At 71.3% G+C, this 115,343-nt stretch carries 91 protein-coding genes and 1 pseudogene (1 of these 92 running past the window's edge); 44 read left to right on the top strand and 48 right to left on the bottom strand.

Annotated features, from left to right (window positions below; translation table 11 throughout):
- A protein-coding gene (locus tag ACIA8X_RS30010; RefSeq protein ID WP_399459577.1) for an endo alpha-1,4 polygalactosaminidase crosses the window boundary here: on the bottom strand, positions 1 to 227 show its 5' portion. It extends 613 nt beyond the left edge of the window; 227 of the gene's 840 nt are visible here — the first part of the coding sequence; the start codon lies at positions 225 to 227; its stop codon lies off the left edge, out of view.
- A 277-nt stretch (positions 228 to 504) separates the two neighbouring features.
- Here ACIA8X_RS30010 and ACIA8X_RS30005 point away from each other — a divergent pair, with 277 nt between their 5' ends.
- The gene (locus ACIA8X_RS30005; protein WP_399459575.1) at positions 505 to 1,473 is read left to right on the top strand and encodes an aldo/keto reductase; all 969 of its coding nucleotides are present in this window, start codon (positions 505 to 507) and stop codon (positions 1,471 to 1,473) included.
- A 63-nt stretch (positions 1,474 to 1,536) separates the two neighbouring features.
- Here ACIA8X_RS30005 and ACIA8X_RS30000 read toward each other — a convergent pair whose 3' ends face one another.
- Positions 1,537 to 2,358, bottom strand: a complete 822-nt coding sequence (locus ACIA8X_RS30000; protein ID WP_399459574.1) for a phytanoyl-CoA dioxygenase family protein — start codon at positions 2,356 to 2,358, stop codon at positions 1,537 to 1,539.
- 72 nt (positions 2,359 to 2,430) lie between these two features.
- Here ACIA8X_RS30000 and ACIA8X_RS29995 point away from each other — a divergent pair, with 72 nt between their 5' ends.
- Together ACIA8X_RS29995 and ACIA8X_RS29990 are read left to right on the top strand one after the other, a co-directional pair.
- Positions 2,431 to 3,369: a helix-turn-helix domain-containing protein gene (locus ACIA8X_RS29995; RefSeq protein ID WP_399459573.1), complete on the top strand. Its 939-nt coding sequence runs from the start codon at positions 2,431 to 2,433 to the stop codon at positions 3,367 to 3,369.
- Between the two features lie 297 nt (positions 3,370 to 3,666).
- Positions 3,667 to 5,985 carry a ricin-type beta-trefoil lectin domain protein gene (locus ACIA8X_RS29990; protein WP_399459572.1) on the top strand — a complete coding sequence of 773 codons (2,319 nt, stop codon included), beginning with the start codon at positions 3,667 to 3,669 and terminating at the stop codon, positions 5,983 to 5,985.
- Positions 5,986 to 5,992: 7 nt separating this feature from the next.
- Here the strand turns inward: ACIA8X_RS29990 and ACIA8X_RS29985 are convergent, their stop codons facing one another.
- Positions 5,993 to 6,664 carry a DUF4232 domain-containing protein gene (locus tag ACIA8X_RS29985; protein WP_393446987.1) on the bottom strand — a complete coding sequence of 224 codons (672 nt, stop codon included), beginning with the start codon at positions 6,662 to 6,664 and terminating at the stop codon, positions 5,993 to 5,995.
- A gap of 34 nt (positions 6,665 to 6,698) precedes the next feature.
- A complete protein-coding gene (locus ACIA8X_RS29980; RefSeq protein ID WP_399459571.1) occupies positions 6,699 to 9,083 on the bottom strand; it encodes a SpoIIE family protein phosphatase in 2,385 nt (794 codons plus the stop codon).
- 192 nt (positions 9,084 to 9,275) lie between these two features.
- Here ACIA8X_RS29980 and ACIA8X_RS29975 point away from each other — a divergent pair, with 192 nt between their 5' ends.
- Positions 9,276 to 12,383 (top strand): glycoside hydrolase family 2 TIM barrel-domain containing protein, encoded by a 3,108-nt coding sequence (locus tag ACIA8X_RS29975; protein ID WP_399459570.1) that lies wholly within the window; start codon positions 9,276 to 9,278, stop codon positions 12,381 to 12,383.
- 256 nt (positions 12,384 to 12,639) lie between these two features.
- Positions 12,640 to 14,883: a glycoside hydrolase family 9 protein gene (locus ACIA8X_RS29970; RefSeq protein ID WP_399459569.1), complete on the top strand. Its 2,244-nt coding sequence runs from the start codon at positions 12,640 to 12,642 to the stop codon at positions 14,881 to 14,883.
- A 65-nt stretch (positions 14,884 to 14,948) separates the two neighbouring features.
- Here the strand turns inward: ACIA8X_RS29970 and ACIA8X_RS29965 are convergent, their stop codons facing one another.
- Entirely contained in the window at positions 14,949 to 15,728 is a 780-nt protein-coding gene (locus tag ACIA8X_RS29965; protein WP_393446979.1) for an acyl carrier protein, read from the bottom strand.
- A gap of 387 nt (positions 15,729 to 16,115) precedes the next feature.
- On the opposite strand from ACIA8X_RS29965, the gene ACIA8X_RS29960 reads away from it, so the two are divergent.
- The 3 genes from ACIA8X_RS29960 to ACIA8X_RS29950 all read left to right on the top strand — a co-directional run bounded on the left by ACIA8X_RS29960 (position 16,116) and on the right by ACIA8X_RS29950 (position 18,881).
- Positions 16,116 to 16,361, top strand: a complete 246-nt coding sequence (locus ACIA8X_RS29960; protein WP_383601533.1) for a hypothetical protein — start codon at positions 16,116 to 16,118, stop codon at positions 16,359 to 16,361.
- 3 nt (positions 16,362 to 16,364) lie between these two features.
- Positions 16,365 to 16,742 (top strand): toxin Doc, encoded by a 378-nt coding sequence (locus tag ACIA8X_RS29955; RefSeq protein WP_393446977.1) that lies wholly within the window; start codon positions 16,365 to 16,367, stop codon positions 16,740 to 16,742.
- A 537-nt stretch (positions 16,743 to 17,279) separates the two neighbouring features.
- Positions 17,280 to 18,881: an RICIN domain-containing protein gene (locus tag ACIA8X_RS29950; protein ID WP_393446975.1), complete on the top strand. Its 1,602-nt coding sequence runs from the start codon at positions 17,280 to 17,282 to the stop codon at positions 18,879 to 18,881.
- A 122-nt stretch (positions 18,882 to 19,003) separates the two neighbouring features.
- Here the strand turns inward: ACIA8X_RS29950 and ACIA8X_RS29945 are convergent, their stop codons facing one another.
- The 5 genes from ACIA8X_RS29945 to ACIA8X_RS29925 form a co-directional block, all read right to left on the bottom strand.
- Positions 19,004 to 19,981: a 2-hydroxyacid dehydrogenase gene (locus ACIA8X_RS29945; RefSeq protein WP_393446973.1), complete on the bottom strand. Its 978-nt coding sequence runs from the start codon at positions 19,979 to 19,981 to the stop codon at positions 19,004 to 19,006.
- Positions 19,978 to 21,147: a lactate 2-monooxygenase gene (locus tag ACIA8X_RS29940; protein ID WP_399459568.1), complete on the bottom strand. Its 1,170-nt coding sequence runs from the start codon at positions 21,145 to 21,147 to the stop codon at positions 19,978 to 19,980. Before ACIA8X_RS29940 ends, ACIA8X_RS29945 begins: the two co-directional genes overlap by 4 nt.
- An 87-nt stretch (positions 21,148 to 21,234) precedes the next feature.
- Positions 21,235 to 21,927, bottom strand: a complete 693-nt coding sequence (locus ACIA8X_RS29935; RefSeq protein WP_399459567.1) for an alpha/beta fold hydrolase — start codon at positions 21,925 to 21,927, stop codon at positions 21,235 to 21,237.
- Positions 21,924 to 23,468 (bottom strand): purine-cytosine permease family protein, encoded by a 1,545-nt coding sequence (locus ACIA8X_RS29930; protein WP_399459639.1) that lies wholly within the window; start codon positions 23,466 to 23,468, stop codon positions 21,924 to 21,926. Before ACIA8X_RS29930 ends, ACIA8X_RS29935 begins: the two co-directional genes overlap by 4 nt.
- A gap of 299 nt (positions 23,469 to 23,767) precedes the next feature.
- Positions 23,768 to 24,319: a hypothetical protein gene (locus ACIA8X_RS29925; protein WP_393446967.1), complete on the bottom strand. Its 552-nt coding sequence runs from the start codon at positions 24,317 to 24,319 to the stop codon at positions 23,768 to 23,770.
- A 337-nt stretch (positions 24,320 to 24,656) separates the two neighbouring features.
- On the opposite strand from ACIA8X_RS29925, the gene ACIA8X_RS29920 reads away from it, so the two are divergent.
- A complete protein-coding gene (locus ACIA8X_RS29920; protein ID WP_393446965.1) occupies positions 24,657 to 25,091 on the top strand; it encodes a protease inhibitor in 435 nt (144 codons plus the stop codon).
- Between the two features lie 227 nt (positions 25,092 to 25,318).
- Here ACIA8X_RS29920 and ACIA8X_RS29915 read toward each other — a convergent pair whose 3' ends face one another.
- On the bottom strand, positions 25,319 to 25,741 hold the full coding sequence (locus ACIA8X_RS29915; RefSeq protein ID WP_399459566.1) for an STAS domain-containing protein: 423 nt from the start codon (positions 25,739 to 25,741) through the stop codon (positions 25,319 to 25,321).
- A gap of 333 nt (positions 25,742 to 26,074) precedes the next feature.
- Here ACIA8X_RS29915 and ACIA8X_RS29910 point away from each other — a divergent pair, with 333 nt between their 5' ends.
- A complete protein-coding gene (locus ACIA8X_RS29910; RefSeq protein WP_399459564.1) occupies positions 26,075 to 27,715 on the top strand; it encodes a sigma-70 family RNA polymerase sigma factor in 1,641 nt (546 codons plus the stop codon).
- 27 nt (positions 27,716 to 27,742) lie between these two features.
- Here ACIA8X_RS29910 and ACIA8X_RS29905 read toward each other — a convergent pair whose 3' ends face one another.
- The 7 genes from ACIA8X_RS29905 to ACIA8X_RS29875 all read right to left on the bottom strand — a co-directional run bounded on the left by ACIA8X_RS29905 (position 27,743) and on the right by ACIA8X_RS29875 (position 35,895).
- Complete coding sequence (locus tag ACIA8X_RS29905) at positions 27,743 to 29,164, bottom strand: aminobutyraldehyde dehydrogenase (RefSeq protein ID WP_399459563.1); 1,422 nt, start codon at positions 29,162 to 29,164, stop codon at positions 27,743 to 27,745.
- A complete protein-coding gene (locus ACIA8X_RS29900) occupies positions 29,157 to 30,476 on the bottom strand; it encodes a flavin monoamine oxidase family protein (protein WP_399459562.1) in 1,320 nt (439 codons plus the stop codon). Before ACIA8X_RS29900 ends, ACIA8X_RS29905 begins: the two co-directional genes overlap by 8 nt.
- A 62-nt stretch (positions 30,477 to 30,538) precedes the next feature.
- The gene (locus ACIA8X_RS29895; RefSeq protein ID WP_399459561.1) at positions 30,539 to 31,609 is read right to left on the bottom strand and encodes an ABC transporter ATP-binding protein; all 1,071 of its coding nucleotides are present in this window, start codon (positions 31,607 to 31,609) and stop codon (positions 30,539 to 30,541) included.
- Between the two features lie 4 nt (positions 31,610 to 31,613).
- Positions 31,614 to 32,495 (bottom strand): ABC transporter permease, encoded by an 882-nt coding sequence (locus ACIA8X_RS29890; protein WP_399459560.1) that lies wholly within the window; start codon positions 32,493 to 32,495, stop codon positions 31,614 to 31,616.
- Positions 32,492 to 33,385 carry an ABC transporter permease gene (locus tag ACIA8X_RS29885; protein ID WP_399459559.1) on the bottom strand — a complete coding sequence of 298 codons (894 nt, stop codon included), beginning with the start codon at positions 33,383 to 33,385 and terminating at the stop codon, positions 32,492 to 32,494. Before ACIA8X_RS29885 ends, ACIA8X_RS29890 begins: the two co-directional genes overlap by 4 nt.
- 3 nt (positions 33,386 to 33,388) lie before the next feature.
- Positions 33,389 to 34,513, bottom strand: a complete 1,125-nt coding sequence (locus tag ACIA8X_RS29880) for a spermidine/putrescine ABC transporter substrate-binding protein (protein ID WP_399459558.1) — start codon at positions 34,511 to 34,513, stop codon at positions 33,389 to 33,391.
- Between the two features lie 203 nt (positions 34,514 to 34,716).
- A complete protein-coding gene (locus ACIA8X_RS29875; protein ID WP_399459557.1) occupies positions 34,717 to 35,895 on the bottom strand; it encodes an aromatic ring-hydroxylating dioxygenase subunit alpha in 1,179 nt (392 codons plus the stop codon).
- Between the two features lie 446 nt (positions 35,896 to 36,341).
- On the opposite strand from ACIA8X_RS29875, the gene ACIA8X_RS29870 reads away from it, so the two are divergent.
- The 10 genes from ACIA8X_RS29870 to ACIA8X_RS29825 all read left to right on the top strand — a co-directional run bounded on the left by ACIA8X_RS29870 (position 36,342) and on the right by ACIA8X_RS29825 (position 45,353).
- Positions 36,342 to 36,767 carry a hypothetical protein gene (locus tag ACIA8X_RS29870; RefSeq protein ID WP_399459556.1) on the top strand — a complete coding sequence of 142 codons (426 nt, stop codon included), beginning with the start codon at positions 36,342 to 36,344 and terminating at the stop codon, positions 36,765 to 36,767.
- Positions 36,764 to 38,023: an NADH-ubiquinone oxidoreductase-F iron-sulfur binding region domain-containing protein gene (locus ACIA8X_RS29865; protein WP_399459554.1), complete on the top strand. Its 1,260-nt coding sequence runs from the start codon at positions 36,764 to 36,766 to the stop codon at positions 38,021 to 38,023. The genes ACIA8X_RS29870 and ACIA8X_RS29865 overlap by 4 nt, the downstream gene beginning before the upstream one ends.
- 66 nt (positions 38,024 to 38,089) lie before the next feature.
- On the top strand, positions 38,090 to 38,281 hold the full coding sequence (locus ACIA8X_RS29860) for a ferredoxin (protein WP_393446940.1): 192 nt from the start codon (positions 38,090 to 38,092) through the stop codon (positions 38,279 to 38,281).
- Position 38,282: 1 nt separating this feature from the next.
- Positions 38,283 to 40,337, top strand: coding sequence for an acetate--CoA ligase family protein (locus ACIA8X_RS29855; RefSeq protein ID WP_399459553.1), 2,055 nt, complete (start codon positions 38,283 to 38,285; stop codon positions 40,335 to 40,337).
- Positions 40,338 to 40,393: 56 nt separating this feature from the next.
- Positions 40,394 to 41,566, top strand: coding sequence for an acyl-CoA dehydrogenase family protein (locus tag ACIA8X_RS29850; RefSeq protein ID WP_393446936.1), 1,173 nt, complete (start codon positions 40,394 to 40,396; stop codon positions 41,564 to 41,566).
- 40 nt (positions 41,567 to 41,606) lie between these two features.
- Entirely contained in the window at positions 41,607 to 42,779 is a 1,173-nt protein-coding gene (locus tag ACIA8X_RS29845; protein ID WP_393446934.1) for an acyl-CoA dehydrogenase family protein, read from the top strand.
- Between the two features lie 56 nt (positions 42,780 to 42,835).
- Entirely contained in the window at positions 42,836 to 43,738 is a 903-nt protein-coding gene (locus tag ACIA8X_RS29840; protein WP_399459552.1) for a 3-hydroxybutyryl-CoA dehydrogenase, read from the top strand.
- A 47-nt stretch (positions 43,739 to 43,785) separates the two neighbouring features.
- Entirely contained in the window at positions 43,786 to 44,397 is a 612-nt protein-coding gene (locus ACIA8X_RS29835) for a TetR/AcrR family transcriptional regulator (protein ID WP_393446930.1), read from the top strand.
- Positions 44,398 to 44,474: 77 nt separating this feature from the next.
- Positions 44,475 to 44,816, top strand: a complete 342-nt coding sequence (locus tag ACIA8X_RS29830) for an ArsR/SmtB family transcription factor (protein WP_399459551.1) — start codon at positions 44,475 to 44,477, stop codon at positions 44,814 to 44,816.
- 6 nt (positions 44,817 to 44,822) lie between these two features.
- Complete coding sequence (locus ACIA8X_RS29825; RefSeq protein WP_393446926.1) at positions 44,823 to 45,353, top strand: SRPBCC family protein; 531 nt, start codon at positions 44,823 to 44,825, stop codon at positions 45,351 to 45,353.
- Positions 45,354 to 45,373: 20 nt separating this feature from the next.
- Here the strand turns inward: ACIA8X_RS29825 and ACIA8X_RS29820 are convergent, their stop codons facing one another.
- From ACIA8X_RS29820 to ACIA8X_RS29795, 6 genes are all read right to left on the bottom strand, one after another.
- Positions 45,374 to 46,870: an alpha/beta fold hydrolase gene (locus ACIA8X_RS29820; RefSeq protein ID WP_399459550.1), complete on the bottom strand. Its 1,497-nt coding sequence runs from the start codon at positions 46,868 to 46,870 to the stop codon at positions 45,374 to 45,376.
- Between the two features lie 239 nt (positions 46,871 to 47,109).
- On the bottom strand, positions 47,110 to 49,926 hold the full coding sequence (locus ACIA8X_RS29815; RefSeq protein ID WP_393446922.1) for an NHLP bacteriocin export ABC transporter permease/ATPase subunit: 2,817 nt from the start codon (positions 49,924 to 49,926) through the stop codon (positions 47,110 to 47,112).
- A 1-nt stretch (position 49,927) separates the two neighbouring features.
- On the bottom strand, positions 49,928 to 52,150 hold the full coding sequence (locus ACIA8X_RS29810; RefSeq protein WP_399459549.1) for an NHLP family bacteriocin export ABC transporter peptidase/permease/ATPase subunit: 2,223 nt from the start codon (positions 52,148 to 52,150) through the stop codon (positions 49,928 to 49,930).
- On the bottom strand, positions 52,147 to 52,953 hold the full coding sequence (locus tag ACIA8X_RS29805; protein WP_393446918.1) for an HlyD family efflux transporter periplasmic adaptor subunit: 807 nt from the start codon (positions 52,951 to 52,953) through the stop codon (positions 52,147 to 52,149). Before ACIA8X_RS29805 ends, ACIA8X_RS29810 begins: the two co-directional genes overlap by 4 nt.
- A 142-nt stretch (positions 52,954 to 53,095) precedes the next feature.
- Positions 53,096 to 53,311, bottom strand: a complete 216-nt coding sequence (locus tag ACIA8X_RS29800) for a hypothetical protein (RefSeq protein WP_030052098.1) — start codon at positions 53,309 to 53,311, stop codon at positions 53,096 to 53,098.
- A gap of 474 nt (positions 53,312 to 53,785) precedes the next feature.
- Positions 53,786 to 54,199 (bottom strand): PaaI family thioesterase, encoded by a 414-nt coding sequence (locus ACIA8X_RS29795; RefSeq protein ID WP_393446915.1) that lies wholly within the window; start codon positions 54,197 to 54,199, stop codon positions 53,786 to 53,788.
- A gap of 188 nt (positions 54,200 to 54,387) precedes the next feature.
- On the opposite strand from ACIA8X_RS29795, the gene ACIA8X_RS29790 reads away from it, so the two are divergent.
- Complete coding sequence (locus ACIA8X_RS29790) at positions 54,388 to 55,749, top strand: S1 family peptidase (RefSeq protein ID WP_393446913.1); 1,362 nt, start codon at positions 54,388 to 54,390, stop codon at positions 55,747 to 55,749.
- 119 nt (positions 55,750 to 55,868) lie between these two features.
- Here ACIA8X_RS29790 and ACIA8X_RS29785 read toward each other — a convergent pair whose 3' ends face one another.
- Positions 55,869 to 58,019 (bottom strand): SpoIIE family protein phosphatase, encoded by a 2,151-nt coding sequence (locus tag ACIA8X_RS29785; protein WP_393447346.1) that lies wholly within the window; start codon positions 58,017 to 58,019, stop codon positions 55,869 to 55,871.
- Between the two features lie 357 nt (positions 58,020 to 58,376).
- Here ACIA8X_RS29785 and ACIA8X_RS29780 point away from each other — a divergent pair.
- Positions 58,377 to 58,958: pseudogene (locus ACIA8X_RS29780) on the top strand (LuxR C-terminal-related transcriptional regulator); the annotation flags it as partial.
- On the opposite strand, the gene ACIA8X_RS29775 reads toward ACIA8X_RS29780, so the two are convergent.
- From ACIA8X_RS29775 to lanKC, 4 genes are all read right to left on the bottom strand, one after another.
- Entirely contained in the window at positions 58,881 to 60,836 is a 1,956-nt protein-coding gene (locus tag ACIA8X_RS29775; protein ID WP_393446911.1) for an ATP-binding cassette domain-containing protein, read from the bottom strand. The pseudogene ACIA8X_RS29780 and the gene ACIA8X_RS29775 sit on opposite strands and share 78 nt — an antisense overlap.
- Positions 60,837 to 61,157: 321 nt before the next feature.
- Complete coding sequence (locus tag ACIA8X_RS29770) at positions 61,158 to 62,867, bottom strand: ABC transporter ATP-binding protein (RefSeq protein ID WP_399459548.1); 1,710 nt, start codon at positions 62,865 to 62,867, stop codon at positions 61,158 to 61,160.
- A gap of 128 nt (positions 62,868 to 62,995) precedes the next feature.
- On the bottom strand, positions 62,996 to 63,112 hold the full coding sequence (locus ACIA8X_RS29765) for a SapB/AmfS family lanthipeptide (RefSeq protein ID WP_093909968.1): 117 nt from the start codon (positions 63,110 to 63,112) through the stop codon (positions 62,996 to 62,998).
- Between the two features lie 59 nt (positions 63,113 to 63,171).
- The gene (gene lanKC / locus ACIA8X_RS29760; RefSeq protein ID WP_393446907.1) at positions 63,172 to 65,778 is read right to left on the bottom strand and encodes a class III lanthionine synthetase LanKC; all 2,607 of its coding nucleotides are present in this window, start codon (positions 65,776 to 65,778) and stop codon (positions 63,172 to 63,174) included.
- A gap of 187 nt (positions 65,779 to 65,965) precedes the next feature.
- Here lanKC and ACIA8X_RS29755 point away from each other — a divergent pair, with 187 nt between their 5' ends.
- From ACIA8X_RS29755 to ACIA8X_RS29735, 5 genes are all read left to right on the top strand, one after another.
- Positions 65,966 to 68,419 carry a SpoIIE family protein phosphatase gene (locus ACIA8X_RS29755; protein WP_393446905.1) on the top strand — a complete coding sequence of 818 codons (2,454 nt, stop codon included), beginning with the start codon at positions 65,966 to 65,968 and terminating at the stop codon, positions 68,417 to 68,419.
- A 128-nt stretch (positions 68,420 to 68,547) separates the two neighbouring features.
- The gene (locus ACIA8X_RS29750; RefSeq protein WP_393446903.1) at positions 68,548 to 69,615 is read left to right on the top strand and encodes a glucose-1-phosphate thymidylyltransferase; all 1,068 of its coding nucleotides are present in this window, start codon (positions 68,548 to 68,550) and stop codon (positions 69,613 to 69,615) included.
- On the top strand, positions 69,612 to 70,601 hold the full coding sequence (gene rfbB, locus ACIA8X_RS29745; protein WP_393446901.1) for a dTDP-glucose 4,6-dehydratase: 990 nt from the start codon (positions 69,612 to 69,614) through the stop codon (positions 70,599 to 70,601). The genes ACIA8X_RS29750 and rfbB overlap by 4 nt, the downstream gene beginning before the upstream one ends.
- A complete protein-coding gene (gene rfbD, locus ACIA8X_RS29740; RefSeq protein WP_393446899.1) occupies positions 70,598 to 71,479 on the top strand; it encodes a dTDP-4-dehydrorhamnose reductase in 882 nt (293 codons plus the stop codon). Before rfbB ends, rfbD begins: the two co-directional genes overlap by 4 nt.
- A complete protein-coding gene (locus tag ACIA8X_RS29735) occupies positions 71,466 to 72,269 on the top strand; it encodes a class I SAM-dependent methyltransferase (protein ID WP_393446897.1) in 804 nt (267 codons plus the stop codon). Before rfbD ends, ACIA8X_RS29735 begins: the two co-directional genes overlap by 14 nt.
- Positions 72,270 to 72,368: 99 nt before the next feature.
- Here the strand turns inward: ACIA8X_RS29735 and rfbC are convergent, their stop codons facing one another.
- Entirely contained in the window at positions 72,369 to 72,980 is a 612-nt protein-coding gene (gene rfbC / locus ACIA8X_RS29730) for a dTDP-4-dehydrorhamnose 3,5-epimerase (RefSeq protein ID WP_393446895.1), read from the bottom strand.
- A 4-nt stretch (positions 72,981 to 72,984) separates the two neighbouring features.
- The gene (locus ACIA8X_RS29725) at positions 72,985 to 74,922 is read right to left on the bottom strand and encodes a glycosyltransferase family 2 protein (protein ID WP_393446894.1); all 1,938 of its coding nucleotides are present in this window, start codon (positions 74,920 to 74,922) and stop codon (positions 72,985 to 72,987) included.
- Between the two features lie 164 nt (positions 74,923 to 75,086).
- On the opposite strand from ACIA8X_RS29725, the gene ACIA8X_RS29720 reads away from it, so the two are divergent.
- The gene (locus ACIA8X_RS29720) at positions 75,087 to 75,587 is read left to right on the top strand and encodes a metallophosphoesterase family protein (protein WP_393446893.1); all 501 of its coding nucleotides are present in this window, start codon (positions 75,087 to 75,089) and stop codon (positions 75,585 to 75,587) included.
- A 196-nt stretch (positions 75,588 to 75,783) separates the two neighbouring features.
- Here the strand turns inward: ACIA8X_RS29720 and ACIA8X_RS29715 are convergent, their stop codons facing one another.
- Genes ACIA8X_RS29715 through ACIA8X_RS29685 form a run of 7 tightly spaced genes read right to left on the bottom strand, consistent with a single transcriptional unit; the run spans position 75,784 to position 83,412 of the window.
- Positions 75,784 to 76,392: an SRPBCC family protein gene (locus tag ACIA8X_RS29715; protein WP_393446891.1), complete on the bottom strand. Its 609-nt coding sequence runs from the start codon at positions 76,390 to 76,392 to the stop codon at positions 75,784 to 75,786.
- Positions 76,393 to 76,411: 19 nt separating this feature from the next.
- A complete protein-coding gene (locus ACIA8X_RS29710) occupies positions 76,412 to 77,512 on the bottom strand; it encodes an XdhC family protein (protein WP_393446889.1) in 1,101 nt (366 codons plus the stop codon).
- A gap of 58 nt (positions 77,513 to 77,570) precedes the next feature.
- Complete coding sequence (locus ACIA8X_RS29705; RefSeq protein ID WP_399459547.1) at positions 77,571 to 78,431, bottom strand: dioxygenase; 861 nt, start codon at positions 78,429 to 78,431, stop codon at positions 77,571 to 77,573.
- On the bottom strand, positions 78,428 to 79,552 hold the full coding sequence (locus ACIA8X_RS29700; RefSeq protein ID WP_399459546.1) for a maleylacetate reductase: 1,125 nt from the start codon (positions 79,550 to 79,552) through the stop codon (positions 78,428 to 78,430). The genes ACIA8X_RS29705 and ACIA8X_RS29700 overlap by 4 nt, the downstream gene beginning before the upstream one ends.
- Positions 79,549 to 80,844 (bottom strand): MFS transporter, encoded by a 1,296-nt coding sequence (locus ACIA8X_RS29695; protein WP_399459545.1) that lies wholly within the window; start codon positions 80,842 to 80,844, stop codon positions 79,549 to 79,551. Before ACIA8X_RS29695 ends, ACIA8X_RS29700 begins: the two co-directional genes overlap by 4 nt.
- Positions 80,841 to 82,427 carry a bifunctional 3-(3-hydroxy-phenyl)propionate/3-hydroxycinnamic acid hydroxylase gene (locus ACIA8X_RS29690; protein ID WP_399459544.1) on the bottom strand — a complete coding sequence of 529 codons (1,587 nt, stop codon included), beginning with the start codon at positions 82,425 to 82,427 and terminating at the stop codon, positions 80,841 to 80,843. The genes ACIA8X_RS29695 and ACIA8X_RS29690 overlap by 4 nt, the downstream gene beginning before the upstream one ends.
- On the bottom strand, positions 82,420 to 83,412 hold the full coding sequence (locus ACIA8X_RS29685; protein ID WP_399459543.1) for an amidohydrolase family protein: 993 nt from the start codon (positions 83,410 to 83,412) through the stop codon (positions 82,420 to 82,422). Before ACIA8X_RS29685 ends, ACIA8X_RS29690 begins: the two co-directional genes overlap by 8 nt.
- A gap of 304 nt (positions 83,413 to 83,716) precedes the next feature.
- On the opposite strand from ACIA8X_RS29685, the gene ACIA8X_RS29680 reads away from it, so the two are divergent.
- On the top strand, positions 83,717 to 84,499 hold the full coding sequence (locus ACIA8X_RS29680) for an IclR family transcriptional regulator (protein ID WP_399459542.1): 783 nt from the start codon (positions 83,717 to 83,719) through the stop codon (positions 84,497 to 84,499).
- Positions 84,500 to 84,509: 10 nt separating this feature from the next.
- Here the strand turns inward: ACIA8X_RS29680 and ACIA8X_RS29675 are convergent, their stop codons facing one another.
- Entirely contained in the window at positions 84,510 to 85,325 is an 816-nt protein-coding gene (locus ACIA8X_RS29675) for a PaaX family transcriptional regulator C-terminal domain-containing protein (protein WP_399459541.1), read from the bottom strand.
- A 192-nt stretch (positions 85,326 to 85,517) separates the two neighbouring features.
- On the opposite strand from ACIA8X_RS29675, the gene ACIA8X_RS29670 reads away from it, so the two are divergent.
- The 9 genes from ACIA8X_RS29670 (at position 85,518) to ACIA8X_RS29630 (ending at position 96,643) form a co-directional block, all read left to right on the top strand.
- Positions 85,518 to 87,053 carry an FAD-dependent monooxygenase gene (locus ACIA8X_RS29670; RefSeq protein ID WP_399459540.1) on the top strand — a complete coding sequence of 512 codons (1,536 nt, stop codon included), beginning with the start codon at positions 85,518 to 85,520 and terminating at the stop codon, positions 87,051 to 87,053.
- Positions 87,050 to 89,116: an acetate--CoA ligase family protein gene (locus ACIA8X_RS29665; RefSeq protein ID WP_399459539.1), complete on the top strand. Its 2,067-nt coding sequence runs from the start codon at positions 87,050 to 87,052 to the stop codon at positions 89,114 to 89,116. The genes ACIA8X_RS29670 and ACIA8X_RS29665 overlap by 4 nt, the downstream gene beginning before the upstream one ends.
- The gene (locus ACIA8X_RS29660) at positions 89,103 to 90,794 is read left to right on the top strand and encodes a (2,3-dihydroxybenzoyl)adenylate synthase (protein ID WP_399459538.1); all 1,692 of its coding nucleotides are present in this window, start codon (positions 89,103 to 89,105) and stop codon (positions 90,792 to 90,794) included. The genes ACIA8X_RS29665 and ACIA8X_RS29660 overlap by 14 nt, the downstream gene beginning before the upstream one ends.
- Entirely contained in the window at positions 90,784 to 91,887 is a 1,104-nt protein-coding gene (locus ACIA8X_RS29655) for a cupin domain-containing protein (RefSeq protein WP_393446867.1), read from the top strand. Before ACIA8X_RS29660 ends, ACIA8X_RS29655 begins: the two co-directional genes overlap by 11 nt.
- A complete protein-coding gene (locus ACIA8X_RS29650; protein WP_393446865.1) occupies positions 91,884 to 92,717 on the top strand; it encodes a fumarylacetoacetate hydrolase family protein in 834 nt (277 codons plus the stop codon). Before ACIA8X_RS29655 ends, ACIA8X_RS29650 begins: the two co-directional genes overlap by 4 nt.
- Positions 92,714 to 93,415 carry a maleylpyruvate isomerase family mycothiol-dependent enzyme gene (locus ACIA8X_RS29645; RefSeq protein ID WP_393446863.1) on the top strand — a complete coding sequence of 234 codons (702 nt, stop codon included), beginning with the start codon at positions 92,714 to 92,716 and terminating at the stop codon, positions 93,413 to 93,415. Before ACIA8X_RS29650 ends, ACIA8X_RS29645 begins: the two co-directional genes overlap by 4 nt.
- 41 nt (positions 93,416 to 93,456) lie before the next feature.
- Positions 93,457 to 94,185 (top strand): alpha/beta fold hydrolase, encoded by a 729-nt coding sequence (locus ACIA8X_RS29640; RefSeq protein ID WP_393446861.1) that lies wholly within the window; start codon positions 93,457 to 93,459, stop codon positions 94,183 to 94,185.
- A gap of 116 nt (positions 94,186 to 94,301) precedes the next feature.
- Positions 94,302 to 95,315, top strand: a complete 1,014-nt coding sequence (locus tag ACIA8X_RS29635; RefSeq protein ID WP_393446859.1) for a DUF4239 domain-containing protein — start codon at positions 94,302 to 94,304, stop codon at positions 95,313 to 95,315.
- On the top strand, positions 95,312 to 96,643 hold the full coding sequence (locus tag ACIA8X_RS29630; RefSeq protein ID WP_393446857.1) for an ABC transporter substrate-binding protein: 1,332 nt from the start codon (positions 95,312 to 95,314) through the stop codon (positions 96,641 to 96,643). The genes ACIA8X_RS29635 and ACIA8X_RS29630 overlap by 4 nt, the downstream gene beginning before the upstream one ends.
- A gap of 119 nt (positions 96,644 to 96,762) precedes the next feature.
- Here ACIA8X_RS29630 and ACIA8X_RS29625 read toward each other — a convergent pair whose 3' ends face one another.
- The 5 genes from ACIA8X_RS29625 to ACIA8X_RS29605 are packed head-to-tail and all read right to left on the bottom strand — an operon-like array spanning position 96,763 to position 102,461.
- Positions 96,763 to 97,875, bottom strand: a complete 1,113-nt coding sequence (locus ACIA8X_RS29625) for a VWA domain-containing protein (protein WP_393446855.1) — start codon at positions 97,873 to 97,875, stop codon at positions 96,763 to 96,765.
- A gap of 7 nt (positions 97,876 to 97,882) precedes the next feature.
- A complete protein-coding gene (locus ACIA8X_RS29620; RefSeq protein WP_393446853.1) occupies positions 97,883 to 98,758 on the bottom strand; it encodes an AAA family ATPase in 876 nt (291 codons plus the stop codon).
- Between the two features lie 15 nt (positions 98,759 to 98,773).
- Positions 98,774 to 99,628, bottom strand: coding sequence for an FAD binding domain-containing protein (locus tag ACIA8X_RS29615; protein WP_393446851.1), 855 nt, complete (start codon positions 99,626 to 99,628; stop codon positions 98,774 to 98,776).
- A complete protein-coding gene (locus tag ACIA8X_RS29610) occupies positions 99,625 to 101,994 on the bottom strand; it encodes a xanthine dehydrogenase family protein molybdopterin-binding subunit (RefSeq protein WP_393446849.1) in 2,370 nt (789 codons plus the stop codon). Before ACIA8X_RS29610 ends, ACIA8X_RS29615 begins: the two co-directional genes overlap by 4 nt.
- Complete coding sequence (locus ACIA8X_RS29605; RefSeq protein ID WP_393446848.1) at positions 101,991 to 102,461, bottom strand: (2Fe-2S)-binding protein; 471 nt, start codon at positions 102,459 to 102,461, stop codon at positions 101,991 to 101,993. The genes ACIA8X_RS29610 and ACIA8X_RS29605 overlap by 4 nt, the downstream gene beginning before the upstream one ends.
- A 255-nt stretch (positions 102,462 to 102,716) precedes the next feature.
- Between ACIA8X_RS29605 and ACIA8X_RS29600 the strand changes: the two genes are divergently transcribed.
- The 4 genes from ACIA8X_RS29600 to ACIA8X_RS29585 all read left to right on the top strand — a co-directional run bounded on the left by ACIA8X_RS29600 (position 102,717) and on the right by ACIA8X_RS29585 (position 108,700).
- Complete coding sequence (locus tag ACIA8X_RS29600; protein ID WP_393446846.1) at positions 102,717 to 104,714, top strand: GTP-binding protein; 1,998 nt, start codon at positions 102,717 to 102,719, stop codon at positions 104,712 to 104,714.
- 73 nt (positions 104,715 to 104,787) lie between these two features.
- Entirely contained in the window at positions 104,788 to 106,647 is a 1,860-nt protein-coding gene (locus ACIA8X_RS29595) for a cellulase family glycosylhydrolase (protein ID WP_393446844.1), read from the top strand.
- 65 nt (positions 106,648 to 106,712) lie between these two features.
- Complete coding sequence (locus ACIA8X_RS29590) at positions 106,713 to 107,510, top strand: MerR family transcriptional regulator (RefSeq protein ID WP_393446842.1); 798 nt, start codon at positions 106,713 to 106,715, stop codon at positions 107,508 to 107,510.
- Complete coding sequence (locus tag ACIA8X_RS29585; protein WP_393447344.1) at positions 107,498 to 108,700, top strand: glycosyltransferase; 1,203 nt, start codon at positions 107,498 to 107,500, stop codon at positions 108,698 to 108,700. Before ACIA8X_RS29590 ends, ACIA8X_RS29585 begins: the two co-directional genes overlap by 13 nt.
- A gap of 13 nt (positions 108,701 to 108,713) precedes the next feature.
- On the opposite strand, the gene ACIA8X_RS29580 is transcribed toward ACIA8X_RS29585, so the two are convergent.
- A complete protein-coding gene (locus tag ACIA8X_RS29580) occupies positions 108,714 to 109,964 on the bottom strand; it encodes a YncE family protein (RefSeq protein ID WP_393446840.1) in 1,251 nt (416 codons plus the stop codon).
- 180 nt (positions 109,965 to 110,144) lie between these two features.
- Here ACIA8X_RS29580 and ACIA8X_RS29575 point away from each other — a divergent pair, with 180 nt between their 5' ends.
- On the top strand, positions 110,145 to 110,807 hold the full coding sequence (locus ACIA8X_RS29575; RefSeq protein ID WP_393446838.1) for a TetR/AcrR family transcriptional regulator: 663 nt from the start codon (positions 110,145 to 110,147) through the stop codon (positions 110,805 to 110,807).
- 46 nt (positions 110,808 to 110,853) lie between these two features.
- Here the strand turns inward: ACIA8X_RS29575 and ACIA8X_RS29570 are convergent, their stop codons facing one another.
- Positions 110,854 to 112,065 carry a glycosyltransferase gene (locus ACIA8X_RS29570; protein WP_399459638.1) on the bottom strand — a complete coding sequence of 404 codons (1,212 nt, stop codon included), beginning with the start codon at positions 112,063 to 112,065 and terminating at the stop codon, positions 110,854 to 110,856.
- Between the two features lie 209 nt (positions 112,066 to 112,274).
- On the opposite strand from ACIA8X_RS29570, the gene ACIA8X_RS29565 reads away from it, so the two are divergent.
- Positions 112,275 to 114,239 carry an RICIN domain-containing protein gene (locus ACIA8X_RS29565; RefSeq protein ID WP_399459537.1) on the top strand — a complete coding sequence of 655 codons (1,965 nt, stop codon included), beginning with the start codon at positions 112,275 to 112,277 and terminating at the stop codon, positions 114,237 to 114,239.
- Positions 114,240 to 114,246: 7 nt separating this feature from the next.
- On the opposite strand, the gene ACIA8X_RS29560 is transcribed toward ACIA8X_RS29565, so the two are convergent.
- The gene (locus tag ACIA8X_RS29560) at positions 114,247 to 114,585 is read right to left on the bottom strand and encodes a hypothetical protein (RefSeq protein WP_393446834.1); all 339 of its coding nucleotides are present in this window, start codon (positions 114,583 to 114,585) and stop codon (positions 114,247 to 114,249) included.
- Positions 114,582 to 115,343, bottom strand: a 762-nt coding sequence (locus ACIA8X_RS29555) for a cbb3-type cytochrome c oxidase subunit I (protein ID WP_399459536.1), incomplete at its 5' end; no start/stop codon positions are given. The genes ACIA8X_RS29555 and ACIA8X_RS29560, both read right to left, overlap by 4 nt.

Genomic DNA, 115,343 nt, shown 5'->3' with positions numbered 1-115,343 from the left:
GTACGGTCCCGGCTGACGATGCGGACGCCGGCCGGCGGGGGATAGGCGCCGCCGATCTGGTAGTCGAAACCGGCGTGCCGCGGGGGAAGCCGGATTTCCTTGCTGGGTTCTGGTGTGCGCTGAGTGGGCTGTGCAGAACCGCACGACGTCAACGTCAGGGCGACGGTGGTGATCAGGACCGCGGCCGTCCCGAGACCTCCGACGCGGGAAACACCCTTGGCGGGCATGTCCGCTCCATCAATCGCGGGTACGACCCCGCCTCGGACCCGAGATGCCTCGGCGAACCTGGCGACTGTGGCCGGACTCGGAGGCCCGGGGGATCGACACCCCCTGGCCCGCTACCGGCTGGGCGCACCTCTGTGTGCCGGCCGTGAGCGCGGGCACGCCCAGGATCAAAGCGCCGGGGAACGGTGCTCGTCAAGGGCGCGGCGGGAAGCGGGGGTCGCCGGCCGGCACCACGTACGCTCCCCCTGGTACCCCACCCCGAAGGCAGGAGCAGCAACGATGCAGTACGTGAAGCTCGGTTCGACGGGCCTGGACGTGTCGCGGATCTGTCTGGGCTGCATGACCTACGGGCTCCCCGACCGCGGCGTGCACGAGTGGACCCTCGACGAGGAGGCATCACGGCCGCTGATCCGGCAGGCGCTGGACGCCGGGATCAACTTCTTCGACACCGCCAACGTCTACTCCGACGGCACCAGCGAGGAGATCGTCGGCAAGGCGCTGCGCGAATTCGCCCGCCGGGACGAGATCGTGCTCGCGACCAAGGTGCACGGCCGGATGCGGCCCGGCCCCAACGGCGCCGGCCTCTCCCGCAAGGCCATCATGACGGAGATCGACCACAGCCTCGCCCGCCTCGGCACCGACTACGTCGACCTGTACCAGATCCACCGCTTCGACCCGCACACCCCGGTCGAGGAGACGATGGAGGCGCTGCACGACCTGGTCAAGGAGGGCAAGGTGCGCTATATCGGGGCGAGTTCGATGTACGCCTGGCAGTTCGCCAAGATGCAGCACACGGCCGAGCGGCACGGCTGGACCAAGTTCGTCTCGATGCAGAACTACTACAACCTCCTCTACCGCGAGGAAGAGCGCGAGATGCTGCCGCTCTGCGCGGACCAGGGCGTCGGTGTCCTGCCCTGGAGCCCGCTGGCGCGCGGCAGGCTCACCCGCGACTGGGGCACGGTCACCGAACGCAGCGCCACCGACAACTTCGGCAGCCGGCTGTACGTCGACAGCGACCGTGTCGTGGTCGAGGCGGTCACCCGCGTAGCGACCGAACGCGGCGTCCCACGCGCCCAGATCGCCCTGGCCTGGCTCCTCCACCAGAACACGGTGGCGTCCCCGATCATCGGCGCCGCCAGGCCGCAGCACATCGAGGACGCGGTGGGGGCGGTAGAACTCGCGTTGAGCGAAAAGGAGTTGGAGGAGCTGGAGCAGCCCTACGCCCCCCATCCGATCACCGGCCACTGAGACGCCCCTTTTAGGGGCGCGGGGAACTGCGCGAGCAACCACAACGCACCCGCAGCCGACGAACTAGTGGGGCCCGTATGGCGCGAACTCGCTACCGCACGGGCCCGCCCCCTCACTCTCGTCCAACGGCACACGATCACCGCTCATAGACACCGTCCGGTAATACGCCCCGATCCGCTCGGCCGAACGCCCCACATAGTGCCCGATGAACGACCGCCGGAACCGATCGTCCGTCCCGTTGGGCTGCGACCCATGCACCAGACTCCCGTTGAAGAACAGCACATCCCCCGGCTCCATATCGACCGGAACCGCCGCCAACCCCGCCGGAGGCGCGACGTACTCCCGCGCAAAGGACACCTCGGAGTCCGCCGTCTCCGGGCAGAACAGATCCATCTCATGCGTGCCGGGGACCACTTCGAGCCCACCGTTGTCCCGGTCGATCACATCGCAGGCGATCCACGCCGCCACACACGTGCCCGGCTCGACGCGCAGATAGAAGTTGTCCTGGTGCAGCGCCTGCCCCCGGGCTCCCGGCGGCTTGAAGTAGAACATGCTCTGCGCGGCCAGCACCTCCTCCCCGAGCAGCACCTCCAGCACGCCGCGCAACCGCGGATCGAGCAGCACCCGCAGCGACAGCTCGTCGATCTCGTGCGGTTGCATCACCCTCGGATACTCACCCAGCGGATCCCCGCCCGACGGACGCGGCTCGAAGTGCCCGGGCACCGGCCCGGCCGCGTGAAGCGCCGTGAACCGGCCGCGGAGCCGGTCGATCTCGTCGTACCCGAACAGCCCGCGTACGACCGCGAAGCCGTCGTCGCGGAACTGACGGAGCCCGGCCTCGGGCAGAATGGGAGAGTCGGCGCTGCCGATGTCCGTGGCTGTCATGTGTCCACTCCTCGGTCAGGTGTCCTTGTTGTCCTCGCCCTGCCACGCTAGGCCGATCGACGTTCGAGGAGGATGACCGTGAGCGCTGACGAATTGCCTGAGACTGCCGCGCCCGGTGACCCTGCCCCGCCGCCGGGCCTGGTGGTGGTCGGGTACTTCGACCAGCCGACGGGGTACGGGGTCAACCGGCCGCGCGGCGCGGACAGTTGGCTGTTCACCTGGACGACCGGCGGCCACGGCCGGCTGTGGCACGGGGACGCCGAGGTGCGGGCCGGGGCGGGGGACCTGGTGGTGCTCGCGCCGGGTGTCCCGCACCGCTACGGGGTCGAACCGGGCGCCCGTCATTGGGAGTTCTGGTGGGCGCACTGCCAGGCCCGCCCCTCCTGGCGGACCTGGCTGCGCCCGTACGACGCCGGAGAGGGGATGTTCGTCGTCACGCCGACGCAGGACGCCGTGCACGGCCGCGTCGAGGCGGCGTTCCGCCGGATGCTCGCCGACGCCCGCTGGACGGGGACGGACGCGCCGCCCGACATGGCGCCGGGGGACGATCCTGTCGCCGTGGCGCACGGCACCGCGGCGCGCGAACTCGCGCTGTGCTCACTGGAGGAGGTCGTCCTGCTCACCGCCGGTACCGCGCGGACCGTGCGGCCCGGCCCCGGTCTCGACACGCGGGTGCGCCGGGCGCAGGCGCTGATCGCAGCCGACCCGGCCGCCCCGCACACCGTCCGCTCGCTCGCCGCGCGTGTCGCTCTCTCGCCCTCCCGGTTCGCGCATCTCTTCACCCAGCAGACCGGGCAGTCACCGATGCGCGCGTTGCGTGAGGCGCGGCTGCGACACGCCGCCCGGCTGCTGGAGAGCACCGACCTGTCGGTGGAACGCGTGGCCGCCGCCTCGGGGTTCGTCAGCCCGTTTCACTTCAACCGGGTGTTCCGGGATCGGTACGGGATGCCGCCCGGTGCGTACCGGGTGGGTGGTTCAATGGTTGGCGCAGGAGATGTGGAGGCTCAGTGAAGGCGCATGCGCGCGTATGACCAGGCAAAAAGGCGGGAGAGTGGTCAGTCAATGGTTTGCGTCGGAGTTCGCGGGTGGGTGAGTGAATACCATTTCCAATTGCCCCGCGGATGCGCCGTAATGGCCTCGGTCCACTATTGACCGTTCGTCAAATACCGACCGCCTGGCACGCAATGCACAAAACCCTGGAATCACTTGTTCCCTGTCGCTGACCTGTGCAAAGGTGTGCCTCGCTCCCACACGCCACACGCTTCACAAGAGCCGCGCCCGGAGCATACCCCTTGGTATGGACCTTCAATGCCGCATGCCCTCCGGAGGAATGCCATCGTGCATGACGCTGGCCCGTCGAATTCCCCTCACGACGCCCGTCTCTTCGAAGTGACGGATGCTCAACTGAGCGCCGAACTCAAGAGGTGGACAGGGGCGACACCGGCGCTCCATCCCGTGGGTGAACTCCTCGACCGGCACTGGGAAGCGGGCTTCGCCTACGCCCGGCTGTGCACGGCGGACGCCCGTTCCGCGGGAATGCTCACCACCGCGGCATTCACCCGGCTTTTCGGCGAAACGCTGCGGCAGACCGGACCGACGGCCGCGTGGCGCCCCCAACTGCTCGTCACCGTACGGCGGATCGCGGCCGAGTGGGACACCGACCGCAGACGCGAGCTGCTCCACCCCGAACTGCGCTCCGAGTCGGACGGCGCGGAGCGGGCCGCGGCCCGGCTGCTGCCGCCGGTCAACCGGCGACTGCTGACCGGGGCCTTCCAACGGCTTCCCCAGGCGGCCCGCTGTCTGCTGTGGCACACCGAGGTCGAGGCCGAGCCGCTCGCCGTACCGGCCGGACTCCTGGGCCTCGACGAGGAGTCCGCCCGCGTCGAACTGGGCCGGGCCCGCGACCGGTTGCGCGAGGAGAGCCTCCAGGTCCACCGCGAACTCGCCCCCGAGCAGGAGTGCCGGCGCTACCTGCGGATGCTGGATGTCACCTACCGGCGCGGCGGCGTCGACATCGACCCCGATCTGCGCGAGCACCTGAACCGCTGCGGGCACTGCACCGACACCGCCGAGCAGCTGAACTTCTTCAACACGGGGCTCGGCTTCGCGCTGACCGAGGCGGTGCTCGGCTGGGGCGCGGGGGCCTATCTGGAGTCGAGAGCGAGACAGGCCGACACGCCGGCTGAGGTGAAGCCGCCGACGCGGGCGGCTCAGATCGCGGGCGAGTCCTTCTTCGGCGACGAGGCCGCCGTCGCCCCGGCCGGAGACACCCCGACTCCTGCGGGAGAGGCCGCTTCGGGTGCGGGCTCCGCCCCTGCCGCGGAGACGTTCGCTTCCGCGCGTGGGAACTTCGCCGGCGGGGGTGAGGCCTTCGCTGCCGCGGGTGGGGCGTTCGCGCCCACGGGAGGGACGGCCGCACCCGAGTCCGGGGTCTTCGTTCCCGGGGTTGGGGCGTTCGCCCCCACGGGAGGGACGGCCGCACCCACGGGTGAGCCCTTCACCGCCGCGGACGCCGTCGCCTCGCCCGCCGAGTCGGGCCGTCGACGCCCCCGTCGGACCGCCGGTCGGACCGCCCGCCGGGCCGCCCCGCGCACCGACCCCGCAGCGGCTTTCCGTCCCGGCGACCCCACCCCCGCCACCCCCACCGGAGAGACCCGCACCTGCTCCGGCCGCTCCGCCCTCAAGGCCGCCCGCCGTGCCGCACGGCGTCGCAACCTCACCGCGGCCGTCGTCACCGTCAGCGCCCTCGTCGTCCTCCCGCTCGTCGTCTGGTCCGCGCTCGGCTCCGGAGACGGCACTGCCCCGGCCGCCGACGACCGCCCCGCCGAAACGCCCGCCCCCGACACGGGCGCCACCAGCAACCCGTCCTGGGCGGGCGCGGCCGAGGCCGCGAAGGGCGATCTGCGGGGGCGGCTGCACAACATCGGGTCCGGGCTGTGCGTGGGCCTCGTCGGCGAAAAGGCCGTCGAGAACGCGGAGGCCGAACTCACCAAGTGCTCCGCGGCGCCCGGCCAGCAGTGGTCGTACGAGACCGACGGCCTGATGCGCAGCGCCACCAACCCCGACCTCTGTCTCGACTCCCACCTCGGCTACTCGGTCCGGCTGGCCCCGTGCACGGGCGGCTCCGACTCCGAGAACAAGAACGTCCGCTACGACTTCACGCTCCAGGGCACCCTGGTGCCGCGCTTCAACCAGGACCTGGCCCTCAGCCCGGCCGCCACCGACGGCTCGGGCGCCCTGGTCCTCAAGACCCGCGACGACGAGGGCGACGCCCAGCACTGGGTGATCGACACATCGCGGACGGATCTCCAGCTGGAGGTGGTCAACTGGGGCAAGGAGGTCGAGACCGACACGCCGAGCACACCGGAGCCGACCCCGACCCCCACCCCCAAGTCGTCGAAGACCCCGACGCCCACCCCGACCCCGTCGGCCGCCCAGCCGACGTCCACGAGCCCGTCCCCCACCGACGCGTGCTCGTACAACCCGTACTACTGCTCCTCGGACGGCCAGAACGGCTGGTCCGGCGGCGGATACGGAGGCTCCGGCGGATACGGGGGCTCCGGGGGGTATGGCGGCTACGGATACGGATACGGCGGCTACGGATACGGCGGTGGAGGTCGCCGCTGATCGTGGATCAGCCGCCGGTGCCGGGTTGGAACACCGTCAGGCGCACCGAGGACTCGTTCCCGGCCACGGGCACCTCACCGGCGGTCCACGCCACCTCGAGCGGATCCCGCTCGTCGGGCGGCGTCACGAGCAGCGCATCCGGTACGGCCGTACGGGCCCCGCTGATCTCCGGGCTGGCGAAGGACAGCCCGGCCCATGCGCTGCGGCCCGGGGCCAGCGACACGCTCGTCGGCGTGTCGGGGGACCGCTTCGGGTCCGGGCCGAGCTGCTTGCCGGACGCGTCCACGAAGGCGGCACCGGGGTAACCGCGGACGGTGCAGGTGCGGTCGGTCGTGTTGGTCAGCACGATCGGGAAGTTGCGCTGCCCGGCTCCCGGACTGGGACGGCCGATCTTCGCGCGCAGCTCGGAGGTGTGGCAGCGCGGGGCGGCGGCGGCCGACTGGCTCACGGGGCTGCCGGTGTCGGCGGTGCCCGGCGCGATCGTGTCCGGCGCGGTTGCGGGACTCCCTGTACTGGCCGCGCCGGCCGTGGCCGCAGGGCTGCCGGTGCCGTCCGGTGTCCGCACGGCACCGCCGGCCTCGGCGCCGCTGCCGCACGCGGCGACCAGGCTGAGCAACGCGACGGCGCTGACGAGGGGAGTCGCTCGGTGTAAGGGGTGGAATGCCCGTGCATGTCCCATGGTTGTCACGACTCCCCGTTTTCGCACCGACTACTCACCCCTCCTCGACGAGTCCGATCTCCGCCCAGATCGTCTTGCCCTCCGTCGTGTGCCGGCTGCCCCAGCGCTGGGTGAGCTGGGCGACCAGCAGCAGCCCGCGGCCGCCCTCGTCGAAGGTCTTGGCGCGGCGCAGATGCGGTGCCGTGTGGCTGGTGTCGGAGACCTCGCAGATCAGCGTGGCCGCGTCGTGGATCAGCCGGAGCCGGATGGGGTGGATGCCGTAGCGGATGGCGTTGGTGACCAGCTCGCTCACCACCAGTTCGACGGTGAACGACGCCTCGCTCAGACCCCAGGTGTCGAGCTGGTCCACGGCCTGCTTGCGGATGGGCGCGACGAGCGCCGGGTCCGCCGGGATGTCCCAGGTCGCGACCTGGGAGGCGGGCAGCCCCTGGGTGCGGGCCACCAGCAGCGCCACGTCGTCGGCGACGCCGCCCGTCGGGAGCAGGGCGTTCAGGACGCGGTCGCAGGTTTCGTCGAGCGAGTCGGAGGCGCCCGCCAGCGCGTCGCACAGCAGCATGTGGCTGGCGTCGACGTCGCGCTCGCGCGTCTCGATGAGGCCGTCGGTGTAGAAGGTGAGCACCGTGCCCTCGCGCAGTTCGATCTCGGCGGACTCGAAGGGCAGCCCGCCCAGGCCCAGCGGTGGCCCGGCGGGCAGCTCGATCTCCCGCGGCGCGCCGCCCGGAGGGACCATCACCGGCGAGGGGTGTCCGGCCCGGGCCAGTGTGCAGCGCCGGGAGACCGGGTCGTACACCGCGTACAGACAGGTGGCGCCGACCTCGCCGGGGCTGCCCTCGTTGCCCGTCTCCTCGGAGAGGCGGACGACCAGGTCGTCGAGGTGGGTCAGCAGCTCGTCGGGCGCGAGATCGATGTCGGCGAGCGTGCGGACGGCGGTGCGCAGCCGGCCCATGGTGGCCGAGGCCTGGATGCCGTGTCCGACGACGTCCCCGACGACCATCGCGACCCGCAGCCCGGACAGCGGGATCACGTCGAACCAGTCGCCGCCCACCCCCGACCGCGCCGCCGGGAGATAGCGGGAGGCCGCTTCCAGCGCGGCGGTGCGCGGCAGGGACCGGGGGAGCAGGCTGCGCTGCAGGGCGAGGGCGGTCTCACGCTCGCGGGAGTAGCGGCGGGCGTTGTCGATGCAGACGGCCGCGCGGGCCGTGATCTCCTCGGCCAGCAGCACATCGTCGGGCGTGAACGGCTCGGGGTTCCTGAACCGGGTGAGCACGGTGACGCCGAGGGTGGTGCCGCGGGCCTGGATCGGCACGGACATGGTGGTGTGGATGCCGTACGCCTGGATCCGCTCGGCGCGTGCCGGGTCCCAGGAGAGCCACTGGCCCAGGTCGCCGGTCGACGTAGAGGCCACGATGGCGTGCCCCGCCAGCAGCGCGTCGGCCTGGGGCGACGGGGCGGGATACACGTCCGTGCTGCCCGGCTTGACGATGGCTTCGGGGGTGCCGTGGTTGACGGATCGATGGGCGGCCCGGCGCAGGGAGATCGGGGCCGTCAGCCGGCCGGTGGGCAGATCGTCCCCGTGTTCCGGAGGGTCCAGCAGGTCGACGCTCACGAAGTCGGCGAGGGCGGGGACGCAGATGTCCGCCAGCTCCTGGGCCGTCAGGGTGACGTCGAGGGTGGTGCCGATGCGCACGCTGGCCTCGTTCACCAGCTGGAGTCGCTCCTGGGCCACGTACTGGTCGGTGAAGTCGTGCGCGGCGACGGACACGCCGCGCACCCGGCCCTTGCCGTCGGTGATCGGGGCCATGCGGGCCAGCCAGGCGTACGTTCTGTCACCGCCGACCGGAACGTACGTCCGTACGTCGGTGCCCCGGCCCGTGGTGAGCACGCGGAGAAGCTGCCGCTCGATGTCGTAGCTCTGGGCCCGGCCGGTGAGCTCGGGCGCCCGCAGCCCGCGCACGTGCTCTTCGGAGAGGCGCAGGACCTCCGCCATCACGGAGTTGATCCGGCGCAGCCGTAGCCGCTCGTCGTAGATAGCGATGGCGCAGGGGGACTCCAGGAGCCCGACGCCGTCCAGTGGATCGTCGGGCAGCCGGGGGCCGTCCCCCTCGATGGGCGTGACCACGAGCCAGTGGTCGGGCCCGGTGGCCTGCGGCCGCATCCGGTGGGCGAGGAGCCACACGGTCACCGCGCCGCCGTCGCGATGGCGCAGGGTGAGGATGCCGTCCCAGCGCTCGCCGTCGGGGATGCCGGGCCGGGTGTGCCCGTCGTCGGCCAGCAGATCCCGGGCGGGGCGCCCCAGGACCTCGGCGGCCGGGTGGCCCAGCAGTCGCTCGGCCCCCGCGTTCCACTCGACGAGCACGCCGCTGTCGTCGAGGACCGCCCGGGCCGTCGCGGCCTCGTCGAACGGATACTCCGGGCTCATGGTCGCCACTCCATCGCGCACACTCACGGTGAACAACCGTGAGCACTTGGGTTCCAGCCTAGTGCTTCGGCGACCCGTGCGTACGGGAACCCTCGTGGCGCACTCTTGACTGCCCCGTATACCACCCCGTCAGAATCTGTTCGTTCACGATCAGTTGTGAGTACTTCTGGGCCCTGATGAGGGAGAGCCGCCATGACAGTCACTCGAAGATCGTTACTGCTCGCCTCCACGGCCGTCCCGGCGGCCGGAGCACTGCTGAACACCTCGACGGCAGGGGCCGCGGAACTCGCCGCAGCCGGCGGTGCCGCGTCCGGCCGCCGCACCGTCCCGCTGCGCGACGGCTGGCGCTTCGCCCTGGTGAACCCGGGCTGGATCACCGACCCGACCGATGCGTACGCCGGTGCCGCCGAGCCCGGCTACGACGACTCGGGCTGGCGCGAGGTCGCGGTGCCGCACGACTGGAGCATCGAGTTCGCCCCGACCACCGAGCACGGCACCACCAGCGGCACCGGCTTCTTCCCCGGCGGCCTCGGCTGGTACCGCCTCGCCTTCACCCTGCCGCCCGCCCTCGCGGGCAAGCGGATATCGGTGGAGTTCGACGGCGTCTACATGGACTCGTACGTCCACTGCAACGGCAAGGAGGTCGGCCGCCACCCCTACGGCTACACCGGCTTCGCCTTCGACCTCACCGACCTGGTGCACACCGACGGCCGCACCGAGAACGTGCTCGCGGTCAAGGTGCAGAACCGCCTCCCCAGCAGCCGCTGGTACTCGGGCAGCGGCATCTACCGCGAGGCCCGCCTGGTCATCACCGAACCGGTGCACGTCGAGCGCTGGGGCACGTACGTCACCACTCCCGAGATCACCGAGGAGCGTGGCGTCGTACGGGTACGGACCTCGGTGGTGAACGCCTCCGCAGGCGGCACGGACGTCGAGATCGTCTCGCGGATCGTCGACCCCCGTGGCCGTACCGTCGCCCGTACGTCCTCCACGGTCCCCGTCACCGACAAGGCGACCGAGACCCACGAACTCACGGTCCCCGAACCGAAGTTGTGGGATTTCGACACCCCTCACCACCGCTACACCCTGAAGACCGAACTCCGCGTCGGCGGAAGCACGACCGACACCCACCGCACGACCTTCGGCTTCCGCACCTTCCGCTTCGACCCGGACGAGGGCTTCCACCTCAACGGCGAGCAAAGCAAGATCAGGGGCGTCGACCTCCACCACGACCTCGGCGCCCTGGGTGCCGCCGTCAGTATCGACGCGATCCGGCGGCAGATGACGATCATGAAGTCGATGGGCGTCAACGCCTTCCGCACCTCCCACAACCCGCCCTCGCCGGAGATGATCCAGGTCTGCGAGGAGATGGGCATCGTGATGCTGGTGGAGGCCTTCGACTGCTGGCGCTCGCCCAAGACGCGCTACGACTACGGCCGCTTCTTCGACGAGTGGGCCGACAAGGACATCACGGAGATGGTGCTGGCGGCCCGCAACTCGCCCGCCGTCCTCACCTGGTCGATCGGCAACGAGGTCTCCGAGTTCACCTCGACCTCCGGACTCGCCATGGCGGACCGGCTCATCGCCGCCATCAAGGCCTGCGACGACACCCGCCCGATCGTGATCGGCTCCCACCGCCACCGCAGCGTCCCCGCCCCCGGCTCACCGGGCGATCTGATCCTGGCCAAGCTCGACGGCCTCGGCCTCAACTACAACACCGCCAAGTCGGTGGACGCCCTGCACGCCCGCTACCCCCACCTGTTCCTCTTCGAGTCCGAGTCCTCCTCCGAGACCTCGACCCGAGGCGCCTACCAGGAGCCCGAGCGCCTCAACACGGGCGAGAACCACACGCCGGGCAAGCGCTCGACCTCTTCCTACGACAACAACCTCGCCTCCTGGACCATGAGCGGGGAGTACGGGCACAAGAAGGACCGGGACCGGAAGTGGTTCGCCGGGCAGTTCCTGTGGTCCGGCATCGACTACATCGGCGAGCCCACGCCGTACGACGTCTTCCCGGTGAAGGCGTCCTTCTTCGGCGCGGTCGACACGGCCGGCTTCCCGAAGGACATGTACTACCTGTTCCAGAGCCAGTGGGTGAGTGAGCCCATGGTCCATCTGCTGCCGATGACCTGGAACCACACGGAGGGCGACACCGTCGAGGTGTGGGCGTACTCCAATGTCGACACCGTCGAACTGTTCCTCAACGGGAAGTCCCTCGGCACAAGGACGTTCGACACCAAGAAGACCGTCGACGGACGGACCTATCTGGAGACCACCGAGCCGACCGGCGACGACAAGACCTTCACCGACGGCCCCTACCCCGGCAGCTACACCAGCCCCAACGGCAGCGTGGGCAAGCTCCACCTCACCTGGAAGGTGCCCTACAGGGCAGGGGAGTTGAAGGCGGTGGCTCGCAGAGGCGGCGAGGCGGTCGCCACCGACGTGCTGCGCACGGCCGGTGCGCCGAAGGCCGTACGACTGACCGCCGACCGCAAGTCCCTGGACGCCGACGGACGTTCGCTGGTCTTCGTGACCGCCGAGGTCGTGGACGCCCGGGGCGTGGTGGTGCCGGACGCCGAGGACCTGATCTCCTTCGACGTGCGGGGCGGCTCACTCGCCGGGCTCGACAACGGCCGCGAGGAAAGCGCCGAGCGCTACCAGGCGAGCACCCGTACGGCCTTACACGGCAAGGCGCTGGCGATCGTACGGTCCGGCACGAAGGCGGGCTCGCTGAAGGTGACCGCACGGGCCGAAGGGCTGCGGGCGGGCAGCGTGACGGTGCGGACGACGCCCGCCCGGTCGGCCGCACTCACCCCGGCGCCGGACTTCGAGCCCGACTATCCGCAGCCGGTCAACTACCCCTACGCGGACGCCAGTTACTCCGGCCGTCCGGACACCCTCCCCGCCGCGATGCTCGACGGCGACCCGGCCACCGCCTGGTCCAACGGCTTCCTCAAGGCGGCGACAGCCCTGCTGCCGACCTTCGACGGAGCCAGGTCCGAGGACTGGGTGAGTGTGGACTTCGGCCGCGCGCGGACGTTCGACCGGGTGGAGGTCTCGTTCACCGTGGACGCCATACACACGCTGCCGGCGTCGGTGGAGGCCGAGGTGTGGGACGGCCGCCGGTATGTGCCGGTGACGGGGCCGGCCGTGGACTGGGCGACTGCCTCGGACGCGCCGACCGTCATCACCTTCGACACGGCACGCAGCTCCCGGCTACGGCTGACTTTGACCAGTGCCCACCCCGGGGAGGCCCGCGGAGCAATACGGATAAGCGAGCTGGAAGTCCCCGCCACCTGACCCACGTCACGGTCCGGACGCCCGGTTCGGCAACGCCCTCAGGGGCGCGGGGCTGTGCTCGATATGCGGCTCCGCCGCGCGGGCGCGACCAGCCACAACGGCGCCGCACCCAAAAGACAACCCATCGCGGCATCCCAGCGAAGCGTTTCGTCCGGACCGTTGACGGAGTGTCATGTCGCCAACAAGCATGGTTGCGTCCGCATCTGGGAGCGCTCCCACGGAGCGTCACCCGCCCCTCCCCCCGAGGAGCCCAGACGTGAAACGACGCAGAACCACCCTGCTGACCCTGACGGCCCTGCTGGCCGCAGGCCTCACCGCACTCCCGGCCGCACCCGCAGGCGCCGAAGAGGTCGAGCAGCTCAAGAACGGCACCTTCGACACCACCACCGAGCCCTGGTGGGCGAGCAGCACGGTCACCGCGGGCCTGTCCGACGGCCGCCTCTGCGCAGACGTGCCCGGCGGCACCACCAACCCCTGGGACGCGGCCGTCGGCCAGAACGACATCGCCCTGGTGAAGGGGGAGTCGTACCGCTTCTCCTTCACCGCGAACGGCTCGCCCGAGGGGCACGTCGTGCGGGCGATCGTCGGCCTGTCGGCGGCGCCGTACGACACCTACTTCGAGGTGACGCCGGAGCTGAGCGGCTCCGGGAACTCGTACGCGTACACCTTCACCTCGCCCGTCGACACCCCGCAGGGCCAGGTCGCCTTCCAACTCGGCGGCAGCGCGGACGCGTGGCGCTTCTGCATGGATGACGCGTCGCTGCTGGGCGGCGTCCCGCCCGAGGTGTACGAGCCCGACACCGGGCCCCGGGTGCGGGTGAACCAGGTCGCCTATCTGCCCGCCGGGCCGAAGAACGCCACGCTGGTCACCGACGCGACCGAGAAGCTGCCCTGGCAGCTGAAGAGCGCCTCCGGGGCCGTGGTCGCCCACGGCTGGACCGTGCCGCGCGGCACCGACGCCTCCTCCGCGCAGAACGTGCACTCCATCGACTTCGGCGGCTACCGGAAGAAGGGCACGGACCTCACGCTCGTGGCCGACGGAGAGGCGAGCCGCCCCTTCGACATCGGTACGGCCGCCTACGAGCGGCTGCGCCTGGACGCCGTGAAGTACTACTACACGCAGCGCAGCGGCATCGCGATCCGCGACGACCTGCGCCCGGGCTATGCCCGTCCCGCCGGACACGTCGACGTCGCACCCAACCGGGGCGACGGCGCGGTGCCCTGCCAACCGGGCGTGTGCGACTACACGCTCGACGTCACCGGCGGCTGGTACGACGCCGGCGACCACGGCAAATACGTCGTCAACGGCGGTATCTCGGTGTGGGAGCTGCTGAGCACGTACGAGCGTGAACGGCTGGCCCGCACCGGGGAGCCGGAGAAGCTGCGCGACGGCACGCTCGCCATCCCGGAGAGCGGCAACAATGTGCCGGACATCCTCGACGAGGTCCGCTGGGAGCTGGAGTTCCTGCTGAAGATGCAGGTGCCCGCGGGGCAGCCACTGGCCGGCATGGCGCACCACAAGATCCACGACGAGCAGTGGACGGGCCTTCCGCTGCTGCCGAGCGACGACCCGCAGAAGCGCGAACTGCATCCCCCGTCCACCGCGGCGACCCTCAACCTGGCGGCGACGGCCGCGCAGGCCGCGCGCCTGTACAAGCCTTACGACAAGGAGTTCGCTGCGAAGGCGCTGGGTGCCGCCCGCAAGGCCTGGTCGGCGGCGCTCGCGCATCCCGACCGGTACGCCTCCGAGAGCGACGGCATCGGCGGCGGTACGTACGCCGACGGCAACGTCACCGACGAGTTCTACTGGGCCGCGGCCGAGCTGTATCTCAGCACGGGCGAGAAGGAGTTCGCGGACCACGTCCTGGGCTCCCCGGTGCACACGGCCGACATCTTCGGCCCCGTGGGCTACGACTGGGCCAGGACCGCGGCCGCGGCCCGCCTGGACCTCGCGACCGTGCCGAGCAGGTTGCCGGGCCGGGAGAAGGTGCGCCAGTCCGTGATCAAGGGTGCCGACGGCTACCTGGCCACCCTGAAGTCACAGCCGTACGGAATGCCGTACGCCCCGCCGGGCAACCTCTACGACTGGGGATCCAACCACCAGATCCTGCACAACGCCGTCGTCATCGCCACCGCGTACGACATCACGGGCGCCGCGAAGTACCGGGACGGCGCGGTGCAGAGCATGGACTACCTGTTCGGTCGCAACGCGCTGAACATCTCGTACGTGACCGGCTACGGCGAGGTCAACTCCCGCAACCAGCACGCCCGTTGGTACGCCCACCAGCTCGACCCGAGTCAGCCCAACCCGCCCGTCGGTACGGTCGCCGGCGGACCGAACTCCAGCATTCAGGACCCCTACGCACAGAGCAAACTTCAGGGCTGCGTCGGCCAGTTCTGCTACATCGACGACATCCAGTCCTGGTCGACGAACGAGCACACCATCAACTGGAACTCCGCCCTGACCCGGATGGCCTCCTTCGTGGCCGGCCAGGGGTAGGCCCGGTCCGGCGAGCCCGCCGTCGCGGAGTGCGGCGGCGGGCTTCCGGCGGTGACGGGCTGCCGCTACGAGGCGGTGTTCTTGATCGGGAGGTCCTTGCTCGCGCCCGCCATGTAGTAGTCCTTGGGGGCCGAGAAGAGCACGAACTCGCGGTCGCCTGCGCGGATCCTGGTGTTGATGGTGAAGTTGCCGTCCGCGTCCGTGGTGGTCTGCGCGTTGTACTCGCTCTCGTAGTACTGCCGCAGGAAGACCCGGGTCCCGGCGATCGGACCGTGGCCCGCGGGCCAGGTGACCTTGCCGGTGACGGTGAGGCGCATGCCGGGGTGCACGATGACGTTGCTGACCCGGTACGTGAGTGAGCTCGCGACGGGTTCGACGTTCACGGTGGTGTCCGCGAACGCCATCTGGCCGTCGGTGGGGTCCGTGTCGTACTTGGCGCGGAACTGCACCTCGTGGCGCGGGGCGAGGTAGGGGCTCGGCCGGTCGTCCCAGCGGTCCGCCGGGACGTCCTCAAGGGTAAACCGTCCCTTGGCGTCCGTGCGGACCGTGCCCAGGCTGCGGGTCTCCCACTCCGTCGGGTCGATCGGGTCGCCCCACGGGTTCCAGGTGTCGAACAGGACGGACTGCTCCAGCTCGACCGGCGTGTTTGCGGAGGGCGTCCCGTCCGGCCGGGTCAGGGTCCCGGTCAGGTCGACCGTGCGCTGGTCGAAGTCGGTGGTGGCGGTGCTGCTGGTGAGGGTCACCGTGTAGTCGCGGTCCGCCGAGTGGGCGGACGGTACGACCACCGCGCCGGCGAGCAGGGTGAGTGCGGCGACCGCGGTCGTCCGGGTGGCTGCTAAGCGCATGTGCACGTGAACTCCGTTGGTGATGAGGTTCGTTGTCGTGCCGGAAACATGTGGTGGTGTGCCGGCATGGGGTGTGACAGTGGGGCATCACCCGGGGTTGTAGGGGCCGCCGGGAAGGGACGGCCCCGGTACATGCCGTACGGCCCTCCGCCGCCTCCTGTTTCCCTACGGTTCATGCGCCACGAGCTCGCCGGGCCACTGGTGAGGGGTCGGCGACAGCCAGGTCTCCTGCTCGAATGTGACCTACGTCTCGGGGTCGCCGTGCGGGCGGTTCTGGTGAGCGGCCTGGCGCTCGACCGAGCGTTCCGCGCCCCCCTCGGTACCGTCGTGCATCACACTTGACCTGCGCGTATTTACGGGTAAGTACCCGAGCGGTACCGTGAAGGCATGCCAGCTCTCAACGTGGAGTTCAGCGACCGCGAGCTAGAGGACCTGCGGCAGATCGCCAAGGAGCGCGGTACGTCGATGAAGGCACTCGTGCGCGAGGCCGCCGCGGCCGACATAGCCCGGCACCGCGCGCTGCAGGAGGGCGCCGAGGCGTTCCGCCGGTTCTTCGCGTCGCACGCGGACGAGTTCGCGGCCGCCTTCCCCGACGACGAACCGTCCGCCAAGGACGCGGGACGGGCTGCCTGACCGATGGCACCCGTCCTCCATATCGACGTGCCCTGGCTGCTCCAGCGTCACGAAGAGGTCCTCCCGGACCAGCCCACGATCAACGACTTCTCCGCGTTGGTCGCCGCCGTCGCCCGTCATCGCGTGGATCCGCCCCGCCTGGGCGTCGACTCCGACCCGGCCTGGCGTGCCGCCGCGCTGCTGCACACCCTCGCTCTGCTCAAGCCGCTCCCCTCGGCCAACGCCCGCTTCGCCTGCGCGTCCGCGGTGGCCTACATGTTCGTCAGCGGCGTCGGTATCGACCCGCCCTACGGCGCCCTCGTCGACCTCGCCCGCGACCTGATCTCCGGCAAGGTCGACCTGTACGGCGCGGCCGACCGGCTGCGCTCCTGGCAGATCTGAGGCCCGCCGGCCGGGCCGACCCGTACAGCCCGCCCTCGGGGCCGCCGACCGAGGGCGGGAGAAGGGGGTCGGCGGCCCGTTGCGCGCAGGAGTGCCTCCCCCAACTCTCGGCTTCGCTCGAGCCGGGGGGACCCCACCCTGCACGGGGCCTTCCGAGGGGCCGGTTCCAGTGGACTACGCGGGCGTGCGCGCCGGGGAGCGTGCGTGGTGCTCTTGCGCGTGCGTGTGTTTCACACGGGGCGCATGGAATGTCGAAAGCTCACGCAGGTGTGGCGAGTTGCCGCCGTATCTGACTTTCTTTCAAAGGTGCGGATGTTGCCCAAGTGCCTTGTTGGCCATGAGTGTGCTGTGCAAGGGTGAACTACCCGTGGGGGGTGGAAAAGGCCGGGCTCATTCGTGCCGTGGGGAACCGGGGCGGATGGACGTTGGTGAATTCGCGCTCCCCGCGCTCACGCCGAAAAGGTACACACCGGACCGCTCCGCCTTTTCGGCCACCGGACCTTCTGAGTCATCTGCGCGTGGGAAGGATTTCGTTCAGTGCCCACCCCCCACCCCCCTCGCCCCCCTTACCCGCCGCCCGGCGGGGTTCCCGAGGAATCCGACGAAGGTCTCGCCGCCCGGCTGCGGGGCCGTCCCGACAACGAGGCCGCTCCGTCCGTCGCGCTGCTCATGGCGCGGCACTGGCAACCGGCCCGCGCATACGCGGTCATCTGTCTCGCCGCTCCGTCAGGCGCCGCCGACATGGTCACCGCCGCCGCCTTCCACCAGGTCCTCGACCGTCTGGCCATGGGCGAACCGGCCGCCGCGCTACGGCCCCGGCTCCTCGTCGCCGTTCGGGACACAGTTCGGCAGTGGTCGGCCGAGGATCAAATAGCCGGCGTTCTGCCGGAGCTGGCGAAACCCGCGGGCGGCCGCGGTATGCGAACGGCGAAGTCGATGACGCCCGAAAATCGGAAGCTCGCCGATCGGTCATTCCAGGCACTTCCGGGACTTGGCCGATGTCTGCTCTGGCATACCGAGGTCGAGGCCGAGCCGCTAAGCATCCCGGCCGGTCTGTTGGGCATGGATACCGTTACCGCCTCGGCCGCCCTCGAACAGGCGCGTGATAAATTCCGCGAAGGTTGTGTACATGCCCATCGGGAACTCGCGCCGACGAAGGATTGCCGGTTCTACAACCGCCTCCTCGACGTCCCGATTCGTCGGGGCGGGGCTCTGCTGCCGGATGTCCAGCAGCATCTGACGGGGTGCCGCTACTGCCGTAACGCTGCCGAACAACTGAGTCATTTCGAGGGCGGGTTGGGCGGGCTCATCGCCGAGGCCGTGCTCGGCTGGGGCGCGCGCCGCTATCTGGAGGCCCGTCCGGGCCGTGCACAGGCCGACGGCACCGGCGCGCGTGGCTCCGCCCGGCACGGCGCCGGACGACGACGCCTTCTGTCGCGTATCCCCATGCAGGTCCGCAGACCCGCCGGCGGACCGCGCTCCTCGCGGACACTGCTCACCGGTGTGGGCCTGGCCTCCGCGGGGCTGATCGCGGCCATGCTCGCCGCCGGCCTGCTCTCGGACGACGACGGGGTCGACCCGGCCGCCTCCGCCACCAGCGGCGGCACCGGAAGCCAGCTGCCGCCGGCGGTGTCCTCCTCACCGCCCGGGACGGCCCAACTTCCCACCGCACCGCTGCAGTCCAGGCTGCGCAACGCCGACGCCGACCTGTGCCTCGACATCCGGGGCGAACCGAAGGCCGGGGCCGGGACCGAACTGGCCGAGTGCTCGGCCGACGACACCCAGCAGTGGTCGTACGAGAAGGACGGCCTGCTGCGCAGCGTGGCGGAACCCGACCTGTGCCTGGACTCGCACGTCGACGCCGGTGTGGTGATCCTCGGCAAGTGCGCCGACGGCGACGCGAAGCGGGGTGACGACGTGCGCTATGACCTCACCGTGCAGGGTGAGTTACTGACCCGCCGGGACGAGCAGTTGGCCCTCGCGCCGACCACGTCCGAGGCGGGTGCCGACATCGTCGTCAAGGTCCGCGACGGGTCCGACGTGCAGCGCTGGCTCACCGATCCGGTGGCGTCGGCCAGCCCCGGCTCCCTGTCGAGCGGGGTGCCGGCGGTGCCTGGCGCTGTCAATGCGGGGACTTGATGTCGGTCGTCTGCGGCGCCGTTGGGGCTGGTCGCGCCCGCGCGGCGGAGCCACATATCGAGCACAGCCCCGCGCCCCTGAAGGGGCGCTGCCGAACTGCCAGAGGATGCGCTCCGACCTGCTCAGTTCACGACATCCTGCGGTGCCCTGCCCGAGAGGAAGCCGGTCACATTCTGGACCGCGGCGAGGGCGATCCGTACCAGGGTCTCGCGGGTGACGCCGGCGGCGTGTGGGGAGAGCACCACGTTCGGGGCGCGGAGCAGGCGTAGGGCCGGGGTGGGGGGTTCGGGGTCGAAGACGTCGATGCCCGCCCCGGCCAGGGCGCCCTTCTCCAGCGCGTCCGCGAGGGCGTTCTGGTCGATCAGGGCGCCTCTCGCGGTGTTGATCACGAACGCCGTCGGCTTGAGCAGCGCCAGCCTTTCGGCGTTCAGCAGGTGGCGGGTCTCGTCGGTGAGCGGCGTGTGCAGGGTGACGTAGTCGGCGGTGCTCAGCAGGTTGTCGAGCGGGGCGTGACGGGCGCCGCCGAACTCGGCCTCCGTCTGCGGTGACAGCCGGCGTCGTCCGGCGTAGACGACGCTCATGTCGAACGCGACCGCGCGGCGGGCGACCTGCCGTCCGATCTCGCCCAGGCCGACGATGCCGAGCGTCTTGCCGCACAGTTCGGTCAGCGAGTTCTGGAGGCGAGGCAGTGCCCAGTCGGCCTCGACGAGCGCAGTGTGGGCCGGGATCAGCTGCTTGGCCAGGGCGAGCATGAGGGCGAAGGTCTGCTCGGCGACGTTCTGTGCCTCGGCGCCGCTGGAGCCGATGTTGCACACCCGCACGCCGCGCTCGCGGGCCGCGTCCACGTCGACGTAGTCGAAGCCGTGGCTCGCGCACTGCACCAGCGCCAACTCCGGTGCGGCGGCGAGGTGTTCGGCGGTCACGGGCGCGAGCGCGGTGATGACGACGTGCGCGGAGCGCAGGGCCGCCGGGTCCTCGTCGGCCGCCTCGACGACGGTGACGTTCGCCTCCTCGGGGAAGAGCGTGGCGAGGCCGGCTCCGATGCCACGGCCGCCCACGTGGGGCGAGATGACGGCGAGGACGTTCTGGGCGGCGGTCATGCGGATTCCTCGATGAGGTCGGCGGGGCCGATCGTGGCGGGGGTGGCGTGCCCGGACAGGGCGAGGGTGAGATCGAGTTCGGCCAGCAGACAGCGGATGACGTGCTCGACGCCCGCCTGTCCGTCCAGGCCGAGCCCGTACGCGTACGGCCGTCCGACGAGGACCGCCTTCGCGCCGAGGGCGAGCGCCTTGAAGATGTCGGCGCCGGTGCGGATACCGCTGTCGAACAGCACGGTCAGCCGGTCGCCGACCGCTTCCACGACCCGGGGCAGGGCGTCGGCCGCCCCGACGGAGCCGGCCACCTGGCGGCCACCGTGGTTGGAGACGACCACCGCGTCCATCCCGGCGTCGGCGGCGGCGCGGGCGTCGGCCGGGTGCAGGATGCCCTTCAGGACGATCGGGCCGTCCCAGTTCTCTCGCAGGAACGCCAGGTCCGGCCAGGTCTTGGCGGGGTCCGAGAACATGCCGACGAAGTGCATGACGGCCGCGTTCGGGTCCTCCAGCACCGGCTTGGCCAGGCCGGCCTGGAAGGCGGGGTCGGAGAAGTAGTTGGCGGTGCCCACGCCGTGCAGGAACGGCAGGTAGGCCTGGTCGAGATCGCGTGGCCGCCAGGCCAGCATCGGTGTGTCCAGGGTGACGACGAGGGCGGTGAACCCGGCCGCCTTCGCCCGGGTCAGGAAACTGCGGGCCACCTCCGGGTCCTTCGGCCAGTACAGCTGGAACCAGCGCTCGGCGTCGCCCATCGCCTCCGCGACCTGTTCCATGGGGGTGCTGGACGCCGACGACAGGGTGAAGGGCACGCCCTGCGCGGCGGCGGCCCGCGCGGCCGCGCACTCGGCATCCGGGTGCATGATCGACATCACCCCGACCGGTGCCAGCGCCAGCGGAGCGGGCAGGGAGCGGCCCAGCACGTCGACGGACAGATCCCGTTCGTGCACGTCCCGCAGCATGCGCGGCACGATCCGGTGCCGCCCGAGGGCGGCCCGGTTGGCGCGGGCGGTGCTGCCGTCGCCCGCGCTGCCCGCCACATAGCCGACCGGACCGGGGCCGAGCCGTTGCTCGGTCAGCTCCTCCAGCCGGGTCAGATCGGTGGGCAGCCGGGGTACGGCACCCGACATCCCGTTCAGGTAGATCTCGTACTGGAAGTCCGCCCAGTGCTTGCCCATGCGTACGCCCCGCCTCTCGTCACTGAGAACGCGCTGTACGCCGACCATACCGACCGGTAGGCGGGGGAGTGGATCAGGGGGATCGGATCAGGGGGCCGTCACCGACTCGTGCAGGATCTGGGCCAGTTCGCGCGGCTGGGAGAACATCGGCCAGTGGCCTGTGTCCATGTTCACCAGGTTCCAGCGGTCGCCCTTGAGCAGCTCGGCCGCGGCACCCCACGGTTCGTCGCCGTCGAGGAGGCACTTGATGTACGTCCCCGGAAGCTTGCCGAGGTCGCCCGTGAGGACGGCCGGTTCCGTCGCCGTGGGGCCCGGGTGCGGGGTGGAGCCGTTCACGAACAGTGCGATCTGCTCGTCCGTCAGGCCCTGCCCCGCGCAGTCCTCGGCGGTCAGCGGCGGCCAGAAGCCGGTCGCGGCGATCGCCTCCCGCACCTCGTCGCTCGGCCAGCCGGAGAGGGACGACTCTCCGTCGACCGGGACTATGGCGTCGACGAACACCACACGCGTCAGCCGGTCGCCCATCCGCTCGGCCGCCTGCCCGACCGGCACGCCGGCGTAGCTGTGCCCGACGAGGACGACGTCCCGCAGGTCGAGGCGCTCGACCTCCGTCACGATGTCCTGGACGTGGGTCTGCTGCCCTGCCGGAACACCTTGCTTCTCGGCGAGGCCGGACAGCGTCAGGGGATGGACGTCATGCCCGGCCGCGCGCAGCTCGGCCGTCACCTCGTCCCACGCCCACGCCCCGAGCCACGCCCCTGCCACCAGTACGAAGTTGGTCATGCCCGCAAGCTAGCGGACGGGTCTGACAACGGCTCCTCGTCGCCCTTCGCGCCGGGCCCGGTGATCGGCGGTACGGGCACCTCGACCGTCCGGGCGAGCCGCGCCCCCTCGGGCCCGTAGACCGCCCTCGGCTCGGGGAACACCCGCAGCAGCGCCAGGAACAGCACGGCCGCGACGACCAGCGACAACGGCAGGCTGATGTCCACGCCGCCCGCGAGATCGCCCAGTGGGCCGACGAACTGGCCCGGGATGTTGGTGAACAGCACGCCGATCAGCGCCGCCACCCACCAGGCGGTCATGCCCCGCCAGTTCCAGCCGTGCGCGAACCAGTAACGGCCGCCGCGCTGACGGCGGTTGAAGACCTGCAGGGCCTCGGGGTCGTACCAGCCGCGCCGGGTCCAGTAGCCCAGCATCATCACGACCATCCACGGCGTGGTGCAGGTGATGATCATGGTGGCGAAGGTCGAGATCGACTGCACGAGGTTGAGGCCGAACCGCCCGACGAAGATGAACGCGATCGACAGGCCGCCGACCAGCAGTGTCGCCTGCACGCGCGACAGCCGCGGGAACACCGACGAGAAGTCGAGCCCGGTCCCGTACAGCGCGGTCGTGCCCGTCGCCATGCCGCCGATCAGTGCCAGCAGACACACCGGCAGGAAGTACCAGCCCGGCGAGATCGCCAGCAGCCCGCCGACGAAGTCGGGCGCCGCCGGGTCGACGTACTCCGGAACCTTCGTGGCGATGATGCTCGCCGTCCCCAGGCCGAAGACGAACGGCAGCAGGGTCGAGATCTGCGACAGGAACGCGGCGCCGATCACCTTGCGGCGCGGGGTGCTCGCCGGGATGTAGCGCGACCAGTCGCCGAGGAACGCCCCGAACGAGACCGGGTTGGAGAGCACGATCAGGGCGGCGCCGATGAACGACGGCCAGAACAGCGACTGGGTCGCCGCGTCCGCGGAGTCCGTGAAGACGCCCGCGTACGACGGGTCGAAGTCACCGGCGAAGGCGATCACGCCGATCAGGAAGAGCACGCTCGCCGAGGGCACGGCGATCTTGTTGACGAACAGCATGAAGCGGAAGCCGTACGCACAGACCGCGAGGACCAGTCCCGCGAACAGGGCGTACGCGATGACGTACGACAGGTTGCCGCGCGTCAGTCCGAAGAGCCGGTGCGCGCCGCCGACCAGGGCGTCGCCCGAGCTCCACACCGAGATCGAGAAGAACGCGACGGCCGTCAGCAGGGAGAGGAAGGAGCCGACCACACGGCCGTGCACGCCCAGGTGCGCGGAGGAGGAGACGGCGTTGTTGGTGCCGTTGACCGGGCCGAACACCGCCATCGGGCAGAGGATCAGCGCGCCCACGACGACCCCGAGCAGCGTGGCCGCGAGGCCCTGCCAGAAGGAGAGGCCGAACAGGATCGGGAAGGCGCCCAGGACACAGGTGGAGAAGGTGTTGGCGCCGCCGAAGGCGAGGCGGAACAGATCGAGCGGCGTCGCGGTGCGCTCGGCGTCGGGGATGCGGTCGACGCCGTGGGTCTCCACCTCGGTCAAGGAGGGGGCGGGGGCGGGAACGGGGGAGAGGGGTGCGGCCTGAGAGGCCTTCGAGGGCTGCGGGGCCTGAGGCGACTGCGGGGACTGCGAGGACAAGGGGGCTCCAGCGGGGACGGGGCGGTGGAGCGCGTTGTGGCGCGGCGGGGGCGACGGTCGGTGCCTGCCGCTGGGGTGTGCGGGCAGCGCGGATGCCGTCCTCTCGGGGATCTGCAGACGGTACGGCGGGGCGCGAGATCCGCACCAGAGGACGGTTCATCCATCTTCGGTGCGCTGAGTGGACGAAACCTCCATCAGTCGCTGTCCGTGGACGCGTCCTCCGGCTCCGCGTCCGGTCCCTGTGCCCGCACCCGCTGGACGTTCTCCAGGGAATCGCGCAGTTCGGCGAGCCAGTCGTCCGTGTGCCGCTGGACCAGCCGTACACACCAGGCGAGGGCGTCGCTGCGGCTGCGGGCGACCCCGCCGGCGATCAGGGTGTCGAGGACCTGGCGCTCGGGCTGCCGCAACCGGGTCATCACCGGCGCGGCGATGTGCGTGAACAGGGCGCGCTCACCGTCGCACTCCACGCCCCAGGACACCTTCCGGCGGAACCGGTGCTCCGCCTCGCGGGCCACCCCGATCCGGGTCTCCCGGGTGCGCTCCCGGAACTCCTGGATCCGGCCCTCCACGGCCGCCTCCCGCTCGGCGGCCGAGACGTCCTCGGCCAGGTGGGGAGCGGGGATGCGGCCGATCACGGTGATCTCCTCGCGGTCGACCGTGACCTCGGTCAGTTCCTCGAAGAGGTCGTCCGGCAGACGGCCGGCGAACCAGCCGCGCAGCTTCTGTCGTTGTTCGCTGGTAATCATGTAATGACGATTACTCCGACGCTTCATGAACACAAGGGGCGGGCGGCGAGTCAGCCGAGAGCTCAACCGGAGGGCCCAATCGGAATGTTTCAGGCCTATTAATCAGCGTGCGAAAACCGGCCACTCGGCGACTTGGAACGATCAAGAGCCGCCAAGTTTCGGCGTTGGAACGTTCGAAGTCCGTTACTTCACGCCACTGATTCAATACGCAAGGTTACTGAAACCCGTGGTGTCGATGTGAGTTTCGGCGGCGGACTCGGCAGACTCCCGCTCGTCACTCCGGCACCGATCGCGCCGGAGCCGGCACACCCTCAACTCGAGCGGAAGGATGCACACAATGCGGAACACCGCGCGCTGGGCAGCGACCCTCGGCCTCACGGCCACCGCCATCTGCGGACCCCTCACCGGATCCGCCCTGGCAGCCCAGGACGCCACCCCCGCCTCGCTCTACGCCCCCTCGGCCCTGGTGCTCACCCTGGCCAACGGCGACAGCGCCACCATGACCACGCCGGTGCGCGCGGTCACCTTGAGCTGCGCCCCGACGGCCTCCGGCACGCACCCGGATGCCATGTCGGCCTGTGTCGAACTGCGGGGCGTGGGCGGGGACTTCGATGCGCTGAGAGCCAGGGACGGCGTGCTGTGTACCAAGCAGTACGACCCGGTGATCGTCACGGTCGACGGCGTCTGGCAGGGTAAGCGCGTCTCCTATGAGCGCACCTTCGCCAACGAGTGCGTGAAGGGCTCCTTCGGGACCAGCCTCTTCGCGTTCTAAGGGACCGGGATCGCATGGCCCCGTGCAGTTCGGCAGAGGCGCGCGGATGGGGAGTACGCGTCCTGCCGTGAGGCCCCCGCGATCTCGCACCGGGGGTCGGCTGGGCGGAGTGGGGCCGCCCGGCCGACACCTCGGATCACCAAGAAGAATCGCCGTCTTCCGTATCTTCCGGCGGCTTCCATCAGCTTCCATCAGCTTCCGTCATCTTCCGTCATCTTCCATCGTGATTACGGAGAATGACCGTCTTCCCCGGGGATGCCCGATAACGGCGCGAACCGGTCCAGCAGTCCGGCGCCGCGCAGCAGTCGCCGTATCCGCGGCGCGTCGGAGACGATCCGGAGGCGACCGCCTCGGTCCCTGACCCGCGTTTCGGCCCGGCACAGCACACGCAGCCCCGAGCAGTCGAAGAAGTCCACCCGCCGCAGGTCGACGAGCACGTCCGGATCCGGTCGTGCCGTCGCCGCGTCCAGGTGCTCGGCGAGGAACACCGCGGTCGCCAGATCGATCTCACCCAGGACTTCGACCACGATGTATGGACCGCATCTACGGGTGCGGGCATGGGTGTTCGCCGGGGGTGTCACGCGGTGCAGAAAGTCCGCGGCCTTGTCCTCGGTCGGATAGGGGGCGCGGTCGTCGGCGTCCGGCGTCATGTCCGCTCCACCTCGGCAGGGGGGCTTTAGATCCGGGTAGTTACCCGGGGGTGAGGGTGAGCATCCCTGCGGCGCACTGCGCAAGATCTGGTTCACTCGACCTGGTGAATTCAGTCCAAAGTGATTGACTTTTCATCCCTTTTGTCACCGACCGGCCTCTCCGGACGGTCGACGGCCGGGTCCCGCCAATGTGACGTCCCCCATTGCGCCGCCCCGCCGACCCCGTGAGTCTCTCGTGGAACAAGCGTCCGAAGAACCGTTATCCGCGGCTCGTCGATCGATCTCCCATGTATCGGACAGCTTCGTTCGGCGTCGAGGACAGGGAAGTTTTTGATGAGTACAGAGCGCACGACGGAACTGGCGGCACTGGTCACCGCGGCCAGGAGTGGCGACCCGGAGGCTCAGGACGCCCTGGTCGGTGCGTACCTCCCGCTGGTCTACAACATCGTGGGGAGGGCTCTGAACGGCTCCGTCGACGTCGATGACGTCGTGCAGGACACCATGCTCCGTGCCCTCGACGCGCTCGGAGGGCTGCGCACTCCCGAGAGCTTCCGCTCCTGGCTCGTGGCGATCGCGATGAACCAGGTCCGCTCCCACTGGCAGGACCGCCAGTCCGCCCCTGGCCCCGTGGGCGAGGCCTTGGATCTCGCGGATCCGGGCGCCGACTTCGTGGACCTGACCATGGTGCAGCTCCAGCTGTCCGGCCAGCGCCAGGAGACCGCACGCGCGACACGCTGGCTGGAGCCCGACGACCGAGGGCTGCTGTCCCTGTGGTGGCTGGAGTGTGCGGGCGAGCTGACCCGGGCCGAGGTCGCGGCCGCCCTGGAGCTGTCGCCGCAGCACGCAGCGGTACGGGTGCAGCGGATGAAGGCGCAGTTGGAGGCGGCCCGGGTGGTGGTGCGAGCCCTCGACTCGCGGCCCCGCTGCCAGGAACTGCAAGGTCTGCTGGCCTCCTGGGACGGCCGGCCCTCGGCGCTGTGGCGCAAGCGAATAGCCCGGCATGCCCGGGGTTGCGTGCAATGCTCCGGTCTGTGGAGCGGATTGATGCCCGCCGAAGGCCTCCTGGCCGGTCTCGCGCTCGTCGTCGCGGCGCCCGCGCTCCTGGAGAGGGTGCTGTCCGCCTCCGGCGGGATGGCCGCGGTCGGCTCGGCCTCCCGGCTGAACGAGTCAGGGAGGCACTCCGGATCGGGCCGCAATGCGGGGCACCGTGGCGCGGGCGGCCGGGTGGCTTCCCGCAGCGAGGCTCGTCGGCGTCGACGCATCCGGCGCCGTGCCGTCGGAGGTGTCGTGGTGGCGGCCTGCGTGGCGGGCGGCGGCCTCTGGTACTTCGACAAGGCCCCCGGCTCCGGGACCGAGGAGCCGACCGCCGCGCGGACCGTCGCCGGCGCCCCCGAGGCGGACCTCTCGGAACTGAGTCCCGTCGAGACGTCCCCGTCGCCGTCCAAGTCTCCGTCGCCCTCCGCCTCACCGTCGAAGAAGGCGACCCCCTCCAAGTCCCCCAAACCCACCAAGAAGGCCACGCCCACTCCCCGGCCGACCCCCAAGCCGACGCGCACCCCGTCCAGTACGCCGCAGTCGCAGCCGGTCGCCACGGACACCGTCGGCCAGGTGGTCGCCCTGGTGAACAAGGAGCGGTCGGCCGCCGGGTGCGGTCCGCTCGCCGAGGACTCCCTGCTGAACAAGGCCGCGCTGGGCCACTCCGAGGACATGGCCGCCCGCGGCTTCTTCGACCACACCAACCCGGACGGGGAGGACCCCGGGCAGCGCATCACCGCCGCGGGCTACCGCTGGTCCACATACGGGGAGAACATCGCCATGGGTCAGCAGACACCGGAGGCGGTGATGGAGTCCTGGATGAACAGCCCCGGCCACCGCGCCAACATCCTCAACTGCTCGTTCAAGGACATCGGCGTGGGCATCCACAAGGGCTCGGGCGGCCCCTGGTGGACGCAAGCCTTCGGCGCCAAGCTGTGAGGCGGACCGACCGTCGCCGGGGGCCCGTCACAGCATGACGTGCTTGACCTGCGTGTAGTCGAGCAGGCCGGTGAGGGAGAGGTCGCTGCCGTACCCGGAGTGGCGAACGCCCCCGTGCGGCATCTCCGACACCGTCGTGCCGTGCGTGTTGACCCAGACGATGCCGGTCCGCAGCGCGCGGCTCGCCCGCATGGCGCGGTCGTGGTCGCGGGTCCAGACGCTCGCGGCGAGCGCTTGGGGGACGTCGTTGGCCATCCGGACGGCCTCGGACTCGTCGTCGAACGGCTGGACGGTGACGACCGGCCCGAACACCTCGCTCTGCACGATCTCGTCCCGCTGCCGCACCCCGGCGACTACCGTGGCCTGGTGGTAGTAGCCGGGTCGGTCCAGGGCGGTGCCGCCCGTGATGACCTCGGCGTGGTCCGGGAGCCGATCCAACAGGCCGCGTACGGCGGCGAGTTGGGCGGCGTTCGCGACCGGCCCGAAGTCGGCGCGCACGTCGTCCGGTGCGCCGGGCAGCCGCCGGTCGGCCCGGTCGGCGAAGCGGGCCAGGAAGCTGTCGTGGATCCGCCGGTCCACCAGGATCCGGGTCGCGGCCGTGCAGTCCTGCCCCGCGTTGTAGAAGGCGAGCGCCGACAACTGCTCGACCGCGTCGTCGAGATCGGCGTCCGCGTGCACCAATACCGGTGCGTTTCCGCCGAGTTCGAGGTGCAGCCGCTTGAGGTCCACGGCCGCCGCGGCGGCGATCTCCTGTCCGGCGCGGACACTTCCGGTGACGGCCACCAGCCGGACCTGCGGGTGGGCGACGAGGGCCCGCCCGGTGTCACGGTCGCCGCAGACGACGTTGAGCACACCGGGCGGCAGATGTTCGGCGGCCAGCCGCGCCAGGAGCGTGGCCGACGACGGCGTGGTGTCGGACGGCTTCAGGACGACGGTGTTCCCGGCGGCCAGCGCGGGGGCGACCTTCCACACGGCCATCATCAGCGGGTAGTTCCACGGGGTGATCTGGCCGCACACGCCGACCGGCTCGCGCCGCAGCACGGAGGTGCGGCCCGGCGTGTACTCGGCCGCCGCGGCACCCGGCAGGTTCCGGGCGGCTCCGGCGAAGTACCGCGACACGTCCACGATCGCGGGCAGTTCGTCCGCGAGGAACAGGGCGCGCGGCTTCCCCGTGTCGGTCACCTCGGCCGCCGCCAGCGCGTCGGCCTCCCGCTCCAGTACGTCGGCGATACGCAGCAGTGCGCTCTGCCGCTGCGCCGGAGTCGTCGTCGACCAGCCGTGAAAGGCCTCGTCGGCCGCCCGGCAGGCAGCGTCCACGTCCTGCGGACCGGAGAGCGGGGCCGTCCCATGGGGGAGTTCGGTGGCCGGGTCGATCAAGGGCAGGGTGGCGCCGGACGCGGCCGGTACGTCCCTTCCGCCGATGTGGTTGAGGCGGTCGGTGTCAGCCACGGCGCAGCGCCTCCTCGGCGGCGGCGCGTCCGGTGCGGACCGCGCCCTCCATGTATCCGGCGACCCACTGGTCGGAGCCGCACACGTAGAACGGCGGTTCATGGGTGCCGTGCAGCGGACCCACCGCCATCACCTCGCCCGGCGGCCACTGGGTGACGTAACCCTGGGTCCATGGGTCGGTGCCCCACAGCCGCAGGTGGCAGGCGGTCGGCCGGAGCGCCTCGTCGCCGAACAAGCCGGCCATCTCGGCGAGCAGCTCGGGGGTGCGCAGCCGGGGCGGGGTGCCCAGCAGGACGCCGTACCGCTCGGGCGGGATCAGCGCCGACAGGACGCCCTCGTTCTGCGGCCAGGTGCTGCCCAGCACGCCCTCCGCCTCGGACAGGCCGTTCAGACCGGCGTCCCGCCAGAAGGGACGGTCGTAGACGGCGGCGAACTTCGCTGCCGTCGCCTGGCGTTGCCGATGCAGGGAGGCGAGCCGTGCCTCGCTCACCCCGCTGACGGCGACGTCCCGCAGCGGACCGACGGGCAGGGCGCTCACCACCGCGCCGGCGGTGAGGACCTCGCCGGTGACCAGACGTACCGCGCACCGGCCGGGGCGTACGTCCAACGCCGCGACGGGCGCGCCGAGCCGGATGCGTGGGCCCAACTCGCGGCCGAGGACCTCGGCGAGCGTCGCGGATCCCGCCGCGAGCCGCAGCCCCTCCCAGTCGGCGTAGTCGTAGTCGCCCGTGCCGGAGCCGGGGACCGCGGCGCTCTTGCGCAGTGCGGCCAGCAGTGAGATCCGCTCGTAGGAGCCGCCGGCCAGGGCGAGTTGGCCGATGTCCCAGAGTCGTACGACGGCGGGCGTGGCCTGCCGGGAGCGCAGCCAGTCGGCCACGGAGAGGCGGTCCAGGGCGACCGCGTCCGGATGCGACCAGGGGTCGTCGGGGTCGACGGTGGCGGCGAGCGCGGTGAACTCGCCGCTGAGGCGCTCGTGCAGGGCCGCGTCACCGGGGCCGAACCAGTGCGGCGGATCGCCGGCCGAGACGCCCTCCGGGGTGGCACGGGTGATGCGGCCGGGCTCCTCGACATAGCTGGGCACCAGGTCGAGGTCGAGTTCCTTGGCGAGTCGGAGATAGGCGGTGTGCCCGTTTCCGACCACCTCGCCGCCCAGCTGGACGGTACGGCCGTCGGGTGTACGGGTCTGCTCGACCCGGCCGCCGACGCGGTCCCGGGCCTCCAGGACGAGCACGTCGGTGCCGGCGGCGGCCAGGTCCCGGGCGGCACAGAGCCCGGCGAGACCGGCACCGAGCACGATCACGTCGTGATGCATCAGCTTCGCTTTCGATCACAGAAGTTCGTGAATAGAACGTTCGTGTGCAGGATGAGGGGTTGTCAGGCCAGCACCAGGCAGTGCTCGGGACGCCACCCGAACTCCACCGTCTCGCCGCCGCTCCAGCGGTCCTCCATGCGGGCGCGGGCCGTGTTCTGCTCCAGCACCGACAGCGTGACGCCCGGCGCGAGTTCGATCAGATACGTCGTGGTGGGGCCGCTGTAGACGGTCTCGCGGAGCACGCCGCTCAGCATCGACATGCCCGGTTCGAAGTCGGACAGCCAGATCTTCTCGGGGCGCACGGACACGCTGACCGCGGTGCCGTCCGCGATGTCGGACCGAGGACCGACGGGCAGCGGCGGACCCTTCTCCAGCGCCACCTCACCGGAGCGGTAGGTGCCGGTCATCAGGTTGGAGGTGCCCATGAAGGAGGCGACGAACCGGGTGGCGGGGTGCTCGTAGATGTCCTCGGGGGTGCCGCACTGCTCGATACGGCCCGCGTTCATCACGGCGATCCGGTCGGACATGGTCAGCGCCTCGTCCTGGTCGTGGGTGACGAAGACGAAGGTGATGCCGACCTCGCGCTGGATCTGCTTCAGCTCCACCTGCATCTGCCGGCGCAGCTTCAGGTCGAGGGCCGCCAACGGCTCGTCCAGGAGCAGCACGGCCGGCCGGTTGACCAGCGCGCGGGCGAGGGCGACGCGCTGGCGCTGCCCGCCGGAGAGGGTGCGGGGCCTGCGATCGGCGAACCCGGCGAGCTGGACCAACTCCAGTATCTCGCCGACACGTTGCCGTATCTCGGCCTTGGCGACGCCTCTCCGCCTGAGGCCGAAGCCGACGTTGTCGGCGATGCTGAGATGGTCGAAGAGCGCGTAACTCTGGAAAACCGTGTTGACGTTGCGCTTGTTCGGCGGCAGGTACGTCACGTCCTCACCCGCCAGCAGCACCGCACCCTCGGTGGGATCGCTGAAGCCGCCGATCATGCGCAGTGTGGTCGTCTTGCCGCAGCCGGACGGGCCCAGCAGGGAGAAGAAGTTCCCGGAGTCGATGTCGAGGTCGAGGCGGTGCACGGCATAGGAGTCGGCGAACTGCTTGGAGACGCCGTCGAGCCGAACGGCGGGGGTCGCGTCCATGGAGTCACTCCCCGGAGAGGATGTCGAGGCCGCCGCGGCGGCCGAAGAGGCGCGGGATGAACAGGGCCAGGGCGATCAGGGCGATGGATCCCGCGAGCATGAGCGTGCCGACCGCGTTGATGGTGGGCTGCACCCCGAAGCGGATCGCCGAGTAGATGCGCACCGACAGGGGCTGCGGGTCGACGCCGGTGGTGAAGTAGGCGAGGACGAAGTCGTCGAAGACCAGCGCGAAGATCAGTACGGCACTCGCCAGCACGGCGGGAAGGAGCGCCGGCAGCGTCACCAGCCGGACCGCCTGCCACCGGGTCGCGCCGAGATCCATCGCGGCCTCCTCCACCTCCGGGTTCAGCGCGGCGACCCGGGAGCGGAGGATGACGGTGACGTACGAGATCGAGAAGGTGATCTCGGCGAGCATCACCGTGCCGGTGGACAGGGGCACGCCCAGTCCCTTGAACAGCAGCATCGACGCCACGCCCGTGACGATCTCCGGCGTGATCAGCGGCACCAGCATGACGAGTCCGGCCAGTGAGCCGAGCCGGGTGCGGCAGCGCACCAGACCGACCGCGAGCGCCACCCCGAGGAGGACCGAACCGGCCATCGCCACCAGCGAGATGCGCAGACTGGTGCCCAGGGAGGCGATCAGCACGTCGTCGTGGACGAAGGCCCGGTACCAGCGCAGGCTGAACCCGTCGAACACGGTCAGGGACTTCTGGGAGTTGAAGGAGAACAGCGCCACGACGGCGATGGGCAGGTAGAGGAGCGCGAAGAACACTCCGGTGACCGCGATGAGGACGCGGGGTTTGCGATGGGCGCGCCGGCGCCGGGCGCGTGTGCGGGCGGTCGGACGGGCCGGGGCGGTGGCCGAGGGCGTACGGACCAGGGTCATCGGAGTGCCTCCGCCTCGTCCTTGCGGGTGCGCCGCAGATAGCCGAGCATCCCGACCAGCAGCACCAGCATCAGCAGCATGGTGAGCGCGGAGCCGAGCGGCCAGTTCTGGCCCTGGAAGAACTTGTCCTGGATGAGGTTGCCGATCATGATCTGGTCCGGGCCACCCATGAGCTGGGCACTGACGAAGTCGCCCATGGCGGGCAGGAAGACCAGGACGAGCCCGGCCGCCGCGCCCTGCCGGGTGGCGGGCAGGGTGACGAAGAAGAAGGTGCGGACCGGGCCGCCGTACAGATCGCGGCCGGCCTCGATGAGGGAGACGTCGAGGCGTTCCAGGGCCGCGTACAACGGGATGATCATGAAGACGACGAAGCCGTAGACGAGCCCCGCGACCACACCGAACCCGCTGTTGAGGATCTTCGTGCCCGCGTCGGCCAGACCCACCGCACGCAGCGCGCTCAGCACGGGCCCGTCGTCGGAGAGGACCACCGACCAGCCGTACATCCGCACCAGGTAGTTGGCGAAGAACGGCACCACGATCGCGGCGATCAGCGCGTGCTTGTACCGCCCGCCGTACAGGGCGATCGTGTACGCCACCGGATAGGCGATCAGCAGACAGATCACGCAGGTCAGCAGCGCGTAGCCGAGGGAGCGGGCCAGGACTTCGGTGTAGGCGGGGTCGGCGAGCGCGCGCACCCCGGCCAGGTCGAAGCCGAAGCGGGGGTTGCCGAGTTCGTCGGTGGTGCCGACCGCGAGGACGGCGACGAGGACCAGTGAGGCGATCAGGAAGCCGGTCATCCACAGGGTGCCCGGCAGCATGAACCAGATCCACATCCGGTTTCCGGAGGTGTCCCGGCGGCGGCCTCGGGACGAGGGGCGCGGCAGTGCCATGTCTCAGCCCGCCTTCACATGGGTCCAGGCGGCGTCGCGGGCCTCTTCCGCCGCCCGGCCGCCGTTGCGGAAGAACAGGTCGGCCGCCAGGTCGTCCTGGGTGACCAGGCACTCGGGGAAGGGCTCGACGAGGTCGGCGTAGACCTTCTCGGTGCCCGCGACCGGCATCGGGTAGCCGATGTACTCGATGTTCTTCTTCACGTTCTCCGGCCGCAGCATGTAGTCGATGAACAGCATCGCGGTGCCGGGGTGGGGCGCGTTCCAGGGGATGGCGTAGCAGTCGGAGTTGATCGGCGTGCCCTCCTTGGGGGCCTCGAACCCGAACACGGACGGGTCCTCGGCCTGGTTGAGCATGGCGGCCATGTCACCGCTCCACGCCTGCTGGATCAGCGCGTTGCCGTTGAGGAGGTTGTTGTAACTGTCGCTGGAGAAGCCCCGCAGTCGGGGGCGCAGGGTACCCAGCAGCGAGGTGACGCGGTCGAGGTCGCCGGTGTCACCGGTGCTGACGTCGAGGCCCAGCGCGAGGGCGCCCATGCCGAGCACCTCGTCGCGGTCGTCCAGCAGGAAGACCTTCCCCTTGGCCCGGTCGTTCCACAAGTCCCGCCAGGAGTCGGTGAGTTCACCGATCCGGTCGCGCCGCCAGCCGATGCCCGTCTTGTACGCGGTGAAGGGGACGGTGTGCGCGGAGCCCGGGTCGTACCAGGGATCGGCGAAGTAGTCGTACGCGCCGAAGACGTCCTTCGAGTGCGCGAGCTGCGAGTGATCGATACGGCGCAGCCGTCCGCCTCGGACCAGCCGCTGGGCCCATTTGGCCGTCGGGAAGATGATGTCGTAGCGGTTGCCCGCGTTCAGCTTGGCGACCATGCCCTCCATCGAGTCGAAGTTCGACTGGACGACCCTGACGCCGTACTCCTTCTCGAAGCCCTTGAACACGGACGGGTCGACGAAGTCGGCCCAGTTGAAGTAGACGAGATCGCCGTCGACGCGCGCCTCGACCGGGGCGAGCTGCTTGGCGTCGGGCTTCTTCGCGGGCATGAACCCGCAGCCGTCGGCCGCTGCGCCCAGCAGGCCGCAGGCGCCCGCCCGCAGCAAGGCGCGTCGGGACGGCGGTGGTACCTCGGGGGACATGAAACGTCCTCTCCGTCGAGGAACGGCACAACTCCAGGGCGGGACCGGCTGGTCGGCTCACTTCAGGCCCTGATTCCGAAGGGAAGACCGGTCTGGGGAGGGTGCGTGCGCGGCTCAGAGGGCGCGCGGTAACACCACGGCAGGCGGGAGAAGTCGTACGGCGGCGGTGTGCGGGTGCGGCGAACGCCCCGAGGCGGCGGGCGTCACCGCGCGTCCTTCTCCAGATCCTCGCGGACCCGGCGCGCGAACCAGCCGACGGCGGCCTCGCGCTGCGACAGTGGCCCCGGCTCGAATCCGGGCGTCCGCATACCGGCCTGCACCCGCTCCACCAGCTCGGCGTCCTCGTCGTTGGTGACCCAGCCGATGTGGATGTTCAGCCGCCTGGCCAGCCGCGTGCGCAGGCCCTCGCCGACCTTGGTGTAGAAGGCGCCGGGGATCGCCGCCCGGTCCTGGGCGGTGGGCAGGGCGGTCCACGCGAGCACGTGGTCAGGGTAGAAGTCGATGAGCGTGTTGGGGTAGATCACGGCGTACCGCCAGACCCGCCGGTCGGCCTCGGCCAGCCCCGGCATCGGGGTCGCGAGCAGCTGATAGAGCCGCTCGGTCCAGTTCGAGGAGGGCTTGTCGCGCAGCGGCGACTCGAACAGGACGTAGTTCTCCTGGACGTCCACCGTGTACGCCGCGTAGTCGAGCAGTCGCATGAGCGCCGGGTGGGCCACGGGGACGTGGTAGCCCTCCAGGTAGTTGTCGACGATCACCTTCCAGTTGGCGTTCTGCTCCTCGCCGCCCGACACGTCGTGGATACGGTGCTTGCCGACGGGGACCAGACCGGGCCCGGCGTAGCGGCCGACGGCCTCGGCGAGCCCGGCGCAGCTCTCGGCGAGCGGTGTCGCCTCCATGTCGAGGTTGACGAAGACGAAGCCGAGGAAGGACTCCACGTTGACCGGGTGGAGACCGAGCTTCGGCTTGTCCAGGCAGGGGATCCGGCGGGCCTCGGGGGCGCCGACCAGCCGGCCGTCCAGCTTGTAGGTCCAGCCGTGGTACGGGCAGCGGATCGCCTTGCCCGACGGCTCCGGGTCGGTGACCAGGCGGGTGCCGCGGTGCCGGCAGACGTTGAGGTGAGCCGCGAGGCCGCCGTCCTCGGCGCGGACGACCAGGACCTCCCGTCCGGCGGCGGTGGCGGTCAGCCGGGCGCCGGGGCCGGGGAGGTCGGACTCGTGACAGACGAGCTGCCAGGACTTGGCGAAGATGCGGTCGGTCTCGGCCTCGGCGATGGCTGGATCGGTGTAGTAGCGGGCCGCCAGGGCTTCCCCGGGGTGCTCGGGGAGCGGCCCCGGCGGGGCGGGGGAGACGGTGCCGGGTGCCCGGGTCGTCGAGGGGTTCATGGGGTCCTCCTCCGCGCCGCTGCGGCGGCGATGGGCGGTGAGGCGGTTGGCCGGGCGGGGGCAGGTGTGGTGCTCCGGACCTGCCGCGATCCAGCTGACTGATTGGTTAGTCAGACTGGGGTGGTCGCGGCGGCAAGTCAAGACTTGTGAGCTGACTGATTAGTTAGTTAGTGTCGTGGCAGATGGACGGCCCGGGCCCGCCGACGGATGCCCAGGCACGTTCCGCAAGCCCGCGGGCCATCGGTCCGCGCCACGTCGGGCCCGTCCGGATCCGGACACCCCGCACAGCTCCCGGCCCCTCGCGTCACGGCGCCGGAGCATCCCCGTCCCACGTCATGGCCGCGCCACCCCCGTCTCCGGGTCACCCGGACACGGTGCGACTCCGGGCCACCCGGAAGCGGTGCGACCCCGGATCACCCGGTAGCGGTGCGACCTCGGAGGCACGCATGAGCGCTCGCCGCAGTCTCGTCTGGCTCGGCCTCACGCCGGAGCCCGAACAGGAGCTGCCCGCCGCCGTGGCCGCCCTGCGGTCCCCGGCGGCCGGCCGCCCGCCGTCGGCCCTCGTCACCGCCGAGCGCCACCGCGTCGAGCGGCTGGTGCTGCGCGGCACGCAGCGTGGCTGGCTGCGCTACCTGCGCGAAGTCACCGACCTGGTCGTCGACGCGGCGGGATCCCGCAGTACCGATCCGGGGGCGGCGCTGCTGGCCGGCCAGGTCGTCCTCGATCACCACCGCATGCTGATCGGCCTGCCCGGAGCGGGCTACGAGCGCACCGCCCCGCACCGGCGGGACCTGGAGCGGGCACTGGCCCGCCTGAGGTCGCGCCCCGGGCCCGCACTCTTCGGCCCCTCCGAGTCCAGGAGCACCGTATGACCGGCGTGTACTCCCTCCTCCCCGAAGGACGGCACGGCCTGCTCGGTCCGCCGCGCGGGGCCGCCGAGGGCATCGACGGTTACCTCGCCGAGGGCGGCTACGCGCCGCTGGTCGCCCCCGAGCGCCTGCTCGACCGGATCGCCGCCGTGGGGCTGCGCGGCCGAGGCGGGGCCGGGTTCCCCACCGCGGTCAAGCTCCGTGCCGTTCGTGACGCAGCGGGCCCGCGCGTCGTCGTCGCCAACGGCGAGGAGGGCGAGCCGGGTTCGGTGAAGGACCGCTGGCTGTTGCGGCATCGCCCGCACGTGGTCCTCGACGGACTGCGGCTGGCCGCGGCCATGACCGGCGCCGAGCGGGGGTTCGTGTACCTGTCCGACGCCCTCGCCGAGCGGGCCGTGCGGCGGGCGCTCGCCGAGAGCTCCCCCGAGCTGCGCATCGACGTCGTCCGGACCGAGCACACCTACGTCGCGGGGGAGGAGACCGCGGTCGTCCGGCGTATCGACGGTGGCCCGGCGCTGCCCACGGGGAAACCCCCGCGTCCGTTCGAGGCCGGTGTCGGCGGCGCGCCCACGCTGGTCGCCAATGTGGAGACGCTGGCCCGTGTCGCGGTGATGTACTCGCGTCCCGAGGCGGCGGACGCTGTCGCGGGGTCCCATCTGGTGACCGTCTCGGGTGCCGGTGGTGGTGCCGCTTCAGGTGCCGGTGGTGGTGCCGCGCTCATCGAGGTGCCCGCCGGTACGCATCTGAAGGTCCTGGCCGATCTGTGTGGGCACGGCAGGGCTGATGCGGTCCTGCTGGGTGGGCTCTTCGGAGGGCTGTACGGCGAGGGTTGGACGGATCTTCCGCTCGACCACGACAGCCTGAACGCCGCCGGTGGAGCCCTCGGCTGCGGAGCGCTGCACTTCCTGGGTCCCGAGGACTGCCCGGTCGCCGTGGCCGTCGAGGCCGCCGCCTACCTCGGGGCGCAGAGCGCCCGGCAGTGCGGGGTGTGTGTCTCCGGCACCGGGGCGCTGGCCAAGGCCCTCGTGGCCGTGGCACGCGGGGAGGCGGGCCACGACACGGTCGAGAAGCTGCACCGCTGGTCGCGGCAGCTGCCCGGCCGTGGGGCCTGCGGGCTGCTCGACGCCGCCGCACGGATCGCCGCCACCCTCCTCGCCCACTTCCCCGACCGGGTCGACGCCCATCGCGGCGCCGCCTGCCCCGCGTGCTCGGACGCGGCTTCCGAGGGCGGACGCCGGTTCGTGGTGTCCGTGCCCTGAGCCCCGAAACGACCTCCCACCGAGACGCCGAACCGCCGTACCGCCGTACCGAAAGGACTACGCCCCATGAAACTCCTGCTGGACTCCACCCGCTGCCAGGGCTACGGCCTCTGCCAGGAACCCGCGCCCGAGCAGATCGACCTCGACGAGTGGGGCTACGCACAGGTGCGCGTGACCGAGGTGCCGCCGGGCGGCGAGGACGCCGCCGCAGCCGCCGTCGACGCCTGCCCCAACTCCGCGCTGCGGCTGGTGAAGTGACATGGGACGTGATCTGTCGGCTCTCTTCGACCCCGTCTCCGTCGCCGTCGTCGGCGCCAGCGACGACCCGGCCAAGTACGGCCATGCCATCGCCGCCCAGGCGGTCCGCGCCAATGGCCGCCGCCCCGTCCACCTGGTCAACCGCCGTGGCGGCACGGTGCTCGGCCGTACCGCCGCGCCCAGCCTGAGCGCCATCGGTGAACCCGTCGACCTGGCCGTGGTGTCCGTGCCCGCCGCCGGCTTCGAGGACGCCGTCGACGAGGCCCTGCACTGTGGGGCGCGGGCGATCGTCGCGATCACCGCCGGGTTCGCCGAGACCGGCGACGCGGGGCGGGCCCGGCAGGACGCTGTCGCCGAGCGGGTGCGCGCGGCCGGTGCCGTGATGGTCGGGCCCAACTGCCTGGGGCTGGCCGACAACACCACCGACCTCTTCCTGGCGTCGGACACGTTCACCCCCGGCGGCGTCGCGCTGCTGAGCCAGAGCGGGAACCTCGCGCTCGAACTCCAGCTCCGCTTCCACCCGCACGGCCTCGGCTTCTCCCGCTTCGTCTCGCTCGGCAACCAGGCCGACGTCACCCTTGTCGACCTGCTCGCCGACTGCGCCCGGCACGAGGGCACCCGGGCCATCGCGGTCTACGCCGAGGACTTCGGCGACGGACGCGCCTTCGCCGAGGCCGCCGCCGACGCCGGGAAGCCCGTGGTGCTGCTCACCGCCGGGCGCGGGGACGCCTCCGCGCGCAGCGCGCAGTCGCACACCGGGGCGCTGACCACCTCCGCCGACGTCGTCGCCGCGGCCTGCCGGGACGCCGGGGTGGAGCTGGTCGCCACGCCGCGTGAACTCACCGTCGTCCTGGCCGCGTTGAACGGTGGGCGCCGGGCCGCCGACCACCGGGTCGCCGTGCTCACGGATGGCGGGGGCCACGGCGTCATCGCCGCCGACGCCGTCGAGGCCGCCGAGCTGACCGTCCCCGAACTCCGGGAGCCCACGCGACAGCGGCTGCGGGAGGCCCTGTGGGAACAGTCGGCCGTGGCCAACCCGGTGGACCTCGCCGGGATGGGCGAGCAGGACCCCGGCTCCTACGCGGAGACGGTCGCCGAGCTGCTGGCGGCCGAGGAGGTCGACGCCGTGCTGATGACCGGCTACTTCGGCGGCTACGCGGCCGCCGAGGGCGGGCTCGGCGGAGGCGGCAGGGCGCTCGCGGACGGGGAGCAGGCCGCCGCCCGCCTCATCGCCGCCCGGCACCGCGCCACCGCCAAACCCCTCGTGGTGCAGTCGATGTACCCCGACTCGCCCAGCTGCCGCACCCTCGCCGCCGCCGGCGTACCGGTCTTCGGAGCCACCGAGGACGCCGCCCGCGCGCTCGCCGCCACGGCACCGGGCGCAAAGAGCACGGGCGTGGCACCCCTTCCCGGCCCCGCGTCCCCGTTGCGTGAGAGCGGGTACCTGGAGACACGCAGAGCCCTCGAAGCGGCCGGACTCGCCTTCCCCGCCGCCCGGGAGATCCACGACGAGGCCGAACTGCTCGCCGCAGCCGAGGAGTTCACGGGCCCGTACGTCCTCAAGGCACTGCACCTCCTCCACAAGTCCGACGCCGGGGGAGTGGCACTGGGCCTGGCCGGACCCGACGAACTCCGCGCCGCCTTCCGCGAGATGCACGCCCGGCTCGGCGCCTCCGCCTACTCCGTCGAGGCCATGGCGGATCTGACCGACGGCATCGAGCTGATCGTCGGCGTCAACCGGGACCCCCGCTTCGGCCCGGTCGCCATGGTCGGCCTGGGCGGAGTGCTGGCCGAGGCACTGCACGACATCGCCTTCACCCTCGCCCCCGTACCCGCCGACCGCGCCCTGCACCTGCTGCGCGGACTGCGCACCGCCGCCCTGCTCGACGGCGTGCGCGGCCGCCCGCCCGTCGACGTCGCCGCCGCCGCGCGGGCCGTCGAGACGATCACGACGTTCGCCGCAGCCCACCCGGAGATCGCCGAGATCGAGGTCAACCCCCTTCTCGTACGGCCCGACGGGGCCCTGGCCCTCGACTCCCGCGCCGTACTCGCCTGACAGCCGTACTTGCCCGACCGAGCCGTACTCGCCCGACCGACCTGGAAGAGGTCCCCATGGACATGCGCTACACCCCCGAGCAGGCCGACCTGAAGCGTCGCGCCGCCGAGTACGCACGGCTGCTCATGCGGTACGAGGACCAGTCCGAGCAGGCCGGCGGCCCCCTGCCGCAGCAGCTCGTGACCGAACTGACCCGCGCCGCCATGGACGCGGGTGTCTACGCCATCAACATGCCCGCCGAGTGGGGCGGCGCCGGACTCAGCCTGCTCGACCAGGTCATCGTCGAGGAGGAGTTCGGCAAGGTCACCAACTGCCTCTGGGACATCCCGTGGCGGCCCGCCAACGTGCTGGCCTACGGCGACGAGCGGCAGCGCGAGAAGTACCTGCTGCCCGTGATCCGCGCGGAGAAGTTCGACGCGTTCGCGGTGACCGAGCCGGGCGCGGGATCCGACCCGTCCTCCGGCACCTCCACCGCCGACCGCACTGACGGCGGCTGGGTGCTCAACGGCGAGAAGTGGTTCGTCACCTGCGGCGACATCGCCGACTTCCTGCTGGTGCAGGCGGACGCCGGACCCGAGCGGCTGCCCACGCTTTTCTTCGTGGACCGGGCCGCGCCCGGCGTCGAGATGACCCGGGTCCCGCACTTCATGCACTCCGCCGTCAACGGGCACCCCGAATTCACCTTCACCGACGTCTTCGTCGCCGACGAGGACGTGCTCGGCGGCGTCGGCAACGGCTACGAGCTCACCAAGGAATGGTTCACCGACGAACGCCTGATGATCGCGGCCCGTACGGTCGGCGCGGCCGAGCGTGCCCTCCAACTCGCCCGCGACTGGGCCGTGGAGCGCGAGCAGTTCGGGGCGTCCATAGCCTCGTACCAGCTGATCCAGGGCATGCTCGCCGACTGCGCCGTGGACATCGCCGTCAACCGGGCCTACACCCACCAGGTCGCCTGGGAGGCCGACCAGCCGGGCACCGACCGCAAGACGCTGCACGCCAAGGCCTCCACCGCCAAGCTCGCCGCCAGCGAGGCCGCAGGGCGGGTCGCCGATCGCTGTCTGCAGATCTTCGGCGGCCGGGGCTACGACCGCACCTACCCCGTCGAGCGCATGTACCGCGAGCTGCGCGTCGACCGGATCTGGGAGGGCACCTCCGAGATCCAGCGGCTGATCATCGCCAACGAGCTCATCAAGCGCGGCACGCGTGCTCTCGCCCTGCCCACGCACTGACTCCCGACCCCTCATCGACCCTTCATCAGCGAGGACTTCCATGGACTTCCGTCTCACCCCGCGCCAGGTTCAGCTCAAGGCCGACGCACGCGCCCTCACCGACTTCATCGCCGGCTACGAGACCCAGTGCGAGGAGGACAACGGCCTGCCCGCCGACGCGCACGCCAAGGTCCGTGACGCCGTCCTCGACGCCGGACTCCAGGCCGTCAACATGCCGGCCGAGTGGGGCGGCGCCGGACTCACCATCGCCGAACAGGTCACCGTGCAGGAGGAGTTGGGGCGGCTCACCGGCGCCCTGTGGGACATGGTGTGGCGGCCGGCGAACGCGCTGCGCTTCTGCACCCCCGAGCAGCGCGAGCGCTTCCTCATTCCGGTGATCAACGGCGAGCGGCGCGACTGCTACGCCGTCACCGAGCCCGGCGCCGGCTCCGACCCGCAGAACCTCGCCACCACCGCCACCCGGAACGACCAGGGCTGGGTGCTCAACGGCGAGAAGTGGTTCGTGACCGTCGGCGACCACGCCGACTTCATGATCGTGCTCGCGGCGGCGGGACCGGAGCGCGCACCCACCCTCTTCCTCGTCGACAAGGACACCCCCGGCATCGAGATGACCCGGGTCCCGCGCTGGATGCACACCTTCGTGTACGAGCACCCCGAGTTCACCTTCACCGACGTGCAGGTGAGCGAGGACGCCGTGCTCGGCGGCATCGGCGAGGGATACGACATCACCCGCTCCTGGTTCACCGAGGAACGCCTGATGATCGCCGCCCGCACCATCGGCGCGGCCGAGCGCGCGCTGGAGCTGTCCCGTGACTGGGCCGTGGAGCGGGAGCAGTTCGGGGCGCCGATCTCCTCGTACCAGCTCATCCAGGGCATGCTCGCCGACAGTGCCGTGGACATCGCCGTCAACCGCGCCTACACCCACCAGGTCGCCTGGGAGATCGACCACGCCTCGGCCGAGGACCGCAAGACCCTGCACGCCAAGGCGGCCATCGCCAAGCTCTCGGCGAGCGAGGCCTCCGGCCGGGTGGTCGACCGGTGCCTCCAGATCCACGGCGGGCGGGGCTACGACCGCTCGTACGCCGTCGAACGGCTCTACCGCGAGCTGCGCGTGGACCGGATCTGGGAGGGCACCTCCGAGATCCAGCGGCTGATCATCGCGAACGAGCTGGTCAAGCGTGGCTCGGGGGTCCTGGACCTGCCCAGCGCCTGATCCCTACCGCGGCAGACCAGAGAGAGACCGCCGCTAGACCACAGAGAGGGAGACGGATGACCGACATCAAGCGCGTGGGAGTCGTCGGCTGCGGGCTGATGGGCGCCGGGATCGCCGAGGTCTGCGCACGGGCCGACGTACCGGTCACGGTCGTGGAGCGCGACGCGGAGGCGGCCCGGGCAGGCCGCCTACGCATCACCCGCTCGCTCGACCGGGCCACCGCCAACGGCAGACTGAGCGATGAACGGCGGGATGCCGCCGCGGCCCTGATCACCGTCGTCCATGAACTCGAAGGGCTGCACGACCACGACCTGGTCATCGAAGCGGTCGCCGAGGACGAGGCCCTCAAGGTCGACGTCTTCACCCGCCTCGACTCCGTGATCACCGGTGATCACACCATCCTCGCGACCAACACCTCCTCGATCCCGGTCATCAGGCTCGCCGCCGCGACATCGCGCCCGGACCGCGTCGTGGGCGTGCACTTCTTCAACCCCGTACCGGTGCTGCGGCTCGTCGAACTCGTGCCGTCGCTGCTCACCTCGCCCACCACCGCGGAACGGGCCGAGGACTTCGTGACCGGCACCCTCGGCAAGGAGGTCGTCCGGACCCGGGACAAGGCCGGGTTCGTCGTCAACGCGCTGCTCGTGCCCTATCTCCTGGCCGCCATCCGCATGGTGGAGTCGGGCAGCGCGACCGTCGAGGATGTCGACCGCGGCATGGTCCTGGGCTGCGCGCACCCGCTCGGCCCGCTCGCCCTGACGGACCTGATCGGCCTGGACACCACCCGGGCCATCGCCGAGTCCCTGTACGCCGAGTTCCGCGAGCCCCAGTACTCGCCGCCCCCGCTGCTGTCCCGGATGGTGGAGGCCGGGCTGCTGGGGCGGAAGTCCGGGCGGGGCTTCCACGCGTACGACGGGGAGCCGCATCGCGAGGTACCGGTACCGGCGAGGCAGCCGTGAGGGAAGATGGTCATGGCGTACGACCACCGAACGAGGGGAGCCGCAGGGTGTCCACGAAGGTGCGCACGGCAGACACGCGCGAGCGCATCCTGACCGCGGCGTGCGAGGTCATCGCCGACATCGGCTTCGAGAAGATCCGCATGCGCATGGTCGCCGAGCGGGCCGGAGTGTCCACGGCGCTGCTGCACTACCACTTCGACACACGCGAGAAGCTGTTCACCGAGGCGATGACCCACTCCTTCGCCAACACGGCCCTCGATGTCGAACGCGACGCCGAGACGGCACCGGCGGCGCTCGTCCTGGCCCGCATCCTGCGCAACCTGCTGCCGACCGACCCCGAACTCCACCAGGACTGGCGCCTGTGGCAGGAGTTGTGGGTGCGGGCGCTGCGCGACGAGACCACCCGCGTCTTCGCCGTGGACCTGTACGCCCAGCTGCACGGCTGGGTGGCCGACGCGATACGGCGCGGCATCGCCTCCGGCGAGTTCACGTCGACCGACGTGGACGACCTCAGCACCCTCGTGCTGTCCCTGAGTGACGGCTACGGCATCCGCCTGATGCTGCGCGACCCGACGGTCACCCTCGACACGGCGCTCACCGCCATCTGGCGCCATGTCTCCACCGCACTCGGCCTGCCGGCCGCGGTGCCGACTGAGTGAGCTGCGGTAGCTGCGGTTTCTCAGCGAGCGGTGAGTATTCCTTGACGGGCATATAACCGCCGAGGCATATTGGAGCCATGTCCGACGACGCCTCCCTCTGGAGCGCCCTCGCAGATCCCCACCGGCGGGCCATCGTCGCGCTGCTCCTGGAGCGGCCGCGGCCCGTCGGGGAGATCGTGGAGGCATGCGGGCTGAGCCAGCCGAGCACGTCGAAGCATCTGAAGGTGCTGCGGCAGGCGGGCCTGGTGCGGGTACGGCAGGACGCGCAGCGCCGTGTCTACGCCCTCGACCCCGCCCCGATCGCCTCGCTCGATGCCTGGCTCTCCCCGTACCGAAACCTCTGGAACAGCAGCCTGGACGCCCTGGGCCGCCGGCTCGACGAAACGTCGGACGACAAGGGACCCACCATGAAGGACTGATCCACCATGACCGCCGACCTCACCGGCACCTATCTGACGCTGGACGACGGCCGCCCGGCCGTCCGCTTCAGCCGTACCTACGACCATCCCGTCGAACGTGTCTGGCAGTTCGTGACCGACACCGACGAACTGGCCCACTGGTTCCCGTCCCGCGCCGAGATCGAGCTGCGCCCCGGCGGCACGATCAAGTTCGGCGGCGACCCGAACATGGCGGACTCCACGGGCCGGGTGATCGCCGTCGACGAGCCCCGGCACCTGTCCTTCGAGTGGGGCGGTGACGAGCTGCACTTCGACCTGGAGGCCCTGGACGACAAGCGCACCCGCTTCACGCTCACCAACGTGCTCGTCGCCCAGGACACGGCCGCCCGCAACAGCGCCGGCTGGGAGGTCTGCCTGGCCGCACTCGACGCGCACGCGCGCGGGCAGCACTTCGAGGGGCCGCACTCCGGGGCCGAGGCGCCCTGGAAGGAGATCTACGACGGCTATGTGGCCGCCGGTGTGCCTTCCGGCGCCCCGGTCCCGGGCCTGGACGCCTGACCGGGCTCGGCCGAGCGCGATCAGTCCGTCCCGGCGGGGACGCAACTGCTCCCCGCTCTCGGGAGCCTCAGCTCCGTGAGGTAGTCGTCCACGGCGTCACGCGTGCAGTCACTGCGCCCGTAGACGCTGTGTCCGGCGCCCTCGTAGGGCAGCAGGACGGTCGTTGCGCGGGTCTGCCGGTGGACGTTGGCCGCCCATGCGAAGTGGTTCGCCGGGTCGTGCCGCGAGTGGAGCATGAGGATCTTGGGTGCCTCGGTGATGCGTAGACGGTGCTGCGGGTTGTTCACCTCGTCGGGCCAGCCGATGCACCCGGCCACCGCGGCGTGTACACGCGGGGTGCCGCGCATGTGTGGTGCGGCCCTCAGCTCGGCCTGGGTCAGCTTGGCGTACTCCCGGTGGTCCTTCGGCCGGATACGCCAGTCCTGACAGAAGACCGCGTGGAACGGTTCCGCCTTCGTCTGCGGGTCCACCTGTCGGGGCTCCGCGGATCCACTGCGCTCGCTCGGTTTCTGCGCGTCGAGGCCCGCCACATAGGTGGCCAGCTCGTCCCAGTCCGGGCCGTAGAACGCCTTGAAGGCGAACAGGGTGATGTCGTTCGCGGTGAGAGCCCGATCCGGGCTCTCGGGGTCGGGTACCTCCCCTCGATCCGCGCGCGCCAGCAGGCCGTCCCAGACGGCGGTCACGTCCCGGCCGTGCAGCGCGCAGGAGCTGGTGCGGTCGCACCACCGCACGAACTGGTGGAACGAGTCCTCGGCGGCTGCCGCGGAGGAGACCAGGAACTCCCGGGTGCCGAGGCTGTGGTCGATGTTCGCGGTGAGGGCCATGGACCGGATCCGGTCGCCGTACTCCTCCGCGTACTGCTCGCCGATCAGCGTGCCGTAGGAGTGGCCGAAGTAGTTGAGCTTCTTCTCGCCCAGCGCCGCTCGCAGCGCGTCCATGTCCCGGACGACGCTCAAGGTGTCGGCGTGGTCGAAGAGCGGACCGGTGTGCCGTCGGCAGTCCTGGCGCAACGCGCGGTTGTACTCGGCGAGCTCATCGAACTGCGCCTGGTTGCGGGGGTAGGCCGAGGGCCGTTGGTCCAGGAGTTTCGTGGAGCACTTCACCGGATTGCTGCCGCCGACACCCCGCGGATCGAAGCCGACGATGTCGAACCTCTCCTGGATGTCCCCGCTGAAGTGGGACGGGGCACGCCGTACGGCGAAGTCCACCCCCGAGTCGCCCGGCCCACCCGGGTTGACCAGCAGCACGCCGACCCGGCGATCCGGATCGGTCGCCTTGCGTCGGGCCACCGCGAGATCGAACGTCCCGCCCGACGGGCGCGCCCAGTCGATGGGCAGGCGCAGAGTCCCGCATTCCGCTGTGGCGTCCTGGGAGCACGGTTTCCAGTCGATCGACTCCTGCGCCGACGAGCTTCCGCCGGGAGGACCGGCATCCGCTGCAAGCACGCCCGGCGTCGCCACTCCGGCGAGTAATCCCGCGGCGAGCACTGCGGTGAGTGCCCTGAAGAGCGGTTGCATGAAATCCCTTCCGAAGATCCTGCCGAACGATCACGGGGTTGCCCGCATGATCGAAGTTGGCATTGATCCAACGGGGGTCACAACCGCTCAGGACGGGAATCAGGGAAGGCACCGGGTCGCGGTCGGGGTCGCCGTCAGGGCGACGCCTCAGGGGTTGCCCCGCGAACCCCTGAGACGTCCCCGGACTTGGTGTGCCCCCGGCTTGATGCGCCCCCGGACTTGACGCGCCGCCGCCGCACTCACGCCATCTGCCGTCGAACCAGCTCGTGCAGCCTTCCGTTCGTGTCCGCGAGGAGCTGGGCGGGCGGGCCCTGCTGGGCGACCTTGCCGTCCTCCATCACGATCACGCGGTCGGCGTCCAGCACCGTCGACAGGCGGTGCGCGATGACGATGCGGGTGGCGTTGAGGGCCCTGGTCGACTCGATGACCGTGCGCTGCGTCTCGTTGTCCAGGGCGCTGGTCGCCTCGTCGAAGAACAGGATGCGCGGGCGGCGGATCAACGCCTGGGCGATCATCAGGCGTTGCCGCTGACCGCCGGAGATCGCGCCGCTGCCCGAGACGATGGTGTGCAGTCCCATCGGCATCCGCTTGATGTCCTCGGCGAGCCCCGCCATCTCGGCCGCCGCCATCGCCTCCTCCGGCGTGTACGGCTCCGTACCGCAGATGACGTCCAGGATGGACCCGGTGAACGGCTGGGCGTGCTGGAGCACGACCCCGCACTGGCGCCGTACGGCCGACTGGTCGAGCGCCGCCAGGTCCTGGCCGTCGTAGAGGACACTGCCGGAGACCGGCTTGTCGAAGCCGATCAGCAGCCTGAGCAGCGTCGACTTGCCGCAGCCGCTCGGGCCGACGATCGCCACGAACTCGCCCGGGCGGATGTCGAAGGACACGTCGTCGAGGATCAGGGGACCGTCGTCGGAGTAGCGGAAGGCCAGCCGGCGCGCCTCCATCGCCCCGGTCAGCGGGCCCGGCCGGGTGCTCGCCGTGCGCACCTCGGGCTGCGCGTCCAGCACCGGCTTGATCTCCTCGAACAGCGGCAGCGCGGCCACCACCGAGACGAACGACCCGGTCAGCTGGGTGACGGAGGTCAGCAGCATCGTCACCGAGGTGTTGAAGGTGAGGAAGGCCGCCGCCGACATCGACCCGCGCGCGGGGCCCGCGAGCAGCATGAACATCAGCAGCGTGCACACCGGCAGATAGACCGTGCCCAGTACCGCGGTGAGGTTCTTGATCCGCCCCACCTTCTGCTGCAGCTCACGGCTGTGCGCGAACCGGTCCGCCCACGCCGCGTACGCGTAGTTCTCCGCCGCCGCGACGCGCAGCTTCGGCAGCCCGCGCAGTGTCTGGAACGCCTGGTTGTTCAGCTTGTTGCTCAGCACCACCAGCCGCCGCTGCCACCGCACCTGCCACAGCCCGAGCCCCAGGAACACGGCCGCGATGACGACGAGCATGCCGATCGCCGCCAGCGCCATCGGCACGCTGTACCAGAACAGCAGCGCCAGGTTCATCGCGCCCACCGTCACCGACGACGCGACGACGGGGCCGACTCCGGCCATCAGACGGCGGATCGCGCTGATGCCCATGGCCTGGCTCGCCAGCTCGCCGGTCGAGCGCTCGGTGAAGAACTTCGTCGGCAGCCGAAGCAGCCGGTCCCACAGGGCCGGCTGGAGGGTCGCCTCGATACGGCCTTCCAGGCGCAGGATCGTCAGGTTCTGCAGCAGCATGAAGGCCGCGGCCACCACGCTGCTGATCATCACGGCCAGACAGAACTGCACGATCAGCCCGGTCTGCGCCTTCGGCACGAACTCGCCGAGCACCTTGCCCGTCGCGATCGGCACCAGCGCACCGATCGCGACCGTCACCAGGCCGCTGATCATGAGGTTCGTCAGATCACCGCTCGTGCCCCGCATGCTGAACCGCAGGAGCCGCAGCGGGCTGGGCGCGCGGTCGGGCAGCGGGCGGTAGAACATCACCGCACGCGGCTCGAACTCCTCCGCGTTGGCCTTCTCGATCGGCGTCTCACGGCCGGTCGCCGGATGGACGGCAACATAGCCGCCGCGCCGCCACAGCAGCGCAACGGGTGCGCCCGACAGTGCGCGATGGCCCACCAGCGGGCCCACGTTGTCCCGCCACCAACGCCCGTCCAGCCGTACGGCCCGGGTGCGTACGCGCGACGCGATGGCCACCCGCTCGACCGGGTCGAGGCGGTCGCTCTCGGTGCCGCTCTGCGCGGGCTCGGCCAGCGTGATCCCCGCCGCCTCGGCGACCAGCTTGCAGGCCGCGTAGCTGGCGTCCGCGTCGGCGGCCGTCGCCCGCTTGTCGCTGCGCTTGCCGATGGACGCCAGCAGGGTCTGATCGGCCTGGGCACGCACCGCCTCGCCGGCCTTGATGCCCGCCGCCGTGCGCGACTCGTGGGTGCGCTCCAGCTGCTCGATCCAGCGGTCCAGGGTGGTGAGCAGGCGGTACTGCTGGTCGACCATGGACTGCCAGACCGCCGGGTCCATCAGCAGGTCGGCGGCTGCCTCCGCGCCGTAGAGCGAGCCGTACTGCACACTGCCCGGCGGCACCTGCATCCAGAAGACGTCGTCGTCGGTGACCTCGGCGGCCCGCTCGGTGGCCATCGGCGCCTGGAAGAGGATGGTCAGGCTGCGGCCGACGCCCAGGGCGAGGGCGTACTCCAGCGGGCTCGTCTGCGGCGGGACGTACTGCGGGTTGCCGTACTCGTCGTAGGACCAGGTCTGCGTGTTCGCGGGCTGGTACAGCTCGCGCAGCCCGATGCGGTGGACGACGCAGTCCCTGAGCGGGCGTGCCACCAGGGTGTGCTGCGGCCCGGCGACCGGGCCGAGCAGCAGCGAGCCCGCCTCCAGCCGGCCGAGGTGATGCCAGTGGCCCTGCTGCTCGGCGCCGACCGCGAACAGGTCCACCGCGCCGGACGCCACCAGCCACAGCACCTGCGGGCCTTCGAGGTCGAGGCGGTTGAAACCGGCGCAGTCGATGCGTGTACCCATCTGACCGAGCGCGTTGAGAACGAGGTCGCCCTCGTGGACGGAGGTCATGTCACCGCTCCTTGACCAGTGCCGCGTACGCACCGCCGCGCGCCACCAGCTCCTCGTGCCGCCCGCGCTCGACGATGGTGCCGTGCTGCAGTACGACGATCTCGTCGCTGTCGCGCACGGTGCTCAGCCGGTGCGCGATCACCACACAGGCACAGCCGCGCTTGCGCAGGTTGTCCATCACGACCTGCTCGGTCTCCGCGTCCAGCGCGCTCGTCACCTCGTCGAGGACCAGGATGCTGGGGCGGCGGACCAGCGCCCGGGCGATCTCCAGGCGCTGGCGCTGCCCGCCGGAGAAGTTGCGGCCGTCCTGCTCGACCCTGCTGTTGATGCCGCCCGGTCGGCGCATGACCACGTCGTACAGCGCGGCGTCGCGCAGCGCGTCCACCACCGCGTCGTCCGGGATCGACGGGTCCCACAGCGCCACGTTGTCGCGGACCGTGCCCTCGAAGAGGAACACCTCCTGGTCGACGAAGGAGACGGACGAGGCGAGCGCGCCGCGCGGGATGTCCTCGATGCGCTGGTCGTCGATGCGGATGACGCCCTCCCAGGGGGCGTACAGGCCCGAGATCAGGCGGGAGACCGTCGACTTGCCGCTGCCCGAGCCGCCGACCAGGGCGACCTGCTGGCCCGGGCCGACCGTCAGGTCGAAGCCAGTGAGCAGGGGCTTGTCGAGCGGGCTGTAGCCGAAGGTGATGTTCTGCAGCTCGACGTGGCCGTGCAGCCGCCGCGTCGACTCCCCGGTGCCGGGGCGGCCGTAGAGCGGGTCCGCCTCGAAGTTCTCGACGTCCTTCAGGCGGGCCACGTCGGCGGCGAAGTCCTGGATGCGGCCCGCGACGCCGTTCAGGCGGGTGATCGGCGCGGTGAAGCGGGTGACCAGGGCCTGGAAGGCGACCAGAAGGCCGACGGATATGCCGCCCTCGACCGCCCGCATGCCGCCGATCCAGAGGATGAGCGCGCTGTTGAGCGTGGCGAGCGTGGGGGCGACCACGCCCAGATAGGCGCTCGGCACGCCGAGGCGCTGCTGCTCCTCCAGCGTGGTGGCGTGCTGGCCGGCCCACTTGCGGAAGTAGCCGTCCTCGCCGCCGGTCGCCTTCATCGTCTCGATCAGCTGAAGGCCGGTGTAGGCGGTGTTGGTGAGCCGCGCGTTGTCCGCGCGCAGCTTCGCCGTACGGGTCGCGCGCAGGCGGATGACGACGCGCATGGCGACGACGTTCAGCAGGGCGACGCCGATGCCGACGAAGGTGAGCTGAGGGTCGTAGGTGTAGAGGAGGAGCGCGTAGAGGACGACGACCACCGCGTCCACGCCCGCCGCCGCGAGGTCGCGGGCCAGGGTCTCCGCCACCGCGTCGTTCGACTGGAGGCGCTGCACCAGGTCGGCCGGGCTGCGCTGGGAGAAGAACGTCACCGGCAGCCGCAGCAGATGGCGCAGGAAGCGGGCGCTGGAGAGCGTGGAGGAGATGATGCGGCCGCGCAACAGGTTCGCCTGTTGCAGCCAGGTCAGGACGACCGTGAGCAGGACGCAGGTGCCCATCGACGCGAACAGCACGCCGAGCAGGGACGTCTGGCCCCCGATGAGGAACATGTCGATGTAGGTGCGGCTCAGCGCGGGCACCGCAGCGCCCACCAGCACCAGGAGCAGGCTCGCCAGGACCGCGGCCGGCATGGTGCCCGCGGTCCCGCGCAGCCGGGCCGGCATCGCGCCCATTACGCCCGGTTTGCGGCCGCCCTTGCTGAAGCCCTCGCCGGGTTCCATGACCAGGACGACGCCGGTGAAGCTGCCGTCGAAGTCCTCCATGGGCACGAAGCGGCGGCCCTTGGCGGGGTCGTTGATGTACACGCCCCGGCGGCCGAAGCGGCGGCCCATGCCGTCGTAGACGACGTAGTGGTTGAACTCCCAGAACAGGACCGCCGGCGTCTTCACCTCGGCGAGGGCGGCCGTGTCCATCTGCATGCCCTTGGCGGTCAGGCCGTAGCTGCGGGCCGCTTTGAGCAGGTTGCTGGCGCGCGAGCCGTCGCGGGAGACACCGCACGCGATGCGCAGCTCCTCCAGCGGGACATGGCGGCCGTAATGACCGAGCACCATCGCGAGCGAGGCGGCGCCGCACTCCACGGCCTCCATCTGGAGGACCGTGGGGGTACGGACCGTCTTCGCCTTCCCCTTGGGGACCGGGCGCTTCGGCGGGGCGGCGCGGCGCCTGCTCCGCGTCTCCTGCGCGGCGCTCACGGCAGCAGCCAGTCGACGGGACGCTGGTCGGTCAGCCGGATCGAGCCCGAGGCCAGGGTCATGGACGTGAGGCCGAACGGCGGCCCGTCCGCGGACGACCACTTGTAGCCGCTCTTGGTGCTCGACTCCTTGTCCAGCTTGACCAGTACGGCCACCGGCCTGCCGTCCTTGGTGAACTGCTCGCCCAGCTGGTTGTCGCCGAGGAACGCGGCGATCTGCTGCGCCGACTGCGCGGAGCGGTCCACCGACTTCACGTGGCCGCGCAGGACGCCGTACTCCTGGGTGGGCACGGAGGAGATGGTGAGGTCCACGGCCGCCTTGTCGGGGATGGAGGCCGCGTTCTCGGCGGGGACGTACACCGTGGCGTACAGCGCGTCCTTGGCGTGGGCGACCTTCTCGACGGCGGCGACGTTCGCGCCGGTGGAGATGATCTGCCCGATGGTCGCGGCGAGCGCGGTGACCCGGCCGGCGGCGACCGTGCGGACGGTCGTCTCGCCCTGGGCGGTGCGGACCTTCAGGACGGGGGAGTTGGCCGGGAGCCGTTCGCCCTGCTCGGCGAGGACGGCCGTGACCTGCCCGGCGACCGGGCTCTGCAGGAGGTAGCTGCCCTGGCCGTGGGTGAGGATGGCGGGCGCGCTGACCGTGGAGGTGACCGAGCCGGTCATGGCCCACACGGACGCGGCGGCCATGACGACCACCGTCACGCAGAGCACCAGCCAGCCCTGGGGGCGGGCGAAGCGCACCGGAAGGTCGAGCTCCTCCGGTGACTGGAGCTTGGCGAGGGCCTGTTGGCGGAACTGCACGGGACTTTCCCTCACCTGAGGATGAGCGGAGACCGGCTCGCGTAAAGCCAGGTATTGGTGCGAGTGGTGCCGGATGTTTTACGGCACCCGAGAATCCCGGAGCCGGGAAACGGCTCCGGGACTCAGCGGTACAAAGGCGCGATCAGAGACCGGCGACCAGACCCGAGACCGGGGCGGTGTTCAGGCCGGTGACACCCTCCACGGTGCCGACGACCGTGTCGACCAGGCCGGAAACCGGGGCGATGCCGTTGACAGCGTCGAGGGCACCGTTCACGGCGTTGACCTGCAGGCCACCGGAGACGTTGTCGAGCTCGGCGTCGGAGATCTCGACGGTCGCAACCTGGGGGGTGGAGTTCATGATGGAACTTCCCTTCCTAATGGGTATTTCACAAGGGGGAGCGGCCCCCTCTGGGGACAGATGACGGCCGCGACCGCTGGTGCCCGGCATCCGTTTCCGGAAGCCGTTGGCGGCCCCTGCGGTGCGATGGATCAAAGCACGCCCGAGGTGGGGGCTTCCAATCAAACATCCGTCTCACCAGGGCACTTGAGTCTCCGGAGCATCCATCCGTGCAGACTTGTGCACGTCTCGTAAGCGACTTCTTCACAAGCGTCACAGCATCGGCTCCGACAAGCTGTTGCGCCCGTCATGGAGAGCTCCGTCGGTGCGGCGGCGAATCCGACACTCCCGTCCCAAGAGGGTGACCGGCGGTAGCCCCTTGTGCAGAACCCCGGCTCCCGGTGACTTCGTTGAGTATTGAATGTGCAGATTCGCTGGAGCCTGGATTGTCCTCGCTGTGCACGACCGACCGTTACTGATCGGTAGCGGATCGTGTCAGCCCAGAATCGCGTACACCGTGCTCGCCCGGGCGGCGATTTCTCCCGAACTCTCGTCGGTCATCGCGATGTCGGTGAACGCCATACGGCGGCCCAGTTTGGTGACGACCGCTTCGATCAGGACATCCGAACCGATCACCGCGCGCTGGAACGACGTCGACTGCTGCACCGTGGTCATCGGCCCGTACGCCCCGCGTGCCGCCGACACGGCGATCACGGTCGCGGTGTCGGCGGCAGCCATCAGCGCCTGCCCCGACAGTGCGCCGCCCTCCCGTGCCAGCCCTTCCGACCAGGGCATTCGCAGGACCGCGCGATGATCTTCCACCGCCTCGACGGACAGGCCGAGGCGGAGCACCCAGGGGGCGAAATTGGCGGAGAGGATCTTGTCGGCTTCGGCGGTGGTCATCGTCATATGGGGGATTGTTCCCGCCGCCGGACCCCTGGACGCGTTCCCTGGCCGAATACGTGGCCCGAGTCGGTTGCCCGCAAACGGAATTGAACGCCCCACCCGAACCGTGCGTACCAACTGCCAACCAGGCGCCCCGAACAGCCGCCGCAGAGACGGCGGCACAGACCCCGTCCCCCAGGAGGTCGAGAAGTTTGAGTCACAAGCGAATTCCGAAGCGCAAGGCCGCGATAGCCGCGGGCAGCGTGGTGGCGCTCGGAGCGGCCGCGATCCTGCTGCCGAACGCCAACGCGTCCCAGGACGGCGCGTCGGACGCAGCCGCCGCCCCCAAGACCCTGAAGGCGGCGGACGCGTCGGATCTCGCCTCGCAGCTCGAGGGTCTGCTCGGCGACGCCTTTGCCGGTTCCTACTACGACTCCGGCAGCCAGCAGCTCGTCGTCAACGTCATTCCGGGCGACGACAACAACGTGATCGTCCAGGCGAAGCAGGCCGGTGCGAAGGTCCGCGAGGTCGAGAACAGCCTGGACGAGCTCGCGTCCGGCGCGCAGACGCTGAAGTCCGAGGCGACCATCCCGGGCACGGCCTGGGCGGTCGACCCCAGAACGAACAAGATCCTCGTCACCGCCGACAGCACCGTCACCGGCGACAACTGGGACCAGCTGGAGTCGACCGTGCAGAGCCTCGGCTCGGGCATGGCGACCGTCAAGAAGTCGGCCGGCACCTTCAAGACGTTCCTCTCCGGCGGCGACGCCATCTTCGCCGGCGGGTCACGCTGCTCCGCCGGCTTCAACGTCACCGCGGGCGACGGCACCCCCGCCTTCCTGACCGCCGGCCACTGCACGCTCGCCGGCAACGAGTGGTCGGACGCCGAGGGCGGCCAGCCGATCGCCACCGTCGATCAGTCCACCTTCCCCGGCGACGGAGACTTCGCGCTGGTCAAGTACGACGACCCGGCGACCCAGGCCCCGAGCGAGGTCAACGTCGGCGACCAGACCGTCCCGATCAGCCAGGCCGCGGACGCCGAGGTCGGCCTCCAGGTCTTCCGGATGGGCAGCACGACCGGACTGAACGACGGCCAGGTCACGGGGCTGGACGCCACCGTGAACTACCCGGAGGGCACGGTCACCGGGCTCATCCAGACCAACGTCTGCGCCGAGCCCGGCGACAGCGGCGGCTCCCTGTTCACCCAGGACGGCCTTGCGGTCGGCCTCACCTCCGGCGGCAGCGGTGACTGCACGGTCGGCGGCGAGACCTTCTTCCAGCCGGTGACCACCGCCCTGGAGGCGGTCGGCGCGACCCTCGGCGACGCCGCGGGCGGCGCGGGCGCGGGTGACGAGGCCGGAGCCGGTGAAGAGGCCGGTGCCGGTGCCGGTGAGGAAGCGGGCGCGGGCGAGGAAGCCGGTGCCGGTGAGGAAGCCGGAGCCGGTGAGGAAGCCGGAGCCGGTGAAGAGGTCGGCGGTGAGGAAGCCGGTGCCGAGGAGGAGGTCGGTAACGGCAACGCCGACGGCACGGGCAACGGCCTCGGTGAGATCGTCGGCAACGGCGTCGGGAACTGACGCAGGGACACCGACGCAACAGTCCGAGTGAAGCGCACGAACGTGGTCCGGCCCTCCGGCGGGAGGGTCGGACCACGTCGCGTCCGGGGCCGTCGTCCCGCTACCCGCGACCGGGGCTCTCAGCCCAGCGCCCGCAACAACAGCAGCGCCACATCGTCCACCCGGTCCCGTACCGCCGTGCTGTGCCGGACGAGCAGATCGGCCAGCTCGTCGAGCGGTCGCTCCCCGGCCTCGGCCAGCACCTGCCCCAGATCGGCGAGCGCGTCCTCGATGTCGACGCCGGGCGACTCGATCAGCCCGTCGGTGTAGAGGACGAGCACACTGCCGGCCGGGAGGTCGACCTCCGTCGTCGGATAGGTGGGCGAGCCGTCGATGCCCAGCAGCGGGCCACCGGCGAGATCGAGCACCCGCACCCGTCCGTCCGGCCGTCTCAGCAGCGGCGGCGGATGCCCGGCACGCGCCATCACCGCCCGCCCGTGCGCCGGGTCGAGGCGCAGGTACAGACAGCTGGCGAACAGGTCGGAACCGAGGTCGAGCAGCAGCCGGTTGGTGCTGCGCATGACCTCCTCGGGTGGCTGACCGACGGTCGTGTACGCCCGTACGGCGGTGCGGATCTGGCCCATCAGGCCGGCCGCGGTGACGTTGTGCCCCTGTACGTCCCCGATCACCGCCGCCGCCAGGCCCTGCTCCGTCGGCACCAGGTCGTAGAAGTCGCCGCCGATCTCCATGCCCTGTGTGGCGGGCAGATAGCGCGCGGCCGCTTCGATGCCGGGCAGTTGCGGCAGCGAGTGGGGGAGCAGAGCGGCCTGCAGGCCGTGCGCCAACTGGTGCTTGGCGTCGTATAGCTGGGCCCGCTCCAGCGCCTGCGCGATCAGCCCGCCCAGGCTGGTCAGGACCGCCCGCTCGTCCGCGGGGAAGGGATGCGGCTCGGCGTAGGCGAACATGCAGGTGCCGACCGGGCGGCCGGAGGCGATCAGCGGCAGATACGCCCAGGCCGCGAAGCCGTCGGGGGTCGCCTGCCGCACCGGATAGAGCCGGTCCAGCTCCTGCCGGGAGTCGAAGAACGCGGGCACCCCGGTGGTCAGGGCGTGCGCGCCCGGAGTCGGCTCGGTCAGCGGCAGCCCGTCGAACCGCTCCACGGTGTGCGGATCCGGATAGCCGCGGTGACCGAGCACATGCAGCCGGCCCGCCTGCGAACCCAGGACGACCAGGGCCTGGCTGCCGACGGCCGGGACGATCTCGTCCGCGACCAGCTGCACCACGTCCTGCACGCTCGCCGCCTCGGTGAGCGCACCGGCCAGACTCAGCACCTGGGAGATCGTCACCAGCCGGGCCGGCGTGTCGTCCGGCTGGGGCCCGCTGCGGCCCATCTCGGCCACCGCGCGGGCACGGCTGATGCGCACGCTCAGGCCGGTCGTGCTCGGATAGATACGGAACGACAGCCAGTCTCCGGGCGGGCGCAGCGCCACGAACGACGTGGTGTGCTGGCTCATCAGCGCGGCCCGGTAGCGGTCCTCGTACACGGGGTCGTTCAGCCAGGGCACCGTCGCCCACAGCTGGTTGCCGAGCAGCCGGTTGACCGGGAGGCCGATCAGCTCGGCCGCCGCCGGGTTGGCGAAGCTGATCCGGCCGTGCAGATCGAGCGAGCACAGCCCGTACGGCAGCCGCGACACCATCCGTGCCGCCTCCACCGTGCCGAGCGTGCCCGCCGCGCCGCTGAACGCCGGCCCGGCGACCAGATCGGGCTCGGGCAACGGCGGGCGACTGTCCTCCATGGCCCGCTCCAGCCGCATGGCGAGCCGTCGGCAGGCGGCCGTCAGATGTTCCTCCTCCCGGTCCGACAGCTCCGGGGGATGCGAACCCGGCCAGGTCACGAAGATCGCGCCGTAGGCGGTCGACGCGGTGGCCACGGGCAGCGCGGCCAGCGCGAACGGATACGGCAGGACGACGGCGATACGGGGATACCGCGCCGCCATGTCCTCCTCGCCCCCGACCCAGACCAGGCGCCGCTCCCGCACCGCCTCGGCGACCGGGATCGGTGCGCTCAGCCCGACCCGCTCCCACGGGGCCGCGAACGCCCGGGGCAGTCCCGCCATCACCGCCATCTCCAGTACGGGCTCGTCGGCGGCCAGCAGATACACGGCACCGGAGTGGGCCTCTACCTCGTCCATCATCGAGGCCAGCGCGAGCGACAGCAGCGGTCGGCCGACCCGCGTGCGCGCGGCCGCCGGTGCCTGGGCGGACGTCTGCCCGTCGGACACGCCGACCACCTCCTCGCACGGGCGCGTCCCGGAGGCGACCCGGTCCGCTCGCGCGAGCCGGGCCCCAGGGCTCAAATCTCCCCCCTCGCGGGCCTTCGCGCACGGCGAGCGGGCGGTGCGGGGCCGGGTGAGCGCGCGGGTGGAGCGTTGGGCGAGCGCGGGCGGGCGGCCGGGTCGGCCCGGCGTGAGGCTCGTGCCCCGGCGCACGGGTACCCGCGCCACGGCGAGATCCGCCCGCGTACCCCCTCACCCCCGGCCCATGCCCCCGCAGTCGAAGCGCGGGGCGGCGTGCGGGCGCCGCCCGTGCGCCCCCGCGCACCCTGATGGCTGGATCTTCGCGCCCGGTGATGGTGCCGGACGCGAACAATGGGGCACGCGCTCCTCACCGCGGAACCGGCGTACGGCGAACCGAGAGGACGGTCAGTGATCCGGGTGCTTCTGGTGCACGACGCATGTCTGGTCAGGTCGGTCCTTGCGGAGTGGCTGCGCCGGGAATCGGACCTGGGGGTGTTCGACGCTTCGTGGCACAGCGCGGCCGGCCGGCTGCGATCCGTGCGTCCGGACGTCTGCGCGGTCGACCTCGACTGCTCGGACGCCTACGGCATCCCGCCGCTGGGCGACCTCACCGCACGGGAGACGGGCCGGACACCCCCACGGTTCCTCGTGCTGGCGAGCGCGAACAGGCCGGGCCTGCTGAAGCGGGCCGCCGAGGCCGGGACGCTCGGCTACGTGGACAAGGAGGGCTCGCCCGAGAACCTCGTGCACGGGATCCGGCGCGTCGCCCAGGGGGAACGTTTCATCGACGACTCGCTGGGCTTCGGCTTCCTCAGGGCCGCCGAGATGCCGCTGACCCGGCGCGAGCTGAGCGTGTTATCCCTCGCCGCCGAGGGGGCCTCGGTGGCGGAGATCGCGGGGAGTCTGCACCTGTCCCACGGGACCGTGCGCAACTATATGGCCGCCATCACCCGCAAGACCGGTGCCCGCAACCGCATCGACGCGATCCGGATCTCGCAGGGCGAGGGCTGGCTGTGACGGTACGGGCGTCCAGCCGCCCGCGAGTTCGCGGTACGACTGCGAGTGGCGCAGGAGTTCGTCGTGTGTGCCGTACGCCGTGTGCCGGCCGTCCATGACCAGCACCCGGTCGGCGCGGCGGGCCGAGCTGAGGCGGTGCGCGACGACCACCAGGGTGCCGCCCGGCCGGTCCGCGAAGGCCCGCTCCGCACGTTCCTCGGCCCGCGCGTCCAGGTGGCAGGTGGCCTCGTCGAGCAGGGCGAGCGGGGCCCGCGACAGATAGGCCCGGGTCAGGGCGACGAGCTGCCGCTCACCGTCCGAGAGCGCCGCCGGATCGACCGTCGCGGCCGGCCCACCGAGCGCGCCGAGCAACGGCAGGAGCCCCACGGCATCCGCCGCGGCGAGCAGCTCCGCCTCGGGCACGGGGTCCGGCCGCAGCAGCCCGAGGTTCTCGGCGAGCGTGCCGGTGAACACATACGCCTCCTGCGGGATCAGCACCCGCAGCGCGGCAGCTTCCGGCCCCGGCACCAAGCGCCCGCAGAGCCGGACGGTGCCCCGGCCCGGTTCCAGCAGCCCGGCGATCAACGCGGTGAGCGTCGACTTCCCGATGCCGCTCGGGCCCACGACGGCCAGGTGGGCGCCGGGCGGGAGGGTGAGGTCCAGGTCGTCGATGACGGGGGTCGCGGAGCGGCCGTAAGCGAAGGTGACGGAGGTGAGGGAGAGGGAGGGGGAGGGAGAGGGAGAGGTGTGGGAGGGCGGTGCTGGGGATGGGCCGCTAAGGCAGGTGCACGCTTCTGTGTCAGCCCCAGTTTCTGCTCCCGCCCCCGCTTCTGCCTCAGCCCGCGCTTCTGCTGCAGCCCTGGCATCTGCCCCCGCACCCACCCCCGGTGAGGCCTCGCGGGTCACCCGCCGCAGCACCACCACCAGCCGCGCCCCGCTCGTGCCCAGCCCGTGGACCAGGTTGTGCAGGGCCGGGAGCAGGGACTGGGTGACGTAGGCGAGGGCGCCCACGAGCGCGCCGGTGGTGACGCCGTGGGCAAGGAGCCAGGGCGCGCAGGCGAGGAGCAGCACCATCGGTAGGTGGCCACCCAGCGCGAGCGAGATCACGCGCAGGACACCCCATCGGGCGAGGGAGCAGGCAGCGCGCCGCTCGGCGTCGACACGACTCTCCGTGGCGGCGGCGACCCGTTCCTCCGCGCCGGCCGCCGTGATGTCTCGCAACCCCGGGCAGACGGCGCCGAGCCCCTCGGCCAGCGCCTCATCGGAGGCGAGGAACGCCTCCTGCCGGCGGGCGAGCGGTCGCAGCGTCGCCGCGAAGAGGCCCAGGCCCGCGGCGAGCGGAGGCCCGACGACCAGCAGAAGCAGCGGGTCGAGCGATACCAGGCCCACGACGGCACCGACCGCGGTGAACACGAACGAACGCGACACCATCACCAGCCCGGCGAAGGTGTCCCGTGCGATCTCGACCTGCTGGGTCAGCCCGGACAGCGCCCCGGCGTCCGCCTCCCGCACCCCGCGCGAGACGACCCGCGCCACCAGCCGGTCCCGGAGCGGCTCGGTCAGCGCGGCGACCGCGCCGTACACCCGCACGGTGCCGAACGCCCCCACGAGCACAGCCAGACCGGCCACCCCGAGCCAAGCGAGCCCGGTCCCAGGCCGCCCGGTGAGGAACCCCTCGTCCAGGGCGCGGGCGAGCGCGAACCCGGTGAGAAAGGTCTGCCCGGTCTCCAGAACCGACCAGGCACCCAGCCGCGCGACGCTCCGCCATCGGTCCGCCAGGAATCGACGCCCGCGCCGCCGGACGCTCTCGGTCATGGCCCCGCCCCGTTCGCGAGCACCGCCCGGTACTCCGGGGTTTCCCACGGTTGCTCGTGCCGTCCCACCGTCCGCATCCGCTCTCTGTTCACCCGGCCGCATGACGCTCCGCCATCGGTCCGCCAGGAATCGACGCCCGCGCCGCCGGACGCTCTCGGTCATGGCCCCGCCCCGTTCGCGAGCACCGCCCGGTACTCCGGGGTTTCCCACGGTTCCTCGTGCCGTCCGACCGTCCGCATCCGCTCTCTGTTCACCCGGCCGCATGACGCCCCGCCACCGGTCCGCCAGGAATCGCCGCCCGCGTCCCCCGGACGCTCTCGGTCACGGCCCCGCCCCGTCCGCGAACACCGCCCGGTACTCCGGGATCTCCCACAGCTCCCCGTGCCTCCCCACCGCCCGCACCCGCCCCCCGTCCAGCCAGGCAACCGCGTCCGCGCGGGACGCCGTGGTGGCGCGGTGGGCGATCAGGAGTCGGGTGGTGAGCTGGTCGCCGCTGTTCACGAGGGCTGCTGTGATGCGGGCCTCGGTGACCGTGTCGAGGCTGGAGAGGGCGTCGTCGAGGATGAGCAGTCGGCCGCCGTGGGCGAATGCCCGGGCGAGGCCGAGGCGTTGGGACTCCCCGCCGGAGCGCGAGGCGTCGGCGACGGGGGTGGCGTAGCCCTGGGGCAGGCGGCACACGAAGTCGTCCGCGTGGGCCGTGCGGGCCGCATCTCGGATGCGGGCGGGGGAGGGGCACGACAGGGTGAGGCCGATCTCCTCCTCGACGGTGCCGCCCAGGAGGGCGGGACGCTCGAAGGCGTAACCGACGGCACGGCGCAACGCGTCGTGGGTGAGGTCACGCAACGCCACCCCGTCGAGCAGCACCTCTCCCTCGTCCGGCTCGGCCAGCCGTCCGGCGACCGCGGCGAGCAGCGACTTGCCTGCGCCCGACCGCCCCACGACGGCCAGCGTCGTCCCGCCCTGCACCACGAGGTGGACGCCGTCGAGCACGGCACGGCCACCGCGCCGGGCGGTCACCCCGCGCAGTTCCAGCCGGCCCGGACCGGGCGGAAGGCTTCGCTTGCCGTAGCAGGTGGTGGGCTCCGTCAGGACCTCGTGGAGGCGTTCCGTTGCCGTGCGGGCCCGGGCCAGCCCGGCGAGTTGTCCGACCAGCACGCCGACCCCGGCGGCGAGGACCGCGTATCGGGAGGCCGCGAGCACGTCGCCCACCGTCAGCCGGTGCCGGGCGAGCAGCACGCCGGCCACGGCGACGACGCCGAGCTGGAGCAGCGGGGCCACGGCCACGGACTGGCCCGCTGCTCTGCCCTGCACCTGCCACATGCGGTGCCCGGCGTCGGACAGTTCGGGCAGTGGGCGCAGGATCCGTGCCGTCTCCCGGTCGGCCGTCCCCGACGCCTCGATGGTGCGGTGCCCGCGGACGGCCTCCGAGAGCGCCTGCGCGATCCGCCCCTGCGCCTCTTGGTAGCGGACGACGCAGTCCCTGGTGTCGCGGGCGAAGGCCCTCAGCAGCAGTGCCAGCACCGGTGCCCCGGCCAGCAGCACGGCCGCGAGCCACGGGTCGATCAGGGCGAGGGCCACGATCCCGCCGACCGGTCCGGCGAGCGCGGCGAGCAGCGCCGCACGGGCGGTCGGCGCCGTGCCGGCCTGGGCGGCGATGCCGACGAGGCGGGCGACGAGGTCTCCGGGGCCGAAGCGGGCGGCGGCGCGCGGGCCGACGGCCAGGACATGCCCGGTCAGGCGGAGGCGAAGGAAGGCGGAGGTGCGGGCGTCGACCGTGCCGCGCAGCACGGTCTCGCACACGTCGAGCAGGGTGAGCAGGAGGAGGATCCCGGCGCAGTACAGCACCCAGTGGGTCGCCGGGGCCCGGGTCAGCAGCAGGTCCAGGGTGTGTCCCAGCGCGGCGGGCAGCAGCAGACCGGCGCCGGTCGCGGCCGTGCTCACCAGGCACAGGGCCAGAGTGCGGACGGGCGCCGGACCGAGCGGGCCCGGGAGCGCTCTGATGGCTTCCGTCTTACGGTCGGCATCCGTCATAAGACCGTCTTCCGTCTTACGGCCGTCTTCCGTCATACGGCTGCGACCCTTCCGGGTCTGTACAGGACCCCGGGCGGCCCCTCCCTCGCGGGAGCGGACCGCCCGGAGCCCTGGGCGCACGGTGCTCGTCAGAGACAGAGCGTCAGGCTCGCCGCGCTGACGCAGGACAGCAGGCTGAGGGTGCTGGGGCCGCCGCCTTCGGTGCGCTCTTCGGACTCCATCGCCTGCAGGTCGAGCAGTGCCATGTCGTTTTCCTTCCTTCGGTGTCGTCCACCCGTGGGGACGGGGTTGGGTCACGGCTCCGTCAGATCGCGGAACCGCGCTGTGAGGGCCGCCCGAGCGGCGGCAGGAACGGCAGGTGTGCGGGGGCCGGATCGCCGGGGGCCGCGTGGGCCGCGCCGAGCGCGAGCAGGCACCCCGCCGTTCCGGTGCCCAGGTCCATCGACAGCCGCATCATCTGGTGGCCGGGGAAGGCCAGTTGGCCCTGGTAGTCCATCGCGAACCAGCCGAGCCCGGCGATCTGCTCGGCGAGCCGTTCCCCGGTCGCTCCGGGCGTGGTGGTGCGGGCGAGGTGCAGGATCATCCCGGCCCGGCCCTGGAACAGACCGGGCTGAACGTAGAAGCGGCTGGTCGCGGCGGTCAGGATCCCGGCGCGCGACCGCTCGAACTCCCCGTCGGGGTCGCCGACTTGGGCGAGGTAGTCGTCCAGGACCATCCCGATGCCCGCACTCCCGTCACCGAGGTAGGGCAGCGTCCGCCAGCCCTCGTCGACCTCCAGCGAGCCGCTCGGGTGCGTCATGCAGCACTCCACGTCCCGGCCGAGCGCCACCCCTGCCGCTGCCAACAGCCCCGGCTCACCGGTCCGTTCGTACTGCCGCAGCAGGAACAGCGCGGGTCCGCTCGCACCCCGCAGCAGCCCGGCCCGGCGACGCCGGGGAGTGTCCGGAAGTGGCTGCGCGAGTCGTCGTACGAGGATGTCGGCGACCTCGGTGGCACGGTCCCGCAGCTCCGTCTCGCCGGTCGTGTGCGCCAACTCGCCCAGGACCAGGCCGAGTCCGGCCAGTCCGCCGTGCAGGTCGGAGGAGAGGTTCTGCCACCGCTCCGCGAGGATCCCCTCGATCAGGTCCAGGGCGCGCTGTCGGTGACCGAGCCGATCCAGGACGTGGGCGACGCCCGCGAGGCCGTCGTACAGCCCGAGCGGCGTGCCCGTCGGCGGCGGTGCGGTGTGGGCCAGGAGCCAGCGCTCGCCCTCCTCGTAGCGCTCGGCACCGACCGCGTGCAGCGCGTACAGCACCCCGGCCGCACCGTGCGCCAGCCCGAGGCCGCCGCCGTCGGAGAACTGCGTGATGTCGCCGGGGAAGAGCCGGTCGTCGCGCTCCGGGGTCGCCGAGGCGAGGAGCGCCTTGACCATGGAGTCACGGCTGTACGGCCAGTCGCCCGGTTCGACATGGGAGGGCGCGGGCGCGGTGGTGCCCCGCGTGATCTCCGCGACGGCCTCGTCCAAGAACTCCCGGGATACGTCCGGGAATTGACGTGAGATCACCTCGGCGAGGTGGGCCGCCTTGCCCCGGTCGACCACGAACAGCGTGGTGACCGGCAGGAACAGGGCGAGCCGCAGACACGCCAGCGCGTAGCGGTCCACGTCGGCGCCGGTGCGGTCCGGCGGGGCGAAGAAGCCGGGATGGGCGACCACCTGGCGGCCCTGCTCGGCGATCGGTGCCGCCGCCTCGAAGTCGAGCAGGGACACCGCCTCCTCGTCGGGGCCGACCATGATGTTGAAGACGTGCAGGTCGTTGAAGGCGATCCCGCGCGCGTGCACCGCCTCCACCGCCCGCTGCACGGCCCGGTGAATGCGCACCGCCCACGCCGTGTACTCGGCCACCTCCTTCGGGTCGGGATCCGGGGTCAGCAGCGGATGCCGCTCCGCGAAGAACGAGTTGAGCGGGCGCCCCTGAAGGAAGTCCATGACGAGGAACCGGTGGTCGCCGAGGGTGAACCAGTCCCGCACCTGCGGCACCACCCCCGTCCCCGCCACCTGCTCCAGTGCCGCCTTCTCCCGCTCCAGGCGCGCGACCGCGTCCGCCCCGTCGGCGGCCAGCCCCGCGTGCGGCCGCCCCTCCTTGAGGACGACCCGGCGCCCGTCCCGGGTGTCGGTGCCCACGTATACCCCGCCGCCGTTGGAGAAGTGCAGGGCCCTCTCGATGCGGTACGGCAGATCGCCCACCGTCGTCGTGTTGCGTGCCGCCAGATGCGGCTCCAGGAACGCCGGCAGCGTCACCCACTCGGGCACCTGGAAGGACGGCGCCCGCCGGTCCGGCACCCGCTTCCCCTCGCCGTCCAGAACCGCCGGGACCAGCGAGCCGCGCTCGTCGACGACGAAGGTGCGCGCGAAGGCGCCGTAGCGGACGTAGAGCGGGCCGTCGTACCAGCGCAGATCGGTGAGGATGTACGGCCCTTCGAAGCCCTCCAGGAGCCGGCCGAGCTCGCGCAGCACGAGATGCAGCTGGTCCTCGTCGGCCGGGTAGATCGTGACGAACTTGCCGCTGGAGTCGCGTGCGGCGTACTTGGTGTTGCGCAGGTGCAACAGATTCGGGCCCGGCACGAACTTGAACGGGATGCGGCGGGGCACGCAGTAGTCCCACACGATCGTGGCGATCCGCTCCGCGTTCGCCCGCGTGGCCGAGGCGTGGATCTTCCAGCCCTGCGCCGGGCCGGGCACCGGCGCCCCGTCCGCGTCGAGCGGCGTGAGCGCGAGCCAGTCGCCGATCCGCGCCGCCTCCCAGCCCTCCGGCGCATCGCGCCGCGCCGTCTCGTACCGGTGCCCGGTGTCCCGCGCCCCCGCGGACATGCGTTCCGGCGTCTCGTAGAAGTGCCGGTCGGCGAGCGCGTACACCTCGTACCGCTTGTCCATGCCTCCCCCTCCGTGGCCCGTCGCCGAGACTTCCAGCGGGCCGGCGGGCACCGACAGTCATGACTGTCACGAGATCGCCGTGCGGAACGCATGCGTCAAGAACTGTTCGGAGGGTTTCGAGCATGTCGCACGTCAACGCACCATCGAACGGTCACAAGGGCTGCGCACGTGGCCCACAAGCGCTGTAATGGCGGACGTGGTCACTGAGGGCGCTGCGGGACGCAGGACGAGGCGTCAGCGTGCCGAGGGTGCCCTGAAGGCGCTTTCTGTCGAGCCCGACTCGCCCGAGCGGCTGCGCCGGGTCCTGGAGCAGGCGCTCGTCTTCGGCCGCGCCTCCTTCGTCGCCGTGTACACACCGAGTGAGGACGGCGAGCTGCTGTGCCTGGTCGAGTCCGCCGGTGTGCCCCGCACGCTGTACGGCCTGCGCGACGGCTACGCCCTGGCCGGACGGTCCCCGGTCGCCGACGCCCACCGCACCGGGCGCCCCGTGTGGCTCACCCCGGAGGAGCTCGCCGGTCTTGCCGAGTCGCGGCGGGCGACGGCGGGGGACTTCCATCTGGCCGCCGTCCCCGTCGGCCGCGACGGAGGCGGCTGTCTGCTGGCCGTGAGCGAGAGCCCCGGCGGCTTCGAGCCCGACGACCGTGCGTGCCTGGAGCTGATCGCCGAGGCCGTGACCCTCCCCGGCCGGCCCGCGGCCACCGAGGAGGGCGAACTGCCGGGCAACGCCTTCAGCCTCGCCATGGACACCGGCCGGGTCGACGTGGGTGACGACATCCTCGCGCTGTTCGGCCTGGTCCCGGACACCTTCGACGGCAAGGTCGAGACCCTGCTGGGCCTGACCGTGCCCGAGGACCTGCCCTCGCTGATGTCCGTCGTCGAGGCCGACCACATGTCCATCGGGGACCGCGAGCTGGAGTTCCGGATCCTGCAGCCCACCGGCCCGCCCAGGTGGCTCCGGCTGCGTGGCCGCATCCTGCCCGGCGGCGAGGGCGTCCCGGCCCGCCTCGCCGGCACCGTCGCCGACGCCTCCACCCTGCGCGCCGAGGTCACCGACGTGGCCCGCGTCCAGCGCCTGGCCGCCGCCCTCGCCACCGCCGGTACCGTCCGCGACGTCAGCCACGCCGTCGTCACCGCCCTGCGGGGGCCGCTGCGCGCCGACCGCATCGCGCTCGCCGAGCTGGAGAACGACCGGCTCGTCGTCACCGTCCTCGACCCGCCCGAGCCCGAGTCCTGGCCCGAGCTGTGGCGCCTGGAGTGGCGTACCGAATGGCCCGACGCCCCGGTGCGCGCCATGCCCACCCTCGCCGCCGCCCTGCGCGAGGGCCGTGCCCAGATCTGGCCGGCCGGCAGCGCGCTGGAGCCCGCCCTCGCCGAGGTCGGCCCCGGTGGCCTGGCCGTCCTGCCCCTGCCCGCCGGGGGCCGGATGGCCGGCGCCTGCCTGATCGGCTGGGACGCCCCGCACGACTTCGGCCCCGACGAACGCGCCCTGCTCACCGCCTCCGCCGGCCTCGCCGGCCAGGCCCTGCTGCGCGCGCACGCCTTCGACGCCGAGCACGAACTCGTCGGCATGCTCCAGCGCCAGCTGCTGCCCCGCCGCCTGCCCCGGCTGCCCGGCGCGAAGGCCGTCGCCCGCTATCTGCCGACCACGGCAGGGCTGGAGGTCGGCGGCGACTGGTACGACGTGATCCCGCTGCCCGACAACCACGTGGCCCTCGTCATCGGCGACGTCCAGGGTCACAGCGCGGCAGCCGCCACCCTCATGGGCCAGATGCGCACCGCCCTGCGCGCCTACGCCGCCGAGGGGCACCCGCCGGACGTGGTCGTCCACCACGCCAACCGCCTCCTCATGGACATGGAGACCGACCTCTTCGCCACCTGCTGCTACGTCGACGTCGACCTGGAGGAGGGCTCCGCCTGGTGCGTGCGCGCCGGGCATCTCCCGCCGGTGCTGCGCCACCCGGACGGCAGCACGGAGATCGTCGAGGCCGAGGGCGGCCCGCCGCTCGGCGTGGTGCGGCAGGCCGGCTTCCCGATGAGCCCGCTGGGGCTGCGGCCCGGCACCGTGGTCGCCCTCACCACCGACGGCCTCGTCGAGTCGGCCGACGCCGACATCGACGACGGCATGGACCGGCTCGCCCACGAACTCGGCCGCTCCGACCCCGCCCACCTCGGCCTCGTCGCCGACGCCCTCCTCGTGGGCGCCCGCCGCAGCGACGACATCGCCCTGCTCCTCATGCGCTACGACGGCATGGCCGTGCGCCCGCTGCGCGAGACCTGGACGGTCTGGCGCGTCCCGGAGGCCGTCGGCCACGCCCGCCGCTTCACCCGGCGCACCCTGCGCGCCTGGGGCGTGCCGCCGCAGGACATGGACGCCGCACTGCTCGTCGTCTGCGAACTCGTCACCAACGCCCTCGTGCACACCGACGGACAGGTCCGCCTCTACCTCACCCTCGTCAACCACCGGCTGCGCGTCGCCGTCGCCGACGCCTCACCCCGTACCCCGGTCAAGCCCACCAGCATCAGCTGGGAGGCCACCGGCGGTCGCGGCGTCCTCCTGGTCGAGGCCGTGTCGGCGACCTGGGGAACGGTGCCGGTGAGTGGCGGAAAACAGGTGTGGAGCGAGATCGCGTTGAGCGGATGAGGCCGGTCTGAGGCCGGTCCCAGATCAGTCTCAGACCGGTTTTCGGTGAACGCCCGGCGGCGCGGCCGTTACGAACAAGCCAAACCCGACCCCATCAAATCGGCCGGATCCGGGCTAAGGTGAACCAGATGAAGGCTCTCGTGCTGTCCGGCGGCGCCGGTACGCGCCTGCGGCCGATCACGCACACTTCGGCCAAACAGCTCGTGCCGGTGGCCAACAAGGCCGTGCTCTTCTACGGGCTGGAATCCATCGCCGAAGCCGGCATCACCGACGTCGGCGTGATCGTCGGCGACACCGCCGCGGAGATCCAGGACGCCGTCGGCGACGGCACCAGATTCGGCCTGGACATCACCTACATCCCACAGGAACGCCCCCTGGGACTGGCCCACGCCGTCCTCATCGCCCGCGACTACCTGGGCGACGACGACTTCGTGATGTACCTCGGCGACAACTTCATCGTCGGCGGAATCACCGACCTCGTCGACGAGTTCCGCGGCAACCGCCCCGACGCCCAGATCCTGCTCACCCGCGTCCCGGACCCTCGCTCCTTCGGCGTCGCCGAACTCGACGGCCTCGGTCAGGTCATCGGCCTTGAGGAGAAACCGGAGCACCCCAAGAGCGACCTCGCCCTCGTCGGCGTCTATCTGTTCACCCCGCTGATCCACGACGCCGTTCGCGCCATCGAGCCGTCCTGGCGCGGCGAGTTGGAGATCACCCACGCCATCCAGCACCTGATCGACTCCCGCGCCGACGTGCGCTGCACGGTCATCAAGGGCTACTGGAAGGACACCGGGAACGTCGCCGACATGCTGGAGGTCAACCGGACCGTCCTGGAGGGCCTCGCGCGCCGCATCGACGGCGACGTCGACGACGCCTCGGAGACCGTCGGCCGGGTGGTCGTCGAGGCGGGCGCACGCATCGTCAACTCGCGCATCGTGGGCCCCGCCGTCGTCGGCGCCGGCACCCTCGTCGAGGACTCCTACGTCGGCCCCTTCACCTCCATCGCGGAGAACTGCCGTATCACCGACAGCGAGTTGGAGTTCTCCATCGTGCTGCGGGACGCCTCCATCGACGGGGTGGGCCGGATCGAGTCCTCACTCATCGGGCGGCACGCCGAGGTCACCCCGGCGCCCAGTGTTCCCAGCGCCCACCGACTCGTCCTCGGAGACCACAGCAAGGTGCAGATACACACATGAACCTCCTCGTCACCGGCGCCGCCGGCTTCATCGGCTCGACGTACGTCCGCACGCTGCTGGCCCGCGACGCACCCGCAGCGCCCGACGCGCCACGGATCACGGTGCTGGACAAGCTCACCTACGCCGGAACCCTGGACAACCTCGAACTCGCCCACCCCAGGCTGGAGTTCGTGCGCGGCGACATCCGGGACGCCGAACTCGTCGACAAACTGATGGCCGAGGCCGACCAGGTCGTGCACTTCGCCGCCGAGTCCCATGTGGACCGCTCGATCACCGGCGCCGGCGACTTCGTCCGCACCAACGTGCTCGGCACCCAGACCCTGCTGGACGCGGCCCTGCGCTACCGGGTCGAACCCTTCGTGCACATCTCGACGGACGAGGTCTACGGCTCCGTCGCCACGGGTTCGGCCACCGAGGAGGACCCGTTGCGGCCCAGCTCGCCGTACTCCGCCTCCAAGGCCTCCTCCGACCTGCTCGCCCTCGCCTACCACCGCACCCACGGCCTCGACGTCCGCGTCACCCGCTGCTCCAACAACTACGGCCCGCACCAGTTCCCCGAGAAGGTCGTCCCGCTGTTCATCACCAACCTCCTCGACGGCGAGAGGGTCCCGCTCTACGGCGAGGGCCTCAACGTCCGCGACTGGCTGCACGTCGACGACCACTGCCACGCCGTCGAACTCGTCCGCGCCCAGGGCCGCCCCGGCGAGACCTACAACATCGGCGGCGGCACGGAGCTGACCAACAAGGACCTCACCGCCCTGCTGCTGGAGGCCTGCGGAGCCGGCTGGGACCGGGTGCGGCACGTCGAGGACCGCAAGGGCCACGACCTGCGCTACTCCGTCGACTGGACCAAGGCCCGCACCGAACTCGGCTACCGCCCCCGCCACGACTTCGCGTCCGGCCTCGCCGCCACCGTCGCCTGGTACCGCGACCACCGCGCCTGGTGGGAACCCCTCAAACACCGCGTGGGTGAGGAGCACGGATGAGGTGGCTGGTCACCGGCGCGGGCGGCATGCTCGGCCGCGACACGGTCGAGGAACTCCTCGCCCGCGGCGAGCAGGTGACCGGCCTCGACCACACCGCCCTCGACATCACCGACCCCGAGGCCGTCGAACACGCCCTCGCCGCGCACCACCCCGACCTGGTCGTCAACTGCGCCGCGTACACGGCCGTCGACGACGCCGAGCAGGACGAGGAACGGGCCCTGCGCGTCAACGGCGACGGCCCGCGCCTGCTCGCCCGGGCCTGCGCGGCGTACGACGCCCGACTGATCCATGTCTCCACCGACTACGTCTTCGCCGGGGACGCCCGGACCCCGTACTCCGAGGACGATCCCCCCGCCCCCCGCACGGCCTACGGCCGCACCAAACTCGCGGGTGAGCGGGGTGTGCTGGACGAACTCCCGGCCGCGAGCGCCGTCGTGCGCACCGCCTGGCTCTACGGCGTCCACGGGCGCAGTTTCGTCCACACGATGATCGAGCTGGAGGCACGCCGAGACACCGTGGACGTCGTGAACGACCAGCGTGGCCAGCCCACATGGAGCGCCGACGTCGCCAGGCTCGTCGCCGACCTCGGCCCGCGCGTCGGCCGCGACGCCACCGGCGTCCTGCACGCCACCGCCTCCGGCGAGGCCACCTGGTACGACCTCGCCCGCGAGGTGTTCCGGCTCCTGGGCGCCGACCCCGACCGGGTGCGCCCCGTCACCAGCGAGGCCTTTCCCCGGCCGGCACCCCGCCCCGCGTACAGCGTCCTCGCACACGGCCGCCGGCAGGAGCTCGGCCTCGCTCCGGCGCGTGACTGGCGCACCGCCCTGCACGAAGCACTGCCCCGGATCCGCAAGGAGACCCTTCGTGAAACGCCATGAGTTCCTGAGGGAACTGCACAAGGTCAGCGGCAACCGCAACTACCTGGAGATCGGCGTCAACGACGGCCGCAGCCTTCGGCTGTCCCGCGTCCCGACCATCGCCGTCGACCCGGCCTTCAAGGTCGTCACGGAGATCCGCTGCGACGTGCATCTCGTGAAGGCCACCAGCGACGACTTCTTCGCCCGCGACAACCCGTTCGTCCACCTCAGGGGCGGCCGGCATCCGCTCCGGAACGTGCGCCGGGGGCGCCGTCCGCTCGGGTACTGGCGGCGTACCGTCCTCGACCTGTCGTTCATCGACGGCATGCATCTGTTCGAGTACGCGCTGCGGGACTTCATGAACATCGAGCGGTACTCGGACTGGACGAGTGTGATCGTCTTCGACGACATGTTGCCCCGCAATGTCGACGAGGCGGCGCGGGACCGGCATACCGGGGCATGGACCGGTGACGTGTACAAGATCGCCGAGATCCTGGCTCGGTATCGGCCTGATCTGGTGGCTGTTCCGGTCGATACGCAGCCGACCGGGCAGCTGGTCGTCTTCGGTGCGGATCGTCGGAATACGGTGCTGCGGGATCGGTACGACGAGATCGTGGCCGAGTATGACGTGCCCGATCCGCAGAAGGTGCCCGAGGCGATCCTGGAGCGGGCCGGGGCGGTGGCGCCTGCGGCTCTGCTCGACGGGAGCTTCTGGAGGCCGTTGGCTCGGGCTCGCACCCTTGGCGTCGGGCGCTCGCGAGGGTGGGAGGCGTTGCGCGCGGCGGTTTCGCGGGTTGCCTCCGGCGGGTGAACGGTGCGCTTCGGATAGTGCCGCGATGTGTTGTCGTGCGTCTGCGGGTGCCTTGTGGCTGGTCGCGCAGTTCCCCGCGCCCCTGAAGGGGCGCTGCTGTCAGCCTTGGTCGAGACGTCCCGTGCGCAGCTGGTTGTAGTGGGCCTTGCAGGTCTCGTACGACGGGAGCAGGCCCGTCCGCTCTGCCGCCGCCAGCGTCGGCGCCTGCGCGTCCTTTGGGGACAGCAGTGGCGGGATGTGCTCCGGCCACGCGATGCCCAGCTCGGGATCCAGCGGGTGTACCCCGTGTTCGCGGTTCGGGGCGTAGGGCGTCGAGCACAGGTAGGTCACCGTGGCGTGGTCGGTGAGGGCCATGAAGGCGTGGCCCAGGCCTTCCGCGAGGAACACGGCTTGGTGGCTGTCGTCGTCCAGGCGCAGGGTCTCCCAGTGGCCGAAGGTGGGGGAGCCGACGCGGAGGTCGACCACCACGTCGAGGACGGCGCCGCGCAGACAGGTCATGTACTTGGCCTGGCCGGGCGGGACGTCCGAGAAGTGCACGCCCCGTAGGACGCCCCGGCGGGAGACCGAGCAGTTGGCCTGGGCAAGGGGCAGGTCGTAGCCGGTGGCCTCGCGGAACTCCTCGCCTCGGTACCACTCGTGGAAGCTGCCCCGGTCGTCCGGGAAGGCCTTGGGCTCCAGCGCCCAGGCGCCTTCGATGCCGAGGGACCGCATGCCGTCACCTCCTCCTGGCGCCGGCCCTGGCCCGCAGCCGGGCAGCCGTCCGGCCCAGGAGCGTGCCGAGCCTGCGTCGTGCCCTGCGAGAAAGCCGTCGCAGGGCGCCGGGGCGGGGCGTGCGCACGACTCGTACGCCGCCTGCCCGGGCGCGCAGGGCGAACGGCAGCGTGAGGAAGCGCGGGCCGGGCGCGCCGAGTGCCGCCCGCCAGGTCGCCCCGCGCAGCTCGCCCAGGGGCAGCGTGGCCTCCAGCAGGGCGCCCGATCCGTGCGGGGTGAGTGTGGCGGGCACGTCGTGGATCGTGGCGGGCGACGTGAGCCGCAGCGACAGCTCGGTGCCGTCGTCGGGGACGTGCAGGGGGAGCGGTGCGCGCAGCCGGGTGCCCGAGAGCGTGACGTCCTCCGGTGCGAGGGCGTCGAGGCCGACGCGGTGGGTCGCGCGGTCAACGTCCAGGGCTAGGTTCGCGTGCGGTGCGGTCCAGTACGGCAGGACCACATGGCCGCCGACCACGCCGGCGTACGGGGCCGGGCGGTCCTTGCGCGGGGCGGGGCCGAGGCGGCACTCCTTCGTCCAGCCGCCCAGCTTGACGCGGACGAAGGCGTCCCACAGGCCGTCGTGGGTGAGCGTCGCGGGATCCAAGGTGGCGGTCGCGCGCAGCACCTGACGGACGCCGCCGTCCCCGGCCGGCACGTCCTCCCGGGTGAACTCCACCGGCTGGAAGTACTGGGCGGCGCCGACGCGCTCGCGCAGCAGCAGGTCGGCGGTGGCGTCGCCGAACCGGGCGACGGTGTCGGCGCCCACCCATGCGATGGCCGCGGCAAGGTCCGCGGGCGGGCAGTCGAGCGGCGTACGGGCCGTGTCGGCGGCGAAGGTCATCGGCTCACCGGCGACCGTGTGCTCGGCGGTGAAGCCGACCCGTAGCGTGCCGTTCTCCCACACGACGCGCTCGGGCACGGCACGCAGGGCGATGCCGGCCTCCCACTCGGCGAAGGCCTCTACGTCGTCGTACCGGTCCGCCGCGATCAGCGCGGCCACGACCTGCTGCGTCGGCTGCAGCCCGGCCGCCACACCGGGGCCGAAGCGCTCCACGACGACCTGGTGGATCTCCTCGAACAGCCCCCGCCGCCAGTCCGCCGGCATGGTGAGGAAGCGCCGCCCGCGCATCCGCTCGACCATCTCCACCCGCAGCCACCGCCGGAACAGCCGGTCGCGCGCGGGGCCCGGCTCGGTGTACCGCTCGACGACATCCAGGGCCTCCCGCAGGTTCTTGAAGTAGCCGCCCGGGTCGAAGCGCTGGAAGCCGGCGTTGGAGGCGTCGTCGCGACGCACGTGGTAGTAGCAGACGTAGTCGCCGAGCACGGAGACGTTGCTCGCGCGCAGGTACGCCTCCGTGACGAAGACGTGGTCCTCCAGGCGCCGTCTGCCCTCGGGGAAGCGCAGGCCGATGTCGTCGAGGAAGGCGCGGCGGAACATCTTGTGCGGGGTGAGGCTGTCGATCAGTGGCGAGTTGTCGACGGTGGCGCGCGGGTGGTTGCGGCGGAACAGCTCCACCGGCACCCCGCGGCCCTTGCCGGCCATCTTGCCGACCACGACGTCGGCGGCGTTGGCCACGCCGTAGTCGTACATCCGCTCCAGGGCCTCGTCGCCGAGGTAGTCGTCGTTGTCGACGAACATCACGTACTCGCCCCGGGCGGCGCCGATGCCGACGTTGCGGGGCTTGCCCGACCAGCCGGAGTTCGCCTGGTGAACGACGGTCACCCGGGGTTCCGCGGCGGCGAGCGCATCGAGCCGGGCGGGCGTGTCGTCGGTGGAGCCGTCGTCGACGAAGATCACTTCGTACTCGTCGGGCGGCAGCGACTGTCCGAGCAGCGAGGCGATGCAGTCCTCGATATAGACCCCCGGGTTGAACACGGGGACGACGACGCTGACCTTGATCGGCATCCGGCTCCGAGCCCCCTAGGGGTCGCTGTGCGTTTGCGTCAGATTACGGTGCTCGTGGCCAGATCCTAACCGTGTAGCCGGTTATGTCCACCGCTCAACCAAGTCTCGGCGCTCGACGAAGGGCCATCCCGCCCGGTGATCTTCCCCGCCGGTAGCCTGACGACGTGCGTCTGCTGCTGATGTCCGACACCCACCTGCCCAAGCGCGCCAAGGAACTGCCGGCCGCGCTGCTCGCCGAACTCCCGCGCGCCGACGTGGTGTTCCATGCGGGGGACTGGGTCGACGTGGCCACGCTCGATCTGTTGGAGAGCCGCTGCGCGCGACTCGTCGGCGTCTACGGCAACAACGACGGACCCGAGCTACGCGCCCGGCTTCCCGAAGTGGCGTACGTCGACCTCGGCGGCCTGCGTTTCGGAGTGGTCCACGAGACCGGCCCGGCCCAAGGCCGCGAGGCGCGCTGCGCCGCCCGCTATCCCGACCTGGACGTCCTGGTCTTCGGGCACAGCCACATCCCCTGGGACACCACCGCCCCGTCAGGCCTGCGCCTGCTCAACCCCGGCTCCCCGACGGACCGCCGCCGACAGCCCCACTGCACCTACATGACCGCGACCGTGGGAGAGGGCGGGCTCATGGGCGTGGAGCTGCACCGGCTGCCTCAGCGCTGACGGCCGGGCAACAAGGACCGGGCCGCTCCGTCCGTGTGGAAGCGGCCCGGCGCTGGTTATGCGCTGTCATGGACCCCCTTCCCGCTCAGAGGCTGTGGCTCGGAGGCATGGATGCCTCCATGGTGGCGCGACTACCCCGTCACGCCGGGCTTACACCCTCTGACGGCGGTCATTTACGCCGGCTTTTTGGCGGCGGTCATTTACGTCCGCCTCGCCGCCACCGCCGTACCCGTGCCACCACCAGCACCCCCACCACCACCGCCACCACGGCCCCCGCGCGCTTCGCCACCGGCACCCCGGCCGTGCGGAGCAGATCGAGCGGCTCGTCGGGCTGCTCCTCGGCCACCGCCGCACTCCCCGCGGGCTCGGCCAGCCGCTCCGACAGGCACGCGGCGAACTGCCCGACCAGCCGGTCGCCCACCTCGGCCATCACGCCACGCCCGAACTGCGCCGGACGCCCGGTCACCGTCAGATCGGTACGTACCGACACGGCCGTACCGCCGTCGTGCTCACTGAGCGTGCCGGTCATCGTGGCCCGTGCGGTGCCCTGCCCGTGCGTCTCCCGGCCGCTGGCGAGCAGCACCATGCGGTGCGCCGTCTCGTCCTGGTCCTCGAAGACCGCGGTGCCCTTGTACGTCACGGTGATCGGACCCACCTTGACCTTCACCGCGCCGGTCACGGTCTTGCCGTCGTACTCCTCGACGCTCGCCCCGGGCATGCAGGGCGCGACGTGCTCGATGTCGAGGAGCGTGCGCCAGGCCTCGTCGACCGGGACCGGGACGGTGAACTCGTGGTGCAGCTCCATGACTTCCTCCAGTCGGCTGCTACGACGATGGATGGATCGCGCCCGCCGTGGCGGTCAGCGGGACTCCCGTGCCGCCCCACCGCAGCGCGACGATCTCGGCGGCGACGGACACGGCGACCTCCTCGGGCGTCCGGGCCCCGAGGTCGAGCCCGAGCGGGGAGCGCAGCCGCGCCAACTCGCCTTCGGTGAGCCCGGATTCGGTCAGCCGCTTCCTCCGGTCGTCGTGCGTACGACGGCTGCCCATCGCCCCGATGTACGCCGCCGGGCGCCGCAGCGCCTCCTCCAGCAGCGGCACGTCGAACTTCGGGTCGTGGGTGAGCACGCAGATCACCGTGCGCTCGTCGGTGTCGGTGCCGCTCAGGTAGCGGTGCGGCCAGTCGACGATCACCTCCACGCCCTCCGGGAAGCGCTTCGGCGTGGCGAAGACCGGGCGGGCGTCGCACACCGTGACCCGGTAGCCGAGGAAGTCGCCGACGCGGGCGACCGCGGCCGCGTAGTCGATCGCGCCGAAGACCAGCATGCGGGGCGGCGGCGCGAAGGAGTGCAGGAAGACGGTGACGGCGTCCTCGCGGCGTTCGCCGTGCGGGCCGTAGTGCCTCAACCCCGTGGCACCGAGGGCGAGTTCGCCGCGCGCGTCGGCGGTGACCGCCACGTCCAGGCCGGAGGCGCCGAGCGTCCCGGCGACCCGGTCCGGCCACACCACCAAGGTCGCCCCGCGCGGCGCGGGCCCGTCGGTCACCGTCGCCACGGTCACCGGACGGCCCGCCGCGACCGACTCCGCGACCTCGCTGAAAGAGGGATCCGAGTCGGCCGTAACCGGACGCACCAGCAGGGTGATCTCGCCGCCGCAGGTCAGTCCGACCGCGAAGGCGTCCTCGTCGCTGTACCCGAAGGTCTCCAGCCGCGCCTCGCCGCTCGCCACGACTTCTTGCGCGAGCTCGAAGACGGCCCCCTCGACACAGCCGCCGGACACGCTCCCCACGACCTCGTCGTCCGGGCCGACCGCCATCGCGGCACCGGGGTCACGCGGGGCGCTGCGGCTCGTCGCGACCACCGTGGCGAGTCCGAAGGGCACCCGGGCCGCGTGCCAGCGGCCGAGCCTCGGGAGGATCTCACGCATACTCCAGGGTACTTTCTGGCCCACCAGAAGGCTCTTCGCCAGCGGGTGCCCTTGGCTCCTACTCCTTCTTGAGGGCGATATCGAAGCTCGCCGAGGTCCAGGAGCCCTCCGGCTCGCGGCCGTCCGGTGTCGGCGTTCCGGCATCGTGACGGGTGAAGGGACGGATGAGCGAGTCCTTGACGCCGAAGACCGAGTCGCTGTCGAGGTAGGGGTCGTCCGCGACGAAGATGTGCGTGATGAGGGGGTGGAAGCCGGGTGCCGTCACCTTGAAGTGCAGGTGCGGTGCCCGCATCGGGGAGCGGCCGGCGTACTGGAGGAGCCGCCCGACGGGGCCGTCGTGGGGGATCGGGTACGGCGTGGGGGTGAGCGCCCAGAACCGGTAGCGGCCCTCGGCGTCGGTGTACAGGTGCGCGCGCCCGGCGAGGGTGCCGTGGTCGTACTGGACGTCGTACATGCCGTCGTCGTCGGCCTCCCACACCTCGATGCGGGCCCCGGCGACCGGCTTGCCGGCGGTGTCGGTGACCCGGCCGCTCACCCAGGACGGCTCGCCGCCCGCGCCGCCCGCGATGTCGCCGCCCAACTCGATCTCGGGGGAGTCCTGGACGAAGAACGGACCGAGGACCGTGGACTGTGTCGCCTCGTCCGCCTCGCCGAGGCCCGGCTCGTTCACCGCGACGGTGAGCATGGAGATGCCGAGGACGTCCGAGAGCAGGACGAACTCCTGACGGGTCTCGGACGTGATGTGACCGGCCGCCGTCAGGAAGTCGATCGCCGCGGACCATTCCCCGTCGGTGAGCCGGGTCTCGCGTACGAAGGCGTGGGCGTGCCGTACGAGTGCCTGGATCAGTTCACGGAACCGGTCGTCCTTCGCGGTGTCGAAGCTCGCGACGACCTTGTCGGTGAGTGCCTGTTCAGTCATCGGTGTGCTTTCGTGTCGAGCGCGGTGAGAGGGACAAGGACGGGGGTGTCGCCGCGGCACGCGCGTCCCAGCAGCTCGCGCATCTGGTGGCGGGTCACCCGGCGCGGGTTGGAGTCCGGCACCTGCGTCATGACCAGGTCGGTGGCTCGGTCGAGCTCCTGCTCGGCGAGGCCCAACTCGCCGAGCGAAGAGGGGGGTTCGAGCCTCGCGTAGAGGTCGAGCAGCGCCGCGAACGGGTCGGTGCCGTCGCCGAGCGCCGCCCCGAGGTGGCGGGCCGCTTGCGGTGCCGCGGGCAGGTTGAGGCCGACCACGTGCGGCAGGACCACGGAGTGCAGGGCCGCGTGTTCGAGGTCGTACGCCCCGCCGAGGACGTGGCACACCTTGTGATGCAGCCCGGAACCGGCCCCGGCGAAGGCGACCGCCCCGAGGTAGGTGCCGAAGAGGATGTCCCGGCGGGCGGCGACGTCCTGGCCGTCGGCGACGATGCGCGGCAGCGACGATGCCAGCGACCGGACGCCCTCGACCGCCAGAGCGGAGCTGATCGGGTTGTGGCGGGGCGCCCACCACGCGTCGACGCAGTGGGCGAGCGCGTTGAGCCCCGACGTGACCGACAGGCGGGTCGGCAGGGACAGCATCAGCGTGGCGTCGTAGACGACCACACGGGGGAGCACCTTCGGGTCGGTGCCGGTGCGCTTGTGGCCGTTCTCGGTCAGGCCCCAGACGGGGGTCGCCTCGGAGCCGGCGTACGTGGTGGGGACGGCGAGGATCGGCAGCCCGGTGGTGAGCGCCGCCGCCTTGGCGGTGCCCGTGGTCGAGCCGCCGCCGACGCTCAGCAGCAGGTCGGCGGCGTGCTCGCGGGCGGCGGCGCGTACGGCCTCGGCAACCTCGACCGGCACATGGGGCCTGACCTCGCCGAAGACCGCCACGACGGGGACGTCCTCGCAGATGTCCTCGGCCAGGGCGCGCTCCCCGTCGGCCGCGATCACCAGGACCCGGCTCGCGCCGAGCCCGGCGACCTCGGCCGCCACGTCCTCGCGGGCGGTGCCGGAGCCGAAGACGACCCGCTGGCCCCACGACTCGTAGACGACCGGCGACGGGCCGGCCGAGGTCGCCGCGGTCACGCCGGCACCGCCGCCCGGGCCCGGGGCACGGCGCCCGCCGCGAACGCCCCGAGGAGAGCGGGCACGGCGAAGGCGTAGAAGGCCCACTCGATGTCGGCGCCGGAGCTGAGGACGAACGCCCCCAGGGACGGGCCGACGATCGCGCCGAACCGGCCGATCGACAGAGCCCAGGCGAGGCCGTTGCCGCGCACCGCGTCCGGGTACCGGGTCACGATGAACGCGTTGCCGAGGATCTGCGAGCCGATGAACCCGAATCCGCTGATGAACATCAGCACGAACATGACGGCGGTCGGCGGGCGCAGGCTCATCGCGATCAGACTCAGGGTGCCCACCAGGAACGCGACGACCACGACCCGCTTGGCGCCGAGCGCGTCCGCGATCCGGCCGCCGACGATGGCACCGACGCCGACTCCCAGCCACATCGCCGCCGTCTGCAGCAGTGCTGACCCCAGGGAGAAGCCCGCGGCCTGCATGATGCTGGGCAGCCAGGTGCTGATGCCGAAGACGAGCAGGAGTCCGCAGAAGGACATGGCCCAGAAGAGCACGGTGGAGACCGCGAGACCGCCCGTCAGCAGCGAGCCGAGGCCCAGCCAGCGGCCCGGGTCCGACGTCGGCGCCGCGTCCGACGGGGCGAGGCCGAGCCGCTCCTCGATCTCTCTCGCCTCGGCCGTCCGGCCGGTACGGCTGAGGTGGAAGGGGCTCTCCGGGAGCTTGAGCAGGAGCGGAATGGCCAGGAACACCGGCACCACACCGATCACGTACAGCCAGCGGTACGACACATCGGGGAGCAGCGCGGTGCCGAGCAGCGGGGAGAGCAGGGCACCGGCCGCGTAGCCGCTCATGATGAGGGCGACGTTGCGACTGCGGCGGCCCGGCTCGCTGAGGTCGGCGACGAACGCGTTGATCGTCGGCAGGACGACACCCAGGCCCAGGCCGACGACGAGGCGTCCGGCGCCGAAGGACGGGACACCGCTCGCGACCGTGCAGACCGCCATCCCCACCGAGAACACGACGGTCCCGGCGAGCAGGAGCCGGCGCGGTCCGGTGCGGTGGACGAAGGCTCCGGCGAAGGCGGCGCCGATCAGCATGCCGATGCCGACGAGCGAACCGATGGTGCCTGCCTCCGCCTTGTCGATGCCGAGCGAGGGGTCGCCCAGGATCGCGGGGACGGTGACGCCGTACACGGCGAGGTCGTAGCCCTCGAGGGAGGCGACGACCCAGGCGGCGACCAGCATGAACGTGGTCGCGGGCACTCTGCGGACGGCCGGGCGTATGGCGGACGGTGCGGTCATGGCCGGATCCCTTCTCCGAGGGTGGCAGGAGCCTGTACCGGCTCGACTGCGTTGGCAAGTGTCTTCAGGAGCGCCGGGACGTCGGACAACGCGTCCACGGTGCCGAGGATGTAGAAGTCGGGCCGCCACAGAACGGCGGCTCGGTCGGTCTCGTCGAACCAGCGCCCGTAGACGCCGCCGACGTCGGTGATCCCCTCCGCGGTGAGCCGGCGATCGGTGAGGTGGTGGACACCGACACCGAGCCGGCCGGCGAGTTCGGCGGTCGGGGCGTCGAGCGAGGCGCCGGCGAGGCCGTCGACGAGGAGGACGAATCCGCGGCCGACCACGGCGTCGAAGAGCCCCTCGGTCCCGTGCGACTCCACCCGGCCCTGCGGCATCAGCTGCCCGGCCTGCGCAGATGCGTCGTGCAGGCCCGGGCCGAGACCCGGGAAGCGCATTTTGTCGGGGCGCCCGTTCGCCTTGCGCTGGGCGATCAGCCGGGCGTCCCGCTCGGCGGCGGCGATCGGGTCGCGGGTGGTCTGCACCCGTCCCAGTTCGATGCCCTTGGCGATGATGGCCCGGACATGCGGCTCGCGTTCGCTCTGGTACGTGTCGAGGAGCGCGTCGTCGGCGCCGCGCAGGACGGCGTCGAGCTTGAAGGCGAGGTTCTGGGCGTCGCGGATGCCCGAGCACATGCCCTGCCCGAGGAACGGCGGCATCTGGTGGGCCGCATCCCCGGCGAGCAGAACCCGGCCGCTGCGCCAGTGCTCCGCGACGAGCGAGCGGAACGTGTAGGTGGCGACGCGGATGAGGTCGGCCCGGCTCCGGTCGACGTACGCGGCGACCCGCGCCCACACCCGGTCTGGCTCCCGCTCGACGGGGAAGGAGTCCGCCGAGTCGAGCATGAAGCTGAACCGGTGGTGGCGGGGACCCAGCGAGATGATCGAGATCGGCTGCTCGGGGTCGCAGACCTGACGGGCCTTGGGGATGTCCGCGGCACCGGGACCGTCACCGGTCAGCTGGAAGTCGCACACCATCCACGGCTCGGAGAACCCGTAGTCCTCCTGCCCGACGCCGAGCCACGCCCGGGTGAAGCTGTTGCCGCCGTCGCAGGCCACGACGTACCGGGCGGAGACGACGTCGTCGGCCCCCTCGACCTGGATGTCCACGCCGTCGTGCGTGCCGTGCAGTGCGGTGACCCGGGAGTCCATCCGGATCTCCACGTTGCCGAGACCGCGGACCAGACCGTCGAGGGCGTCCTCCAGGTACGGCTGGTACATCATGTACCACTCCGCCCAGCCCTGGCCGCCGACGGCCGCGAAGTCGTGCTCGATGAGCAACTCGCCCGCGCCGTTGCGCCATTCGTAGTTCCGTTGGACGTGCAACGTGGGCAGCAGTGCCTGTGCGAGGCCGAGGCGGTCGAACGTCCGCATCGTCTCGTCGTCGAAGATGGCGGCGCGCGGAAGGTTGTAGAGGGTGGGGTAGCGCTCCAGCACGATCACGTCGTGGCCTGCCTGACCGAGCAGTGCCGCCGTGACCATGCCCACGGGCCCGTACCCGATGACGGCGACGTCGTACATGGGCATGCCCTTCCGTTCAGACACCGGCGTACGCGGGCGCGGGGGTTGGGGCGAGGCCGAGGAGCTTCTCGGCGTTCAGGTGGCCGATCTTGCGCCGGTCGGCGTCGCTGATCGGCGCGTCACGCAGGAACTTCGTGGCGGTGTCGATGTCCTCGAAGGGGTAGTCGGTGCCGAAGAGGATGTGGTCGGCACCCATCGAGAGCAGGGCGGTGAGCAGCGGCGCGGGGGAGCAGACGCCGCTGGTCGTGATGTAGAGGTTGTGCCGGATGTACTCCGAGGGACGGCCGCGCCTGAGCTCGATGCCGTGGTGCGCGTGGAACTCCCAGCGCGAGTCCATGCGCCACATCACGAAGGGCAGTCCCTCTCCCATGTGGCCGAGCAGCAGCTTGGCGTTCGGGAAGTCGTCGAAGACGCCGCCGAAGATCAGCCGCAGGACGTGGGTGGCCGTGTCGACGCCCCAGCTCCACATCGGTCCGACGAGTTCGGGGTGGCCCGAGAACACATGCGCGGTGTCGACGCCGTTCGCCGGGTGCAGATAGAGCGGTACGTCGAGGTGCTCGGCGCGCTCCCAGACGACGCGCAGCTCCGGGTCGTCGAGGTACCTGCCGTGGGTGTGCGCGTTGACGAGGGCGCCGCGCAGGCCGAGCTGGGTGACCGCCCGTTCCAGCTCGTCGGCGGCGGCCTCGGGGTCCTGGAGCGGCAGGGCGCCGAATCCCGCGAAGCGGTCGGGGTGCTCGGCGATGACACCGGCGAGGAAGTCGTTGACCGTGGCCGCCTGGTGGACGGCGGCCCGCGGGTCCTTCTCCGCCTGGATGCCGGGGGAGTTGAGCGACAGCACCTGCATGTCCAGGCCGGCGGCGTCCATGTCGTCGAGGCGTTCCTCGGTGAGGTCGAGGAGCCGCCGGGAGGCCTCGGCCCATGCTCGGGGCTGGGCGATGGAGGCGGTCGAGGTGCCATGGCCCACCAGTTCCGGGGTCACGAAGTGCTCTTCGAGGCCGATCAGCTTCATTGCGGAGTTCTCCTCGGTGGATCGTGTGCAGTCGAGGTGAGATGCCCGGCGGGATGTGAGGGACCAGGGCGTTCGGGAAGCGCAGGCGTACGCGCAGTCAGAAAGCGGCTCAGAGGCCGGCTGCGAGACAGTCCGTCGGTACGGCGGGAGCAGCCGGGGGGCGGTGAGTACCACCGCTGTCGCAGTTCACCAGAACGTAACGCGTTCCGCAATAGTGAATGTAAGATCGGTTTCCGCGAACAGTCCGGGCCGTCGCGCCGATAGGCTGAACGCGCTCATCGACCGGCAGGAAAGGGACCGCGCCGTGACCACGACTGACCCCCACGAGAACGGCGAGCGTCAGGGGATCCAGTCCGTCGAGACCGCGATGCGGGTTCTGCTGGCCTTGGAGAGCGGCGGCGGCGCGCTGAGCCTGTCGGCCATCGCGCAGGCCAGCGGGATGCAGCCCAGCAAGGTGCACCGCTACCTCGTCAGCCTCGGCCGTATCGGCCTGACCTCGCAGGATCCCGCGTCGGGCCTCTACGACTTCGGGGCCGCGATGCGCCGCATGGGCGCCGAAGCGCTGCGCCGCACCAACGAGGTGGCCGTGGCAGGCGGCCACGCGATGCGGCTGCGCGACCGCACCGGCCACTCGGTGAACCTCGCCGTCTGGGGAGACCGTGGTCCGATCGTGGTCAGCTGGGCCTACGGCACGCGCCCGCTGCCCCTGACGGTACGGGTCGGCGCCACACTTCCCCTGCTCACCTCATCGGTCGGCCAGGTCTTCCTCGCCCACCTGCCCGAGAGCCTCACCGACGAGGTGCTCAGCGGCGAACTGCACGGCAGGGAGGCGGAGTGGACGGGCGAGCGCCTCGCGGCCGTGCGGGACCAGGTCCGCGAGCAGGGCCATGTCGTGACGCACAGCGGTGTCATCCCGGGCATCATCTCCGTCGCCGCCCCGGTCTTCGCGGCCGGCGACCCGCTGCCGCTCGCCGTCTCCGTCGTCCTGCCCGAGAGCCTCGGCACCCCGGACCACCTCGCCGAGGTCACCCGCGAACTGCACAGCACGGTGACCGCGGCGTCGCACGAACTCGGGCACCTCTCGTAGCGCCGGACGCCTACTTCTGAGCGCTGGGGCGGGTGCCGGCCACCTCGTCGTAGTAGGACTCGGCCGCCGGGCCGAGGATCTCGTGGGCCTCCAGGAACATCTCGTGCGCCTCGTGGCCCACCCAGCCCGCCGGGAGGAGCTCGGTCGGCAGGTCGGGGTCGCGGAAGGGGAACTTGCGGTAGTCGTACGTCAGCCGCATGCGCTCGACCAGGGCCTCCTCCGGGCTGAGATGCCCGGCCCGGTAGGACGGCATACGGCTGCGATAGGTGCGCAGCAGTTCCCGGTAGTCCTCGTTGAGGGCGTCGAGGTCCCAGCTGCGCGTCGCCATGTCGCGGTCGACCGGCAGCCCGCCGGACTGGCAGCGCAGGGTGTCCAGGCGCACGGCGGGCTCGTCCGCGAACTTCTCCCGGACCTGCTGGATACGGTCGTGCGGGGAGACGTACGTCGACGGTGCCAGCGGGCCGAAGCCCAGCCAGGCCAAGTCCTTGCGGATGCGGTCGCGTACGCCCCGCTCGGTCTCCGGGACCGAGTAGATGACCATGTACCAGTGCCGGTCCCAGTCGGCCGGCGCCCGGTCGAAGATGCGTGAGCGGCCCTCGTCGAGGAGCTGGAGGCTGCGCTTGTTGAGCGCGTAGAGCGTCTCCCTGCCGTCGCGCCGGACGTCGAACCAGCCCTCCTTGCGCAGCCGGGCGAGGACCACCCGCACGGTGCTCTCGCCGACACCGAAGCAGCCCATCAGGGTGCTGAGAGTGCGCAGGCGGGCGTCGCCGCCGCGATAGCGGACGTAGTCGCCGAACAGGTCGAAGACGATCGATCGAGGCTTCACGGAACCGACTATGTCACACGGACGGCCGTCGCGAGGATGAGCTGCCCGAACGGGAAAACCCCAGGCCTGCTGTGATTCCTGGTCGTGTACGCCTCGTCGATGTGCAACAAATCATTGACGCCCGTGTATCTATTGACACAGGATGCTCGCGGGCCTGAGTCTGGGCCTGTACTCGATGTGGAGGCAGGAACCATGGTTTCTCGGATCGCTTGCGTGGGAGGCGGCCCCGGCGGGCTGTTCTTCGCGGCGCTCATCAAGCAGGCCGATCCGTCGGTCGAGGTGACGGTCTTCGAGCGGAACCGCCCGGAGGACACCTTCGGCTTCGGCGTGGTGTTCTCGGACGCCACCCTGGCCGCCATCCACGCGGCGGACCCCGTGCTGCGCACGGCTCTCGCCGAATACGGCCGGCACTGGGACGACATCGAGGTCCGGCTGAAGGGGCAGCGGATCAGGTGCGGTGGCAACGGCATGGCCGCCATCACCCGCAAGACCCTGCTCCAGCTGCTGCACCAGCGGGCGGCGGAGCTCGGCGTGGACATCCGGTTCAGCCACGAGGTCCCTGCGGATCCGGCACAACTGGCCGACTACGACCTGATCGTGGCCGCCGACGGTGCGAACTCCCGCTTCCGCGACCGTCTCGCCGACGTGCTCGTGCCGGAGGTGGAGGTCGCGACCGCGAAGTTCATCTGGTTCGGCACCGACTACCTCTTCGACGGCCTCACCTTCGTGCACGAGCACGGCCCGCACGGCACCTTCGCCGTGCACGCCTACCCGATCAGCGACAGCGTCAGCACCTTCATCGTGGAGACGGACGAGGAGTCCTGGCGGCGGGCAGGGCTCGACGAGTTCGACACCGCGCAGCCGCCCGGCCCCAGCGACGAGAAGACCAGGCACTACCTGGAGAAGCTCTTCGCCGAACAGATCGACGGGCACGAACTGCTGGTCAACAACTCACGCTGGGGCAACTTCCGTACCCGGCGCGCCCACCGCTGGCACAGCGGCAACGTCGTCCTGCTCGGCGACGCCGCCCACACCGCGCACTTCTCCGTCGGCTCCGGCACGAAGATGGCCATGGAGGACGCCGTCGCCCTCGCCGACAGCCTCCTCGCCCACCGTGCCGACCTGCCGAGCGCGTTGGAGGCGTACGAGGCGGCCCGGCGGCCCTCTGTGGAGAAGATCCAGGGCTCCGCCCGGCCGAGTCTGTCCTGGTGGGAGCACTTCGGGCGCTACCACGACGCGTTCGGGCCGACCCAGTTCGCCTTCCACTTCATCTCCCGCAGCATCGGCAAGGAGCGGATCGCCCGCCGCGACCCAGAGTTCGTCGAGACGGTCGTACGGGACTGGCGGGCCGCGCACGAAGGCCGGGACCCCCTGGACACGCCGCTGCGGCTCGGTGAGCGGGAGTTCGGCGGACGGCGGCTGACCGCGGCGGAGCTCGCGGGGCTGCGCGGCGAGGGATCCGGGTGCCTGTGGCTCACAGCGCCCGACTCCGAAACTCAACTCTCCATGGGGTACGAGGAGTTGGCCGGTGCGGCGACCGGTGAGACCTCGCCCGAGCTGGTCGCCGTACACGACGGAACCCCGCTCACCCGGTCGCTGCTCGCCGAACAGGCCCGGCTGGTGCACGGCGTGCCCGCGCTGATCGTGGAGGACGGGATGGACGACGACCGCGCCGAGACGCTGCTGCTCTCCGGGCGCGCCGACCTGGTGGGAGGCGAGCAGTCATGACCTCGGACCTGACCCCGCTGTTCGCACCGGAGGGCGTCGTCGTGATCGGCGCCTCGCGGCAGCCCGGCAAGCTCGGCGCCGCCATGGCCCGTTCTCTGGCCGTGTTCCCCGGCGCGCGAGCCCTCGTCAACGCCCGTCGCCCCGAACCCGGCGCGGGCGTGTACGCCTCGGTCGCCGAAGCCGCCGCGCACACCGACGGCCGGCTCGACCTGGCCGTGCTGTGCGTACCGGCCTCCGGCTGCGCGGACGCCCTCGCCGAAGCGGCCGCCGCCGACTGCTGTGCCGCGCTGGTCTGCGCCGGCGGGTTCGGCGAGGCGGGCCCGGAGGGTGAGGTGCACGCGGAGGCGCTGCGCCGCGTCGCCCGGGAGACGGGAATCCGGCTGCTCGGCCCCAACACCTCCGGCTTTTTCGCGCCCGAACTGGGCCTGACGGCCAGCTTCGTGCCCGCGGCCGGGCAGCTCCCGGCCGGCGAGATCGCCGTGGTCGCGGCCAGTGGCGGCGTCAACCACGCGCTCTCCTTCGACCTGGTGGCCGCCGGGAACGGCATCAGCCTCGGCGTCGGCATCGGCGCGGGCCTCGACGTGAGTGCCGCGGACGTTCTGGAGCACCTCGCGCAGGACGCTCGTACGACAGCTGTCGCCCTGCACCTGGAGACCGTCCCGGACGGGCCGAGGCTCGTGGCGGCCGTACGGCGGGTGGCTGCCGTCAAGCCGGTCGTCGCCCTGGTCGTCGGCCGCAGCGACGTCGGTGACTTCGCCCGGTCGCACACCGGCGCGCTCGCCACCTCCTGGCGTACGACGCGCGCCGCGCTGCGGCAGGCCGGGGCGGTGGTCGTCGATGATGAGCGGGAACTGGTGGACGCGCTCACCGCGCTCTCCCGCGTCCAGCTGCGGCCCCACCTCGACCCGGGACTCGGCATCGTGACCGCCCAGGCCGGACCGGGCCTGCTGCTCGCGGACCGCGCGGGCACCGACGGCATCCGGATGCCGGAGCTGGCCGCGACCACCCAGGGCGCGCTGAGCGAGCTGCTGCCCCCGATGACCTATCAGCGCAACCCGGTCGACACCGGCCGGCCCGGCGAGACCTTCGCCCGCGTGCTCGCCACCACGGCCGCGGACCCGGCGGTGGATCTGCTCGCCGTCTACGCCCTGACCGAACCCGACAGCGTCGACCTCGCCTCCGCCGCCCAGGACGCCGGACTCGGCACGGATTCCCCGGCCGTGGTGGTCATCGGAGGCCTCCCGGAGGATGTCGCCGAGCAGCGGGCGCGGTTGCACAAGGCGGGGATTCCGGCACTCACCGGACCTGCCTCCGCCGCCAACGCCGTACGGGCCCTGGTGACGTATGCCCGGCAGCGGGCCCTGCGGGACGAGGGGCCTGTGCTGGAGCCGGCCGCCACCGTGCCGCCCGGTCCGCTGGACGAGGACGCCGCCAAGACGTTCCTCGCGGGGCTGGGCCTGCGCACCCCGAAGCGCGTCGCCTGCGACTCCCGTGCCGACGCCCACTACGCCCTGCGTCTGCTCGGCGGGCCGGTCGCGGTCAAGGTGCTCGACGCCGCGATCCTCCACAAGACGGAGGTCGGCGGAGTCCACCTGGGCGTGCGCACCGCCGACGAACTCGACGCGGCGCTGGACGCCATCGGCCCCGACCACCGCTACCTGGTGGAGGCCATGGCCCCGGCCGGCGTCGATCTGGTGCTCGGCGTGCGACGGGACCCCGTGTTCGGGCCGGTCGTGCTGGTGGGGCTGGGCGGCACCGCAGCCGAGGCGCTCGCCGACGTGGCGATCCGGCTCGCCCCGCTGTCCGAGGCCGAGGCCGCCGGGATGCCCGACGACCTGGCCGCCCGCGCCCTGCTCGACGGCTGGCGCGGCGGACCGGTGCTCGACCGGGCCGAGTTCGGCCAGGTCACGGCTGCCCTCGCCGCCGCCCTGGCAGCGAGTCCGGACACCGCCGAGATCGAGATCAACCCCCTGCGGCTCACCCCCGACGGGCTGATCGCGCTGGACGCCGTGATCGTGCCCACCGCTCCACCTGCTGAGGAGAACGACCATGCCCAGGCCTAGCAGCAACGGCGCTGTGCCCTGGCCCGCGGACCAAGCGGAGCGCTACACCGCGCAGGGCTACTGGGAGGGCATCGCCCTCGGCGATCGTCTCCATGCCGCCGCCGACCGGGCGCCCGACACCGTCGCCCTCGTCGACGGCGACCGGCGGCTGACCTACCGCCAACTCGCCGAGCGCGCCGACGCCGCGGCCCTGCGCCTGGCCGCGCTGGGCCTGCGCCCGGACGACCGGCTCGTGGTGCAACTGCCCAACTCCGTCGAGTTCGTGATCCTCGTGTACGGGTGCCTGCGCCTCGGTGTCATCCCCGTCATGGCGCTGCCGGGCCACCGCAGACACGAGATCGGGTATCTCGTCGAGCACAGCGAGGCGGTGGCCCTCGCGGTGCCGGACCTCCTGAAGGGCCACGACCATCAGGAGATGGCCTTCGAGGTCGCTGACGCCTCGTCAACTCTTGAGCACGTCCTCGTGCTGGGCGACAAGGTCGGCGACGGTGCCGTGGACCTGCGGGAGTTGTGCGCCGCGCCCGACACCGAGGACGCCGACCAGGGGGGCCACGTGCGGGCGGCCGTGGACGCCTACCGGCCCGACAGCCGGTCCATCGCCGTCTTCCTGCTCTCCGGCGGCACCACCGGACTGCCCAAGCTCATCGCCCGTACGCATGACGACTACCTCTACAACGCGCGCCGCAGCGCCGAGGTCTGCGAACTCGGCCCGGACACCGTCTACTTCGCCGCCCTCCCGCTCGGGCACAACTTCCCGCTCGCCTGCCCGGGCCTGCTGGGCACGCTGCTGCACGGCGGCCGCGTCGTCCTGGGTTCCCCGAATCCGAAGAAGGCGTTCGCACTGATCGAGCAGGAGGGCGTCACCGCCTCCGCCCTGGTCCCGGCCATCGCCCAGCGCTGGCTGGACCACCACCGCGAACATCCGGGCGCCGACCTGAGTTCGCTGCGCCTCCTCCAGGTCGGCGGCTCCCGGCTCGCCGACCACGTCGCCCGCCGCGTCCGCCCCGAACTGGGCTGCACGCTCCAGCAGGTGTTCGGCATGGCCGAGGGACTGCTCAACTACACGCGCCTGGACGACCCCGAGGACGTCATCTGTACGACGCAGGGGCGGCCCATGTGCGAGGACGACGAGCTCCTCGTGGTCGACGAGTTGGGCAACCCGGTCCCGGAAGGGATGCCGGGCGTACTGCTCACGCGCGGCCCGTACACGCCACGCGGTTACTACCGCGCCGAGGAACAGAACGCCCGCGCGTTCACCGAGGACGGCTGGTACCGCACCGGCGACATCGTGCGGCTGCTGCCCGACGGCAACCTCGTCGTCGAGGGCCGCGACAAGGACATGATCATCCGGGGCGGGGAGAACATCTCCGCCGAGGAGATCGAGAACTTCGCCTACCAGACCCCGGGCGTCGCCCGCGCCGCCGCCGTGGCCATGCCCGACGCCGCGCTCGGCGAGCGTGTCTGTCTCTACGTCGTCCCTGAACCGGGCCACACGGTCACCCTCGACGACATCCACCACCTCATGGAGGACTCGGGCATCGCCCGCTTCAAGTTCCCGGACCGGCTGGTGACCGTCCCGGAACTCGCCGCCACCAAGGTCGGAAAGATCGACAAGAAGGCCCTGCGCGCCGACATCGCGCGCCGCCTCGACGCCGAAGGAAACCCCGATGACCACTGAGTCAGTGACCAGCGTCTCCGTCATCGCCCCGCAGGAGACGGACCCCGAACTCCGGGAGCTGTACGACGGCTTCGCGGCGGCCGGGCTCATCCCGCTGTGGACCGAGATCGGCAACCTCATGGCGCTCACCCCGCAGCCCGAGGCCGTACCGCACGTCTGGCAGTGGGACACCCTGCTGCCGCTGGCCCGCCGGTCCGGTGACCTGGTGCCGGTCGGGCGGGGCGGTGAGCGCAGGGCGATCGCGCTCGCCAACCCGGGGCTGCCCGGGCGGCCGTACGCGACTCCCAACCTCTGGGCGGCGATCCAGTACCTCGGCCCGCGCGAGGTCGCTCCCGCGCACCGCCACTCGCAGGGCGCCTTTCGCTTCATCCTGGAGGGCGAGGGCGTGTGGACGGTCGTCAACGGCGACGCGGTCGAGATGCGCCCCGGCGACCTGCTGCTCACCCCGTCGATGCACTGGCACGGCCACCACCATGTCGGCGACGCGCCGATGGTCTGGCTGGACGGCCTCGACATCCCCCTCGTGCACCGCCTCGACGCCGGGTTCTTCGAATTCGGCGAGAACGGGGTGTCGGACCGGTCGACCCCGAGCCGGTCGCGCAACGAGCGGCTGTGGGGCCACCCCGGGCTGCGCCCGATGGCGGCCGAGGAGAGCCCCAACTCCCCGCTGATGGCCTACCGTTGGGCCGACACCGACGACGCCCTCACCGCCCAGCTGGAGCTGGAGGACGAGGGGTACGCGGGCGTCATCGAGCCCGGCCACGCCGGCATCCGCTTCACCAACCCCGCCACCGGCCGCGACGCCCTCGCCAGCCTGCGCACCGAGATGCACCGGCTGCGCCCGCGCACGGCCACCGCCACTCGCCGCACCGTCGGCTCCTCGGTCTGGCAGGTGTTCCGCGGCAGCGGCACCGTCACCCTCGACGACCGCGTGATCGAGGTGTCCGCCGGCGACCTGATCGCCGTCCCCTCCTGGTGCGCCCTGACCATCGCCGCGCACACCGAGCTCGACCTGTTCACCTTCAACGACGCGCCCCTCTACGAGGCGCTGAACCTCGCCCGCACCGAAACGACCGGGAGCCCCCGCGTATGAAGCTCGCCACCATCCGCACCGTCGACGGCACGGCGGCCGTGCGCCTCGACGGCGACCGCGCCGTGGAGACCGGCGTCTCCGACGTCGCCGCCCTGCTGCGCCGCCCCGACTGGCGTACGGACGCGACCGCCGCCGACGGCCCGGCGCACGACGTGGCGGCTCTCGCCCTCGCCCCGGTCGTCACGACCCCGTCCAAGATCTTCTGCGTGGGCCACAACTACCGCACCCACATCGCGGAGATGGGCCGCGAGATGCCGTCCTACCCCGCCCTCTTCGGCAAGTTCGCCAACGTCCTGCTCGGCGCGCGCGACGACATCGTCCACCCGGGCGAGACACAAGAGCTGGACTGGGAGGCCGAACTGGGCTTCGTCATCGGCTCCCGGCTGCCCCGCCGGTCCACCGAGGCGGAGGCGGCGGCCGCGATCGCCGGATACACCGTCGTCAACGACATCTCCATGCGGGACTGGCAGTGGCGCACCCCGCAGTGGCTGCAGGGCAAGGCGTGGGAGGCCAGCACCCCGGCCGGCCCCTGGCTGGTGACCGGCGACGAGATCGACGACGCGGCCGACCTGGAGATCCGCCTGGAGGTGGACGGCGAGGTCATGCAGCGCTCGCGCACCTCCGACCTGCTCTTCACCCCGGCCCGTATCGCCGCCTACCTCAGCACGTTCACGACCCTGGAACCGGGCGACCTCATCCTCACCGGCACCCCGGGTGGGGTCGGTGCGGCCCGTGACCCCAAGGTGTTCCTGAAGCCCGGTCAGGTCGTGCGGACGGTGATCGAGGGCGTCGGGGAGTGCGTCAACACCGTCGTCGAGGACAAGGCGTGAAGGTCCTCGACTGGGTCGCGGACGGGCAGCGCCGACTGCAGGAAGCGGTCGACGCGCTGCCCGCCGAGGCGGTCACCGAGCCGTCCGCCCTCCCCGGCTGGACCCGCGGCCACCTCCTCACCCACGTCGCCCGCAACGCCGACGCCCTGGTCAACCTGCTGACCTGGGCCCGGACGGGAATCCGTACGCCGATGTACGCCTCGCCGGACCAGCGCGGCACGGACATCGAGGCGGGCGCGGGGCGGGCCCTGGCCGAACAGCGGGCGGACGTACGGGAGTCCGCCGCCCGTTTCACCGAGGCCGCCGAGGCGATGTCGGACGAGGCGTGGTCGGCCACCGTCCTCAGCGGGCTTGGCCGCGAGATCCCGGCGTCCGAGGTGCCGTGGCTGCGGGCTCGCGAGGTGTGGATCCACCTGGTCGACCTGCGCGTCGGCGTCGGCATGGACGTACTGCCGCCCGACCTGGCGTGGGCCCTCGTGCGCGATGTGGCCGGGTGGATGTCGGCCCGGGTGGGGGCGGACACCGGGGCCGAGCTCACGGCGGACGGCCACGGCACCGTCGTACTCGGCACGCCCGTGACTCCCGCCGCGACGGTCACGGTCACCGGACCGCCGTACGCGCTCGCCGCCTGGCTGACCGGCCGCGGCGGCACCGAAGAACTGCGCGGCGAGCTGCCCAAGCTCCCTCGCTGGATATGACCGAGTGGTTGTCAACGAGCAAACGATCAAAGGAGATCGGCATGAGCGAGACCTTCGTCCTGGTGCCCGGAGCCTGCCACGGAGGATGGGCCTGGCGCCCCGTCGCGAACGAGCTGCGGGCCGCCGGGCATGAAGTGCACACCCCCACGCCGGCCGGACTGGGCGAGGGCGACGACCCGCGCGACGTGACCCTGACCGACTGTGTGAACAGCGTCGTGGAGTACGTCGAACGCGCTGGTCTGACGGACATCACGCTCGTCGGCCACAGCTGGGGCGGCTACGTGCTGGTGGGTGCGGCGCCCCGGCTGGCCTCCCGGCTGCGTCGGCTGGTCTTCTGGAGCGCGTTCGTCCCCAACGACGGCGAGTCTCTGATCGACGCGTGCCCGCCGCACTACGGTGAGATGTTCCGCGCCGTGGCGGCTGCTTCCGGCAACAACGCGGTGACCTTCCCGTTCGAGGTGTTCCAGCAGGCGTTCATGCAGGACGCCGACGAGGAGACACAGCGGATCGTCCACTCCCTTCTCGTGCCGCAGCCGCTCGGCACCTTCACGGAGAGGCCGGACACGAGCGCGTTCTACGCGCTGGACATACCGACCGCGTACGTCCTGTCCGAGGAGGACCTCTCCCTCCCCGGCGAGTGGCACTGGGCCGAGCGCTTCCCCCAGCGCCTGAAGAACCCGCTGATGATCGAGACCCCCGGCAGCCACGAGGCCCTCTTCACCCGCCCCGCCGAACTGGCCGACGCGTTCGTCCGGGCCTGCGGGGTGTAGAGCGTCCCCGGATGCCGAGCGCCTGCCTGTTGGTCGCGACGGCCGCCACCAGGCGGGCAACGGTCGATCTTCGACGAGGCCGACGGTGCCACTGTTTGACGGCCTTACCTTCATTCGTGTCTCGCAAATCCATTCGCGGAATTGGACATTGGGCGGCTGCCGCACGGTTCGTCGCGGCCTTTGTCGGCGTAGCTGAAGCGGGGCCGGGGCATCTCTGTGTCATGGGGGCGGGTGGGTTCTCGCAGGTACCGACGTGGGCTCAGGCTGTGGTGTTGGCCGGAGGATTTCTTGCTTTCGGTTTATGCGGCCTGCTCGCGCGTCCCTTGGTTCGTCGGCGGTTCGAGGGCGATCCGGAACACGACGAGCGTGTCACCTTCCTGGTCGAGGTCGTGGGGGTCTTCTGCGCCTTGCTGGTCGGGCTGGTCGCCGTTGGCGCGTACGACCACTACGTGGAGGTGAAAAGGCTGGTCAATCAGGAGGCGTCACAGCTCACCACCGTCTATCGCGCCGCTCAGTCCTTTCCCAACAGCCGTCGGTGCAGACTCCAGTCGCAGATACGGAATTACGCCGAGAACGTGATCGACGACGTCTGGCCGAAGCAGAAGGAGGGCGAGATCGAGGAGGACCAGGGCAGGCTGGACGCCGTGTTCGAGTCGCTGATGTTCTACGAGCCTCGAAATACCCAGGAATCCAATGCCCAGTCCGTCACCCTTGAAGCCTTCAACGATTACAACAACCTTCGTCGCGAGCGGCAGGGCGAGGTGGAGATCGGCCTGCTGCCTGTTCTCTACGTCGTTCTCTTCCTCGGCGCGGCCGTGACCATTGCGGCGACCTGGGGGCTCGTCGGGGTCAGACTGATCGACCACGTGGCCATCACCGGCCTGCTGTCGCTCTTCATCGGGGTCTTCCTGTCCCTGATCGTCGCGCTGGACTACCCCCTCCAGGACAGCAACTCGATCCCGCCGAAACCCTGGACGGTCGCTCTCACGAAAGGAATGGGGGTTCCTGCCAAGGACGAGAAGCAGGTCAGCACCTACTTCGGAGAGTCAACGGCGGACCGGGTTCCGGGCTGTCTCCTGAACGTGTCCGACTACGTTTCGTTCGCGAGCTCGGAGCAACTACCGGAGTGAAGAAGGCGTTGTCGGGAATTTTGACGGCCCTGATCCTCCTCGGCCCGGCCGCTTGTGCCGGGGGTTCCGCGGACGAGAAACGGACGACGGTCACGGTGGCGGTCGTCGATTTCATGCGCAACATGGACAAGCTCGTCGACGACTTCGAGGAGGATCACCCCGACACGCACGTGAACTTCGTGTTCCTGCCCGAGAACACGCTGCGGGCCCGGGTGCCGAAGGACATCGCCACCGAGGCCGGCCACTACGACGTCGTCGCCATCGGCCCGTACGAGGCACCGATCTGGGCTTCAAGGGGCTGGCTGACCCGACTCGACGGCTACGCGGGCCAGGGCGACCACGACATGCGGGACTTCATTCCCACGGTGCGCGAGGCGCTGTCGTACAACGGTGGCCAGTACGCGGTGCCGTACTACGGCGAGTCGTCCTTCCTGATGTATCGCAAGGACCTGTTCGCGCAGGCAGACCTGACGATGCCGAAGCGCCCGAGCTGGCGGCAGGTCGCCCGCCTGGCGGCGAAGCTCCACGACCCGGAGAACGGCATCGCAGGGATCTGCCTGCGCGGCGGTACGGGCTGGGGAAACCTGCTAATGCCTTTGAACACGGTGATCCTGACCTTCGGAGGTCGCTGGTACGACGAGGACTGGAATCCACAACTCACCGCTCCCGAGACGAAGAAGGCGGTGCGGTTCTACGTGGACCTGGTCCGCCGCCACGGCCAACCCCGGGCTGCCGAGTCCGGGCCCGTCGAGTGCCAGACAACGATGCGGCAGGGCAAGGCGGCCATGTGGTACGACAGCACCGCCCTGGCCGGCAGTCTCGAGGATCCGAAGACCAGCAAGGTCGCCGGCCGGCTCGGCTACGCCCCGGCCCCGGTCGTGAGCACACCGAATTCAGGGTGGCTGTGGGCCTGGTCGCTGGCGATCCCCATCACGGCGAAGGAGCCGAAGGTCGCGCGGGAGTTCGTCTCCTGGGCGACGTCCAAGCGCTACCTGAAGCTCTACGGCGAGAGACTCGGCTGGGTCCGCGTGCCACCAGGCAGCCGACTGTCCACCTACCGGTTGCCCGAGTACCGGAAAGCCACCAAGGCGTTCGCCCAACCGACGCTGGACGCACTCGAGGCCGTGGACCCCACACGCCCCGGCATGCACGAGCAGCCGTGGGTCGGGATGTCGTACATCGGCATCCCGGAGTACGCCGGCCTCGGCAATCGGGTCTCCTCGGAACTCTCCTCGGCGATCGCCGGCCGGCAGTCGGTCGATGACGCGCTGGCGAAGTCCCAGATCTTCGCGAGGGACGTTGTCGAGGGCGGCGGCTACAAGGACTGAGCGCGGGACAAGACTCGCCCCCGGTGCGGCGGGACCGGGGCGGGGATCAGCGCGTGTTCCCGAGGGTGACGTCGAATTCGCTGATCGGGTTGTCGGCGGCCTGGGCGTCGGCAGTGGGGTCACGCACCGTCCGACCCCCTCACCACACCCGCCAGCCGCTCCAGCGCCGCAAGGCTGTGCCCCTCGACGAACGCGTCCACGCTCGGCAGCGCCGCCGCCATTCCGGCCGCCAGGGGCGCGTAACCGGGGCGGGCCTTGCGCGGGTTGGCCCAGATCACCCGGTGCGCCAGCCGGTTCAGGCGGCGCATCTGGGACCCGAGCAGCTCCGGATCGCCCCGCTCCCAGCCGTCGGACAGCACCACCACGATCGCACCGCGCGCCATGCCGCGCTGCCCCCAGCGGTCCAGGAACGCCCGCAGCAGCTCACCCAGCCGAGTGCCCCCGCGCCAGTCCGGCACCGCCGCCGCGACCGCCGCCATCGCCAGGTCCGGGTCCCGGTGCGACAGCTCCCGCGTGACCCGGGTCAGGCGGGTGCCGATCGTGAACACCTCCGTGCGGCCGCCTCGCGAGGCGGCGTGCGCGAAGCGCAGCAGCGCGTCGGCGTACGGCGACATGGAGCCGCTGACGTCCACGAGCAGCACGACCCGGCGAGGCAGCTCGGTGCGGGCGTGCCGCCGCAGCAGCGCGGGCTCACCGCCGTGGCGGAGCAGTTCCCGCACGGTGCGGTGCGGATCGACGTCCCCGCGCCGGTGCGGCCGCCTGCGTGCGGAGCGCCTCGTCTCGCCGCGCAGCGCGAAGGCGGTCAGCAGCCGGCGCACCTGCTCGCGCTCGGCCGGGTCCAGCTCGGCGATGTCGCGGTGGCGCAGGACCTCGGCGGAGCTGGCGAGGGAGGCGGCGGGAGGGGCTGTGGGGTCGGCTGGTCCAGGAGTACGGCGGTCGGCGCCCGCATCCCGCATGACCAGCCGCAGCCGAGGCGCGGGCGCCGGGGCCACCCTCCGCCCGACCGGCTCTCCGCCCCCGAAGCAGGCCGCGAAGACCCGCTCGTACCGCTCCAGGTCGTCCCGGTTGCCGCACAGCGTCAGCCGCCCCGCCCAGTACACGTCGGCCCGGATCCCCGGCCGCAGCACGTCCACCGCGCACAGGAAGGTGTGCACCCGCTCGGTACTCGCGTCTATGCCCGCCGCACGCAGGGCACGGGCGAATCCGAGGAGGGCTGCGTCCCCGGCGAGCACGGCGCCGTCACGCCCCTCGCGCCGCGAGCACCGCCGCGAAGTCCAGCCCCCGCGCCCGCTCGGCGTCCTCCCGGTACTTCAGCACCGACCCCAGCGTCGCCGTCGCCAGCTCCGCGTCGACCTCGCTCGCGCCCAGCGCGTCCAGGGCCTCGGCCCAGTCGATCGTCTCGGCGACCCCCGGCGGCTTGAGCAGGTCGTGGCCGCGCAGCCGCTGCACCAGGGCGGTCACCTGCTCGGCCAGCCGCGCCGACACATGCGGCAACCGCCGCCGGACGATGGCCAGTTCGCGGGCGAAGTCGGGATGGTCGAACCAGTGGTACAGGCACCGCCGCTTCAGCGCGTCGTGCACCTCGCGGGTGCGGTTGGAGGTCAGCACGACCACCGGCGGTGTCTCGGCCCGCAGCGTGCCGAGCTCCGGGATGGTGACCGAGAACTCCGACAGCAGCTCCAGCAGGAACGCCTCGAACTCGTCGTCGGCGCGGTCGATCTCGTCGACCAGCAGCACCGACGGCTGCGTCTGCAGCGCCTTGAGCAGGGGCCGGGCCACCAGGAAACGCCGGTCGTACAGCTCGCTCTCCAACCGGTCGGCATCGGTGACACCGGCTGCCTCGGCCGCCCGCAGATGCAGCAGCTGACGCGGGAAGTCCCAGTCGTACAGGGCCTGCGAGGCGTCGATGCCCTCATGGCACTGCAACCGGATCAGCGGGGCGCCCTGCGCCTCGGCGAGGGCGGACGCGAGCGCGGTCTTGCCGACGCCCGCGTCGCCCTCGCAGAACAGCGGCCGGCCCAGCCGCAGGGCCAGGAAGCAGGCGATGGCCAGCCCGTCGTCGACGAGGTACCCCGTCTCCTCCAGGCGGGCCCGCACCTGCTCCGGGCCGTCCATCCCGGTGATCGCCGCTCACCCCATCCCGGCGGCCGCCAGCACCGCCCGCTTGGTGAGCACCCGGGCCAGATGGGCCCGGTACTCGGGGGAGGCCGAGAGGTCCTGCGAGGGCTGGGTGCCCTGCGCCGCCTCCCCGGCGGCCTGTGCCACGGCGTCCGGATCCAAGGCGCCGGACAGCGCCTCCTCGGTCGAGGCCGCGCGCACGGGCGTGCTGCCCATGTTGGACAGCCCGACCCGGGCCTCCGCGATCCGCCCGTCGTCCCGGCGCACCAGGGCGGCCACCCCGACGATCGGCCACGCCTGGGCGACCTGGTGGAACTTCTCGTACTTGAAGCCCCAGCCGTCCGTCTTGGGCACCCGCACCTCCACCAGGAGCTCGTCGGGAGCCAGCGCGGTCTGGAGGTAGTCGACGAAGAACTCACCGGCCGGGATGACGCGCCGGCCTCGGGGGCCGACCGCCACCAGCTCGCCGTCCAGGGCCAGCACCACCGCGGGCAGGTCCCCGGCCGGATCGCCGTGCGCGAGCGAGCCGCCGAGGGTGCCCCGGTGCCGTACCGCGGGATCCGCGACCGTGGCCGTGGCGGCGGCCAGCAGACCGGCGTGGCGGCGGACCAGCGGGTCGTGGAGCACATGGTGGTGGGTGGTCATGGCGCCGATGACGAGGGTGCCGTCGTCCTCGCGCACCCCGCGCAGCTCGGGGACGCGTCCGACGTCCACGAGCACCTCGGGAAAGGCCAGCCGCATCCTCAGCAGCGGCAGCAGGCTCTGCCCGCCGGCCAGCACCTTGGCGTCCTCACCGCCTTCGACGAGCGCGCGGACCGCCTCGGCGACGCTCGTCGGACGGGCGTAGTCGAATGCCGGAGGGATCATGACCGTGCCTCGCTTCCTGACCTCAGCGCCTGCCAGACCCGCTCGGGCGTGCAGGGCATCCGGATGTCCGTCACGCCCAGGGGCCGAAGCGCGTCCAGGACCGCGTTGACGACGGCGGGCGTCGAGGCGATCGTCCCGGCCTCGCCGACTCCCTTGACGCCCAGGGCGTTCGACGTCGACGGCGTCTCGGTCCGGTCCGTCACGAACTCGGGCAGGTCCGGCGCCGACGGCACCAGGTAGTCGGCCATCGTGCCGGAGACGAGGTTGCCCTCCTCGTCGTACACGGCCTCCTCGTACAGCGCCTGCGCGATGCCCTGCGCCAGCCCGCCGTGCACCTGCCCCTCGACGATCATCGGGTTGATGACCCGGCCGATGTCGTCGACGCAGACGTACGAGCGGATGTGGGTCCGTCCGGTCTCCGTGTCGACCTCGACCGCGCACAGGTGGGTGCCGTGCGGGAAGGAGAAGTTGTCCGGGTCGAGCAGGTGCTCGGCGTTGATGGTGGGCTCCATGCCGTCGGGCAGGTCGTGCGAGGAGAACGTCTCGAAGGCGACCTCCTGAATGGTCTTCCGTGCCTCCGGGGAGCCCTTCACCGAGAAGACGCCGTTCGCGAAGTCCAGGTCCTGTTCGCTCGCCTCCAGCAGATGGGCGGCCACCTTGCGGGCCTTGTCGACCACCTTCTCCGCCGCGTGGTGCACGGCCATCCCGCCGATCACCAGCGACCGCGAGCCGTAGGTGTCCATGCCCTGCGGGACCGCCCTGGTGTCGCCGTGCACCACCTCGACGTCGTCGAAGGGGACGCCGAGCACATCGGCGGCGATCTGGCTCCAGCAGGTCGCGTGGCCCTGCCCGTGCGGGCTGGTGCCGGTGACCACCTCGACCTTGCCGGTGGGCAGCATGCGGATGCTCGCCGCCTCCCAGCCGCCCGCCGCGTACCGCAGATCCTTGAGGATCCGGCTCGGTGCGATGCCGCACATCTCGGTGTACGTCGAGACGCCGATGCCGAGCCGTACGGTGTCCGCCCGCTCGTTGCGGTCGGCCTGTTCGGCGCGGAGCTTGTCGTAGTCGAACAGCTCCAGAGCCTTCGCCGTCGCCGCCTCGTAGTTGCCGCTGTCGTAGGTCAGACCCGCGATCGTGGTGTGTGGGAACTCCTCGTGCCGGATCCAGTTCCGGCGCCGCAACTCGACCGGGTCCAGGCCGAGTTCGACGGCCAGCTCGTCCATGGTCCGCTCGATGGCGAACGTCGCCTCGGGGCGTCCGGCGCCGCGGTAGGCGTCGGTCGGCGTCCTCGTCGTGAAGACGCCCGTGCAGGTGAAATCGTAGGCGTCCATCTTGTAGATGCCCGGGTACATGAACGCCCCGAGCAGCGGGATGCCCGGCGTGATCAGCATCAGATAGGCGCCCATGTCGGCCAGCAGGTCGACCTTGAGGCCGAGCACCTTGCCGTCGCGGTTCGCGGCGATCTCGATGTCCTGGATCATGCCGCGCCCGTGGTGGGTCGCCAGGTAGCCCTCGGAGCGGGACTCGGTCCACTTCACCGGCCGGCCGAGGCGCCGGGCGACCGTGAGGGCGATGGCCTCCTCGGCGTACACCTGGAGCTTCGAGCCGAAGCCGCCGCCCACGTCCGGGGCGATGACCCGGATCTTGTTCTCGGGGATCCCGGTGACCATGGACATCAGGACGCGCACGATGTGTGGGATCTGGGTCGAGGAGTACAGCGTGTACTCGCCGGAGGCCGCGATCGGGGTGACGACGACCGCGCGGGGCTCCAAGGCGTTGGGGATCAGCCGCTGCTGGTGGTAGCGGCGCTTGAGGGTCACCTCGGCCCGTCGCCGTACGGAGTCGAAGTCCTCCCCCGTCTTCAGCGGCCAGGTGTAGCAGCGGTTGGTGCCCTTGTCGGCGTGCACCAGCGGGCTGTCCGGCTCCAGCGCGGCCTCCAGGTCGAGCACCGGGGGCAGCGGCTCGTAGTCGACCTCGATCGCCTCCAGCGCGTCGGCGGCGGCGTACCGGTCGCGGGCCACGACGACCGCGACCGCGTCGCCCGCGTGGCGCACCTCGTCGACGGCGATCGGCGGGTGGTCGGGCATCACGATGTCCTCGGTCACCGGCCACACACAGGGCATCGAGCCGAGGCCCTCAGCGAGGTCGGCGCCGCTGAACGCGGCGATGACGCCCGGGCGTTCGAGGGCGGGGGAGACGTCGACGCGCTCGATGCGGGCGTGGGCCATCGGGCTGCGCAGGAGCGCGAAGTGCAGCAGTCCGTTGACGCCGATGTTGTCCGTCCAGGTGGTCTGGCCGGTGATCAGGTGGGCGTCCTCCTTGCGGGGCCGGGCGCGGCCGACCTCCCGCTGCACCGTCTCGGTCATGTCGTGACCTCCTCTTCGGAGGCGGCCAGGACGGCCTGCACGATGTTCTGGTAGCCGGTGCAGCGGCAGAGGTTGCCCTCCAGGCCGTGCCGCACCTCGTCGGGCGTGGGGTGCGGGTGCTCACGCAGCAGATCGCGCGCCGCCATGATCATGCCCGGGGTGCAGTAGCCGCACTGCAGGGCGTGCCCCTCGTGGAACGCCTTCTGCAGGTCGGTCCACTCCCCGTCGGTGGCGAGTCCCTGCACGGTGGTCACCTCGCCCCCGTCCGCCTGGACGGCCAGCACCGAGCAGCTCTTGACGCTCTCGCCGTCGAGGTCGACGGTGCAGGTCCCGCAGTTCGTGGTGTCGCAGCCGATCGGGGTGCCGGTCAGGCCGAGCCGGTCGCGCAGGTAGTGGATCAGAAGGAGACGGGGTTCCACGTCGTCCTCGTAGGTCGTGCCGTCCACCTTCAGCGAGATGTGGGTCATGTGCCCTCCAGAGACCGATCGGGTGGATAAGAAGAGGGAAACATCGGCCGGGCGTGATGTACGTCACTCTATGGCGGCTCCGGTGTGACGGCGAGTGCTGCGGCAGGGTCGTTGAGCGTTAATCCATTGCCGGCTCGGGTCCGTCCCTGGTGCACTTCACCGGTCCCGTCAGCACGCAAGGAGGAGCACCGATGCGCACTGCGTTCATGTCCACCCCGGAAGGAACGACCCCCTCATCGAAGGACATGACGCTTCGTGCATTTGCTCAACCTCGGGATCCTCGCCCATGTCGACGCCGGTAAGACCAGCCTGACCGAGCGCCTGCTGCACTCGGCCGGCGTGATCGACGAGATCGGCAGTGTCGACGCCGGGAGCACGCAGACCGACTCACTCGCGCTGGAGCGGCAGCGCGGCATCACCATCCAGTCGGCCGTCGTCTCGTTCGCCCTGGACGACGTGACCGTCAACCTCATCGACACTCCGGGCCACCCCGACTTCATCGCCGAGGTGGAGCGGGTGCTCGGCGTCCTCGACGGCGCCGTGCTGGTCGTCTCCGCCGTCGAGGGCGTCCAGCCCCAGACCCGCGTCCTGATGCGCACACTGCAACGGCTGCGCATCCCCACGCTCGTCTTCGTCAACAAGATCGACCGACGCGGGGCGCGCTCCGACGCCGTCCTGCGGGCCGTCGCCGAACGGCTGACGGCGGCCGTCGTACCGATGGGCACGGCCGACGGCCTCGGCACCCGCGAGGCCCGCTTCCTCCCCGGCCTCGCACCGTCGGCACTCGACGTCCTCGCCGACCACGACGACGAACTGCTGACGGCGTACATCGACGACACGGTCTCGTACGACGACCTCCGCGCCGCCCTCATCGACCAGACCAGGCAGGCGCTGGTCCACCCCGTGTACTTCGGCTCCGCCATCACGGGCGCGGGCGTCGAGGCGCTGAAGGCCGGGATCAGGGAGCTGCTGCCCGCCGCGGACGGCCACGCCGAGGGGCCGGCCTCGGGGACCGTCTTCAAGGTGGCGCGGGGCCCTGCGGGGGAGAAGGTCGCCTACGCGCGCATGTTCTCCGGCACCCTGCGCACCCGCGACCGCATCCGCTTCGGCGCCCCGGCGGAGACGGGCCAGACCGGCGACCCCCGCGCCGAGGGCCGGATCACCGCGATCAGCGTCTTCGACCAGGGCACGGACATCAGGGGCGACCAGGTGGCGGCGGGCCGGATCGCCAAGCTGTGGGGCCTGGCCGACATCAGGATCGGCGACGCGATCGGCGAGCCCCGCAAGGCGTACGGGCACTACTTCGCGCCGCCCACCCTCGAAACGGTCGTCGCCCCGGCCGGCGGCACGGACCGACGGGCCCTGCACCGCGCCCTCACCCGCCTCGCCGAGCAGGACCCGCTGATCGACCTGCGCCACGACGAGGTACGGCAGGAGACCTTCGTCTCCCTCTACGGCGAGGTGCAGAAGGAGGTCATCCAGGCCACCCTCGCCGACGAGTTCGGCCTCGACGTCACCTTCCACGAGACGACACCGCTGTGCGTCGAGCGGCCGGTCGGCTCGGGCGCGGCGGTCGAGTTCAACAAGAAGGACGCCAACCCCTTCCTCGCGACGGTCGGTCTGCGCGTCGACCCGGCGCCGGTCGGATCCGGAGTCGGCTTCCGGCTGGAGGTGGAGCTGGGCTCCATGCCGTACGCCTTCTTCAAGGCCGTCGAGGACACCGTCCGCGAGACCCTCGGCCAGGGCCTGCGCGGCTGGCGGATCCCCGACTGCACGGTCACCATGACCCACTCCGGCTACTCGCCCCGGCAGAGCCATGCCCACCAGGGCTTCGACAAGAGCATGTCCAGCACGGGCTACGACTTCCGCGGCCTGACCCCGCTGGTCCTGATCGAGGCTCTGCGCCGGGCCGGCACCCAGGTCCACGAGCCGATGCACCGCTTCCGCGTCGAGGCCCCGATCGACACCCTGGCCGCCCTGCTGCCGGTGCTGGCCAGGCTGCGCGCGGTGCCGCAGACGACGGAGACGCGGGGCGCCGTCTGCTCGCTGGAGGGGGCGGTGCCGGCGGCCCACGTGCACGAACTGGAGCAGCAACTGCCCGGTCTGACGCGCGGCGAGGGAGAGCTGGAGAGCACCTTCGACCACTACGCGCCGGCCGCACGCGGCACGGAACCCGAGCGCCGGCGCACCGACCTCAATCCGCTGAACCGCAGGGAATACCTGTTGAACCTGACGCGCAGAGTTAGCAACTGAGCTTACCGGGAATGAACTTACTCATGAGTCAGGGGTGTTGACTGTGTCCTGATATCACCGGACTGTAGTGGACATGCCGAACATCCGGACGCGTCTGCTCGTTGTCCTGGTCGTCCTCTTCGGATCCCTGACGGTGGCGGGCCCCACTCCCGCCACCGCCGCCACCCTTCCCGGCTCCCTCTGGTTCGACGAAACCCCCCTCACCGTGCAGAACGGCCGCTTCGTCGACGGCAACGGCCGCGAGGTCGTGCTGCGCGGCTACAACGTCTCGGGTGAGACGAAACTGAAGGAGAACGACGGCCTGCCCTTCGCGTCGACCGCCGACGCCAAGAAGTCCGCTACCGCGCTGCGCGCGCTGGGCGGCGGCAACTCGGTGCGTTTCCTGCTCTCCTGGGCCTACGCGGAGCCCGTGCGCGGCCAGGTGGACACCACGTACCTCGCCAAGGCCACCGACCAGATCCGCGCGTTCCTGGACGCCGGGATCCGCGTGTACCCCGACTTCCACCAGGACCTCTACTCCCGCTGGCTGTTCGACTCGGACAGCTGGTACACCGGCGACGGCGCCCCGAAGTGGGCGGTCGACCTCGGCGACTACCCGGACGAGTACTGCGGGATCTGCCCGTTCTGGGGCCAGAACATCACCTCGAACGAGGCCGTGAAGCAGTCGACGTACGACTTCTGGCACAACGAGTACGGCCTCCAGGACGCGTTCCTCGACACCGCCCAGAAGACGATGACGTATGTGAAGCAGAACCTCACCGCCGCCCAGTTCGCGGGCGTCGTCGGGTTCGACCCGTGGAACGAGCCGCACGCGGGCACCTACGACTCCGGCCAGACCAGCCGGACGTGGGAGAAGGACGTGATGTGGCCCTTCTACGTCAAGTTCCGGGCCCGTATGGACGCGGCGGGCTGGCAGGCCAAGCCGGCCTTCGTCGAGCCCAACCTCTTCTGGAACGCCAACATCGACTTCCAGAAGGAGGAGGGCGGACTGCTGGACGCCGGCACGCTCGGCCCGCGCTACGTCTTCAACACCCACTTCTACGACCAGAAGGCCATCTCCGGCGTCTTCATGTGGGGCAAGGCCGAGGACGGGCAGTACGTGGGCGACTTCGGGACGGTCCGCGACCGCGCCGCCGCCACCGGGACGACCGCGATCATCAGCGAGTTCGGGCACCCGCTCACCGGATCCGTCTCCGACAAGGCGCCGACGGTCTACAAGGCGATGTACCAGGCCCTCGACTCCCGGGTGAAGGGCGCGAGTTGGTGGTCGAACCCGGCGGGCTCCGGTCCCGTCCTCTCCGGCTCCCAGTGGCAGTGGGACATCTACAACGGCCGCCACCAGGAGCTGATGAACGACAACCCGGACAAGGTGCAGACCGACGGCGACGCCTGGAACGGCGAGGACCTGTCCGCCGTACGCCTCGACGGCTCCGGCACACCGGTGCTCCGTCAGGACGCCCGGCTGCTCGACCGGATCTACCCGAGCGCCACGTCCGGTACGACCGTCGCCTTCACCTACGAGGACCGCTCACGGGACGGCTCGACGACCCTGACCTGGAACCCGGTGCCCAGCTCGCTGCCGAACGTGGCGCAGCTGGTGGGATCGGGGCAGTACGGGTTGCTGGTGTGGCGCTCGAACAGCGGCTCGGCGCCGACCGAGTTGCACCTTCCGGCGTCGTTCCCGACCGGCTCCACGACCGTGGTCTCCGACCTGGGCACGGTGTACTCGCCGCCGTCGTACACCTCGACGACCCCGGTCGGTGTGGCCGCCGAACCGGGCGGCACGGGCAGCCGCCGCCTGCTGCTCACCGACACCGACTCCGGGGTCCTGCACTACGCGCTGGTGACGAACGGGGCGAATACGCCGTCGGCAACGCTGCTGAACGCCGCACGGTCCGAGCTCTCCGCCTGGGCCGCGCAGAACGCCGGATAGGAACCACCGTTTGACCCTCCCCTTACGTCAGGCTGCACGCTGTAACCCGACGAAAGGGCAGGTGAATGAGCTACTCCGTGGGGCAGGTCTCGGCCTTCGCCGGGGTGACCGTGCGCACGCTGCACCACTACGACCGGGCGGGACTCCTCTCGCCCAGTGGTCGCAGCGGCGCCGGTTACCGGCTGTACGGCGACGCCGATCTGGCCCGGCTCCAGCAGATCCTCTTCTACCGCGAACTCGGCTTCTCCCTCGACCAGATAGCCGAGATCCTGAAGGACCCGCAGGCGAACGCACTTGAGCAACTCCAAGCCCGTTTACGGCAGTTGAGCGAGGAGATCGGCCGGCTCCAGCGGCTGGCCGAGGTCGCCCAGCAGGCCATCGAGGTCCAGCAGACGGGCGTGGAGCTGACCCCCGCCGAGCGCTTCGAGGTGTTCGGCGAGATCGGCTTCGACCTCAGCTACGCCACCGAGGCCCAGCTCAAGTGGCAGGACTCGGCGGGGCAGAAGGAGTCGATGGCGAGGGCCGCCGCCCACACCAAGGAGGACTGGCGGCAGCTCATGGGGGAGGCCGCCGCCTGGCGCGTGGAGCTGCTCGCGGCCTTCGACGAGGGGGAGCCCGTCGACAGTGAGCGGGCGATGGATCTCGCCCAGGAGCATCGGCTGCACATCGCCCGCTGGTTCACCACCTGTCCGCCCGACATGCACCGGCGCATCGCGGACGACTTCGCCGCCGACCCGCGCGCCTTCGCGCTCGTCGTACCGCCCTCGCAGCAACGGCCGGGCCTCGCCGCCTACTTGTGCAAGGCCGTCCACGCGAACGCGGCCCGCCGGGCGGACCCTGAGGAGGACAGATCAGGATTCTGATCGCCGCCGCCGGATCGCGAGGTGACGTAGATCCGTACACGGGCCTGGGCGCCGGCCTGCGCGAGGCCGGACACGACGTCATCGTGGCCGCGACCGCCCCTTTCGCGCCCCTTGTGCAGGAAGCCGGCCTGGAGTTCAGCGGGCTGCCCACCCGCCCGCAGACCCAGGGCGGGGTCGAGGGCAGACGTGAACTGATGCGGACCGCCGCCGCGTTCGTCACCGAGCTGGGCCAGGGATTCGCCGACGCGATCGATCCAGGAACCGAACTGCTGCTGCTGTCGGCCACCACCGCACCGCTGGGTTGGCATGTGGCCGAGGCCATGGGCATCCCGACGATCGGCGTCCACCTCCAACCCACCGCCCCGACCGGCGACTTCCCGCCCACCGTCACGGGCACCCGCTCCCTCGGCCGCCTCGGCAACCGCACCGCGGGGCGCTTCGCGCTGCGCATGGCCGACCGCGTCTACACCGAGGCCGTCACCGAACTGCGCCGCCGCCTCGCCCTGCCACCGCTGGCTCCCGCCGAGATGCGCCGCCGACAGGAGCGGGCGAACCGGCCCGTCCTGCACGGCTTCAGCACGGCGCTCGTGCCGCGCCCCTCCGACTGGCGCGAGGGACTCGACGTCGTCGGCACCTGGTGGCCGTACGTCGCACCGGACCGTCGGCTGCTCGCCGAGGTCGAGGACTTTCTCGCGGCGGGAGCGCGCCCGGTCTTCATCGGCTTCGGCAGCATGGCGGCCGGGCACGGTGAGCGGCTGAGCGGGATCGCCGTCCGTGCGCTGCGCCGGGCCGGGCTGCGCGGCATCGTGCAGACGGGCAGCGCCGGACTCGCGGTCGACGGCGACGACGACGTCCTGACGATCGGTGACGTACCGCACGCGCTGCTGTTTCCGAGGGTGGCCGCGGTCGTCCATCACGCCGGGGCGGGCACGACGGCGGCAGCCCTGCGCGCCGGCGCGCCCACGATCCCGGTGCCGGTGACGGCGGACCAGCCGTTCTGGGCGGGACGACTGGCGGCGATCGGCGCGGCCACCGCACCGATCCCGTTCGCGTCCCTCACCGTCGATCGGCTCGCCGACGCGCTCGCCCAGGCCGTACGGCAGCAGACGTACGCCCGTGCCGCCTCCATCGCCGCGCGGCACATGGCGACCGAGGACGGGGTGGGTGCGGTGCTGAAGGCGCTGGCCTGAGCGAACGGCCGGATCAGCCGGCCGCCGGTCCGGTCCAGTCGGCCGGCACATGGGCCAGCCGGACCCGCTGCGGATGGTCGCCGACCGGGACGGACACCGTCTTGCGCCCCGTGGCGAAGTCGATGGCGGTGACCTGGTCGGTGCCGCTCTCGGAGACCACGCAGGACTTGCCGTCACCGCTGACGGTGGCCCAGTAGGGCTTGGCGGCGGTGACGAGCGGGCCCTCCTGAAGGGTGGCGCGGTTGACGACGGTGGCGTAGTCGTCCATGGTGCCCGCGACGCACAGCTTGCTGCCGTCCGGGCTCATCGAAATGCCGTGGTGGCGCGAGTCGTTGACGAAGGTGGTGCGGTCGTCGCTGGTCGCCGGGTTCTTCGGCAGGGTCTTGGTCCGGGTGATCTTGTCCGTGGCCAGGTCGTACTCGAAGAAGCCGTTGAAGAACGACACCTGGAAGTACAGCTTCGACTCGTCCGGAGAGAACACGGCGGGTCGCACCGCGTCGGAGAAGTCCGTCAGACCGATCGCGTCCAGGCGCGGGCGCATGTCGATCACCTTGACCTGCTGATACGTCGTCGCGTCGACGACCGTGATGCGCCGGTCGCCCTTCGTCCAGTCCAGCCACGGGGCGTCGGTCTGCGTGTTCACGTCGCCGATCGCCATGTTGTAGATGTGCTTGCCGTCCTGGGTGAAGATGTTCTCGTGCGGCTTGTCGCCGGTCGCGAACCTGCCCAGTTCCTTGCCGGTGTTGATGTCCAGCACATGCACGGTGTTCGAGGTGGAGGCCGACACCGCGACCCGTTTGCCGTCTGGGGAGACCGCCATGTGGTCGGCGCGGTAACCGGACACGGGGAAGCGCCAGTTGATGTCACCAGTGGCCAAGTCGATGGACACGACGTCGGCGAAGCTCGGCCGGGAGACGACCATCGATGTGCCGTCGGGCGTGGAGTACATGTCGTCGACGAACTGGTCGTGCCCCTCGCCGACGCTGTTGCGGATCGCCATGAAGTAGATCCACTTGATCGGATCGGCGTTGATCTCCGCCATCCGCTCGTCCTTGTCGGGGACGACGTCGATACGGCCGATCTTCGCGAAGTTGCCGGAGGACTGGATGACATCGGCGGTGCCGTCCCAGTTGTTGCCTACGAACATCACCTCACGCAGGGCGGCGGACGAGTCGGCGGCGCTGGCGACGGTCGCGGGGGCGGCGACGGTCAGGGCGAGGGCGGCGGCTATGGAGCACAGGTCCCTGGGTCTGATGGCAGGCATGACTGCTCCCTTCCTCTCGTGGGCGTCATGAGTGGGGCATGCCAAGAGCAGAGCTGCGGATCTGAACACAAGCGGTTTCAGAGTCAACTTACTGAAAAGTAAGGAAGGGGTGCTCTTCTCCGCAAGACCGCGGACACGACAAGATTGGCCGTCGGGTCGGCGAGGTGGTGGGAGGACAGTGTGGCGGGCAGGCTCAAGGCGCCCACCGGCCGCTACGGCGGCAAGTCGGCAGAGGAGCGACAGGCCGAGCGGCGACGCCGCTTCCTGGACGCGGCGCTCCAGTTGTTCGGCGACAGCCCTGGCTACCGGGGCACGACCGTCGCGGCGCTGAGCGAGGCCGCGGGACTGTCGACCCGCCAGTTCTACGAGGAGTTCCGCAGCCTGGAGGACGTCCTGGCCGCCCTCCACCTGCAGGTCAACGGGTGGTCGGAGGAGGCGGTACTGGCGGTGGCGGCCGACGTGGCCGACCGGCAGCTCTCCGAACGCGCCACCGCGATCTTCCGAGCGTACGCCGCGAACGTCACCGCCGACCCGCGCCGCATCCGCATCACCTTCGTCGAGATCGTCGGCGTCAGCCCGCGCTTGGAGGAGCAGCGCCTCGCCCGCCGCGCCCAGTGGATCGACCTCGTCTGCGCCGAGGTGGCCGCCGCCGTCGCCCGCGGGGAGGCGGCTCCCCGCGACTACCGCCTCGCCGTGACCGCGTTCATCGGTAGCGTCAACGGGCTGCTGCACGACTGGAGCGCGGGGTGGGTGGACGCGACCCTCGACGAGGTCGTCGACGAACTCGTCCGCCTGCTCCTCGGCATCCTCCAGCCGGCGGATCCGCGGGTCGCCGCGCGCTGAAGCCCGGCCGTGGCCGCACTGCCGGGTCGGCCGGGTCCGCCGCGACTCAGCCCGCGAGCCGGTTCACCGCGTCGAGGACGGGCGCCACACCGTCCTCCGCACGCAACTCGTCGGCCAGGGCCCGGGCGCGGCGGGCGTAGGACGGATCGCCGGTCGCCTGCCGTACGGCCGCTGCCAGCGCCTCGGCCGTGAACTTCCGCAACGGCACGGCCCGGGGCGCCACGCCGAGCGCGACCAGGCGAGCGGCCCAGAAGCCCTCGTCGAACTGGACCGGCACGGGAACGGCCGGTACCCCGGCACGCAGCCCGGCCGCGGTGGTGCCCGCACCGCAGTGGTGGACCACGGCCGCCATCCGTGGGAACAGCGCGGAGTGCGGTACGTCGTCGATGGTCAGGACGTCGTCCCCGGTGGCCTCCAGCCCGCCCCAACCCCGCTGGATCACCCCGCGCAACCCGGCCCGGCGCAGCGCGCCCACGACCTCGGTGCTCAACCCCGCCGGATCGGGCACGGTGGCGCTGCCCAGGCCCACGTAGACCGGCGGCGGGCCCGCGTCCAGGAAGTCCCGCAGCTCGGCGGGGAGTTGAGCCTCACCGTCGTAGGGCCACCAGTAACCCGTGACTTCAAGGGCCGGGTGCCAATCACGTGGCCGGGGGACCACCAGAGGGCTGAAACCGTGCAGGACGCGGCCCCTTCGAGTGCCGGTCGCTCCACGGCGGGACAGCCCCAGCCGCGCCCGCGCCTCCGGTACGGCCGCCGAGAAGACGCGCTCGATGGCCAGGTTCACGCCGTGCCCGGCGAGGCGGTTGCCGAGGCCTCCCCAGGAGCGGACGCCGAGCATCGGTGGCCCGAACTCCCGGGTGGGAGCGAGGGGTTGCAGCGGGAGGGCGATGCTCGGCAGGGCGAGCCCCTCGGCCAGGGCCTGCCCCAGCGGTGCGGTCGAGGCCGCCAGGAGCAGGACGTCACTGGCCCGCGCGGCCGCCAGCATGTCGTCCGTCATCCGCCCGGCCAGGGCACGCGCCATCCCGACCACGCGCACCAGCTTGCCCACGCCGGTCGCGCTGTGGTGCAGACTCCGTCCGCGCGCGGACTCCAGCTCCGCCCGTGGATCCACCGGCAGCGGATGGAAGCGTACGCCCGACCCCGCCACGAGCCGTTCGAAGCGGCCGTGCGTGACCAGGGTGACGTCGTGTCCGGCCCGGGACAGGGCGTGGCCGAGGCCGGTGTAAGGGGCCACATCGCCCCGGGAGCCCGCCGTCATGATCGCTACGCGCACTCGGCCAGTATGGCGGCGCGGACCGCGGTCCGGGTCAACGGACCTAGGGAATGGGCGACTTCAGGTCTGAAGAACGGTCCCATCCGTTGACTTCACTCACGCGTGGCTCTACTTTCAGCGCCACGCGTTCGGTGTTCCGAATTGCGTTCGAAATATCGAATCAGCTGAGTGTTTCTCCCGCACTTAGGAGCCGCATGTACCCCCCGCCCCGCATGAATCTCGTACGCCGCTGTAGACCCGCGGTCGTCCGCGCCCTCGTCTTGGCGCTCACCGCGTCCGCCGCCCTGCTGTTCGCGGCACCCGCCCCGGCCCAGGCGGCGACGACGAACCGCCAGATAGCGGTGCCCACCGCGCCCATGGGCTGGGCGTCCTGGAACGCGTTCGCCGCGAAGGTCGACTACAACGTCATCAAGCGGCAGGTCGACGCGTTCGTGGCGGCGGGGCTGCCCAAGGCCGGCTACGACTACATCAACATCGACGAGGGCTGGTGGCAGGGCACCCGCGACAGTGCCGGCAACATCACCATCGACGAGGCGGAGTGGCCGGGCGGCATGAAGGCCATCGCCGACTACATCCACAGCAAGGGTCTCAAGGCCGGCATCTACACCGACGCCGGCAAGGACGGCTGCGGCTACTACTTCCCGACCGGCCGCCCGGCCGCGCCCGGCTCGGGCAGCGAGGGCCACTACGAGCAGGACATGCTCCAGTTCTCGCGGTGGGGCTTCGACTTCGTGAAGGTCGACTGGTGCGGCGGTGACGCCGAGGGCCTCGACCCGAAGACGACCTACCAGGCGATCAGCGACGCCGTGGCCGCCGCGACCGCCACCACCGGACGACCGCTCGCCCTCTCGCTGTGCAACTGGGGCTACTCAAACCCGTGGAACTGGGCGCCGGGCATGGGCCCGATGTGGCGGACGAACACGGACATCTTCTTCCACGGCGGCACACCGTCGTACGGCAACGTCCTCACCGCCTTCGACCGCAACATCCACCCCACCGCCCAGCACACCGGCTACTACAACGACCCCGACATGATGGTCGTCGGAATGAACGGCCTGACCGCCGCCCAGAGCCGCTCCCACATGAGCCTGTGGGCGATCTCCGGCGCGCCGCTCCTAGCGGGCGTCGACCTCACCACCCTCACCGCCGAGTCGACGAGCATCCTCACCAACCCCGAGGTCATCGCCGTCGACCAGGACCCGCGCGGCCTCCAGGGCGTCGAGGTCGCCGAGGACACCGCCGGTCTCCAGGTCTACGGCAAGGTCCTCTCCGGCAGCGGCAACCGTGCCGTCGTCCTCCTCAACCGCACCTCGACCACGCAGAACATGACCGTGCGCTGGTCCGACCTCGGCCTGACGAACGCCTCCGCGACCGTCCGTGACCTGTGGGCCCGCCAGAACGTCGCCACCACCGGCACGAGTTACACGACCAGCGTCCCCGCCGGCGGCTCCGTGATGCTCACCGTCACCGGCGGCACCGAACAGTCCGCGAGCACCTACGACGGCACGTCGAGCTTCTCCGGCGTGGTCGCCGGAAGCGCCGGTCTGAAGACAGTCGAGGTCTCCTACACCAACAACACCTCCACCGCCCGGACCGCCACCCTCACGGTGAACGGCCAGACCTCCACCAAGGTCTCCTTCCCGCCGACCGGCGCCACCCCCGGCAACATCTCCGTCAACGTCTCCCTGTTCAAGGGCAACACCAACACGATCGCCTTCTCCGGCGCCCCGACCCTCGGAGGCATCGTCGTCCGGCCGCTGCCCGGCAAGAACGGCACGCTGATCACGGGCACCGGGTCCGGCCGTTGCGCGGACATCAACGACAACACCATCGCCAACGGCACCGACGCCCAGCTGTGGGACTGCGGTGGCGGCCAGAACCAGGTGTGGCAGTACCACAGCACCCGCAAGGAACTGGTGGTGTACGGCAACAAGTGCCTCGACGCCTACAACCAGGGCACCACCAACGGCACCCGGGTCGTCATCTGGGACTGCAACGGCCAGAACAACCAGAAGTGGAACCTGGGCAGCGACGGCACCCTCACCAACGTCAACGCCGGGCTCTGCCTCGACGCGTACGGCGCGGCCACGGCCAACGGCTCGAAGCTGGTGCTCTGGGCCTGCAACGGGCAGAACAACCAGAAGTGGACGGTGAGTTAGCGCGGGCCTAGGCGAGGCACACGACCAGCACGCCGAGGGCCACGGCGCAGGTCAGCAGCCAGCCGGCCAGCAGACGGCGCCGCAGGTCGCGGTAGGTCGCCTCGTACTCGTCCCGCAGTCTCCCGGCACGCTCCGCAGTGTGCTGCCAGGAGACGCGGGCGAGTGCGAGGTACTCCGCCTCGAACCGCCGCTCCACCTCGCCCCGCTGCGCGTCCGTCAGCCAGTGCAGCGGGGCGCTGAAACGCGCGGCGGCCGTGCGGCCCTCCTCGCGGGTGGCGGCGAGCAGCAGGTGCCCCTCGATGTCGTTGAGGAACTTGTCCGCCGGGAATTTGTCCGCGAGGCTCACAGAGTGGTCAACTCCCTCTCCGGTGCGGGGCCGTGATGCAGATCGAACGCGGGGGATTCGGACCGGATCCTCGGCAGGGCGACGAAGTTGTGGCGCGGCGGCGGGCAGGAGGTCGCCCATTCCAGTGAGCGGCCGTAGCCCCAGGGGTCGTCGGCCTCGACCTGCTTGCCGTATTTCGCGGTCTTCCAGATGTTGTAGAAGAACGGCAGCAGGGACAGCCCGAGCACGAACGAGAAAACGCTCGACAGGGTGTTGAGCGTCGTCAGCCCCTCCACCGCCAGATAGTCCGGAATCCGGCGCTGCATTCCGTTCACGCCCAGCCAGTGCTGGACGAGGAAGGTGCCGTGGAAGCCGATGAACAGCGTCCAGAAGGTCATCTTGCCGAGGCGCTCGTCGAGCATCTTGCCGGTGAACTTCGGCCACCAGAAGTGGAATCCGGCGAACATCGCGAAGACGACGGTGCCGAAGATGACGTAGTGGAAGTGGGCGACGACGAAATACGTGTCGGACGTCGGGAAGTCCAGCGGCGGTGAGGCGAGCATGACGCCGGTCAGGCCGCCGAAGACGAAGGTGATCAGGAATCCGAAGGCCCAGAGCATCGGGGTTTCGAAACTCAGCGAGCCGTTCCACATGGTGCCGATCCAGTTGAAGAACTTCACGCCTGTCGGTACGGCGATGAGGAACGTCATGAAGGCGAAGAACGGCAACAGCACACCGCCGGTGACGTACATGTGGTGCGCCCACACCGTCACGGACAG

This window comes from Streptomyces sp. NPDC051738 (assembly GCF_044453205.1).
Taxonomy (GTDB): Bacteria; Actinomycetota; Actinomycetes; order Streptomycetales; family Streptomycetaceae; genus Streptomyces.
This window is presented reverse-complemented; position numbering and strand designations above follow the sequence as displayed.

What these genes read in the sequence shown, in the direction of transcription:
- ACIA8X_RS30005 (WP_399459575.1), top strand. Translation starts at nt 505, where the DNA reads ATGCAGTACGTGAAGCTCGGTTCGACGGGCCTGGACGTGTCGCGGATC.
- ACIA8X_RS30000 (WP_399459574.1), bottom strand. Translation starts at nt 2,358, where the DNA reads ATGACAGCCACGGACATCGGCAGCGCCGACTCTCCCATTCTGCCCGAG.
- ACIA8X_RS29995 (WP_399459573.1), top strand. Translation starts at nt 2,431, where the DNA reads ATGACCGTGAGCGCTGACGAATTGCCTGAGACTGCCGCGCCCGGTGAC.
- ACIA8X_RS29990 (WP_399459572.1), top strand. Translation starts at nt 3,667, where the DNA reads ATGCCGCATGCCCTCCGGAGGAATGCCATCGTGCATGACGCTGGCCCG.
- ACIA8X_RS29985 (WP_393446987.1), bottom strand. Translation starts at nt 6,664, where the DNA reads ATGGGACATGCACGGGCATTCCACCCCTTACACCGAGCGACTCCCCTC.
- ACIA8X_RS29980 (WP_399459571.1), bottom strand. Translation starts at nt 9,083, where the DNA reads ATGAGCCCGGAGTATCCGTTCGACGAGGCCGCGACGGCCCGGGCGGTC.
- ACIA8X_RS29975 (WP_399459570.1), top strand. Translation starts at nt 9,276, where the DNA reads ATGACAGTCACTCGAAGATCGTTACTGCTCGCCTCCACGGCCGTCCCG.
- ACIA8X_RS29965 (WP_393446979.1), bottom strand. Translation starts at nt 15,728, where the DNA reads ATGCGCTTAGCAGCCACCCGGACGACCGCGGTCGCCGCACTCACCCTG.
- ACIA8X_RS29960 (WP_383601533.1), top strand. Translation starts at nt 16,116, where the DNA reads ATGCCAGCTCTCAACGTGGAGTTCAGCGACCGCGAGCTAGAGGACCTG.
- ACIA8X_RS29955 (WP_393446977.1), top strand. Translation starts at nt 16,365, where the DNA reads ATGGCACCCGTCCTCCATATCGACGTGCCCTGGCTGCTCCAGCGTCAC.
- ACIA8X_RS29945 (WP_393446973.1), bottom strand. Translation starts at nt 19,981, where the DNA reads ATGACCGCCGCCCAGAACGTCCTCGCCGTCATCTCGCCCCACGTGGGC.
- ACIA8X_RS29940 (WP_399459568.1), bottom strand. Translation starts at nt 21,147, where the DNA reads ATGGGCAAGCACTGGGCGGACTTCCAGTACGAGATCTACCTGAACGGG.
- ACIA8X_RS29935 (WP_399459567.1), bottom strand. Translation starts at nt 21,927, where the DNA reads ATGACCAACTTCGTACTGGTGGCAGGGGCGTGGCTCGGGGCGTGGGCG.
- ACIA8X_RS29925 (WP_393446967.1), bottom strand. Translation starts at nt 24,319, where the DNA reads ATGATTACCAGCGAACAACGACAGAAGCTGCGCGGCTGGTTCGCCGGC.
- ACIA8X_RS29920 (WP_393446965.1), top strand. Translation starts at nt 24,657, where the DNA reads ATGCGGAACACCGCGCGCTGGGCAGCGACCCTCGGCCTCACGGCCACC.
- ACIA8X_RS29915 (WP_399459566.1), bottom strand. Translation starts at nt 25,741, where the DNA reads ATGACGCCGGACGCCGACGACCGCGCCCCCTATCCGACCGAGGACAAG.
- ACIA8X_RS29910 (WP_399459564.1), top strand. Translation starts at nt 26,075, where the DNA reads ATGAGTACAGAGCGCACGACGGAACTGGCGGCACTGGTCACCGCGGCC.
- ACIA8X_RS29900 (WP_399459562.1), bottom strand. Translation starts at nt 30,476, where the DNA reads ATGCATCACGACGTGATCGTGCTCGGTGCCGGTCTCGCCGGGCTCTGT.
- ACIA8X_RS29895 (WP_399459561.1), bottom strand. Translation starts at nt 31,609, where the DNA reads ATGGACGCGACCCCCGCCGTTCGGCTCGACGGCGTCTCCAAGCAGTTC.
- ACIA8X_RS29890 (WP_399459560.1), bottom strand. Translation starts at nt 32,495, where the DNA reads ATGACCCTGGTCCGTACGCCCTCGGCCACCGCCCCGGCCCGTCCGACC.
- ACIA8X_RS29885 (WP_399459559.1), bottom strand. Translation starts at nt 33,385, where the DNA reads ATGGCACTGCCGCGCCCCTCGTCCCGAGGCCGCCGCCGGGACACCTCC.
- ACIA8X_RS29880 (WP_399459558.1), bottom strand. Translation starts at nt 34,513, where the DNA reads ATGTCCCCCGAGGTACCACCGCCGTCCCGACGCGCCTTGCTGCGGGCG.
- ACIA8X_RS29875 (WP_399459557.1), bottom strand. Translation starts at nt 35,895, where the DNA reads ATGAACCCCTCGACGACCCGGGCACCCGGCACCGTCTCCCCCGCCCCG.
- ACIA8X_RS29870 (WP_399459556.1), top strand. Translation starts at nt 36,342, where the DNA reads ATGAGCGCTCGCCGCAGTCTCGTCTGGCTCGGCCTCACGCCGGAGCCC.
- ACIA8X_RS29865 (WP_399459554.1), top strand. Translation starts at nt 36,764, where the DNA reads ATGACCGGCGTGTACTCCCTCCTCCCCGAAGGACGGCACGGCCTGCTC.
- ACIA8X_RS29860 (WP_393446940.1), top strand. Translation starts at nt 38,090, where the DNA reads ATGAAACTCCTGCTGGACTCCACCCGCTGCCAGGGCTACGGCCTCTGC.
- ACIA8X_RS29855 (WP_399459553.1), top strand. Translation starts at nt 38,283, where the DNA reads ATGGGACGTGATCTGTCGGCTCTCTTCGACCCCGTCTCCGTCGCCGTC.
- ACIA8X_RS29850 (WP_393446936.1), top strand. Translation starts at nt 40,394, where the DNA reads ATGGACATGCGCTACACCCCCGAGCAGGCCGACCTGAAGCGTCGCGCC.
- ACIA8X_RS29845 (WP_393446934.1), top strand. Translation starts at nt 41,607, where the DNA reads ATGGACTTCCGTCTCACCCCGCGCCAGGTTCAGCTCAAGGCCGACGCA.
- ACIA8X_RS29840 (WP_399459552.1), top strand. Translation starts at nt 42,836, where the DNA reads ATGACCGACATCAAGCGCGTGGGAGTCGTCGGCTGCGGGCTGATGGGC.
- ACIA8X_RS29830 (WP_399459551.1), top strand. Translation starts at nt 44,475, where the DNA reads ATGTCCGACGACGCCTCCCTCTGGAGCGCCCTCGCAGATCCCCACCGG.
- ACIA8X_RS29825 (WP_393446926.1), top strand. Translation starts at nt 44,823, where the DNA reads ATGACCGCCGACCTCACCGGCACCTATCTGACGCTGGACGACGGCCGC.
- ACIA8X_RS29820 (WP_399459550.1), bottom strand. Translation starts at nt 46,870, where the DNA reads ATGCAACCGCTCTTCAGGGCACTCACCGCAGTGCTCGCCGCGGGATTA.
- ACIA8X_RS29815 (WP_393446922.1), bottom strand. Translation starts at nt 49,926, where the DNA reads ATGACCTCCGTCCACGAGGGCGACCTCGTTCTCAACGCGCTCGGTCAG.
- ACIA8X_RS29800 (WP_030052098.1), bottom strand. Translation starts at nt 53,311, where the DNA reads ATGAACTCCACCCCCCAGGTTGCGACCGTCGAGATCTCCGACGCCGAG.
- ACIA8X_RS29795 (WP_393446915.1), bottom strand. Translation starts at nt 54,199, where the DNA reads ATGACGATGACCACCGCCGAAGCCGACAAGATCCTCTCCGCCAATTTC.
- ACIA8X_RS29775 (WP_393446911.1), bottom strand. Translation starts at nt 60,836, where the DNA reads ATGACCGAGAGCGTCCGGCGGCGCGGGCGTCGATTCCTGGCGGACCGA.
- ACIA8X_RS29770 (WP_399459548.1), bottom strand. Translation starts at nt 62,867, where the DNA reads ATGACGGATGCCGACCGTAAGACGGAAGCCATCAGAGCGCTCCCGGGC.
- ACIA8X_RS29765 (WP_093909968.1), bottom strand. Translation starts at nt 63,112, where the DNA reads ATGGCACTGCTCGACCTGCAGGCGATGGAGTCCGAAGAGCGCACCGAA.
- lanKC (WP_393446907.1), bottom strand. Translation starts at nt 65,778, where the DNA reads ATGGACAAGCGGTACGAGGTGTACGCGCTCGCCGACCGGCACTTCTAC.
- ACIA8X_RS29755 (WP_393446905.1), top strand. Translation starts at nt 65,966, where the DNA reads ATGGCGGACGTGGTCACTGAGGGCGCTGCGGGACGCAGGACGAGGCGT.
- ACIA8X_RS29750 (WP_393446903.1), top strand. Translation starts at nt 68,548, where the DNA reads ATGAAGGCTCTCGTGCTGTCCGGCGGCGCCGGTACGCGCCTGCGGCCG.
- rfbB (WP_393446901.1), top strand. Translation starts at nt 69,612, where the DNA reads ATGAACCTCCTCGTCACCGGCGCCGCCGGCTTCATCGGCTCGACGTAC.
- rfbD (WP_393446899.1), top strand. Translation starts at nt 70,598, where the DNA reads ATGAGGTGGCTGGTCACCGGCGCGGGCGGCATGCTCGGCCGCGACACG.
- rfbC (WP_393446895.1), bottom strand. Translation starts at nt 72,980, where the DNA reads ATGCGGTCCCTCGGCATCGAAGGCGCCTGGGCGCTGGAGCCCAAGGCC.
- ACIA8X_RS29725 (WP_393446894.1), bottom strand. Translation starts at nt 74,922, where the DNA reads ATGCCGATCAAGGTCAGCGTCGTCGTCCCCGTGTTCAACCCGGGGGTC.
- ACIA8X_RS29715 (WP_393446891.1), bottom strand. Translation starts at nt 76,392, where the DNA reads ATGGAGCTGCACCACGAGTTCACCGTCCCGGTCCCGGTCGACGAGGCC.
- ACIA8X_RS29710 (WP_393446889.1), bottom strand. Translation starts at nt 77,512, where the DNA reads ATGCGTGAGATCCTCCCGAGGCTCGGCCGCTGGCACGCGGCCCGGGTG.
- ACIA8X_RS29705 (WP_399459547.1), bottom strand. Translation starts at nt 78,431, where the DNA reads ATGACTGAACAGGCACTCACCGACAAGGTCGTCGCGAGCTTCGACACC.
- ACIA8X_RS29695 (WP_399459545.1), bottom strand. Translation starts at nt 80,844, where the DNA reads ATGACCGCACCGTCCGCCATACGCCCGGCCGTCCGCAGAGTGCCCGCG.
- ACIA8X_RS29685 (WP_399459543.1), bottom strand. Translation starts at nt 83,412, where the DNA reads ATGAAGCTGATCGGCCTCGAAGAGCACTTCGTGACCCCGGAACTGGTG.
- ACIA8X_RS29670 (WP_399459540.1), top strand. Translation starts at nt 85,518, where the DNA reads ATGGTTTCTCGGATCGCTTGCGTGGGAGGCGGCCCCGGCGGGCTGTTC.
- ACIA8X_RS29665 (WP_399459539.1), top strand. Translation starts at nt 87,050, where the DNA reads ATGACCTCGGACCTGACCCCGCTGTTCGCACCGGAGGGCGTCGTCGTG.
- ACIA8X_RS29660 (WP_399459538.1), top strand. Translation starts at nt 89,103, where the DNA reads ATGCCCAGGCCTAGCAGCAACGGCGCTGTGCCCTGGCCCGCGGACCAA.
- ACIA8X_RS29655 (WP_393446867.1), top strand. Translation starts at nt 90,784, where the DNA reads ATGACCACTGAGTCAGTGACCAGCGTCTCCGTCATCGCCCCGCAGGAG.
- ACIA8X_RS29650 (WP_393446865.1), top strand. Translation starts at nt 91,884, where the DNA reads ATGAAGCTCGCCACCATCCGCACCGTCGACGGCACGGCGGCCGTGCGC.
- ACIA8X_RS29640 (WP_393446861.1), top strand. Translation starts at nt 93,457, where the DNA reads ATGAGCGAGACCTTCGTCCTGGTGCCCGGAGCCTGCCACGGAGGATGG.
- ACIA8X_RS29620 (WP_393446853.1), bottom strand. Translation starts at nt 98,758, where the DNA reads ATGGACGGCCCGGAGCAGGTGCGGGCCCGCCTGGAGGAGACGGGGTAC.
- ACIA8X_RS29615 (WP_393446851.1), bottom strand. Translation starts at nt 99,628, where the DNA reads ATGATCCCTCCGGCATTCGACTACGCCCGTCCGACGAGCGTCGCCGAG.
- ACIA8X_RS29610 (WP_393446849.1), bottom strand. Translation starts at nt 101,994, where the DNA reads ATGACCGAGACGGTGCAGCGGGAGGTCGGCCGCGCCCGGCCCCGCAAG.
- ACIA8X_RS29605 (WP_393446848.1), bottom strand. Translation starts at nt 102,461, where the DNA reads ATGACCCACATCTCGCTGAAGGTGGACGGCACGACCTACGAGGACGAC.
- ACIA8X_RS29595 (WP_393446844.1), top strand. Translation starts at nt 104,788, where the DNA reads ATGCCGAACATCCGGACGCGTCTGCTCGTTGTCCTGGTCGTCCTCTTC.
- ACIA8X_RS29590 (WP_393446842.1), top strand. Translation starts at nt 106,713, where the DNA reads ATGAGCTACTCCGTGGGGCAGGTCTCGGCCTTCGCCGGGGTGACCGTG.
- ACIA8X_RS29580 (WP_393446840.1), bottom strand. Translation starts at nt 109,964, where the DNA reads ATGCCTGCCATCAGACCCAGGGACCTGTGCTCCATAGCCGCCGCCCTC.
- ACIA8X_RS29570 (WP_399459638.1), bottom strand. Translation starts at nt 112,065, where the DNA reads ATGACGGCGGGCTCCCGGGGCGATGTGGCCCCTTACACCGGCCTCGGC.
- ACIA8X_RS29565 (WP_399459537.1), top strand. Translation starts at nt 112,275, where the DNA reads ATGTACCCCCCGCCCCGCATGAATCTCGTACGCCGCTGTAGACCCGCG.